Raw genomic sequence first — 115,343 nt, 5'->3', positions numbered from 1 at the left:
CATCATAGGGTTATTGTTTTTTTCAATCAACTCCTTTTGAAATGTTATCATACTGCGCTTGAACAAAATCTGAACAACGGATCAGGGTTCTAAAACATGTATTCATATCAAAAACACCCAGTCAAGGTTAAGATCCTAGACTGGGTGTTTCCTTTAGCTACATTTCTTAGATACAGATATTAATTTTTGCAGCACTTACGCCTATCGGATGGTTAATTCCACCACGTCTTCATCCTTAGTATTATGGGCAGCATCTTCTAGGTTATTAACCTTTACAGTTACTGTACCAGCCGCTGTAATATCGTCTTGTAATGTTACTGTCAACGTTCTCTTATCTTCCGACCAAACTCCCGATCCCGGATCGATCTCTTGGTCACCGATAGATAGTAGACTGAAAGTTACGGGTTCACTAAATGTCAGCTCAACAATTTCGCCCGTACTAGCTTTTCCATCAACATTATGATCTACTAATGCTGCTAAAGTAAGGGTTGGAACTTTACTTTCCTTAATAGTGACAGGGAAAACTTTCGTTTTCTTCATCCCATTGTGTGTAAATGTAGCTGTTAATGTCACCACATCATCTGCATCGTCATTGCTGCTTCTAGTAACCGTTCCATCAGCATGGACTGTTGCACCATCAACTGTATCTGCAATCCATTCGACTAGAACACCATCTACATCCGTTGGTAAATTTAAAGCCTCTGTTACACCCTGTAAGGTTGGATTACTGGCTTTAATTAAGTTTTCATCAATTTTTGCCCGTGCCTCATCAAGTACTGCCAAGTCATCAGGATTATGCTCATACGCATCTTTTGTTTTTCCAGCACCAGCAGCATCTAAATCAAATATAGCAGTTTCTGAAATATTTAAATTTGCATAGTTGACGTTATTTCCAATCCCAAATCCATTGGCGGCTGGAGCCGTGATAACAATTTCACTAGCACCACTCGTTGTTAAACTAGAGCCCTCCCCCAAGTAAATCCCATATACGGTACCAGGGAAAGTACTTGTTTTCACATTTATTGTACTATCAGCGATATTTACAGTAGCACCTTTGGAAGTTTGAATACCATTGGCACCTCCGTTTGCACCATTTGATGAGATTGTAGAATTAATAATGTCTATTGAAGCACCTTCTACATCAGCTCGTACTCCAATTGCATAATAAGAACTATTGTCAGAATTCGTAAAATGAACTGAAATAGTTGTATCTTTTATTTCTAGTTTTGCATTAGCATTTTTTAATAGAATCCCTGAAGCTCCATAACCACCACCTGCTGGAAAATCCACCGTTACATGATCAAGTATAACGTCCGCAGATCCGCTAATATAAACTGGTCCACGTTCACCATCCTGTGCTGTTCCTAAATAGCTACCTGTAACTGTTAGATTTTTCAATAAAACTTCACTTGGCGTTGCTGTGACCGCCACTCCAGCCGTAAATTCCAATTTATTCTGACCATCAATAATAACAGGGTTAGCTAAAGCTAATTTAGGAACTGAAATAGGATTTGTTACGGTATCATCCACTGTTATTGTTTTTACCAAACCATCTCTCACATAGTTATGATTAACACTATTTACGACTTCCGTACTGTCTTTTACACGTAAAACAGTCGAAGTGGTAACCTTAAGAGTTTCCCCGTCTGCAAAAGCGACTTTTTGCGAATTACCGCTTTTTGTAACAGTTACAGACTTGAGTGAAAATGAACCTGATGCGATGGTACCTTGAGCGATATCTTCATCTGTGTAAGAGATTGCTAAACCTTCAACTGATTCCCCATTCTTTGAGAAAGTAATCGAATTTTTTATTTTACCAGCAGCTTCACTTATAAATGTACCATTCTCCCAAATGAAGTCGCCGGTTAAGTTGTTTTGAACAATTTTATAAGCAAATGGAGTATGCTGTAATTTGACCGAATTGGTTATACTTTGACCACCATTTGCATCTTTTACTGAGCCTTCCACTAGGGAAATATCAGAGCCAACTTTAAAAACATTAGCGCTGGTAGTGTCTCCACCGATGGTCATGGTGAGGCTTGTCCCATCCTGAGACCAAACCGCTTTGATTGGATATTGATCAGTACCCATCCCAAAAGCGAAATCTTTCCCAAAAAGATGCTCATCAATACTATGATCCTCTGTGTTCCCGCTATATCGAACGGGTTCACTAAATTTGAATGTAATTGTATCTCCTGGTGAAGAATCTCCGTCTTTATCGATATCATTTAAAATGGCACTCACTAGGTAAGGCTTTTTCGATTCTAACACTGTCGTTTCGATGGAAGCCTCTTTGATTGCATCTCCATTCGTTGCTGTAACCTTTAACAAAAGTTTATCATTCTCATTATCCGCATCATCTTGCATTACGTTTCCTGTTGAAAGATCAATGCTTGCGTTATGGTCGCCCACTTTTGTAGCTGAATCCCATTTAAAGCTTGTACCATTTGGTCCCACTGTAACTAAATCAAGCGGAGTAGACACCTGCTCTAAGCTTGGGTTGTCTTTTTTAATAAGTGATGGAAGCAATGCGGTATCAACTACTAACTTTAATTCATTCTCTGTTAAAGGCTTCTCTTTTTCAGCAATCGCTTTTTTAACTGCGGTTGTTACATCTGTGATATTTTCCGGCGTAACACCCTTAATATCAATGCCTTCAAATAGTTTGATTAAAACATCTGCACCCGGTGCTGGTGTGGCATTGATTTTATCTTGCATTACCTCTACAGGGCGTTTAATCGTATGTGTCATTTTACCATTAGCATCCACTGTAACGATAATCCGTGCTTCCTTTAAGGAAGGTGCATCTTCTTTAATCGAAATAGTAGCTGTACCCGGACCTTTGGATGTGATGACGATTTCTCCATCCTTTAGAGCAGCGGTTGCGACCGTTCCATTACTTGATGTAACTGTTGTACCAATCATGCCTACAGCAAGTGGATCTTCGTTGTCTGTATCTTCAATATTATTGGCTTTTAAAGTTTGTGAAACAAATGGATTCGGTGTGCCCCCATTGTTTCCACCGTCTGTTGATCCGCCACCATTAGATCCGCCTCCACTCGAAGGTGCTGTCGGTGTTGTTGGAGTTATCGGGGGTTCTACCTGCGCGGTATTCGTCACATTTTTTATTGCAGAAGATATACCTCCCGGGTATTTTACAGCGTCCTCAGGCTTTATATTTACTGGCTTAATTAAAGTATCAATTGTAGTGTCTTTTGGGACAATCAGTTGACTTCCGTATTGTTTCGTTTCTACTGTTGCCAGTTGGGCTTTGTTTTCAAGCGTTACTTTTATTGGCGTGTCAATTGTTAAATGGTTTGTTTCAAGCTGTCCTTTGACGACTACGTTCTGATTCCCGTTAAAATGGATTGAATTAATTTTACCGGCAACTTCGATACCCGATACATTATTACCAACCTTGATAGATGGTGTAGCATTGTTCGTGACTATTTCAGTGTTGTCACGATTCACAACAATTTCATCTACTGTTGTGTTCGTAAGCTTAATAACTGATTTCTGCTCACGCTTTGCTTCCCCTTTAATAATCAAGTGTCCGTTTAATGCAAGCCCATTTAATTCAATTTGCTTTTGGTCACCTTTTTTAACCGTAATATCACCAGTAATATTAGCATTTGCCAGCTTAATATAATCGCCTGCAATGGTTATATTGGCTTCGACAGTACCTCCAGCCAAATCCAATGTTAGCGGGTTATTCACCGTTCCTCCATTAGTCAATTCCAGGTTGCGAATACCGATGATTTTTGTGCCAATTTTGATAAAGTCTAAATTTGCCTCATTCAACGCTGCTAAATTTTTTGAATGAAGTAATGGCTGGAGTTCTTTTTTGATGTAATATACCTGACCACCCATAGTCATTTTATTGCCGATAATTTCAGAAATAATTTTCTCATCTGGTTGGCGGTTATCACGATAATCTGTTGTTTTCTCGGATCTTATTGTAAATGCTGCCATATCTCCACGAGTTAGTGTTGAAATTCCACCGTATTTTAGGGCAGATTGTCCGGTTGTGATACCTAGATCATATAAGGTTTGAATATATGGAGCAGCCCAATTATTTTTTAATTGTGTATCCGTAAATGGTAAATTAATTTCTTTAGCGGGTTCTAGACCATAGCCATTGACAATAATTTTTGCCATTTGATTTCGTGTAATAGGTGAGTTCGGTTTAAATGTCCCATCCTGAAAGCCATCGATAACACCTGCTTCTTTTAATGCTTCTATGTACGGATATGCCCAGTCACTCGTTGAAACATCCTTAAACGTAGGATTAAAAGATTTGGTAACATTTAATCCTAGATTGAGTGCCAAAATCTTTGAAGCTTCTGCACGTGTTAACAATCCTCCTGGTTTGAATGAACCATCTTTATAACCACTAACAAAACCACGCTCAAATAATTCATTCACATATTCATAATAATTCGAAGCAGCTTTGATATCTGTAAACGTTTCCCCATTCTCACTCGCTTGTATATAATCCGGTGCCACAACGGTAAGTGCACTTGTTGCTATCGTTGTAGCAAGTGCTATTTTGAAAAATTTGTCATACAATACTGTGTTTTTATTCATCTCACTATTTCCTCCTCATGAAGTTTAATTTCAGTTTGATAAGTTATGTCCTTAATTTAACGAAGTACATCTGAACAAAATCTGAACAAAATTAAGACATGAGGGAGAGTGGAATCTGTCACTCCATCGAATTAGGTTATGTATCAGTGACGGATGAAAGCATAGGTGCAGTACAGTCTCACTTGTGAATCTTTCGGCAATCTGCCCATGAGGGTATAGGCGACCGTGGTGCTGCAAGAATGTCAGGAGTTGCAACAGAGGAGGATGAGCACATGAAGGGTAGTGAGATTTTATACGAATTCTTTATTATTGCAGTAAAAGTTCCACGTGAAACTTAGCTTTAGCGCTTGAATCTGGACAAACTTGTAAATGGGTCTTGCGGAGATCTATACTCAAATAAGTGGAAACGCGCCTGCCAGTAGACGAAAGGGCGATGATGCAAATGAAAGATTATTCTTTGTGTACGATATTTAATAAACCTTGAGAAAGAATTTCGGCAGCCCAATTTTACACTGGATCTGAGCAACACCTGTCGTAAGCAGGAACTATCGATCAGTAGAGAGGATGTATGTGACTCATGAGAGAACTTCAGGTTCAAACGAAATATGGTACAGTTCAAGGCGAACTTTTGCACGATGCAAGCGTATGGAAAGGCATTCCCTATGCGAAACCTCCGGTAGGTGAGCTGCGTTTCAAGGCTCCGGTACAACCCGAGTCATGGGATGGGATCAGACAGGCTACACAATTTGGACCTGAGAATATACAACCTCGAAATCATCAACCTGAAGGCCTGACAGAACTTCCGAACGAGTCAGAAGATAGTCTATATCTGAACATCTGGGCACCTAAGGAAAAAGGGGCAACACCACTGCCGGTCATGGTATGGATTCACGGCGGCTCCTTCGTATCAGGTTCAGGTAGCCAGCCGATGTATGATGGTACACAGTTAGCGGTTCGGGGGGACGTCATCGTTGTGACGATCAACTACCGATTAGGACCTCTGGGTTTCCTGCATATGGCTCCATTAGGTGATTCATATGTATCCAATGCAGGTCTGCTGGATCAGGTTGCGGCATTACAGTGGGTGAAGGATAATATCTCTGCTTTTGGTGGTAACCCGGATCAAGTGACGGTGTTCGGCGAATCGGCAGGCAGCATGAGTATTGCAGCACTGATGGCGATGCCAGCGGCCAAAGGACTGTTCCAACGTGCCATTATGGAGAGTGGTGCTTCCCAGTTCATGCCGGCAGAACAAGCCTCAGCGTTGCGGGAAGGGATGCTGAAGATTCTTGGGGTGGACCGGGACAACCTGCAGAAGCTAAATACAATTCCTGTAGAGCAGATTATTGCAGCCGGTGAAAAGGTCAAACAGCAGAGCGGGGCAGGTATGGCCTTATTGTTCCAACCTGTATTGGACGGGCAGACATTACCACAGGTGCCACTTCAGGCGGTGAACGAAGGCTCAGCGCAGGATATTCCGGTGCTGATTGGTACGACATTACACGAGGGTGCACTGTTCATCCAGCCGCATGTGCCTTTTTCAAAAGAAATCGATATGGTTCAGGGCGTAGACTTTATGACACCAGATCTGGAGAACCGGGTAGCCATCGCGGACAGTTATCCCAAAACAGCTGATGGACAAGCTCAGGTCATGACCGATATGTTCTTCTGGCGTTCAGCGCTGCAATATGCTGCGGCACAGCAGAAGTATGCCCCGGTGTGGATGTATCGATTTGATTGGATCATGCCGGAACATCCCTTGTTAAAAAGAGCGATTCACAGCATCGAAATGTTCTTTGTGTTTAATACACTGCATGTCCTCAAATTCATGAATGCAGAGCCGGATGAAGCTGCGGCGGCACTTGCCCTCAAGGTACAGGATGCCTGGATTTCCTTTGCCAAGAACGGCCAACCTGAAGTTGCAGGTGTGAACTGGCCTGAATACGAGCAGGATCGTGCGACACTAATCTTCAACCATGAGATTGAGGTCGTACATGATCCGGATGCAGCCAAGCGAGAGCTGTTGGGGTTATAATTCAGGCTGGTTATTGTGTAGGGAGACTCTGAATAACTGTTATGAGCCCAATCAAAAGACGACGTTCATTTTTACAATGAAACGTCGTCTTTTTTTTGATTCGGCTGAAGAAGCAGAACGTAAGCACCAATTAAGGTGACAATACTCATTGCATTGTTATTTCCAAACATTATTTACGAGAGGCCAGCGTGCGGGACACCTCATCGAAGTAGAAGGAACGTTTCCCACGGGAGAAGAGCACGATCAAGACATGAACAAAGAGCACTGCGTAGACTAACATATAGACACCGACTGTTCCCAGGGAAAGCAATATTTGATAAGGCTGAAGCATAACATCCTGATGACCTGAAAAAGCATAATCGTTGACCAAGCGAATGATCGTAACCAGCAGCCATGGAACATAGAGTGCGGCAAATCTTTTGAATAACGATTCACTGGTGGGTGTGCCGGTCTGACGATCTACATAGCGGAATCGCATTATAATTGAGCCTGGAGTTACCCCGTTTCTTACCCAAGGGATGAAGAACAGCACAATGACCATAGCAATGGATGTACTTAGCGCATCACTGATCACATCAGACGCTGTAAAGATGGAGATGAGATTCGAAAGGAAAACAACAACGACTCCATCGATAATCAACGCGAGCAATTGAGGCATAGCATATACTCGGTTTTGCTCCACGATCTGTTCGCTCTTCGCCTGAATACTTGCACGTGATGGGAATAAAGCAAGCAGGATGGGCGCTGTGAAGAATCCAATGACCGTTCCTGAAGTATTCAATAACAGATCATCTACATCGAAGAGGCGGTAAGGACAATTATAATACCCGTAGAATCCGGTGATCTGGGTGATTTCAAAAAATAAGGATAGCCCGAAGCCACCAAGCAGGGCATACGTCCAGAACGATCTCTTTTGAAAAAAGTAACGAATATATACACCTAGCGGCATGAGAAGCAGAACGTTAAATAGCACTTGCAGAAAGGCTCTGCCCTGAATCATACCAATATAACTGGATGGCTGAGACCATACAATGGGGGTTTCTTTCATGATGTCTTTGACAAAAGTGAATGGAACGAGATTGTAGTAGATCGTGCCAGCGGTTTGCTGCGCACAGGTATCTCGCGTAGTCGGAAACGGGAGAATGACGAGGCAATAGGCAGCCAGAATATAAAAGATAAAGGAAAAGCTGACGCCAAACCGCGACCAACTGAAGAAGCCGTCTTTCCGATAACCATAGATCAACCACGGCACCAGCAAGAACATGGCCGCAACAACAAAAATGAAAAAAGCCGTTTGCACAGGAAAAACATATGAGGACATGAGCAGGAACTCCTTTGGTATTAAATATAATAACAATTCATAGAGACATAAAATTCATATATGTGTTGGTATAGTGTGTATCGAATAGTTACATCATACGTAGTTACCCTTAAAGTGAGGGATGCAAGAACCTTAAATTTGGTTTAAATCCATTCATGCAGTGAGCAATCGTATGGAATATACCACCGAAATCCCGTATACTTGCGGGAAAGCCAATCGTAGAATGGAGAGTTTAATACATATGTCTAATTTGCCTAACTGTCCCAAGTGTAATTCAGAGTACACGTACGAGGATGGTAACCTGCTGGTTTGCCCGGAGTGTGCGCACGAATGGTCTTTGGAAGCAGACAGTGATAACGCAGAGGATACCAAAGTAATCCGTGATGCCAACGGAAATGTGCTAAGTGATGGCGATACCGTTACCGTCATTAAAGATCTGAAGGTTAAAGGTAGCTCGCTTGTGGTCAAACAGGGCACGAAGGTGAAGAATATCCGCCTGATTGATGGGGATCATGATATTGATTGCAAGATCGACAGCTTGGGTGCAATGAAGTTAAAATCTGAGTTTGTGAAAAAGATATAAGATCGAGAAACGTTCAGTTCCGCATTCAATGGGAATTGAACGTTTTTTTGTTTGACAGGAAATATTTAGTAGATATATACTGATTGGAATTTAATTTTGAACATGGTTAGGTGGTCTACATAGAAGAAAAGGTAGGTGCCAGAGCGATGAAGAGAGACCATATTATTGAATATTATTCCGGGTTTGATGAGTGGGGCAGACTGGAGCGGGAACCAATTGAATTCATCATTAACATGCATTACATCCGGGAACATCTCCCCGCTACGGGTTGTATTCTGGATAATGGAGCAGGTCCGGGGAAGTATGCCATGGAGCTGGCGAAGCTAGGGTACCAGGTCACTTTGTCGGATCTGACACCCTCCTCCGTGGATACTGCGAGGCAAAAGGCTCAGGAGTTTGGTTTGACACAGCAATTCGATGGGTTCCATGTTCTCGATGCCACTTCGCTCTCCGGTGTGGCTGACGAGAAGTATGATGCATCCCTTATGCTGGGGCCGTTATATCATCTGCAGACAGACGAGGAGCGGACGGCTGCTGTACAGGAGTTGTATCGTGTCACCAAGCGAGGGGGCGTGGTGTTTGTAGCCATGCAGAGCCGAATGCGCATGAGTATCAATTCGCTGCAATCCCCGCAGCATTGGAAACCGAATGATAATATGGCAACCATCCGTTCTTTTGTGGAAAAGGGTATATTCGATCATCAGGATCAAGGACGATTTACGGGCGCTTATTATTTCAATATTCAAGACGTTACACCCTTCATGGAGCAACATGGATTTGAAACCGTAGATTTGATTGGTTCATCCAGTCTTAGAGCCATGCTCGAGGATGAGCAGCAGCAATATTGGAAAGAGCGTGGCGAGTATGATGAACTCATGCAATATATGATTGAAGCTGCCAAAGACCCTTCCATATTGGGAATCTCGTCTCATCTGCTGTACATTGGGAGGAAGAAATAATGGATTTACAAGAAATGATCTAAAAAAGTATCTAATTTAGAATGTCATCCCGTGGAATGCTGTTTGCACATGATATAATATTTGTATCTAATGTTCTGGAGGTGTCACTATGCAATGGAAGGAAGTTCAGGAGCGATTCCCTAATGAATGGGTCGTTTTTGAGGCAACCAAGGCGTACTCTAGAGAAGGCCAGCGTTACATCGAAGAGATGGCAGTGATTGATTCATTTGATGATTCTACAGAGGCATTAAAACGTTATGGTGAATTACATCAGGAAGATCCCAGACGGGAATACTGCTTTTTTCACACTTCACGTCCAAAGGTTATTGCAAGAGAACGATATATTGGCATAAGAGGCCTCCGATGAAAATTTCAGAGATTTACGGTCTACCCTTTATAAGTATAGAACTTGAGTTTAGAGGAGAAGTACTTCATTTAGAAAGGGTCCTTTTGGATACCGGGTCAGCGAGTACGTTGTTAAATGCAGATACAGTTCGAGAAGTAGGGATGGTTCCTGAAGAGGATGATCTCGTTGATATTATTAGAGGCGTAGGAGGTATAGAGTATGTTTATACCAAGTCTCTGGATTCTATAACTGTGGATGGTACAACGCTCAATAACTTTCAGATTGAAATAGGAAATATGGATTATGGTTTGGAGATTGACGGAATTCTGGGATTCAATTTTATGAGACAGGCCGGTGTTATAATTAATGCCAATTTCATGGAACTTAGTATAGACAAGCCATAATTATAGAAAATAAGCATAAAAGTACCCCCTGGAAACAGGGGGTACTTGTGTTTTTCATCAAAATAGTTCAATATTAAGATACATAACAAAAGGTGATCTACTTACAATAGGTTAGATGAACAACGGATCGCTTCATACCAGGGAGGAACAGACAATGGAAATCGGAATTAGTACATTCGTAGAGACGAACCCGGATGTAAAAACAGGAGAGCTTATCAGTCATGCGCAGCGTATTCGCGATGTTGTTGAAGAGATTGTTTTGGCAGATCAGGTGGGTCTAGATGTATATGGCGTGGGAGAACATCATCGTGTTGACTATGCAGCTTCATCACCAGCTGTTATTCTGGCGGCAGCAGCTTCCCAGACCAAGAATATTCGCCTGACGAGTGCGGTAACGGTGCTGTCATCGCATGATCCGGTACGTGTATATCAGGATTTTGCGACACTGGACGGTATTTCAAATGGGCGTGCAGAGATTATGGCAGGGCGGGGATCATTTATCGAATCCTTCCCGTTGTTCGGCTACGATCTGAACGACTACGATGAGTTATTTGATGAGAAATTGGATTTGCTGCTCAAACTGCGTGATTCGGAAAAAGTAACCTGGGAAGGCAAACACCGTCCTTCCTTTAACAATCTGGGCATCTATCCGCGCCCGGTACAGGAAAAACTTCCGGTATGGATTGGCAGTGGTGGTAATCAGGAATCGGTTGTTCGTGCAGGACTGCTTGGTTTGCCGCTGGTACTTGCCATTATTGGTGGCCGTCCAGTGCAATTCGCACCACTGGTGGAGCTGTACAAAAAAGCAGCTGCACATGCGGGACATGATGCTTCCAAGCTGACCGTTGCTTCTCACTCGCACGGTTTCATTGCGGATACAACAGACGAAGCGGTGGAGAAATTCTTCCCGCCAGCTCAAGCAGTCATGAACATGTTGGGCCGTGAACGTGGCTGGGGACACTACAGCCGTGCGACATTTGATGCGGCGCGCAGCCTTGAAGGTGCATTGTATGTAGGTGATGTAGATACGGTAGCTCAGAAGATTATCTATCTACGCAAAGAAGTCGGAATTACCCGCTTCATGTTGCATACCCCTCTCGGCACCATGCCGCATAACGAGGTGATGAGAGCGATCGAATTGCTCGGTAAAGAAGTCGCTCCAATCGTGCGCAAGGAAATTGCACGTTGGGAAGCGGAGAACCAGTAAACACGTTCATCGACTGAGGTCGATACGGTTATAGACAGAGTCAACCAAATAAAGGAGCACGTCCTTGGCGGATTACGCCAATGGACCTGCTCCTTTTTCATTTGTTTGCTAAAAGTCTCTATAAAGTACAGATTACATGCTTATCCACTCGCAGATGTACTGACAAGGGAGTGTATCACCATGGACACCGTATGATCATAGAGGGTTTTGGCAGCTTCTTCGCTCTCAATATGGCCTCCCAGGTACAGATGAATAACACCATGTAAGGGAGCCCAGATCATTCGTACCGCAAGCAAGGGATCTTGCACCTGAAGTTTTCCCTGTTCAATGGCTACCTCAACCAAGGCAGACACTTGCTTCAGTGCAGTCGCTGTTCCCTGCAAAGTCTCTCCATCCGGTTTGAATTCGGAAAAAGACCCTCCAAACATCAGCTGATAGAAGCTGGATTGTGACATGCCGAAGTCCCAGTACACGTGGGCCAGATCCCGGAAATATTGTTCGAACGATTCCTGCCGGGGCATCGCTTCAAAACGCTGGGCCAGGAGGGAGCATCCCTCTAGATATAAATGCTTGGCTAGCCCTTCTTTTTTGCCAAAAAGGTTATATATGATTTTGGTGGAGCACTCCATTCGCTCAGCTACACGGCGTACCGTGACGGCTTCCGGTCCATGCTCTTGCAGTAAAGCAGCAGCAGCATGCACAATGTTCTGCCGCAAATTATCCGAGTGCTGGAGTCTGGCTTCCTGAAAGGTTGTTACCGTATGTGCAGATTCCGTGGAACCCGAATTAAGATCCTTCATTGATTTCATCCTCATAACCGTATTGTTGTTGAACAGAAACTACGTTTCTTATTCTTATGGTCATTCTACTGTTTTACGCCGGATAACGTCAATTTAATCCGGATCTAGTAAGGAAGCACACCGTTCTATATTCAAATGTAACAACTTTAATTTGACAGAACCATGGATTTAAATTACGATGATTCCATACAGAAACAATGTTTCTTAACAAAAACAAGTGTTTCGATTATACGTAAAGGGTGGATGAGAGATGATAAATGATCAACAACAATGGGCGCTTATTACAGGTGCGTCATCAGGTATTGGGGAAGTTTTTGCAATTGAAATGGCTTCCAAGGGTAAAAATATTGTGCTGGTGGCCAGAACAGAGTCCAAACTGATTCAATTGGCAGAACGAATAGAACGTACATATCAAGTAAGGGCTGAGGTGATCGTATCGGATTTGTCTCAAGTCGATGCACCTCAGAGCATATATGAGGAATGTCAGAATAGGGGAATACAGATCGATATTTTGATCAACAATGCTGGATTTGCTACCCATGGATGTTTTGAACAGGTGGATGGTTCAAGGCAACAGGACGAGATTATGTTAAACGTGTTGGCCGTGACCAATATGACACATCTTTTCTTGCCAGACATGTTGCAGAAGCAAAATGGTACTGTCATTAATGTATCTTCGACTGCTGCCTTTCAACCTGATCCGTATATGGCTGTGTATGGAGCGACAAAGGCATTTGTACTTTCTTTTACCGAGGCGTTATATGAAGAGAACAGGAAGCGTGGCGTTCAATTTTTAGCGTTATGTCCGGGTTCAACCGAGACTTTGTTCTTTGATGTAGTGGGTGCTGATGAAGCCTCTGTGGGCAAACGTGATACACCTGAGCATGTCGTGGCCGTGGCCATGAGGGCACTGGAGTCAGCCAAACCTTATGCTGTGCCGGGGGTCGGTAATTACTGGACAGCGCAGTTCACCCGCCTCGTGCCACGCAAGTTGATGTTGCGAATTGTAGGGAGTATGCTCCGTCCACGTTCCAAGGGTGGTAAAGCAGAAAAGGCGAAAGCCTGATTAGTAGTATAGGGTGAAAGCTTAGGCCAAAATGCCTTTGGCCCGAGCTTCCTTTATCCAGTCTGGAAATTCAGTAAGGAGACGATCGTACAATTCTTCATCGCTGATCTTGGAAATGTCGTCGAGAGCAAAAAAGTCGGCATTATCGATGAAACGTCCAGTCATATCATCAAGATTCTCCAGAATACCGTAATTGGCTTTTCCCAGGCCAACGAATTGCCAGAATAGATTCTTGGTTGAGCTTTCGGTAATAAGCCGCATGATCTTCCCTTTTTGACTGACTCCGCCATCGCTAAAAAAGATAATATACGTTGGCATCTTCACATCGGGTTCCTCGATCGTATATTTGCGAATGACATCCTGCATCACAGGAGGTTCGTTATTGGTACCGCCTTTGCTTCCCAGCGTATATGTGCGTTCAATATAATTCTCGAAATCCCTGGCGGTGACGCTAGGTGCACGCAAGAAGTCTTTGGCGAAGAACCAGACGTCCAACTCTCCGTTATCATCAAACGCCGATGCAATGCCTAGGATTCGTTCGAAGGCTTCTTGCACGATGCCTTTACGATACAGATGGTACATGGAGCCTGATGCATCAAATACAACAGCAACACGTGCCTGGATAGGTTCAATCTTTTTCTTTTGGAGAGACAGGGTCACTTTACGCTTGAGGAGATCGATCTTGGTCAGGTTAAGCGGCGGATGATTCGTGTTTGGTGCAGCAACAGGTACCAAGACTTCTGGAGAGGCCGCTGCAACTTCAGCACGTGCGGTGAGAAGAACCTGTTCGGCTTCCGAGGTGTCGTTACTCTCAATTTCAACACCAAACGACTCTGCGAGCGGCTGCAAACCTCCAAAGAAACCGCGTCCGATGGCGCGAACCTTGAATCCGTCACGATGCTTATAAATCTCAATAAAAATGAGTGCTGTTTCTGAAGTAGCTTGCGTAATCTCGTATGTAATTTGTTGTGAACCTGCTCTTACAATGGCTTGGCATTTCTGAACATCTGCAAAAGTACCTCCGGAGTCAATCGTAGCGGTGAAGACGCATTTTTCTACAGGAGCCTGTCGTAATTTGCTGGTATCCAGCACGAAGGATGACTTGAGGCCCTCGGCATGTTGGAGAACAACGCTGCGGTGGGGATCAACATTCTGATTATAAAATACAAAATAATCGTCCGAGGGAACTTGTCCCTTTTCGTTGACCATAAAACAGCTTGCATCCAGAGCAGAGGGTGCTGAAGTACTTTGAATCGTTACGTGAATCTGGCCCGATTCATGAATAGTGGTATTTTGGCCAGTGCTCAAATGAATGATGGGATCTGTCATATTTCGATTGCCTCTTTTCTTCAATCTCATGAATAGATACTACATAGTAACAAGTTAGATTCTGATACAAATGTTTCCATAAGTCAACGAGTAGATGACAGATCCAATCCGTGAGTCTATATTACATTTCCCCCGTTTTTCTACGCCTCATCAGACTCATACTTTTCCCGATGTTCCTTCTTCATCTTTACATAGTCCGGGTCCGTCTTTGCAATCTCCCATTGTGCTTTGAATATGGCTGCCGCTTCTGCCTTCACCTTGTCATTCTGATAGGGCAAGATCGAGCCATCCTCCTTCGAATATTTGCGTCCTCCTTTGTGATTTGTATACCGTCTGGCCCGTGTATAACCCATCTGGAGAAATTTGCGAGCCATGTCCATACCCACGAAATCCCCCTTTTTCTTATATTCCAAAAATAGCTCATAGATTTTCTCCGATGACTCTGTCGCAATCTCGGGTGTTTTGAATCGCCAGTGTGGGAGAATCTCGCCTTTGTACGGTTCTACCATCAGCACACCTTGCTCCCCCCGGCCTACGGTGTACAGCTCAGGATGTTTGCGCAGATCCAGCTCTTCATAATTGAGACTGTAATCAAATTTTTTCATGTATACGACCTCCTTGATAGAAATTACCCCGATTCTGAACCAACAAGCACGGTTAATGGGGAACATTAGAATCAATTACACAGGAGGGATAACGGTATGGGAATGTCCGGCAGATATCTTGTGGTTACGAAGGAGCTAGTTGAATCCATCAAGTCAGGGGAGATCAGTGTCCATGATTGTGCAGTTGATCTGGATATTGACAAAACGTGGCAGATGCTGCAGTTCACGCTAAACGGTAACCTGGTACAGGGGGAGCCGCCTCTCGGTTATGTGGTGCCTCTCGCAGGTGAGCAATACTTGGGAAACTATTCGGACATGGATCTGTTCTTGCTCAGTAATGAGCAGGTGCTGGAGGCATACATGGCATTGGAGCAGCTCACACCGGAAGAATTGAAGCAACGGTATAGTTTGGACCAAATGATCGCTGAAGGTGTCTATCCAGTCATGGAAGATTGGGATGCGGAAGAGACATTTCAGGAGATCGTCCAGACCGTGGATGATATCCAGGCCTTGTTTCAGGCAACGGCTGCAAGTAGAAACGGAATCGTCTTTTATGTTTTCTAAGTGATCACTGAAATGATGGAAAACGTTGGCCGACGCTGAGGCAGGTTTGAACTGTGCCTATTCGGGTTATTGATAGACACAAGGCTCATGCCTTGATGACATGACAATCCGGTAGAAGAGAGGGAATGCGATATGACACAGGATCAGAACGAAGAGAACAAAGCGATTCAAGAGGACGAGCCGGATCAATTCGAGACTCCCGCAACTGCGGAAGATGAAAAAACGGATGAGAAACTCGCAGAAGATCAGGAGCAAGAATAACTCCCAGCATTGCATAATGAAGCAGGATGTTTTATCGAAACATACGATATGTTGAAATATAGATAGACCAGAGGTCGGACATGTTCCGGCCTTTTGGTTTATTTTTTTGCGTATCCGTTTACAAGAATTACCTATACCTTCATAATGGAAATGAACCATATTTTTCTAAGGAGGGGATCTTATTACGAATCGGAAGTTAGTCCAATGGATGGCAGTGCCACTTGTATTATTAATGGTTGTTCTTACAGGATGTCAGGCTGTGGGTGGAATCGACGTTGGCAAAGCAATGGCCAATGGCGCGAGTATCAAGTCCGGTGAATCCAGACAATCCATGAATATAAACATAGAACCGGCTAAGGAATTTGCTACTGAGGAAGACCTTGAAATGATCGAACTTATTAATTCCATATCCCTGGATATTGATCAAGCCAAAATGAAAGATGCGAAGACAGCATCGATCAAAGGTACACTGAGCATGGAGGGAACGAAGTTACCTTTCCATCTGTCCATGAATGAGTCCCAATTGGTCATTGATCTGGACGGAGCCCAGAAACCGCTGTACATATCTCTGGATACGTTCCAGGAAGCACAGGCTCTTCCAATGGTGGATACGAAGGCTCTGGAGAAACAACTCGAGGAACTTTCCCCGAAACTGTTCTCTTTTGTCCTGAAGCATCTGTCCAATCCGAAGAACATCTCCGTAACACCGGTACAGGAATCTGTGAATGGCGAAGCACTTAGCCTCTCCAAGCTGCATCTGGAGATTAGTGGAGAAGAGATGCTTGCCATGGTTAAACCGTTCCTGACGAGTATTTCGAAGGATGAGCAAGGATTGAAAGACCTGATTGGAGATCTGTACGATGTGTTCTATCCTGTACTGGATGCCGTGAATGAGGTTGAAGGTGGGGGAGATGAAACGCTGAATTCGATCGTTCCTCAATCGAAAGATGAAGCCGTTGCATCACTATATGCCATGATCAAAGTAGGACTGGACAGTATGCTGGTCAATTATGATCAGGAGCTGAACAACCTGTTGAATGAGACTCCTGAATTCAAAACGGTATTTGGCACAGAAACCAAACTGAAATTGGACTTTTATCTCGACAGCAAGCTGGATATCCGCAAGCAAAACTTTGAATTGAAAGTAGCGCTTCCTGCCTCCGAAGATCTGCCAGTGAACGCTGTAACCGTAAGTGGAGACAGTGAACAGTGGAATATCGGTGGAACGGTTGCAGTGGACGAAGTGGATGTATCGGGGGGCGTTATGGATCTGATGAAGGATGATATTACGCCTGGACAGATGCTGCGCAATTTTGATTCGAATTCACTTGCATATCAATTGCTGAAAGATGAAGCTGGGATCACGAGTAAAAGTGTAGTGCTCTTCCCGGATGATGAATACGCCGGGGCGATCACCGTTAAGAATACAACATTTGTTCCGCTTCGCTACGTGTCTGAAGAATTGGATGCTGAAGTGAAATGGACCAAAGGCTCGAACCAAATCGTTGTCATTGACGACATCACTGGTGATGAGATTGTTCTGACTGTAGGTTCCAAGAAGGCAACCGTTGCTGGTAAAGAAGTAACCATGGTGGAATCCGCCTATGTGGGCAAGGACGGCAAGACATATGTGCCGCTGCGCTTTATAGCTGAATCCCTTGGAGCTACTGTAGATAAGGAACAAGAAACAGGCTGGATTTACATTGACCGTCCTTAAGTGAGACGTTGAAGTAGTCCTTAGTATGAGAGGGGATTTCAGAGTATGCCAGATTTCTCGTAATGATCGTGAAAAGAACACCGAAAAAATTCCGTTAGACCATGAACGGGATACGTGTGTCCTTTTGACCCATTACGAGGAGCTTCGGCGTTTCTGAAATGATGAAACGGATCGGGGAGTGCCTCTACTGGAGGTGCTCCTCTTTGTCGTGTCATCTTAAATAAATCCCCAGAGGTGTTATATATGCAAAGTCAAATGAAGCAGGTACAGTCTGAAATTCGCTTACGACGAGCGCAGCAAGAAGATGCTGTTGTACTTGCAGAGATATGCAGTCGTGCTTTTGATCATGCCATAAAAGTCTGGTCGGATGGTGAGAAGGATATCGATAGCAATCTATGTCCGCCTGATTATTCGTTAGCCCGAATGCATCGTTACGTAATCCGTGAATGGGATTATTATGTTGTAGAATCAGATGGATGTGCTATTGGTGGAGTGAGTGTGAACGTGCTCGGACGAAAATATGCCAGAATCGACAAGATCTATATTGATCCCGTATGCCAGGGACGTGGAGTGGGAACTGAAGTCATGAGGCTTATTGAGGGTGAATTTCCGCAGATTGAAACCTGGAAGCTGGAGACCTCAGGTCGGCAGCTAGATAATCATCATTTTTACGAAAAAATGGGATATGTTCGTATCTATGCATCTGAGGATGAGTTTGGATATGAGAAGAACGTATCAGCGGCTTCTTATGATCCGAACTGTAATGAGACATTATCCACGGATTCGGGTGAATCAGTGATTGAATTTGTTCAAACTAATCTGGATTCAGTTCGTTACAGTACCAGTAATCTGACCAATAGTCGGATCACTGACTGCAACCTGAGCGGAAGCAAACTCACCAATCTAAATATGACCAATATATTGCTAGCTGATTTACGCCTAACCGATAGCAAGATTGAATTCTGTGCTCTGGATGGCGTTCAATTGCAGGACACACATCTTGGATCTGACCGGGTGCCCATGCAGTGGGCGCATTGTGATCTTGGGGGAAGTCGTTTTATCGATTGTGATCTATCTGGCGTGCAGTTGGAACAGTGTCAAGTGACCGGGATGAAGATCAACGGAGTAGAAGTAGAGGAACTACTTGCAGCCTATGAGGCTATGAAGTCCTGAAAAGCACCTCGTTGCCTTCCTGCTGTCGTGGTCAACGTGTGCAGTCAGCAAAAACTGATGCCATAATCAAACCGCGTATCCATGTGACATAGATATACGAAAGAACGCCCTTAACTGGCCAATGTGCTGAGTGGGGCGTTCTTTTTCATGTCATCCAGATAGCGTATTATCCGCAGGTTAAGTGTGCTGTAAGGTCTGCGGCTTTTTGCTAAACCCGGTACTTCCGGCTGTGAAGCCCATCTGGCGATAAAATTCATGTGCATCTTCCCGCTCCGGACGATTGCCACTGTTCAGAGACAGGGAGTCCACGTTATGCGTGGCTGCCCATTGCTCAGCTTCAAGAATGAGCTGACGGCCGATGCCTGAGCCCCTGAACTGATCGTGTACAACCAATGCCATGATGCGGCAGTGTCTTCCGTTCTTTTCATATAGATAAGATGTCTGTAATCCGATCAGTCCAACTACACGTCCGCGTGCTTCAGCAACCAGTGTAGTAAAGTTTGCGTCCGCAGAGATGTGGGTATAACGCTCTTCCATCTCGGCGTAAGTGGTGGGATAACCGAGTTGGTCCATCAGAATGACCATATCTTGCAGATCAGTAGGGGAGCTGTGTCTAATGGTTAAATCCAGGCTCATCGTGGCGTCGCCTCCTTGGGTCTCTCTTTCAGTGAAAGTTCAATAATGGTATCCAGTAACTCTGCAAAAGAAATGCCTGCAGCAGCTGCACTTTTGGGCAGCAGACTGTTACGGGTAAGCCCCGGCAGCGTGTTCACTTCAAGCACATAAGGCATGCCTTCCCGAATCATCATATCCACTCGAGCGTAGACGCTGCATTTCAGCACCTGATAACAGGCCAACGCCGCGGCTTCAACGCGATGGTGAAGGTCCAAAGGCAATTGCACAACCTGCTCATCGGCCCCGTGGTCATCGTATTTGGAAGCATAGTCGAAAAACTCAGCGTTCGAACGAATGGAGATCACCGGCAGCATCTTACCATCCAGAATGGCACAGGTAATCTCCTCACCTTCGATATACTGTTCAATCATGACCGTATCATCCCAGGCGAGGGCAGCCTCTACAGCAGCGGGCAGGGCGGAAGCTTCCTTCACCACTTGGGTACCGATACTGGAACCGCCTGAATTCGGTTTGACCACCACGGGGTACGTTAATTGTTGAACAGCAATAGAGGACAGTTCCTCCATATGGCTCACCCGTAGCCATTCTCCGGTAAGCACACCTGCATGCTGCATGAGTTGTTTGGACATGTCTTTATCCATGCATACACTGCTTGCAAGCACACCACAGCCTGTGTAGGGAATACCCAGAGATTCTAATGTACCCTGGACCGTACCGTCTTCGCCGTATTTGCCATGCAGGGCAAGCAGTGCCACATCGATCCCCGCTGACTTGTCGATTAGATCGCGCTTGGTGTTCAGCTCAATGGGCACAACCTCGTATTTGTCTCTATTGAGATTCGCAATCATCTCCTGTCCGGTGAGCAGTGAAATATCCCGCTCTGAAGATGTACCGCCCATAATCACGCCAACTTTCATGTGAAATCCTCCTTATCTCATTTGAGCTGCTGTCTCGCCAATGATGCGAATGCCCTTGCGTATATTCTCATCGCTGACTCTGGAGAAACCCAGACGCATCGTGTTTACGCCCTGACCATGTTCCAGATAAAAGGTATCCCCTGGTGTGAACGTTACACCTTTCACTTTACAGGCCGCCAGCAGTTCACGGGTTTTGTATTCGGACGGGAACTGCACGAACAGATGCAGACCACCCGCACCGGAAATCCGGCACATTGGCAGATGCTGCTTCAGGCAACGCACAACCAATTCATATTTTCGCTTATACTCTGTACGAGCTCGCTTCAGATATTTCTCGAAATTACCGTTGCTCAGATATTGATACAATAACGATTGGTCCAGCGTGGAGGTATGGATGCTGCGTGCCCGTTTCATACTCTCCAGATAATCAATGAGCGCCGCATCTGCAATAACCCAACCAACGCGTAGTCCCGGAAACAGCACTTTGGAGAAGCTGCCCAGATACACCAGCCCATTGCCCGCACCCATGCTGGCAATCAGGGGCGAGATGTGGGAACCGGAATAGCGTAATTCTTCGTTGAATCCGTCCTCAATGATGGGTACCTGATACTTGTTCATCAACCGGATGATCTCTGCGCGTTTGGCGGGTGAAGTCACAATCCCGGTTGGATTGTGGTAGGAGGGCACGAGATACGCCAGATCATATGGACTTTCCTCAAGTTCATGTTCCAGCTGCTTCAAGTCCAGGCCATCCGGCTCCATATTCACACCGGTTAGGTGGAACTGGTACAGCTTCAGGTTTTTGATGGCCGTGTGGTGCGTTGGATTCTCGCAGAGCGCTTTTCCGCTTTTTTTGCGCAACGCTCCAAGCACCAGATCGAAACCTTCCGTGAATCCGTTGGTGATCAGAATGTCCTTCCCACGAAGGTCGACACCTTTGTTCTCCATATAGCGTAATAAATAGTTCATCAGCGGTCTGTATCCTTGCGCATATCCGTAATTCAGCAGTACTTCGCCTTCCAGTGACATGCGATCCAGAAAAGCCCGTTTCACATTGTGCAGATCGAACAGCTTCTCATCGGGTGCTATGCTGGTAAAGGAGATCTCACCGCGCTCTACTCCGGAGCCATGCTTCATCAGATCGTACTGTTCTGCCTGAATGGCATACTCACTTACCTCCGTCTTCCAGTCCAGATGCCAGCTCGCTGTGGTCTCAGGTGTTTCGATGGAAGCACTAACGTAATTGCCTTTGCCTTTGACGGCGTAGATCAGACCTTCATCTTCAAGCTCGGCATAAGCGAGCAGAATCGTGCTGCGACTAACCTTCATAAGTGTACTAAGTTCACGGGTTGAGGGCAGTTTTTGTTTGGCTTGCAGGCCACCTTTGAGCATCAATCGCTTCATATAATCTTTGACTTGTATATATACAGGGCGGTCCTCCGTCAGTTGCAGATCGGAATACATCCCATCACTCCCTCTACTGGTATCTTGCCATATTATAAACCCGACAGTAAGAACCACGATACCTCTGTTTCCCTGCGGAGGTGGTCGGTTATTCGCGTAAACGCAAAAAAGCCCAAGCAATATGCCGGGCCTGTGGTGAAACTTGATCCATTTTCTATAGTACTGCTGCTATAATTCTACAGTTGCATTGCATGACTAGTCTCTCTAGGATCGATAGCTATCTGACCTTCTACGTGTGTCTATTAACTTCAGTACGACTATAATTGCAGGCTTTCTAGGTGATACTTACAATCTACAGTGAATCATGAGTCTAGGTCTTTCTACGTTTGCTTGCTGCAAGGGTCGATTAGATGATGAATCTACAATCTATAAGCTAAGGTTCTTGCTAACTGTACTCTTGTCGTGATCACGTAACAGAATTCAGCATGAAAAAGAGTTTCAATCATAGGGTACAATAGACGGAGGTAGATATAAAGACATATGTCTCAGTGCCCAATTTCTTCCTCATACCCCTATAGTACCACTTTGAATCAGGGAAGTTAACCTTTTTTTTGAAATATTTGTCGTAATAGCGAAAATTGCGTGAATTGTACTTCTTATAGATTGAAATGGTGTCCCTTTATAATATGTGATAGGATGTAAACCTATAGATAATGAGGAAGTGAGCCCATTGATTAATATTACCGTGCCAACACCAGATGTAACCATCACAAAGCAGGTTGATCCACAGCTTAGCCACATTTATGGATTTACCGATTTTCACCTGATAACCCGGGAACTAGGCGGGATTTTCATGTTCTACAATGCCGCTGGAGAGCTGTTATTTGTCGGGAAAGCACGAAAATTAAGACCCCGTATCAAAAAGCATTTTGAAGATACCGTATCACCAATGAAGAACCACCGCGAGGAAGTAACAAAGATTGAAGTGTGCGTGATTGAAGATCCGGTAGATCGTGAAATTTACGAGACGTATATCATCAACACGATGCGTGCGAAATACAATGTAGATAAAGTCTTGTACAAGTAAGACGCATAAAAACATAATTAACATGCAATGTCTGGGACATATGTCCTAAGTGTTGCGCCAGTGGGTAAGGATGTAATCTAAGGGTTGCATCCGATCCTATCTGGTGCCATCCTGATTTTTCAAAGGAATAGCTTGTAGAATTGGAAACGTAGCATGCCCAAACAAACTTAGTATCACAGATATACCAAATACATATGAAGAGGTGATTGTGTTGATCGGTCGTAGCGGTAACCCTACACTTAAAGACAGCACGTTTGAAAACAGAGGATATGGAGAAGATCGGTATCAGAATTACATGACGATTAACGGCACGGTGAACAAAGCGTTTATTACGCTGGTGATCCTGCTGGCTAGTGCGTTTGCAACCTGGATGATGTTCTTTAACGGACAAGAAGTGATGCCGCTCGCTTATGGCGGATTGATCGTTGGTTTCATTCTGGCCCTTGTGATTTCGTTCAAACCCGTAGCGGCACCTTATCTGGTACCCGTCTATGCCGTGGCAGAAGGTTTATTTCTGGGAGCACTCTCAGCAACCTATGAGTCACTGTATAACGGAATTACTTTGCAGGCCGCCCTGTTGACCATGGCTGTATTCATCGCTCTGCTGATGGCATACAAAACCCGTTTGATCAAAGCTACGGAGAACTTCAAGCTGGGTGTTGTAGCGGCAACCGGCGGTATCATGATCATGTATCTGCTGAGTTTTGTACTTGGTTTCTTCGGCATTTCGATTCCTTATCTGCATGATAACAGCTTGATCGGCATCGGTATTTCGGTCGTTATTGTTATTGTGGCTGCTCTCAATTTGGTCCTTGATTTTGACTTCATCGAGGGTGGTGCTGAACGTGGTGCGCCCAAGTACATGGAGTGGTACGGTGCATTTGGATTGATGGTGACGCTGGTATGGCTGTACATCGAGATCATCCGTCTGCTTGGCAAATTGCGGAGCCGGGATTAGTCCTACTGTAAAAATTATCATCATAGTTTGGCCTTCATGGAAGCTAACGCGTGTTACTCACGTCGTTGGCTTTTTTGATAGTTGAGGATGAGACTGTTGGGCGGTCCGTAGGACGGGCGGCTGTCAGTGACCATGATTGCTATTGACATCTCCGTACTGCAGATCTTCCTGCCACTGGCTACCGGGGCCAGATTGTATACCGCGCAAAAGACCAAAAGACAAAGAAATCGCCATCATTGGTGCAGGAATCATCTGTTCAATGGAAAGAATAGGTATTGTTATCTGAATAAACACCAAAAAATCCCTGACGGGTTCGCCAGGGATTTTTTGGTGTTTATCTCAACATGATTGCTGGTTGGTATATCTACAATAAAAGAATCTAAAAGCTTATAATTGCTATGATCATGCGTGTATTGCTTTGGTTTTAAGCTGCTCGAGCAATAATCTGATTATTTTCCAGAACCGCTTGAGCTTCAGCATTGGAAGGACGGTAGCCTTTTTCGAGCAACTCTTTAATGTAGATTTTGTTGTAAACGAAAGAGAAGACGATCCCACTAATCCAAGCTCCAATTCCTGCAGTGAAAATACCAAGGGCTACGGAGATCAAGAACATGATGGCAGCCCATTTCAAATCACCACGGAACAACGCAGGGAAAAATCCGAAAAATAATGTTGTCCAGCTGAAACCTACTTTCACGTTCTTGGTTACACCTGCACTGTTTTGCAAAAAGATATGCATTTGTCCACTTCCTTCTAAAATAATGAATCGGAGAGAGAATCGAGTACTAACAAGTATGTAGCGTGAACCTAGTCGTAAATACCTGATTATTATTACCTATTCTTCTTCCTTTTGGTCCTATAGTACCATTAACTGGACAGGATGTTAATCTTTTTTTTGAAAATTATGGTTTCCTATGAGATATATGCTCTTTTTGATAAAAAGTAAAAATGAAGGAGAGTCAATGACCGCTCCTTCATCATATTTGCAAAAAATTCTAACGAATCTCACACCTCTTAATAGAGGATTTTTAGTGTATAGGTAAACCTAACGCACCTCAGACACCTTATTGGTGCAGAGTTCGGCAATATCAACGTGAAAAAGGACATATTAGAGCATATAGGGTTCGTAGGATTCCTTAGAATGCCAGACCTGTGTAATTGAAGCCCATAAGGCGTGTCAGATTCGTTAGAGCTTGAACCCAAACACAAACTATACTTCACGATCCCCTAATAAGCCGCAACTAGTCGCTCATTAAACCAACTCTGTATATAGCTCCTCCAATGTTATGATCTCGGGCTGGCTTGGCAGCTCTCCCCCAGCCGAACATGCCGCAAGCATATGTCCTTCATCCAGTCGGTGACTGTGAAAGCGATATTCAGCGGCCTGCTCGCAATGCCAAACTCCGCCCTCATCCGGTAGGATGGCGAAGGAGTCCAGTGGTATGGATAAGCCCATACCGACTGCCTTGATATAACTTTCCTTCAGCGTCCATAGACGGTAGAAGGTCTCCAGCCGACGATCGACAGGCACTGCGGCCAAGAACTGGCTCTCCGTTGGAGAGAAGAAACGCTCTGCAATCTGCATGTCAATTGGAGCTATTTTTTCCACATCCACGCCCAGTTCATCTGCACCGCCAGAGATCAGAGCAATCCAATCACCAGAGTGGGAGACGTTGAATGGTACATCCGAATGGTGGCTGAGTGAAGGTTTGCCGTAGGAGTTACGGGTAAAAGAAAGCTCATGAGATCTCAGTCCAGTCAATTTGCTCAAAGTCACACGAGTCAATATTTCTCCCAACACGGAGCGATACGCATCAGCCTGACGAACAAAACGCGAAGCCTGGGCACGACGCTCAGCCGAGACTTGCGACAGAAAATGGTCCCAGTATGCCTTGGGCAATACTTCTGGAACTTGGAGCATACGAATCGTTATCATTATTTATCACCTGAGGAAATATTCGGCGCGAACCAATAACTTTCCTTTATATGGAATGGGCCCTCAATGGATCTCTATACGGATGTCTGATCAAGGAGGTTAATTCCGGTGTTCCTTTCAAGTTAAGGTTTCAGGTTAGGCATCTTTATCTTTATTTTTTCTTTACGTTTCTTGCGCTTGTTTCCATTCCGTATGCGCAGCCTGCACTCGTTCCCACATGTTGTGGCATTCCAGTTCGCTGTAATTCACCAAGGGCTCATGGAATATTTCAGTTAATACGTTACGCCACTCGGTATAATTCTGGATCTCCGTTTTCCGAATTCCTTCGATATCATGTGTTCGCAACATACATCCACGTAGTTCATGACTGCTGATCTCATCCCGCTGACGAAGCAAAAATACGTTATGCCAAGGTGATTCGGCCGCCCGACTGTAGAATTCATGTTTGGGAACGAACTCCCCCAAATCGTGGACTACCTCGGGAGCATAGTCGACGCCTTCACTTGGCCCATTCGGCTCGTACTCAAGCCGCCATCCCCCAGCAGCAACAGATGATGGCATCAATTGGTATGTGAACGGAGCTGAACCATAGTTTCCATAACGAAGTGGCAGAGGTTCAAAGGGCATTCCGCCCAGACCTACATCCACAATCCACCGTTCAACTGTTGGGTCGGCATCCGGCAGATGGACAGACAGACCGAGATGGAATGAATTCACACGGGGTTGTTCCCCATGAGGCTGTACTCCACCGCGATGCCAATCAACCGTATAACCCAGCGAGCGGAGAAGAACACTAAATGCACCATTTAGATGAAAGCAGTAGCCGCTGCGTCCCAGTAATATGAGCTGAATTGACTCTTGAAGGCTGATTCCCACAGGACGACCTGCAAAAATATCGACCGTTTGCCAGGAAAGATATTGCACATGTGCGCGCTGGATTTCAATTAAGTATTCCAGCGTAGGTTTCTTTATATCATCTATGCCGATCCGTTTTAGATAGGCCTGTATTTCAGATGGATTTAGTGTAACGTTCATTCAGATCACCTCACGATATATATTGGGCTGCAAGCACTGGTTATAAACTTCTGCTGCCCTGAGTTCATTGTAAAAGTCGACGGGTGAAAACAACATCATCAATTGAGCTAATTGTAACGGTACAATTAGTAGAGATAGCCCTGAAAATCATCTCATGAGATAATCATGGTTTTGATGGTAGTGAAATACAATATATGGATGAGCTATTTCTTTTTCTCGGGTATGCTAACCCTTTGGAGTGGATATAGGTTAGAATATAGATAGATAGCAGGATTAGGAGATGGAAAAATGGCTAATGAAGAAGTGATTTTGACACAGGAAGGCTTGGAAAAGCTGGAGGACGAACTGAGGGAATTGAAGACAGTGAAGCGTAAGGAACTGGCTGAGCGTCTGAAACTCGCAATCAGTTACGGTGACCTGAAGGAAAATAGTGAGTATCATTCAGCCAAAGATGATCAGGCCTTTATGGAGACCCGGATTCTGATCGTGGAAAAGATGCTGAAAAACGCCAAAGTTATCACGTCCGAGAACATGGATGCTACCAAAGTGGGTGTAGGTTCCACTGTATTGCTCAATGATATCGAATTCGCTGAGAAGATTGAATATAAATTGGTTGGTCCTGCTGAGGCCGATGTAGCAGATAATAAAATTTCCTATGAGAGTCCACTGGGCAAAGAACTGATGGGCAAAGAAGTGGGCAGCGTCATTCATGTCAATGCTCCGATGGGTGTTATCAAGTACGAGTTACTTCAAATTAAAGTTTAATTTTAAAAAAGAGGTGTTCCGCAGTCATCAAAGTGGCTGAGGGGACACCTCTTTTTGGTTCTATTGTGCTTTGATAGGTTGGAGATATGGCTGTTGTTGAAACTCCATACGGTTGGTCTAACGGAATTTATCACATACTGTGTTTAGGGAACTTAGGAGATGAAGATTTCCGAGTGTTTTTATATGTAAAAAAATAACATTTCGACAAATTTCGAATTTCGAATGACCTGACAAGGCGAGTAGTATATAATTACGGGAAAACTTTAAAGTGATGGAGTAGATACGATGAATTTTAGTAAGCCTAATCTAAATCAAGACAACGCTGGCAAAGGAGAACGCTTCTCCCAAGCTGGATTTATCCTTGCAGCCATTGGTAGTTCGGTTGGTCTGGGCAACATGTGGAAATTCCCGTACATTACGGGTGAGAACGGAGGAGCAGCGTTTTTCCTGCTCTTCATCGTCTGTTTGTTACTCATCGGTCTTCCAGTGCTCCTGGCTGAACTTGCGATTGGTCGCAGCGGCAGAGGTAGTGCAGCTACTGCTTTTATCAAAGCAGGTGGGCATAAGGGTTGGCTCGCAGCCGGATTGCTGCAAGTATTAACGCCATTTATCATCCTGTCTTTTTATGTCATTATCGCGGGCTGGACATTGCAATATGCAATTACGTCTTTCAGCGGTACGTTGTTTGACAATCCGGATTATGCTGGACAATTCGGCTCCTTTGTAGGCGGGTATTTGCCAATCGTGTGGCAACTGGTTTCGGTGCTGATTACAGGCTGGATTGTTGCCAAAGGGGTATCGAACGGAATCGAGAAGTTCAACAAGGTACTGATTCCGGCAATGTTGGTTTTGCTTATTATCCTGATGATTCGTGCTGTTACGTTGCCGGGTGCAGGAGCTGGGGTTTCCTTCTTCCTGAATCCGGATTTCTCGCAACTGACAACTGAATCTGCACTGGTGGCGCTTGGACATGCCTTCTTCTCCCTGTCACTCGGGATGGGTATACTGGTGACTTACGGTTCGTATGTGGATAAAAATCAATCTCTCGGTGCGGCGACCGTCGCTGTTGGCGCGGGTGACCTGATCTATGCATTCATTGCTGGTCTGATCATCTTCCCGACGACATTCTCATTCGGTATTGCACCGGACCAAGGCCCGTCACTGATCTTTGTGGCTCTTCCGGCAGCCTTCTCAGCTATGCCGCTTGGATTCCTGTTTGGCGGATTGTTCTTCATCCTGCTCGCTATTGCGGCTTTGACGTCAGCCGTGTCCTTGCTGGAAGTCCCGGTGAAATACTTCATGGAACGTCTGTCATGGAGCCGGAGTCGTGCGGTATGGGTTATCTCGCTAGCGGTCTTTATCGTGGGGCTTCCTTCGGTATTATCGCTCGGCTTGCTGCCTGAATGGACGATTGGATCGAAGAGTGTGTTCGACTGGATGGACTTTGTAGCATCCAACATCCTGCTGCCTGTAGGTGGACTGCTTGTGACGATTTTTGCGGGATACTTCTGGAAAACGGCTGCTGAAGCTTCCGGTCTGCGTTCCGGATGGTTCCGTGTGTGGCTGTTCATGCTGCGTTACGTGGCTCCGATCCTGGTTCTGCTGGTTCTACTGCACACATCTGGTATCATTCACTTCTAAATGTGAAGGCCCGATAGGGTTAAAGTTGGTCTGTTGTGCAGATTTACCATGGATAAAACCTCTTGGAAGAAATGCAAAAGCCCTTGTTTTCCCTCGTCAATTTTGGGACAATACGGAGTAGAGGTTTTTTGGGTAGGACCGATAAGCCATATGCTTTTTTGCGAAAAGAGGATTATACAATGAACAAATCATCCATATATGGATTAACATTAGAGCAATTACGTTCCTGGCTGCCGGAGCATGGGCAGAAAAAATCCCGTGCATCCCGGATCTGGGAATGGTTATATCAGGAGCGTGTACACGATTTTCCGGCAATGACCGATGTCCGTCAAGAATGTCTGGATGTACTTTCCGAGCATTTCACCATGAACTCGCTGAGCGAACATGTGAAGCAGGAATCGGCAGATGGTACCGTGAAATTTCTGCTTCGGATGCAGGACGGCAACCTGATTGAGACGGTATTGATGCGGCAAAAATACGGACTGACTGTCTGTGTGACCACACAAGTCGGCTGTAATATTGGCTGTAGCTTCTGTGCGAGCGGTCTGATCAAGAAGAGCCGTGACTTGACGGCTGGAGAGATTGTGGAACAGATTATGCATGTGCAGCGACATCTGGATGCAGCGGGACAAGACGAGCGGGTAACCAACGTGGTGGTAATGGGCATTGGCGAGCCATTCGACAACTTCCAGCACATGAGTAATTTCATCGAAGTCATCAAGGATCGCAAGGGACTGGCACTTGCCGCCAAACGGATAACGGTGTCCACGAGTGGTCTTCCGGACAAAATTAAGGAATTTGCAGACAGCAGTCTCCAGGTCAATCTGGCGATCTCACTGCATGCGCCTAATAATGAACTGCGTACACACATCATGAAGATCAACCGGGCCTTCCCGATTGAGCAATTGATGGATGCAGTCGATTATTATCTGGCTACGACGAACAAACGTATCATGTTCGAGTATATCCTCCTGCGTGATGTTAACGATCAACGTGAGCATGCCGCGGAGCTTGCTGAACTGTTGTCCAGTCGCAGAAGTATGGTCAGTGTGAATCTGATTCCATACAACCCGGTGGATGAGCACAGTCAGTATCAGCGGAGTACAGAAGAATCGATTCTGGGCTTCTATGATACACTCAAAAAGAACAACATCAACTCTACTGTACGTATGGAACATGGTACCGATATCGATGCTGCTTGCGGACAGTTGCGCAGTAAACAAATGAAGAACAACACTGCCGAATCCCAACCAGATCGTCTGGCACTGGGATAACAAACCATGCGGAGTTGGCAATTAAGTTAGGATACCTGGTTGTTATAATCAGAGTCTGCACTTACCATATATCGTTGTCGGGTCACGAATGAATGTGTCGCCTGAATACAAAACGCCTCTGTACATCACTGAGAAGTGATAACGGAGGCGTTTTTGGGATGTTATTATTTCAGTTTTTTGGTCATCAGCAGATGGGGAATGCCGTCTTCCATAAATACGTCCGACGCGGGTGCATATCCGAGACGTTCGTAGAACCCGGAAGCTTGTACCTGCGCGTGCAGTTTGGCTTTCTCCAGTCCTTCGGCAATAGCCATCTGCTCCAGCTTGTCGATCAGCACACGGCCCAGACCGTGTTTACGGTAATCGAGCATGACACAGATCCGTTCCAATTTGGCGACCTGTTCCACAATGCGCAGTCTGGAAGAAGCGGCAGGAACACCGTCTACGTAGAGCAGAATGTGGCGCGCCTCCGCGTCTAATGTATCATAAGCGTCGAATTCATCCGTTGCGGGTACGCCTTGTTCTTCGACGAAAATAGCGGTGCGGATGGCGAAGCAGGCATCAAGCAATTCCTGATTATTAACTTCAACAATCGTTGTATTCATGAATGTTTCTCCTTTGGGTGATCGTAATGTAATCCTGACGTGATAAACTGGTACATAACAGGAAGTTGGAACGATTTTCGTTCCATGTATACCGTTTGAGCTATATGTTTAAAATTGAAACCAATTCAACTGTAGTTATACCATCAATTATGTTGCGAATGCAACAATTTTATAGGGGCGTGAATGTGTTGACCGAAAAAAAAGAAGTGCTGCGCGAAATTGGCATGATTGCTCGTTGTCTGGATTCCATCAGTAATGTCGAGTTTCAGCATCTGAACCTGTCCCGTGGACAATATCTCTATCTGTATCGAATCTGTGAGAATCCAGGTATTATTCCGAATCAGCTTGCTGAACTAATCAAAGTGGATCGCACGACGGCGGCCAGAGCCATTAGCAAACTTGAATCGGATGGATTCATTATTAAACAGCCAGCATTGGGTAATAAGAAGAATAAGGTATTATATCCCACCGAAGCTGGGCTTGAAGCATGGGAATTCATTCGTAAAGAGGGCGTGCATTCGGATCAGGTGACTCTGGATGGTCTGACCGAGGAAGAGATCGAGACAGCCATTCATCTTCTCAGACGGATGCGTCATAACATTGAAGTGGACTGGAAATTTGTCAAAAAGGGTGGACGACGGCCTTATATGGATAACCTTGAATAATGCGAACTCTCGATGTGCCTCAGTCACTGACCAGGAAATTTAGGAGTTCACAGTCTTATATATTCGGGAGGAATGGCGTGAAGATCATATTTCGAAAAAAACGAACGTGGCTGATTCTACTGCTGATCAGTATTACAGCGGCCAGCGTGTTGTTGATAAAGGAGCGGTTCCTGATGGACGAAGAATCTCCAACAGTATCTTTTATCGAGATTAATATGACCAACCCGAACGGAACGCTGGCCACCTATTTACAGGATTCAGCTTCGGAGGAAGCAGATATTGTTGCGGGTAGAGAGGCGCTGTCGGAGTCGCTCGGTCTGTGGATGCAGTATGCCATAGCGAGTGATAATCAGGCTTTGTTTGAGCAGAGCTACGAGCAATTGACGACCTATTTTCTAACGCCGCCAGACCCTTATATAGCCTGGAAGCTGGATGCCAAGGGTGAATCCCATGTAACGACCAATGCACTTGGCGACGATCTTCGTATCATAGGTGCCTTATTGCAGGCAGCAGATCAGTGGGAGCAAGGGAGAGAGGCGAAGCTTACGACCGCAGCAGCTATTTCCCGTGCCTTAACACAGTCAACTCGGCAGAAAGGATATCTGGTAGATTTTCACGATTTTGCGGGTGGACATTCAACGAATACATTAAGTCTGGTCTATGTAGATCTTCCGTCTCTTCAAGCGATGGAAAAACATCAAATGGTGGAACCCGGAACCTACGCGAAATACGAAGCTTTGCTGAAGAAGATGCCTGACGATGGAGTATTTTACCCAAAGACCTTCGATGCGGTTCGTAAAGAATATACGTATGATGATACGGTAAATCTGATCGACCAGTTGATCGTAGCGAATCATCTAACGGTGACCGACCGCAAACCGGACAAGCTCATTTCTTTTTTGAAAAAGGAGTTCAACACCCGGCATCAGCTGCCCGGACAGTATAAGCGTAAATCACGCACACCTGCCGTCTCTTATGAATCTTCATCGGTGTATGGCCTCGCCATTTTATTAGCTGTACGTTCAGGTGATCCAAAATGGGCCAAACAGCTGTATAACCATATGATTACGTTGCGTGGTCAGGACTCTCGTTATCCAGGTGGATATGTATTTGACGGTAACACACATCTGTTTGATAATCTTTTTCCTTTGTTGGGAGAAATTAATTTACAGAAAAATATTAAAAAGTAATGATTTTGTCATTTAATGAATTCTTCAATGTGTTAGCATAGCTTTGTCTAATGATGTCATAAATTGTTGCAATATAAAAGAAGTGAGGTTGTACAAGAGTCCTAAAAATTCAACGGAAAGAAGGAACTATGAAGAATAAAGCACCTACCCGCCGTATTGCATGGGGATATGCCCTTTTAATTGGACTCGCTCTCATGCAGCAACTGTTTATTTATCTTAAAGTGTACATGGATCAGAGTTACACTACAGGGGATATGATTTTTAGTATCGTGTCACTGGGTGCATTGGTTTTTGGTCTTTTGCTGCCTGTTGGCGTATCCGTCGTAACGGGATTTGTATATCTAGTCTCTTATTTTGTGTGGCTTGTTACTTACGCTGATGCGAATGTGCTTGTATTCTCCTGGTGGTTGCTCATCCCGGCCAACGTTGCTGTGGCTGCGTTCATCAAGGCAAGCCTGCTACGTAGTGCACGTGTAGTGGAACGCCTTCAGGATATGCAGGATCGTAACCCGGAAATCGATCTGGATACCTCGCTTGGGAATAAAGGAGCTCTGGCAGATACGTTAATCAAACATAGTAACCTTGCGCGTCGGTACTCCGAAAAATATGGATTCAGTATAGCCATGTTCAAGATTGAATTCTTGCCACTCGTGATGGAATCTCTTGGTTCTACCCGGTATGCACAGTTCCTGCTTGAAATCTCAGGTACGATCCAGAAGCAGATTCGGTATGAGGATTATAAATTCTTCGTGGATCGTGGGCGATTTGTCATCTTATGTCCTCTGGTGAATGTGGAATACCTTCCACTTCTGACACAGCGGATCAAAAAAGCCATCACGGATCTTCACGTGATCGATAAAAAGGGAAATGAGTTACAGACGGTGATACGCTCCGGTGCTCTGGTATTTCAGAAGGAGCAATTCAGCAAGTACGAGGACATAGACGCAGTTATTGCAGCCCTTGAACGAAACACAGAGACGGATCTCATCGGAGAATATATATAACGGGAAGGAGAGATGCACAGTGGACTATATGTCCTGGTTCATCCCGATCTGTATCGCCGTCAGTTGTATATTTGCGGTATTTACGATTTGGTTAACGATTGCGACCCTTCGCTTTCGATCGAGAGTTATTCGTAAGTATGATCGGAGGAAAGTAAGTGGCTGATTTTATTTTAATATTATCAATATTTAGTATCTGGATTGCGGTATTCGAGTCGATTGTTATTATGGCAGGTGCGATTCGTTTTATTAATAAACAGGACAAAAAAGGGATTCAGATCCCTGAAGATATGGACCATTATCCAACAGTTACTGTCATGGTACCTGCGCACAACGAGGGTAAGGTCATTGTCGCGACGGTAGAGCACATCCTGCGCTTGAATTATCCGGAGGATAAAGTTCAGGTCATCGTGATTGCCGATAACTGTACAGATGATACCGCAGAGAAGCTAAGATCATTCCTCAGTCAGACCAGTTATTTGCATCGCAATGTGACGGTAATGGAGCGAAAAGGAACAGGTGGCAAGTCCGGGGCTTTAAATGACGGATTGGAAATAGCCACGGGCGATTGGATCTGTATCTTCGATGCAGATGCCGCACCTGAACGGAATTCATTAATGTTTTTGGCGCAAAAATCGCTTGAGAACCCTGAACAATATGGCGTGGTTTTTGGCAGAAACAAAGCACGCAATAGAGGACAGAATTTCCTCTCCAAATGCATCAATCTGGAGATTATTACTTCGCAACGTGTGTATCACACGGGTCTGTGGGAACTGTTCCAGCTGGGTTCCATTCCGGGAACGAATTACATTATCAAAACCAAGTTGATCCGGGAAATTGGTGGCTGGGATGTGACAGCCATTACAGAAGATACCGCGTTGTCATTCGAGATTTTGAATCGCGGACAGTTTGTGGCACTGGCGCCGCAAGCGGAAGCCTATCAGCAGGAGCCGGAGCAGCTTAGTGTTTACATGAAGCAGCGCGAGCGCTGGGCCAAGGGGAACTACCAGGTGGTACTGGATAATATCCATAACCTGTTTAACCGCTCCAGTTGGCGTAATAAGTTGCTGGTCATCTATTATGCCGTTAGTTATTTCTGGTTTATGCTTGCGATCATTGTATCGGATATTATATTTCTCGTGAATCTGGTTTATCGGATCATTGCCATATTTAAACCAGAGGTAATGTCACCGTTCCAGTTTGCCGGCGATGCGTATGTCTTCCTTGTCATTGGTTGGGCACTCATGTACTTTATTTACGTGTTACAGATCAATCTGGCACTTGCCGCAGATATTGGACAGAGCAATACTCGTAATTTCATCTATGCCTGCGTGTCCTACTTCACGTATGCACAGCTTTTCATCCTGATCTCGATCAAGGCATTCTACTCCTTGATTATGGACAAGATTCGGAAACGCGAGAGCAAATGGTACAAAACAGAACGTTTTGGCTAAGCGGCGAAAATGGTAGAAGTGTATGGCAGCAAGGCTGTTTGCTGGATAACTCCAGACAACAGCTTTTTTTGTTATAGCCACGCACATCCATATTCTGTATACTCATACAGGCTGTAAAGAGGATCATGCTTATCCGAAATGGAGGGTCACCGAATGAAGGACAGAGGATCAGACTTTTACGATGATGAGGCGAATTTCGAGAAGTATATGGAACGTCGCAAGTGGCAGGAGAACGCCAATGATACACTGGAAAAGCCGGTGATGCTGGAGTTGATCGGAGATGTAACCGGCAAGAATATACTGGACCTCGGTTGCGGGGATGCGAGGTTCGCCGCAGAATTGCTGGGCAGGGGGCGCGAAGGTGCGACGTATACGGGAATTGAGGGTTCGGTGAATATGATTCAGGCAGCCAACAAATCCGTAAAAGGATTGAATGCACAGATTGAACAGGCATTCATGGAAGACTGGGACTACCCGGCCAAAGTATACGATCTGGTGATATCGAGACTGGCTGTCCACTATATTGAGGATGTGGAGAGCCTGTTCCGCAACATATACAATACGTTGAAAGAGAATGGGACATTTGTATTCTCGGTAGAACACCCTGTGATCACGTCCACACTGCAACCCTCCGGGACTCGAACGGATTGGGTGGTTGATCAGTATTTTGTGGAAGGATTCCGTGAGCAGCAGTGGTTGGGTGGTTCTGTGAAAAAGATGCATCGGTCCATTGAATCATACTTTATGGCATTGCAGCGGGCAGGATTCCGTGTAGAACATTTGCGCGAGTCAGCACCACAACGTGCTTATTTTGTAAACGAGGAAACCTATCTGCGCAGGCAGCGTATTCCATTGTTTCTGTTCCTGGCAGCCCGGAAATAGATCGCGGAGAAGAATATAGATAAATAGAAGGACATAACTAAGTTATACTCATAAATTAGAAAGTTCTACACAGAAAACGGTGGATAACACTAGATATAGCATTGAAAAGCCCAAAATCTATCCACATGTGGATAAGATATTGGGCTTTTACTGTTAAGTTTCTGCACCTATGCTGCGTGTGCTGTGTATAACCACGTAATTATGAATCCGCCGCAGCTCTGACATAGACACGTTCCCCGTGCCGATCAACTTCCACAGGTGCCTCGAAGAAGTTGCTCAGCACTTCGGTGTTCATCAGCTCGCTCGTTAGTCCGCTATTCACGATTTCACCCCTACGAAGCAAGAGACTGTGACTAAACACGGGCAATATTTCTTCGGTATGATGGGTGACATAGATGAGTGAAGGGGTATCTGGTCGCTGTGATAATTCACGAATGCTGTCCAGCAATCGCTCTCTTGAGAACAGATCCAGTCCATTGCAAGGCTCGTCCAGAATGAGTACGCGCGGATTGGCCATGAGTGCTCGGGCAATAAGAAGTTTCTGTTTCTCGCCTTGAGAACAGGTACGATATTCGCGATCCCACAGGTGCTGACAGCCCAGTGTTCGCATCAATTCCTGTGCCTGATCCAGATCATCATCCGATAGCTTGTCGTACAAGCCAATGGTGGCATGTTTGCCGCTGATCACGACATACTGTGTGCGATCCGTGCCGTACAATTTCTCTTGCAGAGACGAACTGACCCAGCCGATGGATTTGCGGAGCTGCCTCAGATCCACATCGCCATATTCATGGCCCAGCACGGATATCTTGCCTTCAGTTGGCCAGAGATACCCGGTGATCATGTTCAGGAGTGTTGTTTTGCCGGAGCCATTCAGGCCAAGCAACGCCCAGTGTTCACCGTCATTAACCTGCCAGCTTACATCGTTCAGCAGGGTAAGAGGTCCCCTTTTCCAAGTGACATGCTGTACATCAATAATCATGCGTTATTCCCTCCTTCTGTTATCCTCGATTGTCCTAGGTGTATTGTAGTCACAACATCAGTGAGGTTTCAACGGTTATCCTGTTGTTCTTGGTTGGTCCTTGCGCAGAAATACGGCACACACACCAAGCAGTGGCAAAAACGAACATAACTTGATAACAAATGCAACGCTGGTCACATCAATTAAGGAACCCAGCACAACCGAGCCAAGTCCAGCCATGCCGAACGACAGGCCGAAAAATAACCCGGATACCGTTCCAATATGCCGAGGAAGCAATTCCTGTGCATAGACAATGATGACGCTGAAGCCGGACATCAGGATGAGTCCAATCATTCCGCACAATACCATGGACAAGACGGGGCCTGCATAAGGCAACAACAACGAAAATGGTGCAGTACCTGCAATGGAGAACCAGATCATTGGTTTACGCCCATAGCGATCAGCGAGCGGGCCGCCGAGCAAGGTTCCGACCATGCCTGCAAATTGCAAAATAAACAGACAGATCTGTGCCTGGGAGAGAGGCAAGTCATATGCATCCGCGTAATAGAAGGCGTAATATCCGGTCATGCCAGCAATATATACGAATTTGGAAAACAGCAGCAGGATAAGAATGCCCATTGTAAAAGCGATGAATCCCCTGCTCATAGGTCGAGCTACTGGCTCTGCGCCGCTTGATTTTAGAGGCTGTTGCTGACGAATGCGAGTCTCGGCAAGCTTGTCTCTGTACCAGCGACTGACATAAGACTGAATAAAGATACCGATCAGGGCAAAGCCCATTAGCCACAGAAAACTACGCTGCCCATGTGGCAGCAGGATGAAAGCGACCAGTAATGGAGCAATCGCCTGTCCCGTGTTGCCTCCCACCTGGAAGATCGATTGCGCCATTCCACGTCCACGGCCGGCTGCCATATGAGCCACGCGTGAGGACTCGGGGTGGAGGATGGATGAGCCTATGCCAATCAATGCGGCCGATACAAGCAACATCCATAACTCGGAAGACAAGGCTAAGCCGAGCACACCGATCAGGGAGACTAACATGCCTCCGGGAAGCAGGATCGGCATGGGCTTGCGGTCTGACATATAACCGACCAGTGGCTGAAGGACGGATGCGGTAATATTCAGGGTGAAGGCAATCCAGCCCATCTGAGCGAAACTGAGCTGCATGGTCTGCTGAAACAGCGGAAAAGCAGATGGAACCACGGTCTGCATCGCATCATTCAGCAAATGGGCGAAGCTGACTCCGGCGAGTGCCCAATTGGCGGAAGAGTTGATTTGCATTTTGCTTAAAGTGGCCTGAGCCATGGGAGATCACCTCGAATTATTTTTTTCTATGATAAAAGACACGGTCAGGCATTGTCTTTGTGAAAAGTGCTTGGAAAGTGAGCACGATTTGCTATAATGTCAGCAGGTGAGGAAACGATGGAATTAAACATGACGTTAAATGGGTTGGAATTATGGAAAGCTACCGGAGGGTTCGCGAATGAACCTCATGTGCATGATGACTGGTATCAGCTAACGCTGCCGGTCAGAGGGCAATGTCATCTGGTACAGGAACGGCACGCATACCCTCTGAACGCAGGCAAGGGGATTATTGCTCATCCCCAGACTGAGCATTATTTTGAAATAGGTTCGGATTCGGCAGTCATTGTGATCAAGTTCCGTAAACCGCCATTAGGTAGTTTAGAAGGTGCGGAGTTAAGTGGGGGGCGAGCTGAGTTTCGACCTACCCAGACGTTTGATCCCGCTGAGATCAGCAGTCTGTTCCGAGGCTGGAATTCCATTTTGTTAGATGACATGCCGGATTCGCTCCAAGTACAGGAAACAGAACTGGCGGTCGAGATGTATCTAAGACGCATGTTGATGGGGCAGGAAAATGGAAAAACGATTGTAGATAATCGTACATGTATGGACCCTCATCTTCGCCGGGTGCTGGAGTACATTCACAGTGCCTATACGGATCCAATGGATATTGATTCGATGGCGATGGTCGCGCATCAGAGCCGGTATCATTTCATGCGCTCTTTCAAGACTCTTACGGGAAAGACACCGTATCAATATTTGTTAAATTTGCGTGTAGAAGAAGCGTCCAGAAGGCTTCGCCTTACGACGGATTCGGTAACCACCATCAGTTATGAGCTGGGATTTTCCAGCGTCAGTCAGTTTTACAGAGCGTTTCAGCGAGTATATGTTATGACACCGATGGAGTATCGGAATCAAGTGTAGATTATAAATACAGTCTCGCGTATGCGAGACTGTATTTAGTGCGTTAGACATGCCACTGATTTTTGTTGTTGCCAAACGAAGGAGACTTTGCTAAGATGAGAAAAAGTTTATGTAAGCGTATACATTTAGTTTAAAATTACAACGTTGTAATTACGTTTTTGAAAATTATTGAAAAGACAGAACTACGGTGTAAGGAGGACTTTTCCAAGAAAATATCTCGTTTTACGCAGAATATTATAGGTTGTTACAAAATGTGGATGGAATGAATAACAAATACGTCAGTGAAATGACAGTTCATTTTTATTCAAAAATTCAAACGTTGTAATTATGTGGCGAAGGGGAGTGCTTCACGTTGAAAAAACGCATGTCTACACTGTTCAGCCTGATCAGACGGGATAAGTATTTGCTGTTGATGTTTTCACCTATCTTCCTGTATTACCTCATCTTCATGTACCTTCCGATGCCTGGCGTGCTGTTGGCATTTCGCAATTTCCTGCCGGGTCAGGGCATGCTCAGCGGGGAATGGGTGGGACTGCGCTGGTTCGAACAGTTCGTGAACTCCATTTATTTCTGGCGACTGCTACGTAACACATTTCTGCTCGCTTTCCTGCCACTCCTGTTCGGCTTCTCCATTCCGATTTTGTTCGCTGTCTGCATCGTGGAGATCAAGAACCGAACATTCAAGCGATTCGCCCAGACGGTGACCTACCTTCCTCACTTCATCTCCACTGTCGTTGTAGCCGGCATGATCATTAACTTCCTGTCACCAACAGACGGTATTGTGAATACCCTCATCGCGAGTCTGGGCATGGAAAAAGTGAATTTCATGATGGATGCCAGCTGGTTCCGTACCATCTTCACAAGCTCCGATATCTGGCAGAGCTTTGGCTTCAGCTCCATCATCTACATTGCAGCCATTATGGGGATCGACCCCGAGATGTATGATTCCGGCAAAATTGACGGCGTCAACAAATTTCAGGAGCTATGGCACCTGACCCTTCCCAGTATCAAACCAACCATTGTCATTCTTCTGCTTCTGTCGCTTGGCGGCATTATGAGCGTAGGTTTCGAGAAGGTATATCTGCTCTACAACGGAGCCACCTACGAAACGGCGGATGTCCTGTCCACCTATGTATATCGGATGGGGATTGAAGGCCAGAATTACGGCTTCGCCACAGCGGTCGGCCTGTTTAACTCCATAATCACTTTTGTGCTTGTGTTTGCTGCCAATTCCATGACCCGCCGCCTGACCAAGATGTCACTCTGGTAAGACTATAACCCGGACCAAAGGAGACCTGTATGCAAAAATCGAGAAGTGACCGTTTGTTCTACGGAAGTGTCTACCTGCTGACCATACTGGCGGTTGTTGTCACGTTGTATCCCTTTCTGTACGTCATTAGCATTTCATTCAGCTCGGTGGATGCCATCGACAAACAAAAAGTCGTATTGTGGCCCGTTGGCTTTACCCTGTCAGGTTACCAAATGGTACTGCAATACAAGGAGTTATGGGTATCGTTCTACAACACCCTTTGGTACACCGTGGTAGGTACACTGTTGAATATTGTGGCAACATGTCTTGCCGCGTTTCCATTATCCAGACAGCAATTTTTCTTGCGTCGCAAGCTGAATTTTTTCATCGCTTTTACCATGTATTTCTCGGGTGGGCTTATTCCGGTTTACATGCTGATTACCTCGCTTGGGCTGTACAATACCCGCTGGGTCATGGTGCTGCCTGTGCTGGTGATTACGTTTAACGTCATGATCTGCCGCTCGGCCTTTGAAGGCATTCCGAATGAGATTTTCGAAAGTGCCAGTATAGACGGGGCCAACGAGATGACAATGCTGTACCGTCTGGCGGTTCCCATCATCAAGCCGACACTGGCTGTGCTCACGCTGTACTATGCGGTATTCCACTGGAACAACTTTTTCTCGGCCCTATTATATCTGGGCAAACAGGATATGCAGCCCTTACAGATGTTCCTGCGAAGGGTGCTGATCATGGCATCTCCGGAAGTGATGCAGAAGATGGGCGGCACGATGACATCCGGGGCGCTGGCGGTATCGACCCTGCAAGTACGTTATGTATCCATTGTGGTCAGCATTCTGCCTATTGTTACGATCTACCCGTTTATCCAACGGTACTTCGTTAAGGGGATTACCCTCGGAGCCGTGAAAGGATAGCTTTAATTACTTAAGTGTCATGTCATTCAAGGGAGTTCAAAATGGTTCATACCTAAGGAGGAATGATGGATGAGATTTAAAGGGGCAGGAAGAAAAAGTGTAATGGCAGCGATACTGGCAATCAGCCTGGCGGGATGTAGTGGTGGAACAGGGGCAGGAACCGATGAGGGGAGCACTCCGTCCAGTTCGGAGCCGGCCTTCAATTATACCGGGGCAGGGCCAGTGACGGATCAGCCGGATGCCAAGCTGTCTATTCTCGGTACTAACGCCTGGACGACCAACGTGGATCTCTCCACCGCAGCTATCGTTAAGAAAATTGAGAGCAACGCCGGTGTTACGGTGGATTGGGATCTCATTCCTCCACAGAACTATGCGGATGCCGTCAATCCGAGGCTGGCTGCCGGTACCGGCTTGCCCGATATCGTGTACCTGCCAGATCAGGATCAACTGATGAAGTACATCAATAGTGGCCTGTTTATCCCGATCAACGAGCTTGTAGAGAAGTACGGCGTGAATCTCAAAAAAATATATGAAAAGTCCCCTTCGGTTAAAGCCAGTTTAACGACGCCAGATGGTAAAATGTATTATGTCCCGCAGCAGACGCTAACCCGCAACTACATGCCGGTATTTATGGTTAATGTGCGCTGGCTTGATAAGCTTGGATTAAGCGAGCCGACCACGTTGGATGAGTTTACGGCGATGCTGCGCAAGTTTAAGACAGACGACCCGAACGGTAACGGAAAAGCCGATGAGATTCCGCTGTCCATGGAAGCGAAATTTGTGTCCATGGCCTTTGGCCCGGCATTTGGACTTGATCTGTCCAATCAGTTCTATGCAGACGATCAGGGCAAGGTGCATTTCAGCTATTATGAGCCAGCGTACAAGGAGTACCTGACCTATCTGAATGGACTGTACAAAGAAGGTCTGCTTGGGGTGGATTATGCGAGTACCACGAGTGATCAGGTCACATCACGCATCTCTCAGGATGTGACAGGAGCCACATTTAATTTTAGCTGGTACATGTCGATGGTCTACAGCCCGCTGTTCAAGGATTACAATCCGGAAGAGCCGATTATCAAAGGCATATTACCACTGAAAGGACCGCATGGGGATCAGTTCTATATCGGTCGTACCCCGGTTAGCGGCATCTTCGGCATCACGCGGGACAGCAAAAATCCGGAGCTGGCTTTCCGCTTCCTGGATTATGCGGTAAGTGAAGAGGCACAGACGTATTATACGTGGGGCATCAAGGATGACACGTATACGGAAGAGAATGGCGTGAAGACATTTACGGACAAAGGCAAGGACAATGAATACATTCAGAAGCTCGGCATCGGTCCGGTGAATCTACCGAACATCCAATCCACCGATTCTGCCGATTCCGTCGTGGCCCCTTGGCATGCGAAGATGGATAAGGAACTGGAGCCGTATGTCCGCGAACCGTTCCCGTTCGTCTATGCCCTGCCGGATGAAGCGAGCGTGGAGAGCATGGCAATGCCTGACATCACCACATATGTGGAAGAGATGAATTTCAAGTTTATTAGCGGTGATGCCAGTCTGGACCAGTTTGACAGTTATATTGAGACGTTGAAGAAGATGAATATAGAGCAGGTTATTGCGGGCAGACAGGCACAATATGATCGTTATAAGGCTGCACAGAAATAGGAAATAGGTTTCAGGCGTATGAGAGGTGTTGATTGATTTTGATAACCATTAAAGACATTGCCAAACTGGCGGGGGTGAGCTATAGCACGGTATCGAAGGCGCTGAATGATGATCCCCGAATCAAACCGGCAACAAAGCAGAAGGTGCTTGCGGTCGCGGAGAAACACCAGTATCGGAAAAACATGCTGGCTCGGCAGCTCTCCACCGGGAGGAGCAACATCATCGGTTTTGTGCTGGATGAACTGAGCAATCCGTTATTCTCGAACATCTCCGGCCGTCTGCACACCGAGCTGAAGAAGCGGGGATATCAGATGATCCTGGTTGTGGCGGATGATGGTGTGGATGTCTTCAGCCAGCTGCGCGTGGACGGATGTATTCTGTGGGACTATGCACTGGACAATCGGGAGATGTTCTGGAAAAAGTTCTCGACACTCAACATGCCATGTTTTGTGCTGGGTACAGATGAAGCGCCGAACTCTCCTTACATCAAGATTGATCGCAAAGAAGGGCTGTTCAAAGCGGTGGAGCATCTGAAATCGCTGGGGCACAGCCGAATCGGTTTTATCGGCAACTCGCAGAATATTAAACTGGAGGGATACCGGGAAGCGTTGCAGCGTACGGGTCTGGCTTTTAATGAAGACCATGTGCTGCCAGCGTATTCCTCCTGGGAAGACGGGTATTTTGCCATACGTAATCATGCGTTTGGGCCGGAGTCGCCAACAGCTTTTATTGGACTGAACAACCTGGTCACCCGAGGTGCGCTCCGGGCTTTGCTTGAGGCTGGGTACAGCGTTCCACGCGATATCTCGTTAATCGGGTATGATGATCTGCCGGATATGCAGTATGCCGAAGTGGCCTTGACGACGATTGGCCCGTCTCTGGATGAACTGGCCGTGCAGGCAGCAGAGCTCATTGTATCGTTGATTCGTGATGAACAGGTCGACGTTCCTGTAGTCATCCAGCCCAAATTGAACCTTCGCAATTCAACGGCAATGTGCCGGTCATGATTGAAGAGTGAAGCGGTTATCCGTTAGTCATACATGTATTAGGTGGATACAACATTCAAGGAGGAATTGCTTATGCAGGTACAGACGCAGTTATCCTGGTCTGAGCGAATTGCAGCAACGATCATCCAGCAATGTGACGGGGACGGTTATCATGCGTTCCCTTCGGGACGATGGGCATACGTGGAAGGCATGACCTTGATGGCGATGGCACGAACCGGGCAGTATTATGGCAGGCAAGAGTATGTTGATTTTATGAAAAAACATATGGACCTGTATATCCAGCCGGACGGCTCTATTGGCACCTATACTTTGGAAGAATATAATCTGGATCAGATTAATCAGGGGAAAAACCTGTTTACATTACTGGATGGTGCTGAAGATCAGCGTTTCGCAGAAGCGGCGCATCTCTTGGCCGCACAGCTTGCAGGGCAACCTCGAACGTCGGAGGGTGGCTTCTGGCACAAAAAAATCTATCCTTTCCAGATGTGGCTGGACGGCCTGTATATGTCATCTCCCTTTCTATCCGAATATGCGAAGACATTTCATCACCCCGAGTTATGGGATGAAGTGGCACACCAGATTCTGCTGATCGAACGCCAGACCCGTGATCCCCGGACCGGACTGCTCTATCATGGTTGGGATGAATCGAAGGAGCAGGTCTGGGCCGATTCATCGACAGGGTGCTCGCCACACTTCTGGAGCCGGGCGATGGGCTGGTATGCCATGGCGATTGTGGACAGCGTGGAACATTTTCCCGTAAATCATGCAAAGCGCGGAACCATCATTGGTATCTTTGAACGGATGTGCCACGCTTTGGTACGCGTGCAGGAGCAGGAGAGCGGGTTATGGTTCCAGGTGCTGGATCAGGGGTTCCGCAAAGGCAACTATCTAGAAGCATCCGGGTCAAGCATGTTTGTATATGCACTTGCGAAGGGGGTACGGCTAAAGTATCTGGAGCCGCATTTCAGAGCAGCGGCGGAGAAAGGATGGCAGGGGCTTTCCTCCAGATTGGTGGAGGAAACGGCTGACGGCGTTCGGTTAAACGGGATCTGTCATGGCGCAGGACTAAGTCTGGACCGGGATGGCTCGTACAGCTACTATGTAAGCGAAGCAGTTGTAAGCGATTCCTTTATGGGGGTGGCTCCGCTCCTGCTGGCAGCGCTGGAAATGGAGCGATTGCCATGACACAGCAGAGGTTGCCGAATACAGCATTGGAATCATCGACTCCCTGTCTGACGGTTGCTTCAGACGGGACGGGGGATTATGTGACGATTCAGGCTGCAGTCGATGCGCTGCCGGAGAATGGCATCGGAAACGTCCCGATTCGAGTGAAAGCTGGTGTTTATTATGAGAAGCTGCATATGGAGAAGCCGGGCATCCATCTGATTGGTGACGGGGCGGAGCAGACAATCATTACGTATGATGATTATGCACTCAAGAAGTTCCCGGACGGGTCGCCATATCATACGTTTCATTCCTATACCGCTTTCATCGGTGCCGATGATTTCACGGCAGAGGGGATTTCCTTCGTAAATGCTGCCGGACCGGGCAAGGAGGTTGGTCAGGCGCTAGCCGTTTATGTGGATGGAGACCGGGCGGCCTTTCGCCACTGTCGTTTGATCGGTCACCAGGACACAATCTTCACCGGCCCGTTGCCGGAGCAGCCCATGGACCGCAGTTACTTTGGCGGGCCACGCGATGGTGCCGAGCGGCGCAAACTGCGGCAGTATTTCGAAGACTGTTACATCGAAGGCGATATCGATTTTATTTTTGGCTCGGCTACGGTGGTATTTAAGGGGTGCGAGATTTTTACGAAGAATCGCCTGACTGAAGCGGAGGCTGCGGATGGGCAAGTGAACGGCTGGATTACCGCAGCATCTACGCCGGAGGATGTACGATACGGCTATGTGTTTCTGGACTGTGATCTGACGAGCAATGCTCCGCCGCAGTCGGTGTATCTGGGCAGACCGTGGCGTCATCATGCCAAAGTCTGTTTTCTGAACTGCTGGATCGGCGCTCATGTGAAGCGAGAGGGATGGCATAACTGGAACAAGACAGATGCAGAGCAAACCGTTCAGTATGCGGAATATAACAGTGCCGGTCCTGGTGCCGGATGTGCTGCTGATCGTGTTCCTTGGGCCAAAATGCTGACCGAACAGGAAGCGGCGGAGTACGCTGTACCTCTGATTCTATCCGGCATGGATGGTTGGCAGCCTTTTGAAGGGAGAGGGGAGCAGCGTTAAGATTCGCCCTATTCTCTACACAATATATAACACAGGCTTTCTTTCAAGTCTCCTGAGGACTTGGCGGAAAGCCTTTTCTGTGCGCTATATTACATTTTTCGCCCCCAATAGAACTATTTTATCCCTTATCTCCTAGGCATTTTACTGATTAAATACAGGGTGAGGATCTGTAAATTCCCTGTAAAATTTGGTGATGTCTGCTGAAAGAGAAAACGAGAGGGAAGGTCCATTTTGGTAAGGGAAGGGAGTGAAGCGACACGCAACATCAGATGGCTGAATGAGGCTGGCTCTAATCGATCACAGATCAGATGCAGGTGGACGATGGATATCTTTGTTTGCAAGGTGAACGTATCCTTAGTACAGGAGGGATTTTGCTTGAATCAAGCTATTCGATTCCGCCCGGTTATTACATTTGCTTTGGCATTTCTTCTACTTCTTTTGTGGTTTGCACCGAGAGCCGATGCCGCCGCCCAGTGGCAGGCAGGCACCGCATACAAGAAAGGCGACCTCGTCACTTATCAAAATAAAGATTATGAGTGTATTCAGGCCCATACGGCGTTGACCGGATGGGAGCCCTCTGTTGTACCCGCGTTGTGGAAATACGTCGGGGAAGGTTCGGGAGGCGAAACACCAATGCCAGATACGTCACCCCCTTCTGTTCCTGCGGGTCTGACTTCAAACGCCATAACGAACACCTCCGTTAGTCTATCCTGGAATGCATCCACGGATAATGTGGGCGTAGCGGGATATGAGGTGTACCGGAACGGCGTTCTTGTGACAAGTACCTCAACTACAACAGCTGTAGTCACGGGACTGACAGCGAGCACAACCTATGCTTTTACGGTAAAAGCCAAAGATGCCGCAGGCAATATATCCGCTGCGAGCACCTCCCTCAGTGTAACAACTTCCAACGGTTCTTCTAATCCTGGGCCAACCGGCAGCAAATGGCTGATCGGCTACTGGCACAACTTCGATAATGGTTCAACGAATATCAGACTTCGTAACGTATCAACAGCCTATGACGTCATTAATGTCTCCTTTGCCGAACCCATTTCACATGGCAGCGGAACGCTTGCTTTTACTCCATACAATGCGACGGTAACCGAATTCAAATCCGATATTGCCTATCTGCAAAGCCAAGGGAAAAAAGTACTGCTTTCCATGGGGGGAGCCAACGGTACCATTGAGCTCACCGACGCGACCAAGAGACAGCAATTCGAAGATTCGTTAAAATCAATCATTTCCACCTATGGTTTCAATGGTCTCGATATCGATCTGGAAGGAAGCTCCCTGTCTCTAAATGCAGGGGACACCGATTTCCGTAGTCCAACTACACCGAAAATTGTTAATCTCATCCAAGGTGTGAAAGCGGTTAAGTCACACTTCGGAGCCAATTTCATCCTGACGGCTGCCCCGGAGACGGCCTATGTACAGGGGGGATATCTGAGCTACGGCGGCCCTTGGGGAGCATACTTGCCAGTCATCCATGCGTTGCGTAATGACCTGACCCTGCTTCATGTGCAGCACTATAATACGGGCTCCATGGTGGGTCTGGATGGACGTTCTTATGCCCAAGGAACAGCTGATTTCCATGTGGCCATGGCAGAGATGCTGCTTCAAGGCTTTCATGTAGGCGGCAGCACAGGCCCTTTCTTTAGTGCCTTGCGACCGGACCAGATTGCGATCGGCGTACCGGCCTCCCAACAGGCTGCCGGGGGTGGGTATACAACGCCGGCCGATCTGCAGAAGGCGCTTAATTACCTAATCAAAGGTGTGTCATACGGCGGTTCCTATACTTTGCGCCAGCCTGCGGGCTATGCGGGGATAAAAGGGATTATGACCTGGTCAATCAACTGGGACGCATATACGAATAACCAGTTTTCGAGCGCACATCGTCCGTTCCTGAACGGGCTGAGTACGCAAACGACAAAGGAGGTTGTGTATTAGATGATACATTTAAATAAACACACTGCTTTCAAGAAAACCGCAAAGTTTCTCCTGGGTCTATCCCTGCTCTTATCCGTCATTATTCCTTCTTTTGTGCTCCAACCCGCTACGGCGGCAGCAGCGGATTCTTATAAAATTGTTGGTTATTACCCGTCCTGGGCTGCGTACGGGAGAAACTATAATGTAACGGATATCGACCCAACCAAGGTCACACATATCAACTATGCTTTTGCCGATATTTGCTGGAACGGTATTCATGGAAATCCGGACCCTTCGGGGCCAAATCCTGTAACTTGGACTTGTCAGAATGAAAAAAGCCAGACAATTAATGTGCCCAACGGAACAATCGTGCTTGGCGATCCTTGGATCGATACGGGGAAGACATTTGCAGGGGATACGTGGGATCAACCCATTGCAGGCAATATCAATCAGCTGAACAAGCTGAAACAAATCAATCCTAATCTGAAGACGATCATCTCCGTCGGAGGATGGACATGGTCCAACCGCTTCTCTGATGTGGCTGCGACTGCTGCAACGCGGGAGGTTTTTGCAAACTCTGCCGTCGACTTCCTGCGCAAATACAATTTTGACGGGGTAGATCTGGACTGGGAGTATCCGGTATCAGGCGGACTTGATGGTAACAGCAAACGTCCGGAGGATAAGCAAAATTACACGCTGCTTCTGAGCAAAATCCGTGAGAAGCTGGATGCTGCCGGAGCTGCGGACGGTAAGAAGTACCTGCTTACGATTGCAAGCGGTGCATCGACGACCTATGCTGCTAATACAGAGCTTGCCAACATAGCTTCCATCGTCGATTGGATTAACATTATGACATACGATTTTAACGGGGCTTGGCAAAAAGTCAGCGCGCATAACGCGCCGTTGAACTATGACCCTGCGGCTTCGGCTGCCGGGGTGCCGGATGCCAATACATTTAATGTGGCTGCCGGAGCACAAGGGCATCTGAATGCCGGGGTACCAGCCGCCAAACTTGTGCTTGGTGTTCCATTTTATGGCCGCGGCTGGGATGGATGCGCACAGGCGAGCAATGGCCAGTATCAGACCTGCACGGGAGGTTCCTCCGTTGGAACATGGGAAGCAGGCTCCTTTGATTTCTATGATCTGGAGACCAATTACATTAACAAAAACGGGTACACACGTTACTGGAATGATACGGCCAAGGTGCCATATCTCTATAATGCGACCAACAAGCGTTTTATTAGCTATGATGATGCGGAGTCGATTGGATATAAAACCGCTTATATCAAGAGTAAGGGACTCGGCGGTGCGATGTTCTGGGAGCTTAGCGGTGACCGGAACAAAACACTCCAAAATAAACTGAAAGCCGACCTGCCTACCGGAGGTACGGTGCCTCCAGCAGATACGACGGCACCAAGCGTACCGGGAAATGCCCGCTCGACAGGTGTGACGGCTACCTCGGTGACGCTGGCTTGGAATGCTTCAACAGATAATGTGGGTGTTACTGGGTATAACGTCTACAATGGTGCCAATCTTGCTGCCTCCGTCAACGGAACGTCCGCAACAATCAGCGGTCTGTCCGTGGGTACTTCCTATACCTTTACGATCAAAGCAAAAGATGCGGCAGGCAATCTGTCTGCAGCCAGTAATGCTGTAACCGTAAGCACTACGACTCAGCCGGGAGGTGATACGCAAGCGCCAACTGCACCGACGAACCTGGCATCGACAGCGCAAACGGCATCCAGCATAACGCTGAGCTGGGCGGCATCCACGGATAACGTGGGTGTAACGGGTTATGATGTGTACAATGGAACGGCTCTGGCAACATCTGTGACCGGAACGACAGCAACGATCAGTGGGCTCGCTGCGGACACCTCGTATACATTTACGGTGAAAGCAAAGGATGCGGCGGGGAATGGTTCTGCTGCGAGCAATGCGGTGACTGTGAAAACGGCAGCAGGAACGACGAACCCGGGCGTTTCCGCCTGGCAGGCGAATACAGCCTATACTGTAGGACAGTTGGTCACGTATAGTGGCAAGACGTATAAATGTTTGCAGGCCCACACCTCCTTGCCTGGATGGGAACCATCCAATGTCCCTGCATTGTGGCAGGTTCAATAGTTAAAATATGCAATACCTCATTTTGAATTGAAGTGTGCAGTGTTAGCGGGTCTTGGCTACAGGGAAGAGAATATAACGAAAAACCACCGGCTCCTGGTCCGGTGGTTTTTCGTTATGCTATATCAAACAACGCAGGCTCGTAAAAGGTTATTCATTAGAAATCAAAGTTGTCCGGGTCAGGTCCAACACGTACATCTTCGTTCAGAGCACTGATCTGATCCATCTCTTCATTGGAAAGTTCAAAGTCGAAGATGGAGGAATTCTCAATAATCCGGTGTTCCTTGGTGGACTTCGGAATGGTAATGACCCCATTTTGCAGATCCCAACGCAGGATGACTTGTGCAACGGATTTGCCTTTGGCTGAGGCAATCGCCGTGAGTACTGGATTGTCCAACAGCTGACCTTGCATCAGAGGGGACCATGCTTCGAGCTGGATACCATGCTTTTCGCAGAAAGCCTTGAGTTCAACCTGAGTCAGGCGAGGGTGATATTCCACCTGATTAATCATCGGTTTCACTTTGGCATCCTGCATCAGGTCTTCGAGATGATGAATCTGGAAGTTGCTTACCCCAATAGCCTTAATGCGACCTGCTGCGTACAGCTCCTCGATTGCTTTCCAGGCTGCTTTGTATTTGCCTGCCTTAGGCCAGTGAATCAGATACAGGTCCAGGTATTCCAGTCCCAATTTGTTCAATGTGGTATCAAAAGCCGCAAGTGTCTCTTCATATCCGAGGTCTGCATTCCATACTTTAGATGTAACGAACAGTTCTTCGCGTTTCAGGTTGTTTTCTTGCAAAGCTTCTGCAATCGCTTGTCCAACACCGGCTTCATTACCGTATATGGCAGCAGTATCGATACTGCGGTAGCCATGTTTAATCGCATTTTTCACAGCTTCGATCAGTTCAGATCCTTCTTCTACCTTAAATACACCAAGTCCGAACCAAGGCATAGGAACACCGTTATGCAGAGTTACTGTGGATTGTAAATGTTGTGCGGTTTGAGCTGTTGTCATGAGATTTCCTCCTTAAAGTGTGTAAAAATCAGTGATTTCAAGCTGAATTATCGTTTTTTATCATACAAAATTAAATCATAGTAGATCAAATTGGGTTCAACGTATATAGTATAGTAAAATACGATATGAAACCGGTTCCCCTTGAAGGCTGGAATTGATATTTATATAAGAGTGCGACCCAAGGTCGGAATGGAGATTAGAACGAAGCTTTTTCCATTTAGACGGATGCATGTTGATCTTTGCTTTCCAGCATTTTAGCCCATGCGGTCAGGATTACAGCTACGAGAACCATCAAGGCTCCGACCCATGTCGTGTGAATCAAACCAATGGAGTCATTGATCACGCCACCCAAATAGGCACCTATAGCAATCCCTGCATTAAATGCGGCGATGTTAAAGGCTGAGGCTACATCTTTGGCCTGTGGTGCATATCGTTCAGCCAGAGTTACTACATACATCTGAAGACCAGGCACATTCATGAAAGCAAGTAGTCCCATACCCATGATGGTTAGGAGTGCTGCCAACTTAAACGGAACGGTGAAGTACATCACGCCGAGAATGATGGTCTGAATGATGAACATGTAGAAGAGGGCCTTGAGCGGGTTACGATTGGCTGCTCTGCCGCCGATGATATTGCCGACAGCAATGGCGATTCCGTACAACAACAGAATGAACGCAACTGTTTTCTCGGAGTATCCGCTGATATCATGCAATAACGGGGACAGGTACGTAAAAACAACAAATGTTCCTCCGTACCCAACGGCAGTGATGACAAAAGCAAGCAGCAAGCGTCCACCTGTAACCAGCTTCAGCTGATCCCGAAATGCTGTTCGTGTTCCTCGCTTCAGCGTGGATGGCACGAGTATCATGTTCCCAATCATGGCAACGATACCAATCACAACAATCAGGATAAAAGCAGCGCGCCAGCCCCAATGTTGACCGATAAGTGTACCGAGAGGTACGCCAGTTACAGTAGCTATCGTTAAACCAGAGAACATGATGGCAATGGCACTCGCCCTGCGGTTGGCAGGCACCAGATCGGCTGCAATCGTGGAGCCTATGGACATGAACACTCCGTGTGCCAGAGCGGACACCACTCTTGCAATGAGTAACATGGTGATGCCCGTCGACAGTGCAGCCATCGTGTTACCCGCAATGAAGACAATCATGATGGCAAGCAATAGCGTTTTGCGTGATATGGTAGACGTCAGTGAGGTCAGAACAGGAGCCCCAAAGGTAACGCCTAATGCATATAAAGTAACGGTCAGTCCCGCTGTAGTTACGGAAATGCCCAGGTCATCGGCAATGAGGGGCAGGAGCCCAACGCTGATAAATTCTGTGGTACCGATCGCGAATGCACTAATGGCCAGTGCTAGCAGTGCCCACGTGCTGCGTTTTGAATCTTGTAACATTTCTTGCTCAACTCCCCCGAATGTAGATTTACGTACCGGCAAATGCTATTATGAGTTATTCAGTATAGATTGAATAGTACGTACTTTTTAGTACCCTACGTACTTTTTGGTGCCTGTACAGCATGCGACGGATGTAATTCAATTCATCAGGGAGGTAACAAGTTATGGTTAGAAAAAAATATAACATCTCGGTTGAAGCTACCTTAGAGGTGATCGGTGGCAAGTGGAAATGCGTCATTCTCTGTCATCTGACACATGGAAAAAGACGAACCAGTGATCTCAAGCGTATTATGCCCGCAATTACACAGAAAATGTTAACACAGCAGCTGAGAGAGCTTGAAAACGACGGGATCGTAAACCGAATTGTATATAATCAGGTCCCTCCCAAAGTAGAATACGAATTGAGTGATTACGGGCGGAGTCTTGAACCGATTCTCAATGCGCTCTGTAATTGGGGAGATCAACATATCGTGAAGGAATACGGAGACAAATCAGCAGTTCTGGAAGACAATGGGCTCAATGATTTTAACTCTGACAATAGGGAGTTGGTGCAACCGTGAACTATGAGATTCTATATGATGGGGCTTTTGCAATGCTCAAGGTACATTTGCAGCGGGGAGAGCGGTTCAAGGCCGAAAGTGGTGCGATGGTATCCATGACGCCTACGGTTGAACTGAAGGGTTCAGCAGAAGGTGGAATGTTTGCCGGGTTCGGTCGGATGCTGAGCGGAGAGAAGTTTTTCTTTCAGGAATTGACGGCTGCGGGCGGGTCGGCAGAGATTCTACTCTCACCTTCAAGCATGGGCGATGTAGAGGCTGTTGAATTAGACGGTTCCTATTCACTCTATGTGCAGAAAGACGGATTTCTGGCGGGGACCGAGGGCATTCAGGTGAATACCAAAATGCAAAACCTGAAGAAAGGCCTCTTTTCGGGAGAAGGTTTCTTCATTATTGAGATCAGCGGACGTGGAACCGTATTTCTGTCTTCCTATGGTGCAATTCATGCGATTAATCTGGCAGCAGGTGAAGAAATGATCGTGGATAACGCTCATCTGGTGGCATGGCCTCATTATGTAGATTACCGGATAGAGAAAGCTTCACAGGGCTGGTTATCCAGTGTTACAAGTGGAGAAGGGTTGGTATGCCGGTTCCGTGGAGAAGGAACCATTCTTATACAGAGCCGCAATCCGCAAGGATTCGGACAATGGGTGAAGCAATTTATCCCTGCACGATAATTCATTTTTGGAGAAAGAACACACAGAGTTGCAACGGATGTGTTTCCATCATCGTTTATGAAGAATAATGGATTTACTTCATTGACTGGTAGGTACATAATCTGTTGCATAAGGTCGCACATCATGGAGGTATGAGATGAACAGCTCACGGTATAAAAACGCACAAGAAAGCCCGGGATATCTGTTATGGCAGGTTACAGCGATGTGGCAAAGGGAAGTACGCAGGGTGCTGGAGCCACTCGAATTGACACAGCCCCAATTTGTATTGTTGCACGCCTGTTTGTGGCTCAATGAACGTGATGAGGAAGGCAAGGGAGTCACTCAGGTTCAAATTGCACAATTTGCCAAAGTAGATGTTAATGTGACTTCTCAGGTTTTGCGTGCTCTTGAAAAGAGAGGGTTGATTACGCGTGCTCGTCATCAGACGGATACGCGTGCCAATATTATTACAACAACGGAAGAAGGAACCCGATTGGCCATTGAAGGAATTCACTTGGTTGAGGAGTCGGACAAGGCTTTTTTTGAAACTTTGGATGATCGCAAGGAAGAGTATATGGAGATCATGCAGGAGTTTCTTCGCCAAAAAACAGAGGGCTAATCCATAATAAGATTTTTTTTATTTTATTAAACTACAGATTGTAGTGGAATTGGAAATTTTCTGAATACTAATGATTATAGTGTTATGCAAAATCAAAAATAAACCTCCTGACTTTATCCGTCGGGAGGTTTATTTCAGTTGCTTCAATCGATTCGGTAGGACGCAAATGGCTCGCGGCGACGGAAAGAGTCACTGATCTGATCCAGATCGGTCAACATCTCATCGGGCAGTGACATATCCAGACTAGCCAGATTATGCTCCAGCTGTTCGGTGCCTGTAGCGCCAACAATGACTGTGGATACAGCCGGACGTGTCAGTAGCCATGCGAGAGACAGCACACTTGGGGAACACCCGTATGAAGCAGCTTTGGCACTCACTTGTTCACTCAGTTGGAGATTATGCTCCAGCAGAAAACGATTGAAGGACGGGTCGGTGTCGGCTCTGGAGCCGGAAGGTACGCTGGCCTGTCCGTTATATTTACCCGTCAGAATACCGCCTGCGAGCGGGAAATACGGGATAATGCCTACACCCTGATCCAGGCACATCGGTACCAATTCCAGTTCAGGCGTACGGTCAGCCAGGGAATAGCTGGTTTGGGTGGAGATGTAGCGCACATAACCTTTCTGTTCACTGATCCCGAGAGCTTTCATCAGCTCCCAGGCTGCGTAGTTGGAAGCTCCGATGTACCGAACTTTGCCGGAAGTGACCATATCGTCCAGCGTACGGAGTGTCTCATCCAGCGGTGTATGCGGATCAAAGGTATGGATCTGATACAGATCCACATAATCCGTTTGCAGACGCCGCAGGCTATGTTCCAGCTCTTGTTGCAGATGGTAGCGGGACGAACCGCGACCATGGGGACCGTCATGCCGGGGAAGTCCGGCTTTGGTCGCAAGCACCGCGTTTTCCCGACGACCTGTGAGAGCCTGTCCAATGATGCGTTCTGATTCGGTACCTGCGTAGATATTGGCGGTATCGATAAAGTTGATGCCCTGATCCATCGCTGCATGAATAATGCGGGTAGAAGCTGCTTCATCCGCGCGTTTGCCAAACGCATTGGTGCCAAGCCCCAGTGCTGACACACGCAAACCACTATTGCCCAAACGTCGATACTCCATCCTTTATCGCTCCCTTTATGTTCATTTATGTAGAGGTAGTTCAAAAAGTCCACTTTTGATTACGAATGATGCCTGGCGGCATCATCAGCATCGAATATGAAATTCAGCCGAAATAAGTAGGGGCTTACGAAGTATGTTTCCTTCGGAAACATTTTAGTTGCTCACGTAGTTTTCCCTACGCTCCGCTACTCCATTTCTAGCTTCATTCCATCTTCTTGGTACTGAAAACCAAACTTTTTGAACACGTATTTGTATAGCAGATTATAACGTAATCTATTGTCAACGTGTTATTAATATAGTTAAATGATTCTAAGAACCCGTTATTAAAGGAGATATGATGGAAAACAGTGCCGCACATTTAACAAGACGGAAACCGAAGAAACCGAAGAAGAAATGGAAGAAGCCATTAATCATCACCCTAAGTGTGCTGCTTGTGCTCGGAGGACTCGGATTTATTTATCAAAAGCAACTTGTCGTGTTTGCCTTTAACATGTTCGCCTCCGGTACGGTGAAGGAAGCCTTGGATGACTCCTTCAAACCAGCTGGTGATAAGGATGCCCCGGTCGTGGAACATACGGACCCATTCTCACTGTTGCTGCTTGGTATTGACCAACGCGATAATGAACCAAGCCGTTCGGATACCATCATCTACTCCGTCGTGCGTCCAGAGGACAATAAAGTGCTGCTGCTGTCCATTCCACGTGATTCCTATACCGAGATTGTCGGCCGGGATGTGAAGTCAAAGATCAATTCAGCGTATGCCCATGGTGAAGCCAAGATGGCGATGGATACGGTGGAAAATTTGCTGGGGAACAAAGTAGATTTCTATGCCGCGATTAATTTTAACGGTCTCAAGGATATTGTTGATGCGGTGGGCGGTGTTGAACTGCCGATCAAGAAAAACATTGAGAACAAACTCAAGAGCCATGAGAAACTGTTCGTTGAAGCCAACAAACCGATCTATAGCGGCGAAGAAGCGCTTGGTTATGTGCGTTACCGGGAAGATTCCGATTTCAATCGGACGATGCGTCACCGGATTTTCCTAAGTGCCTTCATGAATCGTGCGCTGGAGGTCAAAAATCTGACCAAGATCCCGGACGTCATCCAGATAGCCGGATCGAATTTTACAACCAACATGACTTCGGACTTCATCGTGAAGTTTGCCGAGTCCTTATATATGAAAGACAGTGCACCCACGATCAGCAACTATATGCTGAAGGGAGAAGGTGCAACGCGCAGTGGCACATGGTACTACGATCTGTCAGAGGACGATCTGCAATATGTGCGTGGCATGATCGCCAGTTGGCTGGACCCGGATGCGACCGAGATAATCGAACCGGAGTCAGCGGATCAGACAGATACACAAGATGCAGCATAAGCTTGCGTACATCGCCAACAGTGAAAATGGATCAGAGATTGCGCAATTGTATCTGTAGTGCTCAGATGTGTGCAAAATGCTCATATGAATAAAAGTCCGGCGAAGCAGTTGCTTCCCGGCTTTTTTGCGTTCGCGATCCTTCGGATGAAATATTGCACAGATATATATAATGTTGAAACCTCTTTTTATGGCATACATATAGTAAAATATAGGGAAAAGATTAAACATCAACCAATGGAGGAAGTACATGAAGGAGTTTAAGGATCGGCTTGAACAGGTTCAGGAGCAGCAGAAACAGCTGGCGAAGGAGTATCAAGTCTTGCTCCAGGAATACCAGTCCGATGACCTGATCGTTCAGAATGAACAGTTACAGGAACAGTATGAAGCCCAGAAGCTCAAGCTGGGCCAGCTTGAACTTCGCTCGCGCAAGATGGAAGAAGAGAATGCACGTCTTCGCATGGCGTTATCTGAGCAAATGCTGGATGAGAAGCTCAATCTGATCCGGGTATCGCGGGAGAAGATGGAGACGTATTTTCAAGGAAAAACGGCGGTACATAATGATCGGGTTGCCTTCCATGAACATCGAACTAAATCCAACCTGAACGCGCTGTACAACCAGGCAGCACAGGAGTTACAAGAGGATTCCCACGAAATGAAGGAGAGGATTGCTTACCTTGCGGCAGAGGTGAAGGAGCGCATTGAATCGCACAAGCGAGCCGTATGGGAACGAGAAGAGGCTCTACGTGGGCACATGGAACGTGGGTATGAGCAGATGGCGGAGGAGGGATTGAGCGAAGAGACCATTCAGCGCCGAATCAAGCAGAATCGCATGGAGATGAAGATTGGGCTTAGCTGGATCAACAAAGTAGCCATCCTGCTCCTCATTCTGGGGGTTGGAGCAGCGTTCCAATACTCGTACTCGACCTGGTTTAATGACGAGATGAAGAGCGGAGCTTTTTTCCTGCTGGGTGCTCTAATGCTCGCTGGAGGAGAGTGGCTGTTCCGCCGCAAAAAGCAGACGTTTGCCATGGGGCTGCTTGGTGGCGGGATCTCCGTGTTATTCGGGTCCATCTTCTATAGTTACTTTTTACTGCATATTATCGGGTTATATACGGGACTTGGCTTGTCTGTATTGGTATCGGCAATCTCTGTATTGTTGTCCCTAAGGTATCAGTCGAAGACCATCTGTTCATTGGGTCTGGTAGGCGGGTATCTTCCGCTATTCTCCTATATGTTCTCGTTCGGGCTTGAGGGTACTGCTGTCTATGTAGCCATGATCTATCTGCTGCTCTTAAACGGCATTATTGTGTTCATATCATTCGGCAAACGATGGCCGGTAGTGCACTATATCAGTTTCCTGTTCAACACACCATCCATGCTTATCCTCTTGTGGCTGTCGCCAAGTGAGAAGATTGGCATGTTGTATTCCATTGTGACATTTGCTTTATACCTGGGCATTACACTGGCATATCCGTTCAAACATCGGATGAAGTTAACCTGGTGGGATTTCGCTCTGCTCGCTATGAATACGACCATCAGTTGCCTGATGTTATACGTGTTATTTGATGTGGCGGATTGGAATGATGCTCAGGGCTTGTTGGCATTAATCTTCTGCCTGGTATATCTGGGTCTCGCACGATTCGTTCAGCGCAATATGGCTCAGGAGAAACAGACGATTCTGCTCTTCTATATCACTTCCCTGACCTTTGCCATTCTGATTATTCCATTCCAGTTCGGGGCCAAGTGGTTATCGATGGGCTGGTTAATTGAAGGGGTTCTGCTGGTTACGCTTGGACATCTGAAACGGTTCAAGTCGGTGGAGCGGGCCGGATGGGGTATTGTGCTGCTATGTCTGATCACTTTCGTGTACTATGACCTGCTCACGCTGTTATTCATCGGGGAACGTTCTTACTTCATGTTAAAATACTCCAGCATCACGCTGGGGACCCTGCTGATTACACTGTATTATGCCTGGGCAGTTCACAGCAGCTCATCTGCCAGGGAGAGATTCAACTACAGCCCGCTTGAGCTGGGATTCCTGAACGGATTCAAGTATGTGACACTCGCCAATCTGTGGTTATACGTGTTGTATGAATCGAATGAATTGTATACCAGAGCTGTCGATGGGACGTTCCTGTTATACATGTTCTACAAGTTACTTATGTTCGCAGCACTCACCATTGCATTGGCCTATGGACTGAGCAAAGTGAAGTTGTTGCGTGATCAATACGTACAGATGTATACCACTTTCCTGCATGCCATTGGTTGCTGTATTGCACTGGCTGTCACCTTAACCATGCCAGCACTTCAGCCGGATGTTCAGCAGCATACAGCGGCAGAGATTGTGGGTTTGCTGGTGCTAATCATCTTTAACGTAGGGGTATTCTTTGCAGGAAGGGATCTGCTGATTGCAGGTATCCGCGGGCAGTTTAAGAGCATTGAATGGTACCCGGTTATCGCAGGGGTATATCTGCTAGGGGTCATCACCGTATTCCTGACGATCCAGTTTCAGTGGGGTGATGTGGGGCTGATGTTCAGCCTGATCTATCTGCTGCTCGCGATTCTCTATATTGCCTATGGATTCCGTAGAAAATATGTGATGATTCGGCGTCTGGGTCTTGGGTTGACGTTGTTTGCTACCGGTAAAATGGTGTTCTACGATGTGGGTATGCTTACCTCGGGCAGCAAAATCTTTGCCTATTTCAGCTTCGGTGTATTACTGCTCGGCATCTCTTACCTGTATCAGAAGGTGTCGAGTCGGATGGAGGAAATACAGTCCAGAGAGACAGCGAAGCCTGAAGACGAACCGACTGTTCCTGAGGAGGAACAAGACTGATGTAATGATTCTACTTCCAGCTCATGATGTGTTGGGGGGACTGCGTTATTACTGGTGTATGTTTTCATTTGAACTAAATGGAAGGCCTCTGGAAGTGTTTCAAATCCAGAGGCCTTCCGCAATTCTTTACTTCGTGTTCTTAATCTCCTCGACGACTTGAAAGCCGTTTGCTTTTCCATTAAGATATCCTTGCTCATAGTAGTCTATCCCGTCAGGGGTTATAGTCACTGCAACTGTCTCCGGGTCTTTTCTTTTTATTCTTCAAAACTACGTTCTGTCTTCCAGTACCAGAATTTCTCGCCCTGAGAGATTATAAAACGTTCTAACCATGTTTCAAAGTTACTGTAAAAAGAACCTGTATGCTCAACAGAATATAAACTCTCACAAAGCAACAGATATTGTTCATCACCTGAACTCCAACGCTCTAAATCAATTAGGATTCGATCATCAAGAATATGGGCGACTACAATCTTATTATCTGATGCTTCATTGTAATGTATAACATCTTGGGCTGAGTATAAGAAGCACTCCCCACCATATTTGGGGTCTTCGAACAAGGAGGCTCCGTTACATACTCGTAAAAAGCTTATGTAATCTGGAGGTAATGGAGTAGAAAAATACTCCGAAAGCTCTTTAATTTTATCTTCGGAGGCACCTGGTTTGAATTTATTCATAGCAGTCGTTTTCCCAGTAGAAGCAAGGATTTCAATGAAACCTTCATTTTGGTCCGACCATTCCTTAAATGCTTTAATTAACATCTATATAGCTCCTCCTCATAAAGACTGACTTTACAGATTTTCTTTAAAGTCAGTCTATCCTATTACCCGTCTGCTGCTGTAAATCAGCAAGCGTGAGCTTTTTGATTTTATGCTGATGAAGTCGGGCACAACGATCGTCTGTGCCATAGCCTAATATGACATTCGTGAAACGTTTTGCGCAGAGATCACGTTATAATAGAGTAGACTCAGGGCTGGAACTTCATCTGTAACCATGAGGTTTCGGCAGCCGAGGTGCCTTTCAGTGATTCTCCGCCATCATCGTTCATACGGGAGAGCACGGTTAATGTCATGGACAGGGCAAAGGCGAGCAATACGTATATGAAAATGTTTTTTTTGTTCATCAGAAGGTACCTCTCTTGTTGAATGAGCTAAAGTAGCATCCGGCCGTCATGAGAAAAAAAGCACAACGTCTGGTATAGTAGAGTGAGTAGAACCGAACATAAATCGTTCCTGAATATCACTATATTGAACTATAGCAGTGCAAACAATGGAACAAATCTGATGAATTTATCATTATTGTTAACGAGACGTATATAGAGATCGAGTTTGAAGGTGGGAGAATAACATGCGGGAGACGGCAAAAATCGTCATTCGTACGCCAGGACAGGAAAGTGACGGCTCATTCGCTTATGTAAGCCAGGGTCGCTCCATTACGGTGGGACGTTACACAGGCGGTAGTGAATTGGACTTGTCTGTCTATAATCAGATGATATCGAAGCGGCATTGCCGCATTCATTATGATGTACAGCAGCAGCTATGGATCGAGGATCTCGATAGCAAAAATGGAACTGAACTGAACGGGCAGCGCCTCGTTCCCTATGAGAAATATCCGTTTGGCGAAGGTGACAGCTTGACGCTCGTCAACGGCTTGATCCAGCTTCGCGCTGAAGGGGATCTTGGAGAGACAAGGGAATATCGGGTGTCGGATCTGCTGGGTGAGGGTGTACGCTTGCAGGATCACTTGCAGACCGTGCAGATCGGTGAAGTGGAGATTCCACTGTCCAAGAAGGAATATCAGCTGTTCAAGCTGCTGTATAGTCAACTGGACCATTTTGTGACCCGAGAGCAGATTGTGACTCAGGTGTGGCCGGAGCGGAGCATGCTGGAGAGTGAAGCGGTAGGGATCGACGAGATTAACTCGCTGATCTATCGGACGAATCGCAAGCTGGGTGTACACTTTACCATCAAGTCCGTTTATAAAAAGGGTGTATATATGAAGTCTCATGTGCCGGAATGAATGAGTGATAACAAAGGGATGAGTTCATGATCATCATTTACCTGATTCCATGGCTGATTGCCGTGGTGACATTGATAGGTGTCATATCCATCGTACTCGTCAGTTGGAAAAACGGGATTTCCCCGATGCCCACATCCGGCCGCGTCAGGCAGGTGGTCATTCAAGAGGTGAACCGTATTCCGGGATACGGCGATGTGCTTGAAGCGGGCTCCGGATGGGGCACACTGGGACTGGATGTTGTAAGACATTGTCCTGGTAAAAGGCTGACCGGGATTGAGAATTCAGTCATTCCCTTATGGTCTTCCCAACTGATTGCCTATCTTAGTGTTCGCTTACGTCGAGCCAAGGGAAACAAACACTCTCTCAAGGGCAGGCTGCGCTTCATGCGTGGGGATATCTACACCAGTTCCTATGAACATGCGGATTGTGTGATCTGTTATCTGTTTCCGGGAGCAATGACCCGACTGCTGGACAAGTTCAGTCGAGAGCTTCCGCCGGGGGCCAAGGTGATTAGCGTCTGTTTTGCGCTCCCGGGCAAGGAACCACTACGCACAATAACATGTCGAGATGCCCTGCGTACCAAGGTGTATGTATACTCGTTCTGAGAAAAGGAGTACCTTCGCTGCACCTTGAGCGGAGGGCTGTAATTCCCTGTAATTCTGGTTCTAGAAGAATAACGAAAGAAAGCTCCGAACTCACATAACGTGAATTCGGAGCCTTTTTTTGTTTCGCCTGCGCTTGAGAAGCGAGTTATGCGCTATGGCTCAGGATATCATGATTATTTTGCAGAATCGGTAGAGCTTGTGTTGTCGGATGTTGTACCGGATTGGGATCTGTTTCTGCCGCCTCCGAAGCCGCCTTGTCGACCGCCGCCACCAGGACCGCCCATACCTGTATTGGCTGTCGTTACACCAGATTCATTCACCCAAGTTACATTGCTTGTAGATTGGAATGCAACCACTTTGGTTCCGCCACTGTAAGTAACGTCTGTGTAGAGTCCATCCACCGATTTACCTGTAGACGTACCACCGGAGTAGATCACATAGGAGCCATCTTTTTTCAGATCCGGGGAGCTGACAACTACAGTCTGATAATCTTTTGCCGGAGCAAAGGTCAGGATGTTATTGCCTTCGCTGTCTTGTACATGTACAAGTGTTCCAGCTTTTTGCGTTTCAGGGAACGGCATTACAATGGTATTTTGCGTAGACGCATCGGATGTTCCTTGTGCCATACCAGAGCTTCCGGCAGCCACGAGGTATCCACCGCTGATTACAAATGTACCGTCATAATCCAATGCTCCGTTACCGTTATCCGTTGGTCCATTCACAATAACCGTACCACCAGTCATATTAATGGAACCATTGGAATCCAGTCCGTCACCACCTGCGTTCACGGTAAGTGTACCGCCGTTAATGTGGAACTCGTTATTACTCGCTGCTCCCATTCCGCCCGGTCCACGTCCTTGCTGATTAGCAGCTGTACCTTGGGATGCCTGATCGGTAGTCGATGTTGTACCTGTCGTTTCAGTTACAGAGATGTTCGATGTGGTTGTTGCATCGGTTGCTGTAGTAGCGCTATCTGTACTAGCCGCTGTGTTCGCAGCTGTTTCCGTCTCGCCACCTGCAGCATTTACGCCATCATCGGATGCCGTTACATCCACATCCCCATCGTTCAGGGTGATGATTGCTCCTTCAAGTCCTTCATAGCTCTTCGCGATTGTGATGGCTCCACCGTTAATCGTCAGTTCCTGATCGGCATGAATGCCGTCATCACCGGATTCAATGTTGAATGTTCCGTCGTTGACTGTCACGTTATTGTTGCTGTGCAGGGAATCATCCATGGAATCAATGGTATACGTACCACCATTCACCGTAAGGTCTGTACCTGCTTTGAGCGCTTTGGCACTTGTGGACTCGGTTGCTGTTGCAGCAGTGTCTGCATCGGCATTGGTATCGGTATCCGTTGTTGCTGTTGTGTTGGCAGAGTTGGATGCCGCTGCGCCGTTCGTATTAGCACCTGCATTCGTACCGCTGTTATTAGGCATTTCCGGCATATCTGCAGGAGGTTCGCCATCTGGTGGTGTGCCCATATCGGTTGGAGGTGTTCCGCCACCCCATCCACCGCCACCGCCGCCAAATGGACCTTCTTCGACTTTGGCTGGTGCATTGGCGCTACCGCCAGCAGTCACAATGTTGTATGTGCCGCCATCCGTAACAAGTGCGGTTTCGGCTTGAATACCGTCGTTACCACTTTGAATATCGAAGGTACCTCCTGCGATGGCAACGAAACCTTTGGTGGTATCCGTGTCATTGGTTGATTTAATACCGTCGCCTTCGGCCTGAATCGTAATGGTACCCGCTTGAATTGCGACCATATCCTTACCTTTAATACCGTCATCGGCCGCTTTGACACTGATGTTACCGCTAATGATCTTCAGATCATCCTTGCTCGTAATCCCTTCATTATAGTTACCTGTGACGGTCAATTGACCTGCACCGTTGAACGTAAGATCCGCTTTGCTGAAGATTGCAGCATCCGGCTCGTCTGTTGTAGCGTCAGCGTACACATACGTTTTACCATCGGAAACGGTATTCTTGGTTCCTTTTTCGAGTGTAATCACCGCTTTACCGGCCTTTTGAATATAGATCGCTGCACTGTCATTATCATGGATCGTAGCTCCGTTTAATACGAGATGTACGGTGCCCTTATCGGCAACATTGACCACGATCTGTCCGTCAGTTAGCTCACCGCTAAATACATAAGTGCCCGCTTCAGTGATGGTTACCGAACCATTCGCTGCTTTGGCTCCCGAACCGGTCACCGTTGCAGTTGTGCCGTTCAGCTTAATCGCTGTGGAATCTGCCTCGCTCCAGCTAATGTTGGTATCGTCAGCATCCAGAGAGACCAGATCTGCGTACTTCACAGAAGTTTGCTCACTGACCGATACCGTTTTGGTTGTTCCTGTCGTTGACGTTGCGGCATTGGCGGTTGTGCTTGTGGTTGCTGGTGAACTGCATGCGGCAAGTAGGCTGGTAATCATGGCGATAGACCAAAGTTTGCTGCCTGTTATCATGTTTTTCTTCATATAGATCGTTCCCTTCGAATTAAGAATTAATATTCCGTTGTTGGACTCATGGTTAACGAGATATCCAGGTTGCCGTTCCGTGTGCGGATGGCGTCGAGGAATTCCTTTTGGCTAACACTTTCGTGAATGGTTACACTGTAGACCAGCTCATACAGACTGCCGAGTTCGGTGGTTCTGATTTTTTTCAGATCAAAAGGTACGTTGAAAGTATGGAACACTTCATTAAGTGCTTCTTCATAGCTCAAGTTCTCAGGGATGGTGACTTTCAGCGTTTTCAGCTGACTTTTCTTGCCGCCGAAGTTGAAGCGACTCAGAACAAACATCAGTACACACAGGATAATGGTGAACAGCACCGCGTATCCAAAAGCGCCTACACCGCAGGCAAGACCGGAAGCCATCGTGAACAATACATAAGCAATATCCTTTGGATCACCAGGTGCACTACGGAAACGAATGATCGAGAAGGCACCTGCCAAGCTGAATGCTCGAGCAATGTTGCTGCCGATGAGCAGGATGATGATGGCGACAATGACGGGCAGGACGACCATCGTTAAGGTGAAGCTCTGGGAGTATGTGCTTTGGTTAGTCTTCATGTAGGTAAGGCTGATGATTAATCCCAGAATGATGGCAAGACCAATGGTAATGACTGCATTACTGAATGTTAAATCGGTATCGGTTAGGGCTGAACTGAACAGGGAATCAAGCATATAGGACACGCTCTCTTTCTATAATCGGTTTATCTTGTTCTTGTTCTATGGATGGGTTGAAATCGGTGCCTGGTACAAGAATGCGCTCCGACTGGTAATTCAGGTTGGTTGTTCTTACCAGATGTCTGAACTCGTTGCCGTATTTGGAGAAGCCGGTGCGGTAGAGACCATGCTCACAGAGCAGCTGCGACAGCCACAGCGGAACGGTTTTCTCGGCTTTTACTTCCATCAGCCACCTTCCGTCCTTCACCAGCGGCTCACCGTAATCTCCCTGTTCCAGCTTCAGATCATATCTGCGGCTGCGAATGTTGGTGTCAAAGGTAATGCGGAGATCCCGGCTTTTCTTGTCGAAGAGTGCTTTGCGTTCATACGCCAGATACACTTTCGGTTCAAGATCGTAGAGGCGAAGGAAGTATTTGATCTCTTCCACAACCTGTTTGTTCATGTAATCCGCCAGCTCCGGTGCCTGTCCTGAACGAACGAATTCGTACGCTTCATCCAGCTTCAAGGCGGTTCTGCGCTTGTTCACCAGGCCAAAGACTTTCTTTTTGATCTCCAGATACACTTTGGCATTCTCTTCAGGTACTCCATACGCCCGCAGTCTCAGCTTCTCCTTATATTTTGGTTTGGAGAGACTGGCGCGGATCAGGGAATCCTGTGGAGTGTCGAAGTACAGGTTACTGATGGAATAGTACTCATGTTTCTTGTTGTAGGCATCCAGTTCCATGTATTTCAGCAGGTCGTTGTAGAAATGGGCGTACTGTTCATCCGTCAGGAGGTATTTGCTCTCGTATCGGTTGAATACTTCAATTGCCATGTGGGATTCAGTCCTTTCGTTGGTGGGTTGTATGTTTTGTTGCATCGTGTATTGCTTCCATGTCTGTATCTTAGAGGGCCAACCTTGAATGAATCTTAAATGGTTTTACATTGCGTTAACATTTTTTTACCTTCCTATAATAGTTCGCATCCGCAAAATGAATTAAGATTGATTCAAGGTTTAATTGATAGAATGGGTGATACCATACAGCGTTCATGAAGACGAATAATTCAAGCAGAGGAATGAATAGATGATGAGAATATTAATTGCGGAAGATGAGGTTCATTTGGCAGAGGCAGTATCGCAGATTTTGAAAAAAAACAACTACTCCGTGGACATGGTCCACGACGGCAGATCAGGCCTCGATTATGCGCAGAGCGGCATCTACGACCTGTTACTGCTCGACATCATGATGCCGGAGATGGACGGGATCACCGTCCTGAAGAAACTTCGCAGTGAAGGCAATCATACGCCAGTCATTCTGCTTACTGCGAAAGGTGAACTATCGGACAAAGTCACAGGCCTCGATTATGGTGCCGATGATTATATCGCCAAGCCCTTCGCCACAGAGGAATTGCTGGCCCGGATTCGAGCAGCCTTAAGGCGGAAGGGCGAAGTTGTTCCGGAGGACGGACTGAAATTCGGTGACATGGAGCTGAACACAACTCAGTTGAAGCTGAGCGTACAGGGGAAGGAAATCAAGTTGAATCTGAAGGAGAATGAACTACTGGAGCTCTTGATTACGCGCAAACAGGCGATTACCTCCAAAGAGCAGATTATTGAGAAGTTATGGGGATTCGATTCGGAAGTGGAGTATAACAATGTGGAGGTGTACATCTCGTTTTTGCGCAAAAAATTAACGTTCCTGAACTCGGCTGTCCGCATTAACACGATTCGAGGTGTGGGCTATGTACTTGAGGTGACATCCTGATGTTCAAGAAACTCCGGAATCGATTCCTGATCGTGAATCTGGTGTCCATCTCCGTTATGATGCTGGTGGCATTTGCGACGATCTATACAATTACGTATCAGAATGTGCAACGTGAGACAAATATGGAGCTGTACAAGGTGTCTGATTTCTATCATAGTCCTTATAATTCATCCAAGATGCCGCGCGTGGAAGGTGGGGGGATGGGGACGGGCTCTGGATCAGGTTCTAGTACAGGTGTTTCAGGTTCCGGTTCAGATTCGTTTCCCTCCGATGCCATGGGTGGTGATAATGGAGGCCCGGGAGGTGATCCCAACTCCCCACCGGCACGTTCCATTTCGTTCATGATCAAGACGGATAGCCAGTGGAAAATCACGGATACCCATTCCCGTTTTGATATGGACGAAACCTTCTACACCGAGGCGTTGCAAAAGGTTGACCAGAATAAAGTTGGTGATTCGGAACGGCAGACTGGACAATTTGCGCTGGATGGAACGGACTGGGCCTATGTGGTCGATCCGAGCGGTGATGGGCATATGATCGTATTTATTGATGTGACCGCACAACAGGGCATTCTAACGAATCTGATCTATACCTTTGCTGTTGTCGGACTGGTTATGTTGATTGTGATCTACTTCCTGAGCCGTTATTTTGCGAATCGCTCTATTGCACCTGTTAGAGAAGCGTTTGAGAAGCAAAAACAATTCATTGGAGATGCTTCACATGAGTTGAAGACACCGCTGGCGATCATTAATACCAATGCGGACGTGCTGCTGGCGAATCAGGAGGATACCATAGCGAACCAGGCGAAGTGGCTTCACTATATCAAGTCGGAAACCGAGCGCATGACCGGACTTACGAATGATCTGCTCTATCTGACACAGATGGACGACTCACGCTCAACGATGATTCATGCGAAGTTTAATATGAGCGATGCGGTAGAAAGTATTATTTTGCCAATGGAAGCCGTTATTTTTGAGAAAAACATCTCCCTTGATTACAACATTGAGCCGAATCTTACGGTTCATGGAAACAGTGAACAGATCAAACAGGTCATTCTGATCCTGCTCGATAATGCGGTGAAGTATTCCGGTCCCAAAGGGTCGGTGAACGTTACGCTCCAGAAACAGAATAATGATGTCATGCTGGCCGTATCCAACACAGGTGAAGGCATTGCACCGGAACATCTGGATCGGATCTTCGATCGATTCTATCGTACGGATTCGTCCAGAGCCCGCACACATGGCGGGCACGGTCTGGGGCTGGCGATTGCTCGGTCCATTGTGGATCAGCACAAAGGAGAGATTTACGCCCGAAGTGTGGTCGGAGAGGGCGCAACATTTTACGTACGGTTGTCGTAGGGGCGTGTGATGCGCTGGCGTAGAGTCGGATGGAGGTTTAGAGCATAGAGCGTGAGTGGGGGCCTTCGCCTTCCACCTATAATCGTTTATCAGGCATAAGATCTGCCTTTAATGGGTTAACCTATGCTACAATGGCAACAGTATGTATGAATCAAGGAGATGAATGGAACGTGGCAGAAGCAAACAAAATTAATGAACAAGAAATGATGCAGTATATTGCAGATAAAACGAAGGCAAGCCAGGCGAATATCGCCCTTGTGCTGAAGCATGAGCAAGCGTACATCAATAAGGCACACGAAAATGCCAAAGGCAACGATGTGGATATTGACGGCGATGATCTGGCTGACTACATCCTTAGTCGTAAAGATGTGAAGCTGGATGAGTTGACTGTGGAAAGCATCCTGGATGCTGAAATGGACTACTTAATGGACAAGGGTCACGCGGGATACATCGATTAAGTTCAGCGTAGATCTGGAGCTTAGACTGTTGCGTGAGTTTTAATGAGATTTGTATCGATAATCGGCGCATGAGGGGCTAGATTATTGGTGTGCAAAGGTGTTCAGTCCAGCGATTAAGCCTTTCTGCGATCCGGGCAAAATCTAACGAATCTCACACGCGCTATTTGGGTATTTCTCGCTCGGTCGAGAATTTAACGAATCTGAGACACGTTATTCTCTGGATTTCAGGGCTTTTCGGTGCAATTTCAGCATTTGTGCGGAATTAGCGTGTCTGAGATTCGTTAGTTCGGGAAATAAGCACTTTTAGCCGAAATAAGGTGTTCTGGGTTCGTTAGCGTGAGTGATCACAAGAGCAACGGCGAGGCGTTAAATGGCGTTTCAAAAGTGAAATCTCACAGATGCAGCCTAATGCATGGCAAGTGTTGTACTATAAAAAAGACCTCAACTCCACAATACTGTGGTGTTGAGGCCTTTTTTAGATTGTAGTGACCAGGCATTCCTTCGGGAACACCTGTCGGTATAACTTTTCTAAGGATGGAATTGAAACTCTATCGGACCGGATCCCACAGTTTACAGTTTCTTATTGACCCATCATGCCGCCATCTACGGTGTAGAGGGAAGCTGTTACATAGGATGCTTCTTCGGACAACAGGAAGTTCATCACCGCAGCAACTTCTTCCGGTTCACCGTAACGGCCCATTGGAATGGCAGATACCGTTGCAGATTGATAATCTTCCACGTTACCGGAATTAGCTTCGATCTGGCGCATCATACGTGTGTTGATTGTGCCTGGTAATACAGCGTTAACGCGGATATTGTAAGGTGCCAGTTCATTGGCAGCGGTACGTGTGAGGCCAACTACGGCATGTTTGGACATAATATATGGAGATACGGCAGGTGCGCCCATCAGACCCGCAAGGGAAGAGGTATTTAGAATCGCACCGGATTTTTGTTTTTTCATAACGGGAATGACGTTTTGCAGACCCAGGAATACGCCACGAATGTTGACGTTATACACGGTGTCGAGTGCTTCAACACTCAGGTCTTCGATCAGTCCTGTTGGGCCTTCAATGCCGGCATTATTGGCAAAATAATCGATTCGTCCAAACGCATCCAGTGCTTTTTGCACATAGTTTTTCACGTCTGCTTCCTGGGATACGTTCGCTTTTACGGCGATGACATGCTCTTTGTCGAGGTTCAAATCGGTAATCGTCTGTTGAATGGCTTCTTCATTCAGGTCGACCAGAACCAAGTTGATTTTGCGCTCTGCAAGGCGGCGTGCCAATTCTTTACCAATGCCTCCGGCTGCTCCTGTAATAACGGCTGTATGTGTATACGATGTACTCATGAATGATTCGCTCCTTATTCATTATTGGCAGGTATTTCTCAAAAAAAGTTTCAACCTGTCGTCTATCTTTCCTGTCTCAATGTTAAGATATACATAGCCATGTGACAATAATCATTGACAGCGCATATGTCAGCTATTGGACAGTGATGTAAGCGGTGTTCATTTATACTACAATAATGAACAAAGGAGGCGAAAATGTTGATTATTGAACATCCTCAGGACCGGAGAGCACGAAGAACGCAGGATGCCATCATCGCTGCGGCGGTTTCTTTGATATTGGAGAAGGGAGCGGATGCCCTCACAATCCGGGATATTACGGAGCGGGCGGATTATAACCGCGGAACCTTCTATTTACATTTTCCCGGCAAACCGGAGTTGCTGCAGTTCATTCTGGATGATTTCATGCAGGGGATAGGACAGGCTTATGCAGCACCATACGCACAGCTCAAAGAAGTGGACATGACTGCATTGCTGCCATCCACGATGCCAGTATTTGAATATATAGAAGCCCATCAGGATATTTTCCGTGCATTAATGACAATGCATTCAGATATGAATTCCCGGCTGTGCAATATGTTTAGAACGTATTTAACCGAGGATTTTGTGCTGGTGACCGAAGATAGCGAGCAGACGATTAATTACGACATCATGTTAAGTTATCTGGTATCCGCTACGGTGGGCGTGATTATGCACTGGGCGGAGATTGGGTTCAAATATTCTGCGCATTATATGGGAGAGCAGCTTACGGCACTGATCAACATCAAACCGACCCGTCTGCTGATTGAACCAGGGCAGAAGGGTCGGACGATTCACGAACGTATGCTGTTGGACTAAATTCCATATTAACCCGTCATAGATGCGTTCGCGGCCTGTTGCATCTGAAGCAGCTGTTCGCGGATCAGGACCGACTCTCCGATCATGATTAATGCGGGATTATTCACTTGATGTGACAAGGCGAGGGAATGGAGTTCGGCAAGTGTGCCGGTAATAATTCGTTCCTCCGAAGTGGTTCCCCTTTCGATTAAAGCCGCAGGGGTGTGTCCACTTTTCCCATGGTGAAGCAATTCATGTTGAATCTGGGGGAGTTGGCTAATGCCCATATAGATGACCAGTGTATCCACGCTATGGGCAAGCAGGTCCCAGCGAACGTATGAAACATTTCCGTCGCTACCGGTTCCAGTGACACATGCGAAGGATGAAGCAATCCCGCGATGAGTTAACGGAATAAGGGAGGAAGCGGATGTGCCTACAGCCGAAGTGATACCAGGAATGATTTCATATGGAATGCCTGCTTCCGCCAGCACAAGCGCTTCTTCACCACCACGGCCAAAGATAAACGGATCGCCACCCTTGAGTCGTACGACTTGTTTGCCTTCCGCTGCATGTGCAGCCAGCATCCGTCCGATCATCTCCTGACTCATGGAGTGAAGGCCTGGAGCCTTGCCGCAATAGATGCGGAGTGCTCCGACGCGAGCCTCAGCGAGCAATTGATCATTCACAAGCCGATCATACATAATGACATCTGCGGACTGAATACGTTTCAGGGCTTTTACCGTAATCAGATCCGGATCTCCAGGACCAGCACCAACGATACTAACCAAGCCCCGACTCATGATCGTGTCCCCAATTTCGATGCCACATCGGAACTTGCCAATCCTGAACGACCACCCTGAATGGTTGCCAGTTTGGATGAGCGTTGGACAGGATTTCCCCAGTGATGGGCAGCATATAGACCAAGGCCTGTAAATACAGCTCCGCCAATGAGGTTACCCACCAACACAGGGATCTGATTCCACAGCCACCAATCAGCGACACTGACCTGTGCACCGAGCATCATGCCTGCCGGAATGACAAACATGTTCACCACAGCGTGTTCAAAACCTTGGGCGAAAAATATCATAATAGGCAGCCACATCGCTACGATTTTACCCAGGGTTGATGTGGATGTCATCGCCAACACTGCCCCGAGTGTGACCATCCAGTTACATAGAATGGCCTTGATGATCACCAGAACCATGCCTGCTCCGCCCAAATGCTGATATCCTAATGTTTTAGCTTCACTGGTCTGAATCAGCGTTTGAATGAGTGGGTTGCTCATATCCGTACCCATCTTCGTAAGGGTCAGGCCGTATAACAGAGCATAGAATGCACATCCAAGCAGATGACCTGTGATCACCCAAAAATAATTTCGGAGCATATCCATCAGTGTGATTCTGCGTTTCATCATTGCGAGTGGAAGCATCGCAAAGTTTCCTGTCACCAATTCAAGGCCCAACAGAATAATAATGACGAATCCCGCCGGGAATATCAGTGCACCTGCCAAACCAACGGAAGTTTGAGTTACAGCGGTATATGCCATTGTGGTTGCAAAAGCAAGGATAGCCCCTGCCAGAAAACCGCGAATTAGCATCTGTACCCGATTCATTCTGGCTTTGCTCTCACCAGCTTCGACCATCGATTGCAGCACTTCTGCAGGTTTAACAAAATCCATAGCGCACGCCTCCTTGATGTCAGGGTATCTCTAGCCTTTAACCCGCAATTGTGATATAGATTTCTCCACTTTTGCCGTCTACTTCTGTTTTGTAGGTGTTCAGGCAGCCCTTATCCGGCTCATGTACCTTACCGTTGCGCAGATCGATCTTCCAATCATGCAAAGGACAATGAACGGCTGTCCCGCATACCATGCCTTCCGACAGCTTGCCGCCCTTGTGAGGGCAGCGATTCTCGACGGCGTGCAGACTCCCGTCGCTCAGTTTGAAGACTGCAATTTCGGTATCCTGTATCAGGAAGGTCCGTGCACCCTTTTCATCAATATCTGCCAGGTGTCCAATCCGGAATTTGTTCATCGCTGTTCCTCCGCTTCTAGTGAGTTACCGGCTCGGCACCGGACAGTGGGGTGAAGTTTTTACGCAATTTCTCGTCTTCAATGATTTCTTTCCAAGGATCAACCGTGTGACCCAGCGTAACTTCCAGGCGTTCAATTAGAGCGAGACGTACATCCCGATCCGCCAATGCTTCCTTCACATGATCCAGACCTACCCGTTCAATCCATGCCGCTGTTCTCTCATTCCATTTTGCGTTCTCTCTATAATATTGCAGGTAAGCGTAGGTCCACTCTTCCACTTCCGCATCGGTTTTCACCGTACAGAGCAACTCGGCTGTGCGAACTTTAACTCCGGCATTACCACCAACATGAATCTCCCATGCACCATCGATGGCGACAACACCCAGATCCTTGATGGTTGCTTCAGCACAGTTCCGCGGACATCCAGATACAGCAAGTTTCACTTTTGCCGGAGCAACCATTTTGTCGAGTTTTTTCTCCAGTCGAATCCCCATCTCGATGGAGTCCTGTGTTCCGAATCGGCAGAATGTGTTACCTACACAAGTCTTCACCGTACGCAGCGCCTTGCCATAACCGAAACCGGAAGGCATATCGAGCTCTTCCCAGATCTTCGGAAGGTTCTCTTTCTGTACTCCGAGCAGATCGAGCCGTTGTCCGCCTGTAAACTTCACCATCGGTACATCATATTTCTCCGCGACTGTTGCAATCTTGATCAATTCCGCCGGGGAAGTGACACCACCATAGATCCGTGGAATAACGGAATAGGTACCGTCCTTCTGGATGTTGGCGTGATAACGTTCATTGGTGAATTTGGATACACGCTCATCTCTGTATTCAGCCGGCCAGATCATACCGAGATAATAATTCAGGGACGGACGACACTTGGAGCAACCTTCCGACTCATTCCAACCGAGAACGTTCATCACTTCCTTCACGCTTTTGAGTCCCATTTCCTTGATTTGTGCAACAATCTCATCCCGATCATAGGATGTGCAGCCACAGATGCCTTCTTTGGTCTGTTCACCTACATTATCACCGGCATAATACGTGAGCAGGTTTTCGATAATCGGTTTGCATCCACCACAAGAAGCGGAAGCTTTGGTGCAGGACTTGATTGCACCGAGAGTGTTACAGCCTTTATTCAGAACGGCATCTCCGATGGAGGCTTTGGTAACACCGTTACAACCACAGACGATCTCGTCATCCGTCATACTCGCCATACGTTCTGCGACAGATGGACCAGAGCCTGAACTACCGGAAGGTACGCCGAGCAAAATTTCTTTCTCCCGACCGCGGATGTTCTCGCCACTCTTAATGAGAGAAAACAGCGATGCGCCATCTGTGGTATCCCCGAACAATACAGCGCCAATGAGCTGCCCATCCTTAATCACCATCTTTTTGTACACACCATCGACATCATCCTGAATGCGAATGCTGCGCGTATCTGCAGCGTCTTTGAATTGTCCGGCAGAGAATACGTCAACACTGGATACCTTCAGTTTGGTGGAAGTTACCGATCCTGCATATCCTTCGGTGGCTGCACCAGCCAGGCGTTTCGCGAGCACCATACCTTGTTCATATAATGGAGCAACCAGTCCGTAGGCAATACCGCGGTGTTCAGCACATTCGCCGACGGCAGAGATGCCAGGAATGCTGGTATGCATATAATCATCTATGATGACACCACGATTCACATCGAGGCCGGTATTGCGAGCAAGTTCAACCTGAGGACGAATTCCGACAGCCATGACAACCAGATCGGCTTCAAGTACCGTTTGATCGGTGAAACGAATGGCTTTCACTCGATGCTTACCTGTGATTTCTTCGGTATGTTTATTCAAAAGGAACTTCATGCCTTGCTCTTCAAGCTCCCGCTGAAGCATCAGGCCTGCCGGGAGATCCAGATTCCGGTCCATCAGATGGCCATTAATATGGATGACTGTGACGTCCATGCCCAGATTGAGCAGCCCACGTGCTGCTTCAAGTCCTAGCAATCCACCTCCAATGACGGCGGCTTTGCGATACTTTTGTGATGCTTCCATCATGGTCTCACAATCTTTGATATCACGGAAACCGATAACACCTTTCTTGTTTGCGCCGGGAAGTGGCAGGATGAACGCTTGTGATCCGGTTGCCATAATCAGCTCATCATAACTTGCGCGTACGCCATTTTGAGATACAACTTCCTTGCGCTCGGTATTGATCTGAACGACCGGGTCACCCGGGTATACCTGAATGCCGTTTTCTTCGTACCAGCTCCACTCGTTGATGACGATATCTTCGATGGATGTTCCGCCAGCCAATACAGAGGAGAGCATGATCCGGTTGTAGTTGGGATGCGGCTCTGCACCGAAAACTGTAATTTCATAAGCGTGCGGAGCAAGCTTGAGGATATGTTCGATTGTGCGAATTCCCGCCATGCCATTACCGACCAATACCAGCTTTTTCGTTGTACTCATTATGATTAGCCCCCTTAGGTCCATTTTGCAAACTGCCTCGAAATCTTGTCTCTAAAATCGAAAAAGCCTGTTATGCCTCGGAGGACTGCGCAAATACATACGCATCCCTTGCTCCGAGATTGCAAAACAGGCTTCATTGCCGTTTCAACCAGCTACGCCGTTGTAACTGTGAGCGATTCAAATATGGAGTTGTTATGGCTTAACTATAAAATATCGATCTAACCATGTCAATATAGTTAACATAAAAAAGTATTTGAAATTTAAAGTTAATTATGTTTACATGAGTTTATTGGAACACGAATGATCGAAGAGGTTTTAAGGGTATATATTCATGAAAATGAATGTTTTAGTGGGAAATAGTGTGCCGGGAACTACAAAAAGCATAGAAAATGTGTCATGATTAGTGTTTCACTCTTTTTGGCTACTAGGACACTCCGTCATGATTTTTGTATTTATTATCTCGAAATCAGTTATAAAATCAGATTGATCTGTTTTTTTGTCAGGTAATATAACATATGTAGCGCTTTCATGTATTGATGTATTAAATAATGCGATTCTAATTATACGTAATTAGGGAGGGATTGCTCCATCATGCGATCTTTATTGGTCATCCGTATACAATCAACGATAGCTGATTCGTTCGATGCAATCCCTCTGACACCGGAGAGGCTGCTGGGAGCGAACGGGTACCATGTACAGGTGGCAGGCAGTGAAATGGAAGCGGTGAAGCTGGCTCGTGCTGCGGAAGCGTCCATCTTGCATCTGTCGCTGGCTGATGTGGAGTACTGGGTGAACTGCCTGGGAAAGGGGAAGTCGGATTCCCCGCTGCTCTGGTGGTGCGCGCCAGATACGGCCTCTTCCTCTGCAGAATCCTGCGAGGTCGAAACTTCATTTGATGGCATACTTACACCTTCCATGACCGGGCCCGAGATCCACTGGACGCTTCACTTTGCAGCACGGCGCTACATGGAACGCAAACAGTGGGAGCAGGAACGGAAGCAGTTGCAATCCAGGCTTGAGGATCGGAAGTGGATTGATATGGCGAAGGCCATCCTTAGTGATCTGAAGCAGATCTCCGAGGCTGAAGCCTATGACCTGTTACGCAAGAGAGCGATGGATGAACGCAAACGGATGGTCGATGTAGCCACAGCGATTGTGAAGGCGCATCAACTGCTCCAGTCTTAATTGGAAGGAGGATTCTCCATGGATATGTCTCAGATACTCCGAGAGGTCGGACGTGGGAAACGAGGCTCGCGTGATCTGAATTATACAGAGGCACTGACCGTTGCAGAGAAAATCCTGAAACAGGAGGTTTCCCCTGCCCAGACGGCTGCCTTTCTCATGGCTGAACGAATGAAAATGGAAAACGTCGAGGAACTGGAAGCCTTTGTTCATGCATGCCGTAACAGTGCGGAACGTTTCTCCGTATTTCAGGACGGATTGGACTGTGCTGGTCCTTATGACGGGCGGACGAAGTCGTTCATGGCCACGTTTCCGGTTGCGTTTCTACTCGCGGCAGCCGGGTTGCCGGTGACGTTGCACGGGAGTGATCCTTTACCGCCCAAGTGGGGCGTTACGCTGTCGGTACTGTTGAAGGAAGCAGGAATAGATACCGGTAAGATGGATCGAGAAGATGCCCGAGGCGCTGCGCTCCGTTCAGGTGTCATGTACGTATCCTCCGAGGAGTGGTGTGAGCCTCTTCGCAAGCTTCGTCCTTTACGGGAAGAGCTAGGATTCCGCACGGTGTTTAACACAGCAGAGAAACTCATTGATTATAACCATTCACCGTATCTGGTGTTCGGTGTGTTTCATAATACCTTTTTGGATCGGATTGCGAAGCTGCTCACCCGGTTTAACTATCGCCGTGCTTATGTGGTACAGGGGATGGAAGGTTCTGAGGATCTGTATATTGATCGGCCAACCCGCGTATACACCGTGGAAGACGGTGATATGAAGCTGGAACTGGTTGATCCTGCAGCCTATGAACTGGATATGCCTGTGCCGGAACTGGTCTGGACGGCTGCGAAGCAGCTTGAAGTGGCGGAAAGTGTTCTAAGTGGTGATGGTCATATCGCTTTTGTGAATCAGGTTTTGTTAAATGGGGGATTCCGCTTGTACGCAGCGGGGCGTGTCAATTCCATCGAAGAGGGCATATACACTTGTCAGGGGTTGCTGGAGAGTGGTGCAGCGTATCGCATCTATCAACAGTGGTGTGTCTCCATGGGTGGCGAACTGCCGGATAACAGAGCGGTGTCCATCTATCCGGCATCGTCCAGGTAGCCCTTGGTTCAAGCTTGTGCTTGTTTAGCGACTTCTTATTCCCAAGGATAAGTAACGGTCAGGAAGTCAGCGAATTTCTTGCTCTCTTCCCGCCGCCTTTTCCGCATGGCCGCCCGATCCGGAGCGGTCTCGTATAGTTTCTTCTCTTCTTCCGTCTCCGGGATAATGCGGGGTACGATCAGTTTGCGATTATTTTCGTCCAAGGCCACAAAGGTCAGAAATGCCGTCGCTGCAATTTTTTTCTCTCCGGTCTTCAGATCCTCACGAATCACCTTCACAAAAATCTCCATGGAACTGCGTCCGGTCCAGGAAGCGAACGATTCCAGCGTAACCGAATCCGTTGGGTTAATCGGGTACAGGAAATCGACCGAGTCGGTTGAGGCTGTTACGGTATTGACCCGACATAACTTGGATGCGGCAATGGATGCAATATCATCGATGTAGGACATCAGTTTCCCGCCAAACAGTGTATTATGATTGTTGACATCGGTTGGGAACACCCGTGCCGTCTTGAAACAACGCGTTTCGCGTACATACTTTTTCTCCACCTGATCCATCTCCGTAGGTTTCGGTATCTCTCTCATGTTTTTTTCCTCCTTACAGTATGGCTGCTGTGACATTTCATTTCAGGTGTTTCAGGGGTCTATTTATGATCAATTATCCCTAGGTTACTCCTCTAACGGTAAAGAGGGAAATAATTAAAGCCTGATTTTGAGAGGGTGGTTTACTGTTAGATAATCATATACTGTCTCGGGTAAAGTGGCTATCCTTGAAGAAATTGAGCGAGGTGACATCAAATATAATTCTGTATGCAGAAAGCACAGAGTGGTACAGTGACTTATGGAAATAGAAGCATGTAATAAAGTGTTTGTAGAGGGTTTGGAAACCCGTAAGCCTAATAAAAGTTAGAGTGCTCGAACTAAAGCTCAAAATGTTCAGATTTTCTTAAACGGTATAATCATCCGAATAGCTTGAAAGCTTATGTGGGAGGAGTAAAGGTTGTGATGAAGTAGTATTTTTAATATAATTCATACATTTAAACTACACTTCATTTCAACTAAAAGACCGTTTCCCATTAGAGTGTCGGGAAACGGTCGGAATTATTTGAGAGTTTTTAAACTAATTATAACCAAGATGGTGAAAAAAATCAGGAATGGATTAGTGATGAAAACTATTTGATTAATTACAGGCAAGTTTCACGATTTTTATTTCTAGTATTTGAATGCTCCGGAGTAAATATCATATGCTCTACTTGATAATTTACTAGACGTCCACTGGCTTGGACTAGTAGTTACATGTCCATTTGATTTTGCTGCTGCAAACGCTTCGTAATTGTCTTTATATCCCTTGCTTTCATAAGCCCGGCCAGCTTCATTGTTATTGAAATCCATAAAATTTGAGTTAACAAATAAAGATTTGAATTTACTTGCTGTATTGGTTTCGCCTTTTACTTTATTTGTATAGTAGATCCCCTGTGCGAGTTTTGTAGCTGCAGTAGCAGTGGGAAAATTGTTTTCTGCATATCTAACACCAAAAGCAGAGAATTCATGATTATCAGCTATAAAGGTAGCAGCACCTCTAGTAATCGTAATTGTATCCGTTAAATGATAGTTCCATGAGAAGTGTCTAAAGGCGTCAACTTCATTTTCCTGTGTGGTTGTAAAGCCATATCTGTTTTTGTATACTTGTTGTTCCTCGTTAGCTCGGTCAGTTGCAACATATACTCCTGCAAGGACTACTGCACCATACTTGCTAGTCACAATTGCTCCCTCAATATCTCTCTGTAAATTTGGATATGTATTATTTACTGCTGCATTAAGAGATGCAGTCGAAGCAGTTTGAGCAGGCGCAATTGAAGATTGAATGGCTTGAAAGTTGGAAGATAGAATTTCCCATTTCTCTACTTCTTCAGGAGTAAAGTACTGGTACTCTTTCACCAGGACAACATTGTTTAGAAATGAAGACAATTCGCTTTCAAATTCATTAATAGAAACATAGTTATTAAAATCTGTTTGAGCTAATTGCTCCACTCTAGTTTCTAACATTTCGGCACTGATATTAGCATCGGAAATTGATGATGCTCCAACAGCAGAAGCAAAAATTGAATAAGCTGTAAAACTAGAAAGAAGGGCTAGTGAAACTTTTTTCATAATAGATAATCCTCCAGATATTGTAATAGAAACAAGATTATAATATCATTACTATACAGTTTAAACAATGAATTTTTGTAAAAAGGAGGGATATTATGAATAAGCATACTCTTTTCGCTATAATAACCGTTTTATTTTTGTTAGTTGGGTTTCAGATTGGTAGTTTTGCACTCATTTTAATTTCGGGAAATTTGTTTGGACCTTCAATAATTACCCAAACATTTGGCGTGTTGCTTGTTTGGGCAATTATACTTCTATATTTTTATTTAATACCATATCGTATTAATAGATTAAGCTGGAGACTTATTTTACTTTGCCTAATAATCTTTACAATCTTCTCCTATGTATATGACTTTCCTGTGATTGTTCTGGAAGACTAGTGAGACAACAACGTGGTGTTATCCTCTCAAGGTAGATAGTGAAAAAAGAGTTCATGTTACTATGAACTTAACACTGGAAATCGGAGAGGATTTTTTTATGCAATCAAATAAACGTAGTAAAAGGAATCGTCTGTGGGTGGAAGATGGTTTGGCATTTCATCAGTTTGTCAATAGTTTTGGGATCAATAAAGGTGGCCAGATTATAAAATTTGTACATTAAAGCCGAAATGTGGGGAATTGAGGATCGTTGGGGACGCTGGATATAGGAGCATTATATGAGTTCCAAAGAAGAAAAAGGAGCCAATCCTGCTGGTGGAACTGCAATGATAACGCCTATGCCGAGTAGTTCTTCACTTATGTGAGGCTGGAAAAGTTGTATATTAAAAAATGTAGGATATGTATCAAATTTAAAATCATATTATGGATTTTTGTACAACGAGAAACTTTTAATAAAACAACCCAGGCGATGTTTAATCTATGTTGAGTTTCGAGAAAAAGTCACTGCTTAATAAAAATATATGAAATTGTTTAGGCTAAGATTCGATTAAAGCCAAACACAAACCCAAATATCGTGATTGTTCAATGAGTTGTTAAAGAAAAACGCAAGTAGAGCTATATTAAATCACACATTTGACTAGTAGTGAGTTTGTCGAGGGAACGGGGTTAATAGAGGATTTCTAAAAAAATACAAGTGGTAATGTATATAAAGATAAAAATAATTTTTTCTATGCAAAATGCATAAGTAGCTATTTATAGTTAAGAAGTTGTATGACTTTTTGAATATTGTTATCTTTATGAACATTAAGGTGCTTTGAACTATTTTAAATGGCTTTTTTTGATCTATTATCCCTAGTATAGGTGTCGGTCAGATACATATTCAAATGAAGTTGTACTGCAAAAAAACCGCCAGGCGCGGACCGGCGCGCTGGCGGTTTACTGCTGTATATTAAGCCTTGGGCTTGAAAATGCCGGACGGTTTGCCGATCGGCAAGAACGCATACCCGAAGTGAGCGTTCAGTACTGAAGCACCTGTACCATACAGGGACACAATTCCGATCGCCATTTCAGCGTATGCTGCAATGGTGTGGAAGATGTGAGGTGCTACGCCGAAGGCGTCAAACGTCAAGCCAAGGAACAGAAAGTCGATCAGAATGAAGATGATCAGCAATACTTTATTGGCTTCAATCGCACCAATTGTCATGAACAGGGTAAATACAAGGTATCCGGCAAAAGCAAATCCGAGCTGCTTGCCATCGGTCTGTTCCGCAAGCGTGGAGCCAAATACGCCCATTTTGATCATCCAGTTGGCCGCCATGGCGAACCAGAAGAATGCGTACGCACCAAAAGCTGTTGTGCCGAAGGTATTGTTACGTTTGGAATCTTGGATGCATGCAAATAACTGGGCAAAGGCGCCCAGGAAGATCGCCCACGGAATAGCGTAGCTAAGTCCATCCGTAATGCCAAGCTTTTGGGAAGAAGCGACCAGGGTTACGATAGCCAACCCAAATAATCCCATTGCGCTGGGATCGGCGTTAACAATTTTGACTTTAGTCTGTGAATCGGTCTGCATGTTGATGATAAGCCTCCAATAATATCAAATCAGGATCAATGGCCGTCGTTAGCCGTCCTCTAAATTACATCATTTGTATCCGCCGGGTCCGGACACACACATCGCCCTATTGTACCTGAATGACCCCATTATGGAAAGGGATTTTATTACCTTTTGAACCAATAGACTTTTTGTTTTTTCAATATACACATTTACGACACAATCCATTCTGGGCGTGAATGATGAGGTCAGACGTTAAAATCCAGCCCTCGTTATTACCTCTAAAATTGCGTCATATCAGCCATTTTCGGATAAGCTCTTGTATGATAAAATAATCTTTATCAAAAAATGGAGAAGAATACAAAACATCCTTGTCTCCTATGCCATATGTTAATCCACCTATAGATTGACAGGAAAAACTAAAATGGTTCACAGAATAAGGAGGTATCAGGGGTTATGGTTATGAGTTTGGATTTGAAAAATAAAATAGAGAAGGCTAGACGTAACCTTTATGTGCTGGTAGAGCATAACAAGGGTGGGCTCGGGCATCCTGATGTGATTCGGCAGTCTATGGCATTGGACGAATTGATTAATGAGTATAACCGAATTAGCCGAAACCATTCACGGGCTTGAACCCGAAGGGATTTTAAATTTATATACAGTACGAATCACATAGATAAGTAACACTTGAACGTACAGATGGGCATGAATAATGCCGGAATGGACTGCCTCAGTTGAATAGGCGGTACCCTACCGGCATCGAATTCATGCCCGTTTGTTTTTGCCAAATATCAATCAGCTATCTGTCTAATGCAGCAACCGTTTGGCTTCCAGATATAGGACCTGTACGAACTTTTTCGTATTAATGCGTGTCTGGGACAAGGAAGGCTCCACATTGTTTTGCAGTTCCAGCATTTTTTTGCGGATTTCGGTGAAATCAAAAAATTTGGATGCATAGTTCTCGAACTTGGGATGTGTATAATCCGTTAATCCCAGAGACACCACATGGCTCAGTGTCTGGAAGATGGCTCTGCGAACACGTTGTTCCGATGCCTTGATCTCCTTGTTAATCTCTGCGAGTGAGGCGTTCTCTCCCAGCTTGCGTATCGCTACGTTCTGAAAGATGTCTTTGAGGGACGGGAACGTATAGGGAGACAACTTATGCTCATCGGTCTCTACCTGCTCCAGATATTCCAGCATGTCCAGCAGATCCCTGCTGCCCGCTTCGCCGATCATGCCCATCTCGGACAGCAGGAAATGTCCTGCTGTCGTAATTGTTTTGTCGGGAACCGGAGCCGCAGTTCGCTCGTTAGGGTGCAAACCGGACAGTCCCTGCAATGTCCGCTGAATATCTGCGATGGATTGCTGCATCCGAAGCCTTTCGCTGACCAGACGCAGAACAGATAGAATCTCCAATCGGTTAATGGGCTTCGTAATATAATATTCAACGCCTAGCGAATAGGCTTCTCCGATCATATTTTTCGACTCGATCTGGGAGATCATGACGATCTTACCCTCGAACCTTCCTTCAAGCGCCCGTACGGTCTGAATCCCGTCTCGTTGTGGCATCAACAGATCAATCAGAAGAACATCCACCTTATGCAGTTCCAACAGTTCCGCGTGAATATGTGCTCCGTCCTCAGCTTCCCCGGCAATATCGCCAAGCCCTTCATCTTCAATAATATCCATCAACATGGAACGAACGCCAGGATCATCATCCACGATAAAATAACGCATGTCAGTCATTCCCTTTCTCTGTGAATGGTGTGATTGATAAATCTATGGTAAAGGCGGTTAACTCCGCCATGAACTCTCGTTCCAGTGTAATCGTTCTTTTCCTTCTTGCATAGAACCTGACATGTCAGGTTAAATGACAATGATTGGGCGATCAAAGCCCATTTTTAAAATAAATCTAGAAATTGCATGTAGGTATTTGTCGATTTTCGTAGATGCCCTTGTAGTATAAGTAACATCCCGAAGTCTGGGCAAGTGTTGTGCAGAATGGTACAAACTTTTCACGTGACCCATCTCTGTACTTGAAATACACCATAAAAAGGGGCATACCAATGGAGCAAACAATACAAGATATTGTCGTCATTTTCAATGATTTTCTATGGTCCAAAGTGTTAATTATACTATTGGTAGTATGTGGGATATACTTCACCACCAAGACCCGATTCATGCAATTCCGCATGATTGGAGATATGGTGAAGGTGCTTCTAGAGCCGAAAAGCAAGGAACCAGGCAAAATTTCACCTTTTCAGGCGTTCTGTATCAGTATGGCGGCCCGTGTAGGTACAGGGAATATTACGGGTATTGCACTGGCCATCGCACTGGGAGGACCAGGAGCTGTATTCTGGATGTGGGTTATTGCGATTATTGGTTCTGCCTCCAGTTTTGTGGAGAGCACGCTGGCTCAGATCTATAAAGTGAAGGATAAGGGCGGATTCCGCGGGGGTCCGGCGTATTATATGGAGCGTGGGCTAGGCAAGCGCTGGATGGGAATTTTATTCGCCATTCTCATTACGCTTTCATTCGGTTTGGTCTTTAATGCGGTGCAATCGAACACGATTACCGTTGCATTCCAAAACTCATTTGGTACGGATCGGTTAACGGTAGGGATCATTATGGCCGTGGTATTTGCAGGAATTATTATGGGCGGTGTCAAACGTATCGCAAAAGCATCGGAATACATCGTGGTTGTACTGGCCGTATTGTACATTGGGGTGGCGGCTTTTGTGGTGCTGGCGAACATTACCCAGCTTCCGGCCATGATTGCGTTGATCGTCAAAAATGCCTTCGGCATTGAACAGGTAGCTGGTGGAACGTTGGGCGCTGCACTGATGAACGGTGTAAAACGCGGATTGTTCTCCAATGAGGCGGGCATGGGTAGTGCCCCGAATGCTGCTGCAACGGCGGATACAACACATCCGGTGAAACAGGGACTTATTCAGGCGTTTGGCGTGCTGACAGATACGTTGGTGATATGTACAAGCACAGCCATGATTATTTTGCTATCAGGAGTGTACAAAGGCTCCAGTCTGGGTGGCATTGAGTTAACTCAGGCTGCATTAAGTGTCCATATTGGTTCATGGGCATCGGGATTCCTGGCGGTTATGGTGTTCCTGTTTGCCTTCAGTACACTAATCGGAAATTATTACTACGGGGAAACCAACATTGAGTTTATCAAATCCAACAAAGTTTGGCTGTGGGTATACCGCATTTGCGTCATCGCGATGGTGGTGTTTGGTGCAGTTGCCAAAGTTCAGCTAGTGTGGGATTTGGCTGACCTGTTCATGGGGCTGATGGTGGTGGTTAACCTGATTGCCATCTTGCTGCTGTCCAAGGTCACCTTTGAAGCATTGAAGGACTACAAGAAACAGAAGGCTGAAGGACGTGATCCCGTCTTTACGCGTGACCGGATTCATATTCCGGGTGAAGTGGAGTGCTGGCAGTCGGAAGAAGAAGTTATTGGAGATAAATCAATACATGTAGCCAATTAAGATTTCATCTGAATATCGTTGGTTATATACAAATGGACATAACAAAAAAACAGGACTTGGATTATCCATCATGGGCAACCCGAGTCCTGTTTGTTGCATATAAGATGTATCTTCACACGAGTTGAAGTCCATCTGGATATACATATAATTTATTTATTAACCGAATAGCTGATCAGTTGCTCTGACAGAACTTTCATTCGCTCGCCTGTTTCATTAAGCTGCTCAATCACATCCGTAAAGGATGCGACAAGCGTTGCTTGTTCCTGTGAAGAGGCAGCAATCTGGGAGACTTCAACTTCCATCTGTTTGATAACCTGTTGTACATCTCTCAGGCTGGTATCGATATCACTTGTAGCCTGTTTGGCATCCACAGAGAGTTTGCGTACTTCCGAAGCCACCACGCCGAAGCCGGCACCAGCTTCACCAACACGAGCAGCTTCAATAGCGGCATTCAGGCCAAGCAAATTGGTTTGTTCGGAGATTTCACGAATGAATCCGGCTACCTTGTTGATTTGGGAAGAGTTCTGAACAGCAAGTCTTGTGTTCTGCAAGATCTGTTCACTGGTTGCTTGCAATTCTTCGGCATGAGCGGCGACATGCTGCACCATATCAACGAGGTTTCCATTGATGGTTTGATTTTCTTGTATAATGTCTTCAAGCTGGTTCTGATTGGATTGGTCGTAAGATACACAGAAAACAGCAACAACATTTTGCTTATCATCAAAGATCGGAATGTTCAGGGTATCGAGTTCAATACCGTAAACCTCCTTGGGAATCGTGGAAAGACTGGCTTCTCTTCCGTTTTTCAAGACGGAAAAGTTCTGGAATGAGTCCAAGAGCGCCATTCCTTTTTCAAAACCAAGGTCAAACTTGTCGGTAGTAATAACCTCCAACACCTTTTCGTGATCATATACAGTTAAACTGGCTGGTTCTCTAAGGATCTTGCTGATATAAGGCATTACTTTAAGCAGGGCATCTACAACGTTCATGGAAGAGGACCATCCTTTCAATATTTGAATGTAATATATTTAACGATCTATGGAATGCTCTATCTTTCATCGGTCGGAAATGGCTTTTCGTGAACGGCATTTTGCATGAAAGAATGAACATTTTATGATTAAATTTTAAAATATTTCCCAGTTGAACTGTTTTACTGGATATAAGTGTTAGTTGTAACTATTTTTATATCAAGATATTTGTACGAATGTATATCAATTATGGGACATATGTCCTTTTACATACGGTATATACGACAACGGAGGGGAAGTCGGAATGAAAGAAATCATGGACTTTGGACTTGTACGGCAACTCGCCCGTGAGAATGGGTTGGATCAGGTGCTGGATGAGTCTGCACTCGCTGAGTTGCGACTACTTGAGGCTACGAAGGGCGAGATGATCTGTGCCAAAGGTGAGCGACCTGAGCGATTGTATTTTCTCGTGCAGGGCAAGCTCAAGATCTATACCACTCTGCCTAACGGAAAGTCTCTGTTGCTTCGTTTCAGTACACCACTTTCGCTCGTGGGAGATTTGGAACTGGTGAATGGCAAGGAGGCTATGAATACGGTTGAGTCTGTGAGCAAAAGCCTGCTGCTGGGTATCAGTTATCGCGCTCTCCAGAATACGTATGCAGAGAACCCTAAGTTTCTTCACTTTATGCTGAGTCAAGTTACGCACAAATTGTATACCTTTTCCAACTTGTCGAGTCTGAATATGTTATATCCAGTCGAGAGCAGATTTGCCAGCTATCTGTTGTCCACAATGGGCCAGGGCGAGTCCTCTTCGGAAGAGATCCAGACCTCCAAGCTCACCGAACTGGCCGATATGCTGGGTACCAGCTATAGACATCTTAATAGAGTCGTTCAAGATCTGTGTAATCGAAACATTATTTGCAAAGTGCAGCGAAAGCTCGTGATCTGTGATCTGGAACAGTTGCGTGTCATCGCAGGAGGCAATATATATGAGTGATGGCATTTTAAAATAAAGACTAAGCCTGCATATCTATGCGACATGACGTGACGCAATAAAATACAATACGGCACAACAAAGAGGCACCCTCCCGAAATATACCAAGGGGCGCTCTTTTTGCGCTGCAATTCAAGTGAATTAGATATCTCCGCGTTGCTCGAACAATTGAGCGATCTCTACAATGACATGAGTTGCCTTCACCATATTGTCTACCGATACATATTCGAATTTGCCATGGTAGTTCTCACCGCCAGTAAAGATATTTGGTGTTGGCATGCCCATATAGGATAGCTGGGAACCATCTGTCCCTCCCCGGATGGGACGAATAACAGGTTCGATATCCAGTCGGGTCATGGCTTCATGAGCAATGTCGACGATCTGGCGTACAGGTTCAATTTTCTCGCGCATGTTATAGTACTGGTCATTCAATTCAACCGTAATGCTTCTCTCTCCATACTTGGTCTTCAGTTCGTTCGCGATATGGACCAGATTTGTTTTGCGCTCTTCAAACTTCTCCCGGTTGAAATCACGGATGATGTAACTCATCTTAGTCAGTTCAACGTCACCCTCCAGAGACAACAGATGGTAGAAACCATCATAACCGTCCGTGAATTCAGGAGCTTCCTCCACAGGCAGGCGTCGATTCAATTCCATCGCAATTTTCAGAGAGTTCACCATCTTATCCTTCGCTGTTCCGGGATGTACATTGGTGCCTCGTACGGTAATTTTGGCTGCTGCTGCATTAAAGCTCTCGTATTCCAGCTCGCCAAGCGGTCCACCATCAACCGTGTACGCATATTTGGCTCCAAAAGTAGCTACGTCGAATTTGTGCGGTCCACGGCCAATCTCTTCATCCGGGGTAAAAGCAACCCGAATCTTACCGTGTTTCACTTCCGGGTGCTCAATCAGATAGGCCATCGCGGTCATAATCTCGGCAATGCCTGCCTTATTATCTGCACCAAGCAACGTTGTCCCGTCGGTTGTGATCAAGGTGTGGCCTTTATACTCGTGCAGTTCCGGGAAATCCTTGTTGGACAGCACTACATCCAGTTCCGAGTTCAGCACAATGTCAGCACCGTCGTAGTTATCGATAACCTGTGGTTTAACATTTTTGCCAGTAAAGTCGGTCGCTGTATCGAGGTGAGCCAGGAAACCAATGACGGGAACATCCTTGTCGGTATTGGATGGCAGGGTAGCCATGACATAACCATTCTCATCCATCGTCACATCTTGTAGACCAATGAAGGTGCATTCTTCAACGAGCAGTTTGCCCAAGGCCAGTTGGCCGGGTGTGGAGGGGCAGGTCTCACTATTCTCATCGGATTGGGTATCCATCTGAACATAAGTACTTAGTCTTTGAATTAATATATCTTTCATCTATTTTCTCTCCCTAGCTTGAGTAGTATATAAGTTGAGCTACTTGTTTTACACTGATCCACTACGAGTCCAGAACAACCTTTTGGGCGAAGTGTATGCTTTCGAAGTAGCTTTCTTGCAGAAAGCTATTAGCTCTGCTTCTACAGATTATTTCTGTCCTCTCCGTTATCGTGTATCCGTTCGTCACAACTTATGTAAATTGGGTATATTAATTATTGTGGCTCTCTATAGTTATCATATCATGTTTTGCAGTCATTTCCAGAATGGGGCAGAGCCGAAATATGAGCATGACTAGGTATCAAAAAGGGTACTAGGTCACAAAAATGTACGTACTTGTATTTCTATAACTAAGGTTCATAATAAATTGTGAAGAAAGGATGGGTTCTAGACATGCCATTTATCACGGTTAAGGTACTGGAAGGCAAGTCGGTTGAGCAGAAACGTCAGTTGATTGAACGTATGACTCAGGTGGCTTGTGAGACACTGGATGTTGATCCGAGCAAAGTCTTTATCTTCATTGAGGATTTGGAGAAAGACAATTACGGCAAGAATGGAAAACTGTTTTCGGATTTGGACAATAAGTAAGGCTTCATATATATCATGATCAAGGAACAGGAGATGCAGCAACGATGACTGAGCAATTATTTTCGCCTTATCAATTCAAGAGCCTGCAATTAAATAACCGTGTCGTTATGGCACCGATGTGCCAATATTCTGTCACTGCGAAGGATGGTATTCCAAACGATTGGCATCAGGTTCACTATGTAAGCCGTGCGGTTGGAGGTACAGGACTCATCGTGATCGAGATGACCGATGTCGACCCGGATGGACGTATTACCGATAATGACTTGGGGATATGGTCAGATGAGCATGTACCTGCCTTCACCAAACTTGTAGACGGAATCCATGCCTACGGCTCCAAAGTAGCCATTCAGATCGCACATGCGGGACGAAAAGCAGAGGATGCAGCGCAGCCGGTTGCTCCTTCGGTAGTCACATTCCCGGGAGAAAAGTACAAGGAGCCGCGTGCGTTAAGTACGGAAGAGGTAGAAGCTATGGTGCAGAAGTTCGCAGACGGTGTTCGCCGCGCAGTACAGGCTGGAGTGGATACCATTGAGCTGCATGGCGCACACGGATACCTGATCCACCAGTTCCATTCCCCGCTGATGAATCATCGTGAGGATGTATATGGGCAGGATCTGTCCCGTTTCGGCGTTGAAGTCATTCGGGCAGTGAAAAAAGAAATGCCAGCAGACATGCCGCTGATTATGCGGGTTTCAGCTGTCGAATACGCGGATGGCGGGTATGACATCGACCATACGATCAGTATTGCTCGTGCCTACCAAGATGCAGGCGTGGACATGTTCCATATCAGTTCAGGTGGCGAAGGACCTTCCGGACAGCGGAAACCGGGGAACTATCCGGGGTATCAGGTACCATTTGCCCGTCGCTTCCGTGAAGAACTTAACGTTCCTGTCATCGCAGTGGGTATGCTGGAGGATGCAGCATTGGCTCAGGCGGTGATTGGAAACGGCGACGCGGATCTGGTTGCCGTGGGCAGAGGCATGCTGCGTGATCCGTACTGGGCGAACCATGCCGCTCTAGAACTGGGTGTCAGCAAGGATCAAGCTGCCATTGCAGAGCAATATTCTCGTGGATACTAATTTGCTATGAATCCTATTTAAACTTGCCACTCCGATGACAGAACAGCCTTCCGATCGCTGTTATCCTCAGATTTTTTGATTCACTTTTCCAAAGGTGGAAATCTGAGGATAAAGGCGAACGCGTTGCTTCTTCAGGCTATTTCTGCCCTCTGCGTTCTCGTGTAAATGTTATTGCAAATCTTATATAGTAAAAAAGGCCACAGCATGGGTTAAACCTTATGCTGTGGCCTTATCTGTATGATGAGAAGCAAGTACACTCAATTACGGATGATTATGCTCTTCGAGTTGCTTCATAGACGAATTTTTGATTCGACTGTGTAGGTGGCTGATCCGGGTTAAAGTCGGCGTACACTTTAATATCAGAGAAACCAATGTGTTCGAGAATCAGGCGTAACTCTTCTATGCCGTACCAACGCAGCGTGAGTTGTTGCATCTCTGTAGCGACAAGTTGACCCTGATGCCATTGTTCGTAGCGAATCAGATTTGTTTTATATTGGTTTAGAAGGTTCACTTCAATGGTTCTGACTTCTACTGTGATCGTATCACCATCGGGTAATGGAACGGTTGATGTTTCTATCGAAGAGGGCTGTGTCACATCGGGTAGAAACAGATCAAACACGAGCCTGCCGCCAGGTACCAAATGTTGAAATAGATTACGCAATGCGTTAATCGAAGCCTCTCTGTCTTGAATGAGGAGCAAGGAACCTCCAGGAATAATAATGGTTTCGTATCGGTGCGGAAGGTCGAGCTTCTCCAGATTGGCAACAAACAGCTCAGGCATAGGTAATGCCCGCTCGGTGCAACGAGAACGGCAAGATTCAATCATATCGGTTGAATAATCAATTCCATCCACCTTCAAGCCTGCTTCAAGCAAAGGAATGAGCACTCGGCCTGATCCCGACATGGCTTCAAGGATCCGTCCTTTGCAGCCTTGAAGATAATGGCGATAGAATTCAATGTCTCCTCCCAAGGAGTGTCCCACGGGTTTGGTTAGATCATAAACGGCGGTGCATAATGGACCGTAATAACTGAATGACATAGTATAGGTGTCCCCCACATTTTGATATAATGAATTGCAAACGTGGAAGGAACTTGTTAAGATTATCCCTTCCGGCAACGGTTGGAATTGGATTTTTCAGAGCAGACTATCATAGGAAATCACGCACCTTATATGTAGTATATTCCAATTATGGGGTGAGATCACAATAGAGGTCAACACCTTTTTTGTCCGTTATATGAACCCATTTGACATGAATCTTAAAATCCCAAACAATGAATAAATATATCCAAGGAGGCGATACGAGTGGAATCATCATCAAGCGCATTACCGGATATCCGGGAGGAACTTGTGCTCCATGCACCTGTAGAGAAGGTGTGGGAGATGGTCTCGACCGCGCAAGGACTGGAGGCTTGGTTCATGCCAGGCAATTTGGAACCCGTGGAAGGGCACGAGTTTATATTGGAAGCAGGCCCCTTCGGTCAATCACCATGTCAGGTGACGGAAGTTCTACCGTTGCACAAGCTGTCATTCCGCTGGGGTAAGGACTGGACGTTGACGTTCCAACTGAATGAACAGCCGGAAGGTACGGATTTCACACTGATTCACAGCGGCTGGGATGCGGATAAACTAACCGAGTTTGGACAAGCACATGCCATGGTGCGGGAACGTATGGAACAAGGATGGGCCGGAATTGTTCAGAAGCTTGCCCAAGTTGTTAAATAATCAGTGAGATTCAGATTCCAGAATCAGATTCAAAAAAAGATCATCATCTAAGCTTATTCATTCAATCAACCTCAGGACATCTCGCCCGTTTATTCGGGTGAACATCGGCCTGGGGTTCTTTGATGTACTAAGATTCAACGGAAAGAGACAGAAAACCTTCAAATTATAAGGAAGTTAACCGATTATGATACGGAAACTATTTCAGTGAGCACTGGAAACGTTTAAAATGATTTATAGGAATAAAACGACAAAATTAGACGTCTCTCGCCCTTGTGGATGGAAGGAATACATAGATGAGAAAACACTGGATTATGCTGACCATAAGTTTCATATGCATTGTCATTTTTCCGCTGGGCTGGATTGCCCAGACGTTAATTAGCGAGCGGGGTAACCCCCAGGCTACGGATGGAAAAATTGACCTGACCCAATGGGACTTTGATCGCAAGGGTGCAGCGTCTTTAAAGGGAGTCTGGGATTTCTACCCTGGGCAGTTACTGAGCCCGGCAGATATTGAAGCGAGTGTATCTGGTCGCAAGCCATTGCCGGCTTCGTCTGGCACTCAGGTCCCGGCCCGATGGAACAAATCTCTCGGGCAAGCACATGGTTATGGAACCTATCATATGCAAGTCCAGCTTCCCCCCCGAACGACGAAAAATGATTATGGCATACGCACGAAGAATATACGCATGGCTCACCGGGTATTTATCGATGGTAAAGAGATTGGCGGCAAAGGCCTGCCAGGAAAGACCCCGGACATAGATGTACAATTAAACCTGCCCTTTACAGGGTTCACGTCCATTGAAGGCAACACGGCTGACATTATCATTCAGGTATCGAACTATAGTTATTCCTCTGGGGGCATTGTAGCGCCGATTTTGTTTGGAGACGAGCATAGTATTCTGAAAAGCCAGCAACAAGATTGGCTCAAGGATCTGATGACCTTATTCGGCTTTATCTTGCCTGCCGCCTTTTTTCTACTTCTGTTCAGATTACGGCGTACGGAGAAGGAGCTACGTTTCCTCGGATTATTCAGCCTTTCCGGTGCGTTATACGCTCTGACACATGGGGAGAAGTTACTTGGAACGTTTGTACCGTTTCTGACCAATAATGAGATGCTTCGAATTCAGCTCCTTAGCTCAGCCTTTGCCTATTACTTTTTGCTTCGGTATATGGATGCCCGTGTGCCAGGAGCAGTTCATCAGTGGTTTGTACGTCTGGCTGTCGTGCTAATCGTTACCCAGACCATTGTGGGTCTTACGCTCCCTCCGGCTATATTCTCGATGCTCGAGCTCCCTATGTTGCTGATCTCGCTTGTTGTCATGTTCTATGCGCTGCGAGCCATGTTCTATTGGTTAAAAGGGCAGCTGAATGATAGCCACGTTGCATTGGTGAGCATGATGAGCATACTCATGGTTGTTGTGTTGCATACGCTTGGTGCGTTCACTACCCTAGACACAGCGTTCTTTGCGCTGATTGAACTTTTATTATTTGTATTTGCCCAGATGATTGTGACCGCAATCCGCTTCGCACAATCATTCCGCGACGTGGAAGCCCTGTCGGAGCGTTTGCTTGCCATTGACAGCCTCAAGGACGAGTTCATGGCGAATACGTCTCATGAGCTGCGAACTCCCCTGCATGGCATCATTAATATTGCGCAATCGATGCTGGAAGGGGCGGCCGGAGCAGTCACACCCAAGCAAGCCAAAAATCTGTCCATGATTACTTCAACCGGCAAGCGCCTTTCACTGCTGGTTAACGACATTTTAGATTTTTCCAAATTAAAAAATAGTGAGATTGAGTTGAAACGGGTAGCTGTTGATCTGGAATCCGTTGCTCGTACTGTAGTTGAAGTCTCGGGTTTCACGTTTGAGGACAAGCCAGTTATATTGATTCAGCAATGGCCCCAGTCGTTGCCGCTTGTTGAGGCAGATGAAGACCGTCTCCGACAGGTTTTGTATAACCTGCTGGGTAACGCCTATAAGTATACTGAGCAGGGTGAGATTCGATTGTACGCCAGTGTCGAAGGGGACTGGGTGAAGGTATCGGTTGCTGATACGGGGGTGGGCATCGCCCTGGACAAACAAGAAGATATTTTCCAGGCGTATGAGCAGAGTAACGGTACAGTGGAGCGGGTGAATGATGGAACTGGACTCGGTCTGAGTATTACACGAAAACTTGTCGAGCTTGGCGGAGGTGAGATCTGGGTTGAATCGGAGCCGGGGCAAGGTTCGACCTTTCATTTCACCCTGCCTGTTATGAAGTTGCCGCTGCTGCAATCTCAGTCGAAACCAACTGAGGCACGATATGTTGCTGCACAAGGGGCGGAGGCAAAGGAGCTTGTGATAAGAGAGTCAGATGAGCAGGAAGATCTTGCAGAAGCGGAGCACACGATTCTGATTGTAGACGATGATCCCGTCAATCGACAGGTCTTGCTTAACCTGTTATCGACGGAACGGTATCGTGTGATTGCAGCGGACAGCGGGTCCACTGCATTGAAACTCCGAGAAGAATTCCCGTCCATTGATCTTGTTATTACGGACTGGATGATGCCCAAAATGTCCGGGCTTGAGTTATGTCGCAAGCTGCGCGAGCACAGTTCTTTGTCTGAGTTGCCGATTCTGATGCTGACCGCCCGAGGATTGCCTGAGGATATCAAACATGGATTTCAGGCGGGGGCCAATGACTTCCTGAGCAAACCGGTGGATGCTGGTGAATTGCGAGCTAGAGTTCGGACGTTAATTGAAATGCGGAGTTCGGTACAGGAAGCTATTCGCACTGAAATGGCCTTTTTGCAGGCCCAGATCAAGCCGCACTTTCTATATAATGCACTCAATGTCATTATCGCGACCTGTGCAGTGAATCCGGACAAAGCAACCGATCTGCTGATTGAATTGAGTCATTACCTGCGTGGAAGCTTTGACTTCCAGAACAGGGAGCAGCTTGTTCCTTTGACCAAAGAGTTGGAATTGGTAGAGTCTTACGTGCATCTGGAACAGGCCAGATTTGAGGAAAGACTGGTGGTTGAATATGAGGTGGAACCGGACGTGCAGCTCTATCTGCCACCTCTCAGCATCCAGCCGCTTGTGGAGAATGCCATTCGACACGGCGTGATGGAGCGGGCAGCCGGCGGGACAGTTCATCTTAGGATTTTCAAAGAAAGTGAGCATGTGGTCGTACAGGTTCAGGATGATGGTGTGGGTATCCCTCCTGAGCGTATGGCTCAGGTCAAGTCTGGGAACACCGAAGGTCCTGGAGGTGTCGGGCTGCAAAATATAAACCGTCGCCTGACGTCTCTCTATGGTCAGGGACTGGAGATTCATAGCCATGTGGGTAAAGGCACGCAGATCCGATTCCGCATCCCTGTGCAAAAGGTGGATTATGCCAAATAATGTGCCGAGTTAAGCAATTATGGTTAACAGACTAATAAAGCGGATGCCGATAAAATCGGTATTCCTATTGAATCTTTCATGGCAGGAGGCTGAAAGAACGGTGAGAGCCATTGTGATCGATGATGAGAAGCCAGCGCAGCTTCATCTGGAGCGCCTACTACGAACGGACGGACGAATTACACCCGTGCAATGTTTTTCAACGGCTCGTGATGGTCTGCATTTTCTGGCAAAGGAACGTGTAGATGTTGTATTTTTGGACATTGGAATGCCGGAAATGAATGGCCTGGAAGCGGCTGAATATATACAGCAATTGGATCAGAGTATTCGCATCATCTTTGTGACGGCTTATGCGGACCATGCAGTGGAAGCATTCGAACTGCATGCACTGGATTATGTGCTTAAACCGGTAAGCTCCGCACGATTGGCCAAAACCATTGATCGGATCGCGGGTATAATGTCGTATAATTCCCAGGTTGCAGCCACCGCCGAGCTACAGGCATCGGAACCTGCCTCTGTGGAACTGGATACGGAAGTTCCAGGGCTGCTGACGTTCAAACATCTGGATATCTATAGAAGTCTTGATCAGGGTGCCGAGAAACATAAGTGGCGCACAACCAAAGCGCAGGAACTATTTGCTTTTTTGTTTCATCACAGGGAAGAGTGGGTAAGCAAGGAGATTCTGCTTGATCAGCTATGGGGTGATGTTTCCCAGGAAAAAGGTCTAACCCATCTACATACCTCCGTGTACCAGATTCGAAAGCTTTTTAAGGAATGGAACATGACAGGCAAGCTGGAGTACAATATGAACCGCTATCGTCTGTTATCAGGCAATCTGGTAAGTGATGTGGATCAATTTGAAAAAGCCATGGTCTACAACGCCATCACATCAGACAATGTCGATGATTTGAGGCATATGATTCCACTCTATCGTGCCGATTATCTGGAAGAGCATGATTATCGTTGGGCACAGGCCAAAGCAAGAGAACTCAGACGCAAGTATACAGGGCTGGTTATGGATATCGCGAGATGGGATATGGAGCATGGTCGTGGCAAGGAAGCGATTGAGCAATTAACGTTATTGCAGGAACGGGAGCCTTATTCGGAAGAAATTTGCCGACTCATGATGGAAGTGTATGCATCCATGGATGATCAGCAAGGCATACTTCGTTTATATCATTCATTTACATTGACCCTGAATGAGGATCTGGGACATCAGCCAGAGCCGGAGACAAGCAGGTTATATCAGAATTTAACGGATAAATAAACATGAATTCAGACAGGAGGGTGAGGCATGAAGCTATTCATACACCGTAAAGATTTGCGTACGGATGATCTGGCGGCATTCGATTATTTGCGGGAACACGAAGAAGAGAGTGTGCATGTTCTCATCTATGATTCATTTCTCCTGCGGCAAGGTCGAGAGAAGGAACACAGCGGTGTGAATTTTAGACAGCATGCAGCGGCATTAGGCAGGCAGTATCTTGAAGCCAAACGAAAACTGCATGTTGTTTATGGCAAACCGGCTGAAGTGGTTGATTTTATCCTGAACGAATTCAAAGGCGAGATCGATGAGATTGTCGTCCATCGGGACATGACGCCATATGCAATTGAGCGGGATAGGGCCATACGCAAAGTCAGCGAGGCACACGAGGTTTCCTTCACGCAACTGACGGATCATCTGCTGATGGATCTGAATGGATTCGCGAATTTCACGGGCAAGTCGGAGCCTTATAAGGTATTTGCGGCTTTTCATCGGCGGTGGGTGGAATTCATGAATGAACATCCCAATCCTCCTTCGGCAACAACGGTTGCCGAGTTGAGGGTGAGCGATCGTCCGATTGAATGGCCGGATGTGATGAGGGTACCTTCAGAGTTGCTGGAGGACAGTGGTTCGAATGACGAGGACCCGCATCTGCTACTGGATCAATTCTTATCGGATCGAATTGCTGAATATGGGGATCATCGAGATGAGTATGAGGCTTACGAGCCGAGTCATCTCAGCTCGTATGTAGCGGTTGGAGCCGTGTCTATCCGCAAAATGTACGATGCCGCGAATCGCACGGCGGAAGCTGGAGAGTGGATCAGGCAGCTGTGTTTCCGCGACTTCTATCTGTATCGGGCGGTCTATGAGAGTCACTATTTTACATATGAAAAGGTGTACGATCTCTCGTCTCTCCATGACGATCATTTTGAACGGTGGTGCAGGGCGGAGACGGGCATTCCGATTATTGATGCAGCCATGACGGAACTGAATGAAACCGGACATATGCCGAACCGGTTGCGGATTCTCACGGCGATGTTTCTCACCAAAAACCTGCAATGCCCGTTTACATTGGGTGAAGCCTATTTCAGGCGCAAGCTGAGTGACTATGATAACATTCAGAACCGTGGTAACTGGCTATGGTGTGCCTCGCTTGGGGAGAATGCGGCTCCGTATTTTCGGGTGAACAACCCGGTAACGCAATCCGAGAAATATGATCCGCAAGGCGATTATATTCGCAAGTGGTTGCCTGAATTGAAAGACTTGCACTGCAAAGACATCCATCAGCCGCGCAAAGATGCCATTGTGGATCTGAAGGCATCGAGACAGGCAGCAATTGAGGTGTACAAACAGATTCTGGCGAGTCGTGGGAAGTAGACTCAGGCAGGGCAGGTTTATGCCTCTAACCCAAATTTACCATTCTCATCCGGTTGAACCAACAATTATTTGGTTGTAAGCAGGATGTTGGAAAGACCGCGTACTCGCGGTCTTTTTTACATATATAGACATGAAAATAGTGTGAAATGTGTTGAAAATTTAGGAATTATTAAGAAATTGGACTACCCTTCTTAAGCAATATGGCTTTTAATAGATAGAGAGCTTTAATGTATTAAGTCATATCTGACATATTGACGAACACATGAAGGAGAAACCTGAACATGAGTGAAACACTGAAAAGAGAGCGAATTCCAGAGCTGAATCTGGTACGTGCCATGGCAATTATCGGCGTACTGTGCGTGCATTCCACGTCTTATGCGACGGTGGACATGACGGGCTCAGGCTACTACTGGCTGTACAACTTTATCAATATATTTATGAAATATGGTACGCCAACCTTTATTTTTATGAGTAGTTTCGTGCTGTTCTATAACTATTATTCCCGTCCGCTGGACAAGAAACTCGTGAGTAACTTTTACAAGAAAAGATTCGTGTATATTTTGCTTCCATATTTCCTGTTCTCATTGATGTATTTTGTTATCCTGCACTTTACGCACTATCAGGGTCGACCGTTCGGCGAATCGACTGTAAGCTTCATAACGAAGTTGTTTACGGGGAAAGCATATACTCATCTGTACTTTGTATTCATTAATATGCAATTCTATCTGTTATTCCCATTGGTATTATGGCTGCTTAAGAAATATCCTTCTGTGGTGAAATGGTCTGTACCGATTGGATTATTGATTCAATGGGCATTCATCGTAAGTAATAAATATGGATTCCAGGTACCCAACAAGGGAAGCTGGGCGTTCTCGTATTTTTCCTATTTTATGCTGGGTGCTTTTATTGGGGTGTATTTCCCTAAAATCAAGCAATGGTTCGTCATCAGCCGGGCCAATGCAACCAAAGGGCGCGTAGCTTCATGGATTCTGCTCTGGGCGGTGTGGATCATTGCCGGACTTGGACATGTGTATATCTATTATCTGCTGCGTCTGAAGATCGCAACGTATAACACACTGTGGTATGAATTCTTCTGGAATGTTCATACTTTCGCCTGTGCGCTTGTACTGATCCAGGTCGCTTATCTGCTCTATCGCAAAGGGCCATCACTGATCGTGAAGCCGTTAAACCGGCTTGGGGCTCTGTCGTTTGGGATCTATCTGATCCATCCCTTCTTCCTGCTGGTGTATCGTGAATTTCCACCGCAAACAGGAGTCTCCTGGTTAGTGCATCTTTGGTATGCCGGAGGATTCGGTGTAGCTCTGATCGCTTCGTGGATTGTCGTTGGATTGACGGCAAGGTTCGTTCCATATGCATGGGTCATCTTTGGCAATCTGCCGAAACCGAAACCGCGACTGGTACCTCAACAGAAATCGGGACAACTGGACGTTCGATAAGATCTTTTCCAATACAGGAATAATAAACCGTTTCTTGGTCGACCTTAGGGGAGAACAAGAAGCGTTTTTTTTATCTATACGGATATGCTAGATATGGGGAACGAGTGTTTCTTTTTCCTGGTTGAAGGGTAATCATAAGGCGGAACGATAATACATTATAGATAACAGGGTTAAGGTGAATAACATGACAACATGCGAAAAATGCGGGAGACCGATGCAGGATATATTGGAATATGTGGAACACATTCTTCACGAATGTAATGAACAGACACAGGAGTACAACTCGAAAGATTATCAGGCCTATGGCCATGAGGGTGTTCACGAGCAGATGTGATACAATAGAAAGAAACCGGATTCATACGGAACCGAGGTGACAACATGGAGACGGGTCCAGCCCCTTTCCGGCAAGGAAAGACGGAACAAGAAGCGCGACTGAGCAAAACATGTATGTATTGCGGACAACAGCGGCCGATGTCCGAATTCCGGCGCAGAACCGGAAAGCGGGCAGGTCCCGGAGCCAGGCGGGGAGCCTGCCGCAGCTGTCGTCAGCATGGTGGACAGGCTGATCACGGTACTCGTTCAATCGAGGACACAGGTGAACAGATAGAGCGTCAACGGGATGGCATGGTGACCCGTGCGGTTACTGCCAGACCGTCTGTCTCTGCGAAAAATGAAGCAGGTCAGATCGCTCATGGTATGGAGCAGGGATCTGCTATGGCAGCTGCGCCAGATCGAAGTCGGGTGCTTCAACCTACATTGGATTCGACATCTTCGGATGGCGATGAACATGCTGACTTGGTGATTTCTTCTCCCTATTCTTCGGGAATTCGGAAGAAGCGGAGAAGACGGAGGAAGAGCAAGCGTATAGAGGGAATGAAAGGTAATGAGCAGAAAGAGGCTAGTCTGGAGCAGGATGGTTTGGCGGGTGAGGTAGGAGATAAGCCACAGCCAGGTGAGCGCTGGCATGGGGAAGAAGGGCATTCGCAGGAGGGTCATGCTGCTGCGAATGATAAGGGCACTGCACAGCGGGCTGGCGCGCGAGCTGCCGCTGCAGGGCAGGCCGCCGAACAAGCTGCGGCGGCCCACCAAGCTCTGCTGCCTGCTGAGCCGCAAGGCCCGGCAGCAGAGCCCATGGCTGCGGATCAACCGACCGCAGCCAAAAGCAAGCGTAAGCGGCGCCGCAAGCGTGTTGGCGCGCTCGCGCCCGGCGCAGGGCAGACCCGCAGCGTAGCTGCTGAGGCCCATGCGCCGGCACTGAGCGACCGTGGCGATGCCACCACGGTCGTTGCACCTACGGCGGCGGAGGCACAGCCTGCCGCCACCAGGCGCGAGCCGGGGCAAGCGCTGGGGGCTGCTGCGGAGGCAGGGCCTCCTGCGCCCGTGCGCCAGCCTGGCTCGCCAGGGGCCAAGCCGCGCCAGGCGCGCAAGGAGCGTGCGCCCAAGGCGAACGGCGAAGACGCTGCCCGCGGTGCATCCGGGCAGCGACCCGCGCATGCCAGCCGTAGTCACGGGGCTGGCATGGACGGCCGTCCCCGCCGCCAGACGCCGGCGGCCCCGGTCGCTATCGACCCGGAAGATCCGGCTTCGCTCCGGACCAACCGGCAAGGCATGGTACGGATGCGAGGCAAGACCGACAAGGGCAGACGCTGGCATCAGGAAGTGGACATGGAGCTTGCGGTCACGCTGGTGAAGGAAAAAGCTGCTGTGGTGGTCAATCGATACACGATTCGCCGATTGTTCAGCAACAAGGATTTTAAGCGATATATTCTGACGCGGGATCACTACACCTGTTACTTCTGTGGATCGTATGGGGATACAATCGACCATCTGCTGCCGCGTGCCAAAGGTGGACATACCACCCCACTTAACTGTGTCTGCGCCTGCAATCTCTGCAACCAGTCCAAAGCGGCAATGGATGCCGAAGAGTTCATGCGTTCCGGGATTCCCGAATGGAATGCTGCCCATCAGGCAGAATTGATTGAACTGGCCATGCAGGAAGCGCAGCTGGAAGAAGGATAAATGCCCCCGAACATGGAATCGGGGTTTTGATATGAAGAGCACTCCAAGACCACAAGAGGGTCGAGGTGTGCTTTTTGGATTTCATTTAGATTTTGATGGGAATTCAGTTCACTGTGCAATAATTTCTTCAAATTGACAACGGTGTTCATCGAAGATGTACGTTATACTGGGAGGGAGTTGCGAAAGAAGCTTCATCATTCAGTTGAATGATGAAATGTATTGTATAGTGAACATCAAACCTAAGAATTTAGATTGTATAGATTGGATGGATGCAAATGACCCCAGCAGCATTGGATATTATGTCATATATTACGGAAGAAAATATTCGTTTCTGGCTGGAGAAGTTTCGTTCTTTCGGCCCGTTACCGGGAATTTTGCTTACGTTTATGAAATCATTTGTACCACCGCTTCCAACGCTGTTGATTGTGGGCGTGAACGGTGCGGTATATGGTCTGTGGGCAGGGTTTTTATATTCATGGATCGGCATGGTGCTCGGTTGTACCGTTACGTTCCTGATTGTGCGGGAGATTGGGAAATCCGCCTTTGTAGAGCGATGGGCACGCAAACCTCGTGTGCAACGCAGCATGGTATGGATTCGAAGGAATGCATTCAGTTATGTTTTTCTGCTGAGTATCTTCCCGGTAGGTCCGTTTGTCATTATTAATGTGGCGGCAGGTATCGCGCGAATGCGATTGTTATCCTTCCTGCTTGCGGTGGGCTGTGGTAAAGCGATCATGATCTTCTCTGTTACGTATATCGGTTCCAATGTGGAACAATTTTTGGAGCACCCTGTACGATGGGTGGGCGTATTGCTCTTCATCGCGGTATCCCTGTGGGCAAGCCGCAAACTGGAGCGACACTTTACCCGGTCATCTTCAGAACGCGAGAATCTACAAGATCTGAATCAACCAGATGGAAAATCAATCTCCTCATAAACAAAGGAATATCAGTGTTCAGATATATTTTCTGTCAATATTGACGATAGCTTGAAGGAGGAGGATCAGCATGATTGATGATATCTTTGCTTTCAGTCGATTGTTGAATCGCATGAATGAGAATGAACTTCGTTCAGCCCTGCGTGTACTTTATATGAAATCAGCACACGTGGTCAAGCGGCAGGAAGAGCAGGGCGAAAAGGTGGATTTTGCGGATGCGGTACAGTCTCTGTTTCGGAATATGGATACCTCTTTTGATCTGGAATTGCTGGAACAACAAGCTCTGGCTGAGACCGACAAACCAAATGAAATTCATATTACGTTTGGAGAATCACCTCTGAGTAGTCTGAAAATGGGAATGAGCACATTACCTAATCAGGAAAAGCGGAGCTTTTTCTCTATGGATGATGATTATGCTGTGGGTCCTTTAGGTGATCTGACCCATCGTGCAGATTTGCAGCGCAGGTATCTTTGGCTGACCGAACGAATGTGTCTCAGTGACCGCGAGGCTTATGCCATGCATGAACTTGAATCAATATTTGAGCTTAGCTCCACAATGCATTCTATTGATTCCAAGACGTCAATCATCATCTGGTATTCGAATAATGCACGTGAGAAGACGGGACTGCTCTATGCGATGCATCTATTGCGCAGCAGTAAGAGTCGTATATATCTGATCGAAACGAGCGGCTTATATCAGCAATTATTCAATAGACCTGATGTTCAATATGATGTGTTCCACACAGGCGAGATTCTTCCGGAAAAGCTTCTGGCGATGTGGCAAGTCTGCTCTGAGCAAAAGCCGCTGTCCAAGCAAGAACGCCTCCAACTGGAACAGGATTGGCTGGAACTTTCGGTACAGCCCGGACTATTGCGTATGATGGAGAATGGTGAGATTCGAAGTCTACCTGAAGATGCGTTGGACGAGTACATTATGCAGAAGGTAAGGGAACTGACACCGAACTGGGAGCCAGGCAAGTATATCCGAGCAGCTCGTATTGTGGGCGAAGTGATTGGGACGAGCAGCCAGCATATAGGTGATGCGTTCGTGGAGTACCGTCTAAGACAACTGGTGCTGCAAGGCCAACTTGAGATGGATGGAAAGCCACTTGCAATGAGGTATTACAGTGTTCGGCTTGCCGAACGCTGAAAGGGACTAAGGCTGAAACGTACAGATAGAAAACAAGATACGTGATCGAAAAGTTTGAAATAAAACGGAAGATCTGAGCATTTACTTCACTTCCACAATCAGGAAGATTATCACGAAGTGTCTCCGATACCAGATGTTCATAATTTCCACTTAAATAGACTGTTCCACCGGTGGATAACTCCTACATGTCCGGGGAACAGTCTATTTGTTTCTCGTTAAAAACTGAACCAACTTCAACTGTGCATGGTCCAATAGTATTCTTTTCTTCATATCGGTTATGACTTCTTCCCGCTCCAAATTTCCATTAGAGGACCATCCTGCCCGTAGACCGGATCGGTATCCGGAATCGGAACCTCTCGGATTTCCTGAAGAGCCTTGGCACGTTCGGCGTCCTCGCCTGTACGTGTGTTGTAACTCATACCGCCCGGGTAGGCACCGGCAATACGAAAGTCAGTGCTGGCCTCCAGACGTTTATGCCCTGTCCCGGCAGGAAGAACGACAACATCGCCTGTTTGAAGATAAACTTTCTGGCCATTTTCTCCGCCTAGAATCAGTTCCACGAATCCACTCACCACCGCAAGAGCCTCATGTGCGTTACTATGATAATGATGATAATTGAACACACCATTCAACCAGCTATTTCCCCATCCATGACGGTTCAGCAACGATTCTGCTTGAAGGGCCTCTTCAGCCCATACGTTCTTATACAAAAGCACAGGCAGGGTCGGATGATTGGGAATCACACCGTTATCCTGAAGAAATAACGTCTCTATATTCTTTTTCCATTCATTCATCTCATATCACCTCATGATAAATTACCCGAAATCCTCGAGGACGAACAAAAAACAATTGTAAAATGATACAAAATGTATCATTTTAAGGTTATACTCAGTACATAAACTCTCTTCAATGCACTCGTTGTATAAATCGCAAGGGGGAATCGTGTGTGAACATTGTGATTACAGGGGCTTCTGGATTTGTGGGATTTAATCTGTCACAGTATTTGGCGCAAAAGGGGCATCGAATTACCCTTCTGGATCGGGATGATTATTGTCAGAGGCTTGTTCATTTCTCTCCTCTGCACGAGATGCCATTCATCTGTTGTGACCTTGCATCAAACCGGATTCATCTGCCTTCTGGAACAGATTACATCATTCATCTGGCAGCCATGCCTCACGTGGATTATTCGTATCATCAACCAGGGGAAGTCTTCCGCAATAATACGCTCAGCACCCAGGCTATTCTACAATATGCTACCGAACATCACATCCCTGTCTTGCTTGCATCATCTGTTGAAGTGTATGGCGGCGATTGGGGCAGGGTCTATCATGAATCAGATCCGTATGCGCCGGTCTCTCCTTATTCTGCATCAAAAGTCGCTTGTGAAATGCTTGCTCATTCCTACGCTCAATGTTACCAGCTTCCAGTCAAACTCTTTCGTTTGACCAACCTCTATGGTCCGTGGCAATTGCCAGACCGTATTATTCCACGAAATTTTGGTCGGATGTTGGACGGACTTCCTCTGGATATTCAGGGATCGGCAGTGCGTGATTTCTTGTATGTGGATGATGCCCTCCGGGCCATTGAACAGATCATGCTGAAAGGCAAAGACGGACAGGTTTACAATATTTCGACAGGGCTTGGGACAACCATGCAGGAGATCGGAGAGATATTGAAACCGATGGATCGATCTGTAGCTGCTGTAGAGATTCGGGAGCAAGAGCCAACCCAGTCCAGAGGGTCCAGTCTGGTCGTACATTCAGGAAGATTACGGGCGGAATTGGGGTGGTTACCTCAAACCACATTGGAAAAGGGATTGGAAAGAACCTTCCGCTGGTACCAGGAACATCCCGAATGGGTAAGGCAATTCAGCCGTGAATATCATACAACAAGGGAAACGCGCAGTTTCATTATCGATATGGCAAGATACGCAGTTCCAGCCGTATAAAATGCACAAAAAAAGCCAGGGAAGGGTGTATTGAGTAACACCTTCCTTGGCTTTTTTGCGCCTCCGTCTCATTTTCGGATTTCATCCGAACACGGACAGTTAGGCTAGTTCATAACGATCTATTGCACGAAATGATCGTGCTGCTGGACCTCACATTAAAAGGATCTAGTGATGATCTTTTTTAATGTCGGCAATTTTATCCTGTACAGCACCTTTGGCTTTGTCTTTTTTACCCTCAGCCTGAAGGGATCTGTTGTTGGTTGCATTACCGATCTGATCCTTCACTTCGCCTTTGGCTTTATTTACGCCTGCTTTGATTTTATCGCCAGTTGAATTACTCATATCGAACATCTCCTTCGTTTCTGGTGTAGTCCTTATTAACCGGGATGCCGGCATTCTAAACGTTCACTATTTCATGGCGGTCAAAAATTTGTTCTGGATATTCTGTCAGAAATGATCTGTACGAAGAGTCAGTATAAGTATAGGCATTGCTTAATCGCGTGCTTCATTAAAGGAATGAGAGGATGTTATGATATGAGCAATTATATTGGAAATGGTGCGTATTGTTACGCCAATTCAGCTTCAATGCTGCTGTCGTCTATCGGAGAAAAGGTTGACCCGAGTGTCCTTGAAGCTATAGGTGGCTTTTCCCTGGGAGCTTTCCGCACGCAGGAAGACCTTCTGTTTTTTGATAACTGTACCTCCAGTCCTGATCTGGCCATCAGCAAGGCGATGAGCATTCTGGGATTTAGTGTGCGCGAAAGTGTGCAAACACGGGGTACAGAGATGCCTGTAGACGAGCTAAGAGAGGCTTTGAAGCAGGGCCCTGTGATGATGGGGCCGCTGGATATGGGCAAACTCGTCTACAATCCCAACTCTCCCAACCTGGGTGGTAGCGATCATTATGTAGTTGCGCTCAATATGAGGGGCGATGAAATATGCCTGCATGACCCGGCAGGATTTCCGAATGTCTTCCTGACACTGGATAAACTTGAGGAAGCATGGAAGTCTGAATTCCCATGGAGTAGCGGTGTGTATCGACGATGGTGGAGTCCTGAACGTATTGAACATCCTGATCTGGAGGAGATTAACCGCCGGGCTTTTACTTGGTTCAAATCAACCCTTACAGAACAGACCCATGATATCGCTGCACAGGAAGGACGAACCGGAGCTTCAGCTATTCTGCATAAGGCGGAACAGGTTCGTACTGGAGCAATCGATGATAATGAGTGGGCTCATTATGTGTTTTTTGCTCTGCCAGTAGGTGCACGTCGTGCCCATGATTATGGTTTGTTTTTTAACACAATCCATCCTGACCTTTCTGCTTTGAAATACGCACAATCCCGCCAATTCGGGGAATGCCAATCCCGTCTTGTCTCTCGGAACTGGGAGGCTGCTGCGACAATCATGGTGGCACTCGCGGAGACGGAAGCCATGATCGAAGCTTCTATTTTGAAGATGGAGTAATGAAATTGAAGCGGTGCTATAAGAAAGGGAGATATAAATGGATGGATTAACTAACAATCGCCATATTAGACCAGGGGAAGATGAGATATTAGAGGATCGGCAAAAGGAGCAGGATATCACGCTTATCCAACGAGCCCAAACGGGGGACACAGAGGCCTTTGGAGAGTTGATTCACCGTTACCGTGGGCAATTGTTTCGATATGTACGATCACTTACGTATGATTCTTATCTCGCAGAAGACATTTTACAGGATGGGCTTATTCGTGCGTTCATTCATATGGGACAGCTTCAGAATGCTGAGCGTTTTATGGCCTGGATGCAGCGCATTGTGCGTAATCAGGCATACTCACATATGCAGCGCCAAAAGCAGCTGCGGGAAGAACATTTTTCTTCGTTCTTTGCATTTGGATTTGGAGCCGATGATGCCTCATGGAGCGATCAAGACTCGCTCGACATAACGCTGAATCATCTTTTGAATGACTCAAATCGGAGATCGCAGGAGACAGGCTATGATCCGTATCAAGCTGTTGCTCAGCAGGAAATGAGAAACAATCTCCACAGGCTGTTGGGTTGTCTGAATGAAAGAGAACAACAGGTCTTCACATCATATTGGATGGAGCAGCTATCACCGCAAGAAATGGCCTGCAAATTCAATCTGACAAGTGCCAATGTGTATCAAATTCTATCTCGTTCACGTAAAAAAGTGGCTCAGCTTCATATTCATTTATCTGTAGAAGAAATGCTGGCAGAGTGGAATTCACTCGGGCAAAATCGATTGACTCTGGAGGAACCCCTTTCGTTTCGGGCTCCCCAAACTTGGAACTCGGCAGCAGCATCCATTCACGAGATGTTAGGTTATACCGGTCCATCTCCGTCTCTCCCCATGGTTATGGGGATGAGTGGACTTTCTTTTCGGCTAACCATCCTGCCTCAGGACATACATATCGCTGGACCTACCGCCTATAACTTCAAAGAGGTGCTTACAAGAGGATTGCAACATATGGGTTATCGTTCCCATGCGGTTGAGGCTTTGGCGAGCGATGCGGGACTCAATGCCAATCTGGTCGATCCTTCGATGCTAGAGGAGAAAGCGAAAGGGAAAAGGTTGCTTAATCCAAGACTTGTCCAGGCCCTCTCCCTGATACGTTACGCCATTCATCGGGGAATTCCGGCCGTCGTGTGGGATCTGAATATTCCCGAATTCGGGTTGATCTATGGCTATGATGATGCAGCCCGGACCCTATACGGTACCGATTTCATTAAATCAGGAACAATTCCCTATGATCATGTAGGCCGGGGTGTGAATCAGGAGGTATTTGTATTGGCAGCGGAATCGGATGGCATAATACGAGAAATGAACTTGCACGGGGCACTGACAGCTGTGTTGGCTCATTATCGTGGAGAGGACGCGTATACCTTGCCGAACACAGTCAGTGGTGTGACTGCCTATGCAGTCTGGAGAGAAGCCCTAGAATACAGACGGGTAGAACCAAACGGTCACGCCTATAACATTGCGGTTTTGTGGGATGCAAGACGTTATGCAAGTGAGTTTTTCAAGGAAGTTTCTCTAAAGTGGGCTTCGAATGCCTGCTATTCCAGTTTAATTCCATTCTGTCTTCAGGCAGAAGAGTTATATCGAAACATGTCCCAAAAATTAAATACACTCGTGGAATTATTTCCTTTTCCAGATGGAGGACTGCCTAATGAGAAGCTTCATGCTGATCAGGCTATCTCGATACTTCTGGAAGTGGAGGAATTGGAGCGAGCCGCTGTCGTTGTAATAAAAGCGTTGCTTGAAGGAATGGATCAGCATTCCCCAGAAATAGTTATGGTGTGACCTAATTGTAACGATCAGATTGGGCAAACAGCGGAAACAAATATCAGGAGGCAGGGCGATACGTCAGGCCTTCTTTCTGTCTTTTTTGCATTCGTGACGCAAGAGGTTCATACTTGAAATAGAAAAGATGTCTCCATGATGGAATAAGGCTGCGCTCATCGCTGCATAATAACGACAGTGACCAATTTCGTTGCGCGAAATGATTGGATTTGGAAAACAATTCCTGTAAATATCAGCAAACCAATCCTTCCTTGTGTACATATCGCACATCTGGTCATATGTGATCTTGTCTTAATACCACATGTGGTAGGATAGCGGATCTTGGACAGGAGGATTGGCCGCCTTGGCTTGCCTGAACGGGTTGACAAAAAAATCGATTTTGTTACAATGTTCACAATATCTTCACAAGTGTAAAAAATTTCTTTTTCATGTTCATGTGTAAGAGGTGTAATATAAGGGTATAGAGTTCGGTTTCGGCCTGCTTGTCGTTTTGTGCGTCAACACATGTTGTCCGCAATAGATCCAAGATACAATGCATGATGTGGAAGTAGCCATGAGCTACGCTCATCCTATTGTGTGAAATTTGGTACATTTAAATGTATTCGATGTATTTTGTGGTTCGGCTCTGCTTGACAGGCATCATGAAAGTCGCGGACTTCTATCCCAAAGTAAAGGAGGACTTTCTCTTATGTCACAATCGCCTACTCAACAAGAGGTGCCAGTTACAGAAGGTGCCAACGTTTCCGAGCGCCAGTCCTTGGACGTTCTGGATCAACTGATGAAGCCTGAGGTACAGGAGTCTTTAACCGTTCTGGTGGAGAACCTGCCTAAATTGGCTGAAATGGTTACTGCTATGACAAAAGCTTATGACTTTGCACAAAGTGTAGCAACAGACAAAGTTCTGATCAGCGACACAATGAGCGCAATGGGCGAGTTCGCTAAGCCTGTTGTAGACAAAGCTAAAGGTGTAGCTTCTGCTGCCATCGAAGCCAATGACCGTGCGCAAACAGAGCAAACTTCAGTTGGCTTGTTCGCTATGCTGAAAATGCTTAAAGATCCAAACGTACAACAATCGCTTCGTTTTGCTCAATCTTTCCTGAGCATCCTGAACGAGCGTCAACAACCGAAACGTTAAGACTTAGAAGAACGGAGGATGGATATGTCGAAGCAAATTTTGATCTTGGGTGGAGGATACGGCGGTCTGTTGACTGCATTGACTGCACGTCAATACTTGTCTCCGGAAGAAGCGACAATTACTGTCGTTAACCGTTACCCTACACACCAAATTATCACGGAACTGCACCGTCTTGCAGCAGGAAGCATTGCTGAACAAGCTGTTGCTCTTCCACTTGAAAAATTGCTGCGTGGCAAAAACGTGAACTTGAAAATCGATACGGTGGATACAATCAAGCCGGACGAGAAAAAAGTTCTGATGACCAGCGGCTCCACATACTCTTACGATGCACTTGTCGTTGCTCTGGGCAGCGAAACGGCATTCTTCGGAATTCCGGGATTGCAAGAGTACAGCTTCACGCTCAAATCGGTTAGCGATGCAAACCGTATTCGTGCACACGTTGAAGCTCGTCTTGATGCTTACAAACAGTCCGGCAACAAAGCAGACGCTACGTTTGTTATTGGTGGCGGCGGCTTGACAGGTATTGAGCTTGTTGGCGAATTCGCTGACCTGCTTCCTGCAGTATGTCAAGAAAAAGGGATCGATTTCAAAGAAGTATCCCTGTACACAGTTGAAGCAGGCCCTTCCATCCTGGCAGGTTTCCCGCCAGAGCTGGTTGATCGTGCTAAATCGAGTCTTGAGAAACGTGGCGTTAACTTCATCGTTGGCGTAGCGATTACTGAGATGAAAGAAAATGAAGTTCTGCTGAAAGACGGCAGCTCGATTCCTACGAATACACTCGTATGGACAGGTGGCGTACAAGGCAACGCTGTTGTTGCTAACAGCGGAATTGAAGTGGATCGTGGCCGTGCGAAAGTTACGGAAGTTCTGCAATCTACTTCTCACAAAGACGTGTTTGTTGCTGGTGACAGCGCAGTGGTCTTCCCTAGCGAAGGTGCTCGCCCTTACCCTCCAACAGCACAATTGGCTTGGCAAATGGGTGAAACCATCGGTCACAACCTGGGCGTAATGTTCAAAGGTGGCGCAATGGAATCCTTCACACCAGTATTCTCCGGTACGCTGGGAAGTCTGGGTCGTAAAGATGCTGTCGGCATGATCGGTGGCAACCAGACTCGTCTGAAAGGTCTGCCTGCAACCATGATGAAAGAAGCAAGTAACATCCGTTACCTGGCTCATATTCACGGTTTGTTCGCACTGGCTTACTAATCTTAAATGCTATTCAAGGGCGCCCTTTTGGGCGTCTTTTTTAGTTGTCACGATTGCAAAGAATCATAGATATTCAGATGTGAAAAAGCTATGGCAGAAGCGGTCGATGTGAGATTGCGTATAAACCACATATGGGGTATGGCATATTAATGGGACAACGGAAAAATTCACATTTCAGAGATGTACTTAACGAATATGAACCTGGAAGCCGGCGCTTAGAAGCGCCGGCTTTCGTTTAAATTATAGATGAGTATCTATATATATAATGAACGGATAGCTGCAACAAGTGGTCCGTTCAACCGAGAGGAGAAATGACGTATGAACGTTTTAGTTATAGGAGCAAATGGGCAAATCGGCAAGTTTGTGGTGGAGCAGCTGGCACAGGAAGGCAAACATAAAGTAACGGCCATGATCCGCAAACCGGAGCAGGCGGATGCATTAAAGGAACTCGGTGCCGATGTGGTGATCGGGGATCTGGAGGGCAGTGTGGAGGACTTGGCTGAAGCCATGAAGGATCATAATGCGATTGTGTTTACAGCGGGTTCTGGCGGATCTACTGGTCAGGACAAAACCCTGTTGATTGATCTCGATGGAGCAGTTAAAACGATGGAAGCCGCTGAGCAGCAAGGCATCTCCAGATATATTCTGGTCAGTGCGTATGGTGCAGATCAACGGGAGAAATGGTCAGAGTCCATTAAGCCTTATTACGTGGCGAAACATTATGCGGATCGTGCCTTGTTTGCAAGTGATCTGAATTACACCATTATCCGCCCGGGTGGTCTGAAGAATGAACCAGGCACAGGCAAGATTGCGGTAGGAACTGATCTGGAACCGGGGAGTATTCCGCGAGAAGATGTGGCCCGCGTAATTGCGGCTTCTTTGCAGGAAGAGAAGACATACCGGATGGCCTTTGATCTGATTGCTGGGGAGCATCAGATTGATGATGCCTTGGGCAAACTGTAAAAGGTATTGTAAGATAACGGGAGAATGAAATGATGGGGATGAGGGGGAGCGCTGCATGAACGAAGCCGTGCTGGTCATAGAGGATGAGCCCAAAATAGCACGTCTGCTTGAACTGGAATTACAATATGAGGGATATCAGGTGGGCAAGGCAGGTAGTGGAACAGAAGGATTGGAGAAGTATGCAGACGGGCAATGGGATCTGATTTTGCTTGATGTGATGCTGCCTGGTCTGAGTGGAATTGAGGTGTTGCGCCGAGTTCGGGCCAAAGATGCTACAGTTCCGATCATTATGCTCACCGCCAAAGATTCTGTGGAAGACAAAGTATCCGGCCTGGATCTCGGAGCCAATGACTATATCACCAAGCCGTTCCAGATTGAAGAACTGCTTGCCCGAGTTCGGGCCGCATTGCGGCTTAGTGCAGTGGCGTCTGTTGTTTCTTCCGCGTCTACGTCTACACCTGCTGATACAGGCAATGACTCGTCTGGGCATAAGCATGAAGCTGAGGCAGGCTGGTTGACGGCTGCCGGGTTGAAACTGAATGAAGGAACGCGAGAAGTATCGCGAGATGGCGTAGCCATTGAACTTACGCCACGTGAGTTCGACCTGCTGGTGTATCTGCTGCAGAATCAACGTCAGGTGCTCAGTCGTGATCAGATTGTGCAGGCTGTGTGGGGATACGATTATTATGGAGACACCAATGTGGTGGATGTGTACATCCGTTATGTGCGCAAAAAGGTGGATAACGGATTCACACCGCCCTTAATACATACCGTACGGGGCGTAGGATACGTCCTGAAGGAACAGTCATGAGCCTGCGCAGTAAAATCTACGGATATTCGTCTGTATTATTTGCTGTGCTGTTAATCGCGGTGAACCTGTCCGTCTATATCGTGTTTGAACGAATGTCGATAGATAACGAGGTTAATCGGGTGGAAGCGGAAGCGGAGTCTATTGTCAAAGGAGTGCGTCAGTCTGCCGGCTCCATTCCGCCGGACGACTTGCTGCGGGCCTACGCGCCTGTGAACGGCATGCTTCGGATCGTTAATGAAGACGGCACCAGTTCTCCGGTGACGACAACATCAGCTTCCGAGCAGCTGAGCAAGCTGCCCTATAAGTATGAAAGTGAGAAGAAATCGGAGTATACCCAAGTGGAACAGATTGGCTATGTGTGGGTTTCCGTCCCGGTCATCTGGCCTGATGGTGAGGTAGTGAATGTACAGGTCACCGAGAGCATTGCAGAGACGGAGAATCGTCTGTCTGTACTGCGTACTGTGCTAGTGGCAGTCACGATTATTGCCCTGATTCCGGCCATTATCTCCAGCCGAATTCTCGCGAACCGGATGACCAGACCGATTCAGCAGATGACACGTACGATGAGTGACATTCAGTCCAGCGGACAATTCAAGCGTCTTCCTCTGGAGGAAGGATCGAAGGATGAATTGAAAACGATGGGACAGACGTTTAACCGGATGATGGACCTGCTCGAATCCAACTTTGAGCGGCAGGAGCGATTCGTATCGGATGCATCTCATGAACTCAAAACGCCGCTGACCATTATTGAGAGCTATGCCAGTCTGCTTCAGCGGCGAGGAAAAGAGCGACCTGAAGTATTCGATGAAGCTGTAGAAGCGATCCTGTCCGAATCGGTTCGCATGCGGGAGATGACCGAGCAATTGTTACTGCTTGCGAAGCAGCCGGAGCAGTGGAATGTGCAGTTGGAGCCAGTGGATATCACGAGACTTGCAATGGATTCCACACGTGCGTTTCGCGAAGCTTACCACCGGGAAGTCCGGTTTGTCGATCCAGGTCCAATCTGGGCAATCAGCGATGAGAGCAAGCTGAAGCAACTGTTGTTTATTTTGCTGGATAATGCCCGGAAGTATAGTGAAGATGCAATTGAAGTCAGGCTTGAAGCCAAGGGGCAGGAGTGCCGAATTCGGATCGTGGATACCGGGATTGGTATGCGGGAGGACGAGCTGGAGAAGGTATTTGACCGATTCTACCGGGTTGATCCGGCCAGAACACGCAGCTTGGGCGCAAGCGGTTCGGGACTGGGATTGTCGCTTGCGAAAGAACTTGCAGGAGCAGTGGGAGCCCGGATTGAATTGACCAGCACCGAGGGTGAAGGCACCGAGGCTTCAATTATTTTGCCAATATCCGTTCAGAACGGGCCGCTCTCATGAAATTCTCATTCTTCTCTTATATACTGATAAGCATCAGATCAACTGGGGAAGATAGGAG

General features: G+C 46.7%; 100 protein-coding genes and 1 pseudogene. 65 read left to right on the top strand and 36 right to left on the bottom strand.

The window, feature by feature from the left end; genetic code table 11:
• Positions 1-201 precede the first annotated feature (201 nt).
• The gene (locus NKT06_RS30665) at positions 202-4,587 is read right to left on the bottom strand and encodes an S-layer homology domain-containing protein (protein ID WP_253441991.1); all 4,386 of its coding nucleotides are present in this window, start codon (positions 4,585-4,587) and stop codon (positions 202-204) included.
• 577 nt (positions 4,588-5,164) lie between these two features.
• On the opposite strand from NKT06_RS30665, the gene NKT06_RS30660 reads away from it, so the two are divergent.
• A complete protein-coding gene (locus tag NKT06_RS30660; RefSeq protein ID WP_253441989.1) occupies positions 5,165-6,622 on the top strand; it encodes a carboxylesterase/lipase family protein in 1,458 nt (485 codons plus the stop codon).
• Positions 6,623-6,791: 169 nt separating this feature from the next.
• Here the strand turns inward: NKT06_RS30660 and NKT06_RS30655 are convergent, their stop codons facing one another.
• Positions 6,792-7,943: a VanZ family protein gene (locus NKT06_RS30655; RefSeq protein WP_253441987.1), complete on the bottom strand. Its 1,152-nt coding sequence runs from the start codon at positions 7,941-7,943 to the stop codon at positions 6,792-6,794.
• A 241-nt stretch (positions 7,944-8,184) separates the two neighbouring features.
• Here NKT06_RS30655 and NKT06_RS30650 point away from each other — a divergent pair, with 241 nt between their 5' ends.
• From NKT06_RS30650 to NKT06_RS30630, 5 genes are all read left to right on the top strand, one after another.
• Positions 8,185-8,526 carry a zinc ribbon domain-containing protein YjdM gene (locus NKT06_RS30650; protein WP_253441985.1) on the top strand — a complete coding sequence of 114 codons (342 nt, stop codon included), beginning with the start codon at positions 8,185-8,187 and terminating at the stop codon, positions 8,524-8,526.
• Positions 8,527-8,672: 146 nt separating this feature from the next.
• Positions 8,673-9,485, top strand: coding sequence for a class I SAM-dependent methyltransferase (locus NKT06_RS30645; RefSeq protein WP_253441983.1), 813 nt, complete (start codon positions 8,673-8,675; stop codon positions 9,483-9,485).
• A gap of 109 nt (positions 9,486-9,594) precedes the next feature.
• Positions 9,595-9,852 carry a hypothetical protein gene (locus tag NKT06_RS30640; protein WP_253441981.1) on the top strand — a complete coding sequence of 86 codons (258 nt, stop codon included), beginning with the start codon at positions 9,595-9,597 and terminating at the stop codon, positions 9,850-9,852.
• Positions 9,849-10,235, top strand: a complete 387-nt coding sequence (locus NKT06_RS30635) for a retropepsin-like aspartic protease (RefSeq protein ID WP_253441979.1) — start codon at positions 9,849-9,851, stop codon at positions 10,233-10,235. The genes NKT06_RS30640 and NKT06_RS30635 overlap by 4 nt, the downstream gene beginning before the upstream one ends.
• Positions 10,236-10,389: 154 nt before the next feature.
• Complete coding sequence (locus NKT06_RS30630; protein ID WP_253441977.1) at positions 10,390-11,442, top strand: LLM class flavin-dependent oxidoreductase; 1,053 nt, start codon at positions 10,390-10,392, stop codon at positions 11,440-11,442.
• A gap of 140 nt (positions 11,443-11,582) precedes the next feature.
• Here NKT06_RS30630 and NKT06_RS30625 read toward each other — a convergent pair whose 3' ends face one another.
• Positions 11,583-12,242 carry a TetR/AcrR family transcriptional regulator gene (locus NKT06_RS30625; RefSeq protein WP_253441976.1) on the bottom strand — a complete coding sequence of 220 codons (660 nt, stop codon included), beginning with the start codon at positions 12,240-12,242 and terminating at the stop codon, positions 11,583-11,585.
• Between the two features lie 250 nt (positions 12,243-12,492).
• Between NKT06_RS30625 and NKT06_RS30620 the strand changes: the two genes are divergently transcribed.
• Complete coding sequence (locus NKT06_RS30620; protein ID WP_253441974.1) at positions 12,493-13,308, top strand: SDR family NAD(P)-dependent oxidoreductase; 816 nt, start codon at positions 12,493-12,495, stop codon at positions 13,306-13,308.
• 21 nt (positions 13,309-13,329) lie between these two features.
• Here NKT06_RS30620 and NKT06_RS30615 read toward each other — a convergent pair whose 3' ends face one another.
• Together NKT06_RS30615 and NKT06_RS30610 are read right to left on the bottom strand one after the other, a co-directional pair.
• A complete protein-coding gene (locus NKT06_RS30615) occupies positions 13,330-14,637 on the bottom strand; it encodes a VWA domain-containing protein (protein WP_253441972.1) in 1,308 nt (435 codons plus the stop codon).
• A gap of 140 nt (positions 14,638-14,777) precedes the next feature.
• Positions 14,778-15,242, bottom strand: a complete 465-nt coding sequence (locus NKT06_RS30610; RefSeq protein ID WP_253441970.1) for a DUF4385 domain-containing protein — start codon at positions 15,240-15,242, stop codon at positions 14,778-14,780.
• Positions 15,243-15,338: 96 nt separating this feature from the next.
• Between NKT06_RS30610 and NKT06_RS30605 the strand changes: the two genes are divergently transcribed.
• From NKT06_RS30605 to NKT06_RS30595, 4 genes are all read left to right on the top strand, one after another.
• Positions 15,339-15,806: a YfbM family protein gene (locus tag NKT06_RS30605; protein ID WP_253441969.1), complete on the top strand. Its 468-nt coding sequence runs from the start codon at positions 15,339-15,341 to the stop codon at positions 15,804-15,806.
• Between the two features lie 132 nt (positions 15,807-15,938).
• Complete coding sequence (locus NKT06_RS31815; RefSeq protein WP_301290229.1) at positions 15,939-16,067, top strand: hypothetical protein; 129 nt, start codon at positions 15,939-15,941, stop codon at positions 16,065-16,067.
• Positions 16,068-16,275: 208 nt separating this feature from the next.
• Positions 16,276-17,784, top strand: a complete 1,509-nt coding sequence (locus NKT06_RS30600; RefSeq protein ID WP_253441961.1) for a copper amine oxidase N-terminal domain-containing protein — start codon at positions 16,276-16,278, stop codon at positions 17,782-17,784.
• A gap of 243 nt (positions 17,785-18,027) precedes the next feature.
• Positions 18,028-18,957: a GNAT family N-acetyltransferase gene (locus NKT06_RS30595; protein WP_253441959.1), complete on the top strand. Its 930-nt coding sequence runs from the start codon at positions 18,028-18,030 to the stop codon at positions 18,955-18,957.
• Between the two features lie 177 nt (positions 18,958-19,134).
• Here NKT06_RS30595 and NKT06_RS30590 read toward each other — a convergent pair whose 3' ends face one another.
• From NKT06_RS30590 to pdxR, 3 genes are read right to left on the bottom strand one after another with little or no spacing between them, the layout of a single operon-like run.
• Positions 19,135-19,593 (bottom strand): GNAT family N-acetyltransferase, encoded by a 459-nt coding sequence (locus NKT06_RS30590; RefSeq protein WP_253441957.1) that lies wholly within the window; start codon positions 19,591-19,593, stop codon positions 19,135-19,137.
• Entirely contained in the window at positions 19,590-20,510 is a 921-nt protein-coding gene (locus tag NKT06_RS30585) for a D-alanine--D-alanine ligase (protein ID WP_253441955.1), read from the bottom strand. Before NKT06_RS30585 ends, NKT06_RS30590 begins: the two co-directional genes overlap by 4 nt.
• Positions 20,511-20,522: 12 nt before the next feature.
• Complete coding sequence (gene pdxR / locus NKT06_RS30580) at positions 20,523-21,974, bottom strand: MocR-like pyridoxine biosynthesis transcription factor PdxR (RefSeq protein WP_253441953.1); 1,452 nt, start codon at positions 21,972-21,974, stop codon at positions 20,523-20,525.
• A gap of 670 nt (positions 21,975-22,644) precedes the next feature.
• Here pdxR and NKT06_RS30575 point away from each other — a divergent pair.
• Together NKT06_RS30575 and NKT06_RS30570 are read left to right on the top strand one after the other, a co-directional pair.
• Complete coding sequence (locus NKT06_RS30575) at positions 22,645-23,001, top strand: nucleotide excision repair endonuclease (RefSeq protein WP_253441952.1); 357 nt, start codon at positions 22,645-22,647, stop codon at positions 22,999-23,001.
• Between the two features lie 211 nt (positions 23,002-23,212).
• Entirely contained in the window at positions 23,213-23,959 is a 747-nt protein-coding gene (locus NKT06_RS30570; protein ID WP_074096651.1) for a Bax inhibitor-1/YccA family protein, read from the top strand.
• 424 nt (positions 23,960-24,383) lie between these two features.
• Here the strand turns inward: NKT06_RS30570 and NKT06_RS30565 are convergent, their stop codons facing one another.
• The 3 genes from NKT06_RS30565 to NKT06_RS30555 form a co-directional block, all read right to left on the bottom strand.
• Positions 24,384-24,698, bottom strand: coding sequence for a DUF2628 domain-containing protein (locus NKT06_RS30565; RefSeq protein WP_253441950.1), 315 nt, complete (start codon positions 24,696-24,698; stop codon positions 24,384-24,386).
• Between the two features lie 513 nt (positions 24,699-25,211).
• Complete coding sequence (locus tag NKT06_RS30560; protein WP_253441948.1) at positions 25,212-25,895, bottom strand: 4'-phosphopantetheinyl transferase family protein; 684 nt, start codon at positions 25,893-25,895, stop codon at positions 25,212-25,214.
• 162 nt (positions 25,896-26,057) lie between these two features.
• Positions 26,058-26,930 carry an arylamine N-acetyltransferase family protein gene (locus tag NKT06_RS30555; protein WP_253441946.1) on the bottom strand — a complete coding sequence of 291 codons (873 nt, stop codon included), beginning with the start codon at positions 26,928-26,930 and terminating at the stop codon, positions 26,058-26,060.
• A gap of 288 nt (positions 26,931-27,218) precedes the next feature.
• Here NKT06_RS30555 and greA point away from each other — a divergent pair, with 288 nt between their 5' ends.
• The 3 genes from greA (at position 27,219) to rlmN (ending at position 30,610) form a co-directional block, all read left to right on the top strand.
• Positions 27,219-27,695 carry a transcription elongation factor GreA gene (greA, locus tag NKT06_RS30550; RefSeq protein WP_076332078.1) on the top strand — a complete coding sequence of 159 codons (477 nt, stop codon included), beginning with the start codon at positions 27,219-27,221 and terminating at the stop codon, positions 27,693-27,695.
• 285 nt (positions 27,696-27,980) lie between these two features.
• Positions 27,981-29,336 (top strand): sodium-dependent transporter, encoded by a 1,356-nt coding sequence (locus NKT06_RS30545; RefSeq protein ID WP_253441944.1) that lies wholly within the window; start codon positions 27,981-27,983, stop codon positions 29,334-29,336.
• A gap of 179 nt (positions 29,337-29,515) precedes the next feature.
• On the top strand, positions 29,516-30,610 hold the full coding sequence (gene rlmN, locus NKT06_RS30540; protein ID WP_253441943.1) for a dual-specificity RNA methyltransferase RlmN: 1,095 nt from the start codon (positions 29,516-29,518) through the stop codon (positions 30,608-30,610).
• Positions 30,611-30,774: 164 nt separating this feature from the next.
• On the opposite strand, the gene NKT06_RS30535 is transcribed toward rlmN, so the two are convergent.
• Positions 30,775-31,215, bottom strand: coding sequence for a GNAT family N-acetyltransferase (locus NKT06_RS30535; RefSeq protein ID WP_253441941.1), 441 nt, complete (start codon positions 31,213-31,215; stop codon positions 30,775-30,777).
• Positions 31,216-31,439: 224 nt separating this feature from the next.
• Here NKT06_RS30535 and NKT06_RS30530 point away from each other — a divergent pair, with 224 nt between their 5' ends.
• The 5 genes from NKT06_RS30530 (at position 31,440) to NKT06_RS30510 (ending at position 36,407) form a co-directional block, all read left to right on the top strand.
• A complete protein-coding gene (locus NKT06_RS30530; protein ID WP_253442931.1) occupies positions 31,440-31,880 on the top strand; it encodes a MarR family winged helix-turn-helix transcriptional regulator in 441 nt (146 codons plus the stop codon).
• Positions 31,881-31,957: 77 nt separating this feature from the next.
• Positions 31,958-33,070 carry a glycosyl hydrolase family 8 gene (locus tag NKT06_RS30525; RefSeq protein ID WP_253441939.1) on the top strand — a complete coding sequence of 371 codons (1,113 nt, stop codon included), beginning with the start codon at positions 31,958-31,960 and terminating at the stop codon, positions 33,068-33,070.
• Positions 33,071-33,198: 128 nt separating this feature from the next.
• Complete coding sequence (locus NKT06_RS30520; RefSeq protein ID WP_253441937.1) at positions 33,199-34,074, top strand: diguanylate cyclase domain-containing protein; 876 nt, start codon at positions 33,199-33,201, stop codon at positions 34,072-34,074.
• Positions 34,075-34,229: 155 nt separating this feature from the next.
• Positions 34,230-35,525 (top strand): glycosyltransferase family 2 protein, encoded by a 1,296-nt coding sequence (locus tag NKT06_RS30515; protein ID WP_253441930.1) that lies wholly within the window; start codon positions 34,230-34,232, stop codon positions 35,523-35,525.
• A 153-nt stretch (positions 35,526-35,678) separates the two neighbouring features.
• Positions 35,679-36,407 (top strand): class I SAM-dependent DNA methyltransferase, encoded by a 729-nt coding sequence (locus NKT06_RS30510; protein ID WP_253441928.1) that lies wholly within the window; start codon positions 35,679-35,681, stop codon positions 36,405-36,407.
• Positions 36,408-36,606: 199 nt separating this feature from the next.
• Here the strand turns inward: NKT06_RS30510 and NKT06_RS30505 are convergent, their stop codons facing one another.
• A complete protein-coding gene (locus NKT06_RS30505; RefSeq protein WP_253441926.1) occupies positions 36,607-37,389 on the bottom strand; it encodes an ABC transporter ATP-binding protein in 783 nt (260 codons plus the stop codon).
• Between the two features lie 75 nt (positions 37,390-37,464).
• Positions 37,465-38,691, bottom strand: coding sequence for an MFS transporter (locus tag NKT06_RS30500; protein ID WP_253441925.1), 1,227 nt, complete (start codon positions 38,689-38,691; stop codon positions 37,465-37,467).
• A gap of 117 nt (positions 38,692-38,808) precedes the next feature.
• On the opposite strand from NKT06_RS30500, the gene NKT06_RS30495 reads away from it, so the two are divergent.
• From NKT06_RS30495 to NKT06_RS30455, 9 genes are all read left to right on the top strand, one after another.
• Positions 38,809-39,612 (top strand): helix-turn-helix domain-containing protein, encoded by an 804-nt coding sequence (locus NKT06_RS30495; protein WP_253441923.1) that lies wholly within the window; start codon positions 38,809-38,811, stop codon positions 39,610-39,612.
• 352 nt (positions 39,613-39,964) lie between these two features.
• A complete protein-coding gene (locus tag NKT06_RS30490; protein ID WP_036612224.1) occupies positions 39,965-40,882 on the top strand; it encodes an ABC transporter permease in 918 nt (305 codons plus the stop codon).
• Positions 40,883-40,911: 29 nt separating this feature from the next.
• Positions 40,912-41,793: a carbohydrate ABC transporter permease gene (locus tag NKT06_RS30485; RefSeq protein ID WP_253441921.1), complete on the top strand. Its 882-nt coding sequence runs from the start codon at positions 40,912-40,914 to the stop codon at positions 41,791-41,793.
• 69 nt (positions 41,794-41,862) lie between these two features.
• Positions 41,863-43,458 carry an extracellular solute-binding protein gene (locus NKT06_RS30480; protein ID WP_253441919.1) on the top strand — a complete coding sequence of 532 codons (1,596 nt, stop codon included), beginning with the start codon at positions 41,863-41,865 and terminating at the stop codon, positions 43,456-43,458.
• A gap of 38 nt (positions 43,459-43,496) precedes the next feature.
• Complete coding sequence (locus NKT06_RS30475; RefSeq protein WP_253441917.1) at positions 43,497-44,465, top strand: LacI family DNA-binding transcriptional regulator; 969 nt, start codon at positions 43,497-43,499, stop codon at positions 44,463-44,465.
• Between the two features lie 72 nt (positions 44,466-44,537).
• The gene (locus tag NKT06_RS30470) at positions 44,538-45,650 is read left to right on the top strand and encodes a glycoside hydrolase family 88/105 protein (RefSeq protein ID WP_253441915.1); all 1,113 of its coding nucleotides are present in this window, start codon (positions 44,538-44,540) and stop codon (positions 45,648-45,650) included.
• The gene (locus tag NKT06_RS30465) at positions 45,647-46,708 is read left to right on the top strand and encodes a pectinesterase family protein (protein ID WP_253441913.1); all 1,062 of its coding nucleotides are present in this window, start codon (positions 45,647-45,649) and stop codon (positions 46,706-46,708) included. Before NKT06_RS30470 ends, NKT06_RS30465 begins: the two co-directional genes overlap by 4 nt.
• Positions 46,709-47,083: 375 nt before the next feature.
• Complete coding sequence (locus NKT06_RS30460; RefSeq protein ID WP_253441911.1) at positions 47,084-48,655, top strand: chitinase; 1,572 nt, start codon at positions 47,084-47,086, stop codon at positions 48,653-48,655.
• The gene (locus NKT06_RS30455; RefSeq protein WP_253441909.1) at positions 48,656-50,755 is read left to right on the top strand and encodes a glycosyl hydrolase family 18 protein; all 2,100 of its coding nucleotides are present in this window, start codon (positions 48,656-48,658) and stop codon (positions 50,753-50,755) included.
• A 154-nt stretch (positions 50,756-50,909) separates the two neighbouring features.
• Here the strand turns inward: NKT06_RS30455 and NKT06_RS30450 are convergent, their stop codons facing one another.
• Both NKT06_RS30450 and NKT06_RS30445 read right to left on the bottom strand, forming a co-directional pair.
• Complete coding sequence (locus tag NKT06_RS30450; RefSeq protein WP_253441907.1) at positions 50,910-51,767, bottom strand: aldo/keto reductase; 858 nt, start codon at positions 51,765-51,767, stop codon at positions 50,910-50,912.
• Positions 51,768-51,984: 217 nt separating this feature from the next.
• On the bottom strand, positions 51,985-53,178 hold the full coding sequence (locus tag NKT06_RS30445; protein WP_253441905.1) for an MFS transporter: 1,194 nt from the start codon (positions 53,176-53,178) through the stop codon (positions 51,985-51,987).
• A gap of 164 nt (positions 53,179-53,342) precedes the next feature.
• On the opposite strand from NKT06_RS30445, the gene NKT06_RS30440 reads away from it, so the two are divergent.
• From NKT06_RS30440 to NKT06_RS30430, 3 genes are all read left to right on the top strand, one after another.
• Positions 53,343-53,738: a winged helix-turn-helix transcriptional regulator gene (locus NKT06_RS30440; protein WP_017691613.1), complete on the top strand. Its 396-nt coding sequence runs from the start codon at positions 53,343-53,345 to the stop codon at positions 53,736-53,738.
• On the top strand, positions 53,735-54,412 hold the full coding sequence (locus NKT06_RS30435; protein WP_017691614.1) for a TIGR00266 family protein: 678 nt from the start codon (positions 53,735-53,737) through the stop codon (positions 54,410-54,412). Before NKT06_RS30440 ends, NKT06_RS30435 begins: the two co-directional genes overlap by 4 nt.
• 136 nt (positions 54,413-54,548) lie before the next feature.
• Positions 54,549-55,010, top strand: coding sequence for a MarR family winged helix-turn-helix transcriptional regulator (locus tag NKT06_RS30430; RefSeq protein ID WP_253441903.1), 462 nt, complete (start codon positions 54,549-54,551; stop codon positions 55,008-55,010).
• A gap of 143 nt (positions 55,011-55,153) precedes the next feature.
• Here the strand turns inward: NKT06_RS30430 and NKT06_RS30425 are convergent, their stop codons facing one another.
• Positions 55,154-56,128 (bottom strand): aldo/keto reductase, encoded by a 975-nt coding sequence (locus NKT06_RS30425; protein WP_253441901.1) that lies wholly within the window; start codon positions 56,126-56,128, stop codon positions 55,154-55,156.
• 337 nt (positions 56,129-56,465) lie between these two features.
• On the opposite strand from NKT06_RS30425, the gene NKT06_RS30420 reads away from it, so the two are divergent.
• Together NKT06_RS30420 and NKT06_RS30415 are read left to right on the top strand one after the other, a co-directional pair.
• Complete coding sequence (locus tag NKT06_RS30420; RefSeq protein WP_253442927.1) at positions 56,466-57,506, top strand: LCP family protein; 1,041 nt, start codon at positions 56,466-56,468, stop codon at positions 57,504-57,506.
• A gap of 247 nt (positions 57,507-57,753) precedes the next feature.
• Positions 57,754-60,342, top strand: coding sequence for a DUF2339 domain-containing protein (locus NKT06_RS30415; protein WP_253441899.1), 2,589 nt, complete (start codon positions 57,754-57,756; stop codon positions 60,340-60,342).
• A 254-nt stretch (positions 60,343-60,596) separates the two neighbouring features.
• Here the strand turns inward: NKT06_RS30415 and NKT06_RS30410 are convergent, their stop codons facing one another.
• Both NKT06_RS30410 and NKT06_RS30405 read right to left on the bottom strand, forming a co-directional pair.
• The gene (locus tag NKT06_RS30410) at positions 60,597-61,100 is read right to left on the bottom strand and encodes an SMI1/KNR4 family protein (RefSeq protein ID WP_124116769.1); all 504 of its coding nucleotides are present in this window, start codon (positions 61,098-61,100) and stop codon (positions 60,597-60,599) included.
• Between the two features lie 206 nt (positions 61,101-61,306).
• Positions 61,307-61,462, bottom strand: a complete 156-nt coding sequence (locus NKT06_RS30405; RefSeq protein WP_253441897.1) for a hypothetical protein — start codon at positions 61,460-61,462, stop codon at positions 61,307-61,309.
• A 224-nt stretch (positions 61,463-61,686) separates the two neighbouring features.
• Between NKT06_RS30405 and NKT06_RS30400 the strand changes: the two genes are divergently transcribed.
• Together NKT06_RS30400 and NKT06_RS30395 are read left to right on the top strand one after the other, a co-directional pair.
• A complete protein-coding gene (locus tag NKT06_RS30400) occupies positions 61,687-62,358 on the top strand; it encodes an FHA domain-containing protein (RefSeq protein ID WP_253441895.1) in 672 nt (223 codons plus the stop codon).
• 26 nt (positions 62,359-62,384) lie between these two features.
• Positions 62,385-62,963, top strand: coding sequence for a class I SAM-dependent methyltransferase (locus tag NKT06_RS30395; protein ID WP_253441893.1), 579 nt, complete (start codon positions 62,385-62,387; stop codon positions 62,961-62,963).
• Between the two features lie 173 nt (positions 62,964-63,136).
• On the opposite strand, the gene NKT06_RS30390 is transcribed toward NKT06_RS30395, so the two are convergent.
• The 3 genes from NKT06_RS30390 to NKT06_RS30380 are packed head-to-tail and all read right to left on the bottom strand — an operon-like array spanning position 63,137 to position 66,967.
• On the bottom strand, positions 63,137-65,443 hold the full coding sequence (locus NKT06_RS30390) for a carbohydrate-binding domain-containing protein (protein ID WP_253441891.1): 2,307 nt from the start codon (positions 65,441-65,443) through the stop codon (positions 63,137-63,139).
• Between the two features lie 26 nt (positions 65,444-65,469).
• Entirely contained in the window at positions 65,470-66,150 is a 681-nt protein-coding gene (locus tag NKT06_RS30385; protein ID WP_253441889.1) for a DUF4956 domain-containing protein, read from the bottom strand.
• Positions 66,143-66,967 carry a polyphosphate polymerase domain-containing protein gene (locus NKT06_RS30380; RefSeq protein ID WP_253441887.1) on the bottom strand — a complete coding sequence of 275 codons (825 nt, stop codon included), beginning with the start codon at positions 66,965-66,967 and terminating at the stop codon, positions 66,143-66,145. The genes NKT06_RS30385 and NKT06_RS30380 overlap by 8 nt, the downstream gene beginning before the upstream one ends.
• A gap of 253 nt (positions 66,968-67,220) precedes the next feature.
• Here NKT06_RS30380 and NKT06_RS30375 point away from each other — a divergent pair, with 253 nt between their 5' ends.
• From NKT06_RS30375 to NKT06_RS30365, 3 genes are all read left to right on the top strand, one after another.
• Positions 67,221-67,898 carry a response regulator transcription factor gene (locus NKT06_RS30375; RefSeq protein ID WP_253442924.1) on the top strand — a complete coding sequence of 226 codons (678 nt, stop codon included), beginning with the start codon at positions 67,221-67,223 and terminating at the stop codon, positions 67,896-67,898.
• A complete protein-coding gene (locus tag NKT06_RS30370) occupies positions 67,898-69,256 on the top strand; it encodes a sensor histidine kinase (protein ID WP_253441885.1) in 1,359 nt (452 codons plus the stop codon). The genes NKT06_RS30375 and NKT06_RS30370 overlap by 1 nt, the downstream gene beginning before the upstream one ends.
• A 203-nt stretch (positions 69,257-69,459) precedes the next feature.
• Positions 69,460-69,714, top strand: a complete 255-nt coding sequence (locus NKT06_RS30365; RefSeq protein WP_253442921.1) for a hypothetical protein — start codon at positions 69,460-69,462, stop codon at positions 69,712-69,714.
• 580 nt (positions 69,715-70,294) lie between these two features.
• Here the strand turns inward: NKT06_RS30365 and NKT06_RS30360 are convergent.
• Positions 70,295-71,062, bottom strand: a complete 768-nt coding sequence (locus NKT06_RS30360) for an SDR family NAD(P)-dependent oxidoreductase (RefSeq protein WP_076332059.1) — start codon at positions 71,060-71,062, stop codon at positions 70,295-70,297.
• 195 nt (positions 71,063-71,257) lie between these two features.
• Between NKT06_RS30360 and NKT06_RS30355 the strand changes: the two genes are divergently transcribed.
• A complete protein-coding gene (locus tag NKT06_RS30355) occupies positions 71,258-71,896 on the top strand; it encodes a TetR/AcrR family transcriptional regulator (RefSeq protein WP_253441883.1) in 639 nt (212 codons plus the stop codon).
• A gap of 8 nt (positions 71,897-71,904) precedes the next feature.
• Here NKT06_RS30355 and cobA read toward each other — a convergent pair whose 3' ends face one another.
• Genes cobA through nirB form a run of 4 tightly spaced genes read right to left on the bottom strand, consistent with a single transcriptional unit; the run spans position 71,905 to position 76,366 of the window.
• Positions 71,905-72,675, bottom strand: a complete 771-nt coding sequence (gene cobA, locus NKT06_RS30350; protein ID WP_253441881.1) for a uroporphyrinogen-III C-methyltransferase — start codon at positions 72,673-72,675, stop codon at positions 71,905-71,907.
• Entirely contained in the window at positions 72,672-73,553 is an 882-nt protein-coding gene (locus NKT06_RS30345; RefSeq protein WP_253441879.1) for a formate/nitrite transporter family protein, read from the bottom strand. The genes cobA and NKT06_RS30345 overlap by 4 nt, the downstream gene beginning before the upstream one ends.
• 37 nt (positions 73,554-73,590) lie before the next feature.
• The gene (gene nirD / locus NKT06_RS30340) at positions 73,591-73,908 is read right to left on the bottom strand and encodes a nitrite reductase small subunit NirD (protein ID WP_253441877.1); all 318 of its coding nucleotides are present in this window, start codon (positions 73,906-73,908) and stop codon (positions 73,591-73,593) included.
• Positions 73,909-73,924: 16 nt separating this feature from the next.
• Positions 73,925-76,366 carry a nitrite reductase large subunit NirB gene (nirB, locus tag NKT06_RS30335; RefSeq protein WP_253441875.1) on the bottom strand — a complete coding sequence of 814 codons (2,442 nt, stop codon included), beginning with the start codon at positions 76,364-76,366 and terminating at the stop codon, positions 73,925-73,927.
• 591 nt (positions 76,367-76,957) lie between these two features.
• On the opposite strand from nirB, the gene NKT06_RS30330 reads away from it, so the two are divergent.
• Positions 76,958-77,551 (top strand): ANTAR domain-containing response regulator, encoded by a 594-nt coding sequence (locus tag NKT06_RS30330; RefSeq protein ID WP_253441873.1) that lies wholly within the window; start codon positions 76,958-76,960, stop codon positions 77,549-77,551.
• Positions 77,552-77,569: 18 nt separating this feature from the next.
• Positions 77,570-78,646: an anthranilate phosphoribosyltransferase gene (locus tag NKT06_RS30325; protein WP_253441871.1), complete on the top strand. Its 1,077-nt coding sequence runs from the start codon at positions 77,570-77,572 to the stop codon at positions 78,644-78,646.
• Positions 78,647-78,681: 35 nt separating this feature from the next.
• Here the strand turns inward: NKT06_RS30325 and NKT06_RS30320 are convergent, their stop codons facing one another.
• From NKT06_RS30320 to NKT06_RS30310, 3 genes are all read right to left on the bottom strand, one after another.
• Complete coding sequence (locus tag NKT06_RS30320; protein WP_124116913.1) at positions 78,682-79,194, bottom strand: acyl-CoA thioesterase; 513 nt, start codon at positions 79,192-79,194, stop codon at positions 78,682-78,684.
• Between the two features lie 663 nt (positions 79,195-79,857).
• On the bottom strand, positions 79,858-80,796 hold the full coding sequence (locus tag NKT06_RS30315) for a DUF6973 domain-containing protein (protein WP_253441869.1): 939 nt from the start codon (positions 80,794-80,796) through the stop codon (positions 79,858-79,860).
• Between the two features lie 1,326 nt (positions 80,797-82,122).
• Positions 82,123-82,746, bottom strand: a complete 624-nt coding sequence (locus NKT06_RS30310) for an acetate uptake transporter (RefSeq protein ID WP_253441867.1) — start codon at positions 82,744-82,746, stop codon at positions 82,123-82,125.
• A 435-nt stretch (positions 82,747-83,181) separates the two neighbouring features.
• Between NKT06_RS30310 and NKT06_RS30305 the strand changes: the two genes are divergently transcribed.
• Positions 83,182-83,358, top strand: coding sequence for an aspartyl-phosphate phosphatase Spo0E family protein (locus tag NKT06_RS30305; RefSeq protein ID WP_253441866.1), 177 nt, complete (start codon positions 83,182-83,184; stop codon positions 83,356-83,358).
• Positions 83,359-83,532: 174 nt separating this feature from the next.
• On the opposite strand, the gene NKT06_RS30300 is transcribed toward NKT06_RS30305, so the two are convergent.
• Positions 83,533-84,462: a response regulator gene (locus NKT06_RS30300; RefSeq protein WP_253441864.1), complete on the bottom strand. Its 930-nt coding sequence runs from the start codon at positions 84,460-84,462 to the stop codon at positions 83,533-83,535.
• A gap of 329 nt (positions 84,463-84,791) precedes the next feature.
• Here NKT06_RS30300 and NKT06_RS30295 point away from each other — a divergent pair, with 329 nt between their 5' ends.
• The gene (locus NKT06_RS30295) at positions 84,792-86,228 is read left to right on the top strand and encodes an alanine/glycine:cation symporter family protein (RefSeq protein WP_253441862.1); all 1,437 of its coding nucleotides are present in this window, start codon (positions 84,792-84,794) and stop codon (positions 86,226-86,228) included.
• A gap of 149 nt (positions 86,229-86,377) precedes the next feature.
• Here the strand turns inward: NKT06_RS30295 and NKT06_RS32050 are convergent, their stop codons facing one another.
• Complete coding sequence (locus NKT06_RS32050) at positions 86,378-86,836, bottom strand: methyl-accepting chemotaxis protein (RefSeq protein WP_483311642.1); 459 nt, start codon at positions 86,834-86,836, stop codon at positions 86,378-86,380.
• 664 nt (positions 86,837-87,500) lie between these two features.
• Here NKT06_RS32050 and NKT06_RS30285 point away from each other — a divergent pair.
• The gene (locus tag NKT06_RS30285) at positions 87,501-88,193 is read left to right on the top strand and encodes a Crp/Fnr family transcriptional regulator (RefSeq protein ID WP_253441858.1); all 693 of its coding nucleotides are present in this window, start codon (positions 87,501-87,503) and stop codon (positions 88,191-88,193) included.
• A 138-nt stretch (positions 88,194-88,331) separates the two neighbouring features.
• Here the strand turns inward: NKT06_RS30285 and pepT are convergent, their stop codons facing one another.
• Complete coding sequence (gene pepT / locus NKT06_RS30280; RefSeq protein WP_253441856.1) at positions 88,332-89,570, bottom strand: peptidase T; 1,239 nt, start codon at positions 89,568-89,570, stop codon at positions 88,332-88,334.
• Positions 89,571-89,960: 390 nt separating this feature from the next.
• Between pepT and NKT06_RS30275 the strand changes: the two genes are divergently transcribed.
• Together NKT06_RS30275 and NKT06_RS30270 are read left to right on the top strand one after the other, a co-directional pair.
• Positions 89,961-90,155 carry a tautomerase family protein gene (locus NKT06_RS30275; RefSeq protein WP_253441854.1) on the top strand — a complete coding sequence of 65 codons (195 nt, stop codon included), beginning with the start codon at positions 89,961-89,963 and terminating at the stop codon, positions 90,153-90,155.
• A 44-nt stretch (positions 90,156-90,199) separates the two neighbouring features.
• Positions 90,200-91,234: an NADH:flavin oxidoreductase/NADH oxidase gene (locus tag NKT06_RS30270; RefSeq protein ID WP_253441844.1), complete on the top strand. Its 1,035-nt coding sequence runs from the start codon at positions 90,200-90,202 to the stop codon at positions 91,232-91,234.
• Positions 91,235-91,505: 271 nt separating this feature from the next.
• Here the strand turns inward: NKT06_RS30270 and NKT06_RS30265 are convergent, their stop codons facing one another.
• Positions 91,506-92,273, bottom strand: a complete 768-nt coding sequence (locus tag NKT06_RS30265) for a class I SAM-dependent methyltransferase (RefSeq protein WP_253441842.1) — start codon at positions 92,271-92,273, stop codon at positions 91,506-91,508.
• Between the two features lie 264 nt (positions 92,274-92,537).
• On the opposite strand from NKT06_RS30265, the gene NKT06_RS30260 reads away from it, so the two are divergent.
• From NKT06_RS30260 to NKT06_RS30220, 9 genes and pseudogenes are all read left to right on the top strand, one after another.
• A complete protein-coding gene (locus tag NKT06_RS30260; RefSeq protein WP_483311603.1) occupies positions 92,538-92,957 on the top strand; it encodes an SRPBCC family protein in 420 nt (139 codons plus the stop codon).
• 293 nt (positions 92,958-93,250) lie between these two features.
• The gene (locus tag NKT06_RS30255; protein WP_253441840.1) at positions 93,251-96,346 is read left to right on the top strand and encodes an ATP-binding protein; all 3,096 of its coding nucleotides are present in this window, start codon (positions 93,251-93,253) and stop codon (positions 96,344-96,346) included.
• 100 nt (positions 96,347-96,446) lie between these two features.
• Positions 96,447-97,610: a response regulator gene (locus NKT06_RS30250; protein ID WP_253441824.1), complete on the top strand. Its 1,164-nt coding sequence runs from the start codon at positions 96,447-96,449 to the stop codon at positions 97,608-97,610.
• A 27-nt stretch (positions 97,611-97,637) separates the two neighbouring features.
• A complete protein-coding gene (locus NKT06_RS30245; RefSeq protein ID WP_253441821.1) occupies positions 97,638-98,984 on the top strand; it encodes a cryptochrome/photolyase family protein in 1,347 nt (448 codons plus the stop codon).
• Between the two features lie 281 nt (positions 98,985-99,265).
• On the top strand, positions 99,266-100,441 hold the full coding sequence (locus tag NKT06_RS30240) for an acyltransferase (RefSeq protein ID WP_253441819.1): 1,176 nt from the start codon (positions 99,266-99,268) through the stop codon (positions 100,439-100,441).
• Positions 100,442-100,625: 184 nt separating this feature from the next.
• Positions 100,626-100,775, top strand: a complete 150-nt coding sequence (locus NKT06_RS30235; protein ID WP_253441817.1) for a hypothetical protein — start codon at positions 100,626-100,628, stop codon at positions 100,773-100,775.
• Positions 100,776-102,016: 1,241 nt separating this feature from the next.
• Positions 102,017-102,460 (top strand): annotated as a pseudogene (locus NKT06_RS30230) (HNH endonuclease); the annotation flags it as partial.
• Between the two features lie 275 nt (positions 102,461-102,735).
• The gene (locus NKT06_RS30225; RefSeq protein ID WP_253441815.1) at positions 102,736-103,395 is read left to right on the top strand and encodes a TVP38/TMEM64 family protein; all 660 of its coding nucleotides are present in this window, start codon (positions 102,736-102,738) and stop codon (positions 103,393-103,395) included.
• Between the two features lie 70 nt (positions 103,396-103,465).
• Complete coding sequence (locus NKT06_RS30220; protein ID WP_253441813.1) at positions 103,466-104,545, top strand: DUF1835 domain-containing protein; 1,080 nt, start codon at positions 103,466-103,468, stop codon at positions 104,543-104,545.
• Positions 104,546-104,820: 275 nt separating this feature from the next.
• On the opposite strand, the gene NKT06_RS30215 is transcribed toward NKT06_RS30220, so the two are convergent.
• A complete protein-coding gene (locus NKT06_RS30215) occupies positions 104,821-105,339 on the bottom strand; it encodes a cupin domain-containing protein (protein WP_253441811.1) in 519 nt (172 codons plus the stop codon).
• Positions 105,340-105,491: 152 nt separating this feature from the next.
• On the opposite strand from NKT06_RS30215, the gene NKT06_RS30210 reads away from it, so the two are divergent.
• The gene (locus tag NKT06_RS30210; protein ID WP_253441808.1) at positions 105,492-106,493 is read left to right on the top strand and encodes an NAD-dependent epimerase/dehydratase family protein; all 1,002 of its coding nucleotides are present in this window, start codon (positions 105,492-105,494) and stop codon (positions 106,491-106,493) included.
• A 165-nt stretch (positions 106,494-106,658) separates the two neighbouring features.
• On the opposite strand, the gene NKT06_RS30205 is transcribed toward NKT06_RS30210, so the two are convergent.
• Positions 106,659-106,835 (bottom strand): CsbD family protein, encoded by a 177-nt coding sequence (locus tag NKT06_RS30205; protein ID WP_074092719.1) that lies wholly within the window; start codon positions 106,833-106,835, stop codon positions 106,659-106,661.
• Between the two features lie 192 nt (positions 106,836-107,027).
• On the opposite strand from NKT06_RS30205, the gene NKT06_RS30200 reads away from it, so the two are divergent.
• The 7 genes from NKT06_RS30200 (at position 107,028) to NKT06_RS30170 (ending at position 115,285) form a co-directional block, all read left to right on the top strand.
• Positions 107,028-107,960, top strand: a complete 933-nt coding sequence (locus tag NKT06_RS30200) for a cysteine peptidase family C39 domain-containing protein (RefSeq protein ID WP_253441806.1) — start codon at positions 107,028-107,030, stop codon at positions 107,958-107,960.
• A gap of 37 nt (positions 107,961-107,997) precedes the next feature.
• Positions 107,998-109,797, top strand: a complete 1,800-nt coding sequence (locus tag NKT06_RS30195; RefSeq protein WP_253441804.1) for an RNA polymerase sigma factor — start codon at positions 107,998-108,000, stop codon at positions 109,795-109,797.
• Positions 109,798-110,485: 688 nt separating this feature from the next.
• Positions 110,486-110,932, top strand: a complete 447-nt coding sequence (locus NKT06_RS30190; RefSeq protein ID WP_017691658.1) for a DUF1641 domain-containing protein — start codon at positions 110,486-110,488, stop codon at positions 110,930-110,932.
• Positions 110,933-110,956: 24 nt separating this feature from the next.
• Positions 110,957-112,138, top strand: a complete 1,182-nt coding sequence (locus tag NKT06_RS30185) for an NAD(P)/FAD-dependent oxidoreductase (protein WP_253441802.1) — start codon at positions 110,957-110,959, stop codon at positions 112,136-112,138.
• A gap of 318 nt (positions 112,139-112,456) precedes the next feature.
• Complete coding sequence (locus tag NKT06_RS30180) at positions 112,457-113,101, top strand: SDR family oxidoreductase (protein ID WP_253441800.1); 645 nt, start codon at positions 112,457-112,459, stop codon at positions 113,099-113,101.
• 55 nt (positions 113,102-113,156) lie between these two features.
• The gene (locus tag NKT06_RS30175; protein WP_253441798.1) at positions 113,157-113,912 is read left to right on the top strand and encodes a response regulator transcription factor; all 756 of its coding nucleotides are present in this window, start codon (positions 113,157-113,159) and stop codon (positions 113,910-113,912) included.
• Positions 113,909-115,285, top strand: coding sequence for a sensor histidine kinase (locus NKT06_RS30170; protein WP_253441796.1), 1,377 nt, complete (start codon positions 113,909-113,911; stop codon positions 115,283-115,285). The genes NKT06_RS30175 and NKT06_RS30170 overlap by 4 nt, the downstream gene beginning before the upstream one ends.
• The last annotated feature ends 58 nt before the right edge of the window (positions 115,286-115,343 follow it).

The sequence above is a fragment of the Paenibacillus sp. 1781tsa1 genome, assembly GCF_024159265.1.
Classification (GTDB): domain Bacteria; phylum Bacillota; class Bacilli; order Paenibacillales; family Paenibacillaceae; genus Paenibacillus.
The sequence above is the reverse complement of the archived record's forward strand: the minus strand, read 5'-3'. Positions and strand labels throughout refer to the sequence as shown.

What these genes read in the sequence shown, in the direction of transcription:
- NKT06_RS30665 (WP_253441991.1), bottom strand. Translation starts at nt 4,587, where the DNA reads ATGAATAAAAACACAGTATTGTATGACAAATTTTTCAAAATAGCACTT.
- NKT06_RS30660 (WP_253441989.1), top strand. Translation starts at nt 5,165, where the DNA reads ATGAGAGAACTTCAGGTTCAAACGAAATATGGTACAGTTCAAGGCGAA.
- NKT06_RS30655 (WP_253441987.1), bottom strand. Translation starts at nt 7,943, where the DNA reads ATGTCCTCATATGTTTTTCCTGTGCAAACGGCTTTTTTCATTTTTGTT.
- NKT06_RS30650 (WP_253441985.1), top strand. Translation starts at nt 8,185, where the DNA reads ATGTCTAATTTGCCTAACTGTCCCAAGTGTAATTCAGAGTACACGTAC.
- NKT06_RS30645 (WP_253441983.1), top strand. Translation starts at nt 8,673, where the DNA reads ATGAAGAGAGACCATATTATTGAATATTATTCCGGGTTTGATGAGTGG.
- NKT06_RS30640 (WP_253441981.1), top strand. Translation starts at nt 9,595, where the DNA reads ATGCAATGGAAGGAAGTTCAGGAGCGATTCCCTAATGAATGGGTCGTT.
- NKT06_RS30635 (WP_253441979.1), top strand. Translation starts at nt 9,849, where the DNA reads ATGAAAATTTCAGAGATTTACGGTCTACCCTTTATAAGTATAGAACTT.
- NKT06_RS30630 (WP_253441977.1), top strand. Translation starts at nt 10,390, where the DNA reads ATGGAAATCGGAATTAGTACATTCGTAGAGACGAACCCGGATGTAAAA.
- NKT06_RS30625 (WP_253441976.1), bottom strand. Translation starts at nt 12,242, where the DNA reads ATGAAGGATCTTAATTCGGGTTCCACGGAATCTGCACATACGGTAACA.
- NKT06_RS30620 (WP_253441974.1), top strand. Translation starts at nt 12,493, where the DNA reads ATGATAAATGATCAACAACAATGGGCGCTTATTACAGGTGCGTCATCA.
- NKT06_RS30615 (WP_253441972.1), bottom strand. Translation starts at nt 14,637, where the DNA reads ATGACAGATCCCATCATTCATTTGAGCACTGGCCAAAATACCACTATT.
- NKT06_RS30610 (WP_253441970.1), bottom strand. Translation starts at nt 15,242, where the DNA reads ATGAAAAAATTTGATTACAGTCTCAATTATGAAGAGCTGGATCTGCGC.
- NKT06_RS30605 (WP_253441969.1), top strand. Translation starts at nt 15,339, where the DNA reads ATGGGAATGTCCGGCAGATATCTTGTGGTTACGAAGGAGCTAGTTGAA.
- NKT06_RS31815 (WP_301290229.1), top strand. Translation starts at nt 15,939, where the DNA reads ATGACACAGGATCAGAACGAAGAGAACAAAGCGATTCAAGAGGACGAG.
- NKT06_RS30600 (WP_253441961.1), top strand. Translation starts at nt 16,276, where the DNA reads ATGGCAGTGCCACTTGTATTATTAATGGTTGTTCTTACAGGATGTCAG.
- NKT06_RS30595 (WP_253441959.1), top strand. Translation starts at nt 18,028, where the DNA reads ATGCAAAGTCAAATGAAGCAGGTACAGTCTGAAATTCGCTTACGACGA.
- NKT06_RS30590 (WP_253441957.1), bottom strand. Translation starts at nt 19,593, where the DNA reads ATGAGCCTGGATTTAACCATTAGACACAGCTCCCCTACTGATCTGCAA.
- NKT06_RS30585 (WP_253441955.1), bottom strand. Translation starts at nt 20,510, where the DNA reads ATGAAAGTTGGCGTGATTATGGGCGGTACATCTTCAGAGCGGGATATT.
- pdxR (WP_253441953.1), bottom strand. Translation starts at nt 21,974, where the DNA reads ATGTATTCCGATCTGCAACTGACGGAGGACCGCCCTGTATATATACAA.
- NKT06_RS30565 (WP_253441950.1), bottom strand. Translation starts at nt 24,698, where the DNA reads ATGCATATCTTTTTGCAAAACAGTGCAGGTGTAACCAAGAACGTGAAA.
- NKT06_RS30560 (WP_253441948.1), bottom strand. Translation starts at nt 25,895, where the DNA reads ATGATAACGATTCGTATGCTCCAAGTTCCAGAAGTATTGCCCAAGGCA.
- NKT06_RS30555 (WP_253441946.1), bottom strand. Translation starts at nt 26,930, where the DNA reads ATGAACGTTACACTAAATCCATCTGAAATACAGGCCTATCTAAAACGG.
- greA (WP_076332078.1), top strand. Translation starts at nt 27,219, where the DNA reads ATGGCTAATGAAGAAGTGATTTTGACACAGGAAGGCTTGGAAAAGCTG.
- NKT06_RS30545 (WP_253441944.1), top strand. Translation starts at nt 27,981, where the DNA reads ATGAATTTTAGTAAGCCTAATCTAAATCAAGACAACGCTGGCAAAGGA.
- rlmN (WP_253441943.1), top strand. Translation starts at nt 29,516, where the DNA reads ATGAACAAATCATCCATATATGGATTAACATTAGAGCAATTACGTTCC.
- NKT06_RS30535 (WP_253441941.1), bottom strand. Translation starts at nt 31,215, where the DNA reads ATGAATACAACGATTGTTGAAGTTAATAATCAGGAATTGCTTGATGCC.
- NKT06_RS30530 (WP_253442931.1), top strand. Translation starts at nt 31,440, where the DNA reads ATGATTGCTCGTTGTCTGGATTCCATCAGTAATGTCGAGTTTCAGCAT.
- NKT06_RS30520 (WP_253441937.1), top strand. Translation starts at nt 33,199, where the DNA reads ATGAAGAATAAAGCACCTACCCGCCGTATTGCATGGGGATATGCCCTT.
- NKT06_RS30510 (WP_253441928.1), top strand. Translation starts at nt 35,679, where the DNA reads ATGAAGGACAGAGGATCAGACTTTTACGATGATGAGGCGAATTTCGAG.
- NKT06_RS30505 (WP_253441926.1), bottom strand. Translation starts at nt 37,389, where the DNA reads ATGATTATTGATGTACAGCATGTCACTTGGAAAAGGGGACCTCTTACC.
- NKT06_RS30500 (WP_253441925.1), bottom strand. Translation starts at nt 38,691, where the DNA reads ATGGCTCAGGCCACTTTAAGCAAAATGCAAATCAACTCTTCCGCCAAT.
- NKT06_RS30495 (WP_253441923.1), top strand. Translation starts at nt 38,809, where the DNA reads ATGGAATTAAACATGACGTTAAATGGGTTGGAATTATGGAAAGCTACC.
- NKT06_RS30485 (WP_253441921.1), top strand. Translation starts at nt 40,912, where the DNA reads ATGCAAAAATCGAGAAGTGACCGTTTGTTCTACGGAAGTGTCTACCTG.
- NKT06_RS30480 (WP_253441919.1), top strand. Translation starts at nt 41,863, where the DNA reads ATGAGATTTAAAGGGGCAGGAAGAAAAAGTGTAATGGCAGCGATACTG.
- NKT06_RS30470 (WP_253441915.1), top strand. Translation starts at nt 44,538, where the DNA reads ATGCAGGTACAGACGCAGTTATCCTGGTCTGAGCGAATTGCAGCAACG.
- NKT06_RS30465 (WP_253441913.1), top strand. Translation starts at nt 45,647, where the DNA reads ATGACACAGCAGAGGTTGCCGAATACAGCATTGGAATCATCGACTCCC.
- NKT06_RS30455 (WP_253441909.1), top strand. Translation starts at nt 48,656, where the DNA reads ATGATACATTTAAATAAACACACTGCTTTCAAGAAAACCGCAAAGTTT.
- NKT06_RS30450 (WP_253441907.1), bottom strand. Translation starts at nt 51,767, where the DNA reads ATGACAACAGCTCAAACCGCACAACATTTACAATCCACAGTAACTCTG.
- NKT06_RS30445 (WP_253441905.1), bottom strand. Translation starts at nt 53,178, where the DNA reads ATGTTACAAGATTCAAAACGCAGCACGTGGGCACTGCTAGCACTGGCC.
- NKT06_RS30440 (WP_017691613.1), top strand. Translation starts at nt 53,343, where the DNA reads ATGGTTAGAAAAAAATATAACATCTCGGTTGAAGCTACCTTAGAGGTG.
- NKT06_RS30430 (WP_253441903.1), top strand. Translation starts at nt 54,549, where the DNA reads ATGAACAGCTCACGGTATAAAAACGCACAAGAAAGCCCGGGATATCTG.
- NKT06_RS30425 (WP_253441901.1), bottom strand. Translation starts at nt 56,128, where the DNA reads ATGGAGTATCGACGTTTGGGCAATAGTGGTTTGCGTGTGTCAGCACTG.
- NKT06_RS30420 (WP_253442927.1), top strand. Translation starts at nt 56,466, where the DNA reads ATGGAAAACAGTGCCGCACATTTAACAAGACGGAAACCGAAGAAACCG.
- NKT06_RS30415 (WP_253441899.1), top strand. Translation starts at nt 57,754, where the DNA reads ATGAAGGAGTTTAAGGATCGGCTTGAACAGGTTCAGGAGCAGCAGAAA.
- NKT06_RS30410 (WP_124116769.1), bottom strand. Translation starts at nt 61,100, where the DNA reads ATGTTAATTAAAGCATTTAAGGAATGGTCGGACCAAAATGAAGGTTTC.
- NKT06_RS30405 (WP_253441897.1), bottom strand. Translation starts at nt 61,462, where the DNA reads ATGAACAAAAAAAACATTTTCATATACGTATTGCTCGCCTTTGCCCTG.
- NKT06_RS30400 (WP_253441895.1), top strand. Translation starts at nt 61,687, where the DNA reads ATGCGGGAGACGGCAAAAATCGTCATTCGTACGCCAGGACAGGAAAGT.
- NKT06_RS30395 (WP_253441893.1), top strand. Translation starts at nt 62,385, where the DNA reads ATGATCATCATTTACCTGATTCCATGGCTGATTGCCGTGGTGACATTG.
- NKT06_RS30390 (WP_253441891.1), bottom strand. Translation starts at nt 65,443, where the DNA reads ATGAAGAAAAACATGATAACAGGCAGCAAACTTTGGTCTATCGCCATG.
- NKT06_RS30385 (WP_253441889.1), bottom strand. Translation starts at nt 66,150, where the DNA reads ATGCTTGATTCCCTGTTCAGTTCAGCCCTAACCGATACCGATTTAACA.
- NKT06_RS30380 (WP_253441887.1), bottom strand. Translation starts at nt 66,967, where the DNA reads ATGGCAATTGAAGTATTCAACCGATACGAGAGCAAATACCTCCTGACG.
- NKT06_RS30375 (WP_253442924.1), top strand. Translation starts at nt 67,221, where the DNA reads ATGAGAATATTAATTGCGGAAGATGAGGTTCATTTGGCAGAGGCAGTA.
- NKT06_RS30370 (WP_253441885.1), top strand. Translation starts at nt 67,898, where the DNA reads ATGTTCAAGAAACTCCGGAATCGATTCCTGATCGTGAATCTGGTGTCC.
- NKT06_RS30365 (WP_253442921.1), top strand. Translation starts at nt 69,460, where the DNA reads ATGATGCAGTATATTGCAGATAAAACGAAGGCAAGCCAGGCGAATATC.
- NKT06_RS30360 (WP_076332059.1), bottom strand. Translation starts at nt 71,062, where the DNA reads ATGAGTACATCGTATACACATACAGCCGTTATTACAGGAGCAGCCGGA.
- NKT06_RS30355 (WP_253441883.1), top strand. Translation starts at nt 71,258, where the DNA reads ATGTTGATTATTGAACATCCTCAGGACCGGAGAGCACGAAGAACGCAG.
- cobA (WP_253441881.1), bottom strand. Translation starts at nt 72,675, where the DNA reads ATGAGTCGGGGCTTGGTTAGTATCGTTGGTGCTGGTCCTGGAGATCCG.
- NKT06_RS30345 (WP_253441879.1), bottom strand. Translation starts at nt 73,553, where the DNA reads ATGGATTTTGTTAAACCTGCAGAAGTGCTGCAATCGATGGTCGAAGCT.
- nirD (WP_253441877.1), bottom strand. Translation starts at nt 73,908, where the DNA reads ATGAACAAATTCCGGATTGGACACCTGGCAGATATTGATGAAAAGGGT.
- nirB (WP_253441875.1), bottom strand. Translation starts at nt 76,366, where the DNA reads ATGAGTACAACGAAAAAGCTGGTATTGGTCGGTAATGGCATGGCGGGA.
- NKT06_RS30330 (WP_253441873.1), top strand. Translation starts at nt 76,958, where the DNA reads ATGCGATCTTTATTGGTCATCCGTATACAATCAACGATAGCTGATTCG.
- NKT06_RS30325 (WP_253441871.1), top strand. Translation starts at nt 77,570, where the DNA reads ATGGATATGTCTCAGATACTCCGAGAGGTCGGACGTGGGAAACGAGGC.
- NKT06_RS30315 (WP_253441869.1), bottom strand. Translation starts at nt 80,796, where the DNA reads ATGAAAAAAGTTTCACTAGCCCTTCTTTCTAGTTTTACAGCTTATTCA.
- NKT06_RS30310 (WP_253441867.1), bottom strand. Translation starts at nt 82,746, where the DNA reads ATGCAGACCGATTCACAGACTAAAGTCAAAATTGTTAACGCCGATCCC.
- NKT06_RS30305 (WP_253441866.1), top strand. Translation starts at nt 83,182, where the DNA reads ATGGTTATGAGTTTGGATTTGAAAAATAAAATAGAGAAGGCTAGACGT.
- NKT06_RS30300 (WP_253441864.1), bottom strand. Translation starts at nt 84,462, where the DNA reads ATGCGTTATTTTATCGTGGATGATGATCCTGGCGTTCGTTCCATGTTG.
- NKT06_RS30295 (WP_253441862.1), top strand. Translation starts at nt 84,792, where the DNA reads ATGGAGCAAACAATACAAGATATTGTCGTCATTTTCAATGATTTTCTA.
- NKT06_RS32050 (WP_483311642.1), bottom strand. Translation starts at nt 86,836, where the DNA reads ATGGTGCAGCATGTCGCCGCTCATGCCGAAGAATTGCAAGCAACCAGT.
- NKT06_RS30285 (WP_253441858.1), top strand. Translation starts at nt 87,501, where the DNA reads ATGAAAGAAATCATGGACTTTGGACTTGTACGGCAACTCGCCCGTGAG.
- pepT (WP_253441856.1), bottom strand. Translation starts at nt 89,570, where the DNA reads ATGAAAGATATATTAATTCAAAGACTAAGTACTTATGTTCAGATGGAT.
- NKT06_RS30275 (WP_253441854.1), top strand. Translation starts at nt 89,961, where the DNA reads ATGCCATTTATCACGGTTAAGGTACTGGAAGGCAAGTCGGTTGAGCAG.
- NKT06_RS30270 (WP_253441844.1), top strand. Translation starts at nt 90,200, where the DNA reads ATGACTGAGCAATTATTTTCGCCTTATCAATTCAAGAGCCTGCAATTA.
- NKT06_RS30265 (WP_253441842.1), bottom strand. Translation starts at nt 92,273, where the DNA reads ATGTCATTCAGTTATTACGGTCCATTATGCACCGCCGTTTATGATCTA.
- NKT06_RS30255 (WP_253441840.1), top strand. Translation starts at nt 93,251, where the DNA reads ATGAGAAAACACTGGATTATGCTGACCATAAGTTTCATATGCATTGTC.
- NKT06_RS30245 (WP_253441821.1), top strand. Translation starts at nt 97,638, where the DNA reads ATGAAGCTATTCATACACCGTAAAGATTTGCGTACGGATGATCTGGCG.
- NKT06_RS30240 (WP_253441819.1), top strand. Translation starts at nt 99,266, where the DNA reads ATGAGTGAAACACTGAAAAGAGAGCGAATTCCAGAGCTGAATCTGGTA.
- NKT06_RS30235 (WP_253441817.1), top strand. Translation starts at nt 100,626, where the DNA reads ATGACAACATGCGAAAAATGCGGGAGACCGATGCAGGATATATTGGAA.
- NKT06_RS30225 (WP_253441815.1), top strand. Translation starts at nt 102,736, where the DNA reads ATGACCCCAGCAGCATTGGATATTATGTCATATATTACGGAAGAAAAT.
- NKT06_RS30220 (WP_253441813.1), top strand. Translation starts at nt 103,466, where the DNA reads ATGATTGATGATATCTTTGCTTTCAGTCGATTGTTGAATCGCATGAAT.
- NKT06_RS30215 (WP_253441811.1), bottom strand. Translation starts at nt 105,339, where the DNA reads ATGAATGAATGGAAAAAGAATATAGAGACGTTATTTCTTCAGGATAAC.
- NKT06_RS30205 (WP_074092719.1), bottom strand. Translation starts at nt 106,835, where the DNA reads ATGAGTAATTCAACTGGCGATAAAATCAAAGCAGGCGTAAATAAAGCC.
- NKT06_RS30200 (WP_253441806.1), top strand. Translation starts at nt 107,028, where the DNA reads ATGAGCAATTATATTGGAAATGGTGCGTATTGTTACGCCAATTCAGCT.
- NKT06_RS30195 (WP_253441804.1), top strand. Translation starts at nt 107,998, where the DNA reads ATGGATGGATTAACTAACAATCGCCATATTAGACCAGGGGAAGATGAG.
- NKT06_RS30190 (WP_017691658.1), top strand. Translation starts at nt 110,486, where the DNA reads ATGTCACAATCGCCTACTCAACAAGAGGTGCCAGTTACAGAAGGTGCC.
- NKT06_RS30185 (WP_253441802.1), top strand. Translation starts at nt 110,957, where the DNA reads ATGTCGAAGCAAATTTTGATCTTGGGTGGAGGATACGGCGGTCTGTTG.
- NKT06_RS30180 (WP_253441800.1), top strand. Translation starts at nt 112,457, where the DNA reads ATGAACGTTTTAGTTATAGGAGCAAATGGGCAAATCGGCAAGTTTGTG.
- NKT06_RS30175 (WP_253441798.1), top strand. Translation starts at nt 113,157, where the DNA reads ATGAACGAAGCCGTGCTGGTCATAGAGGATGAGCCCAAAATAGCACGT.
- NKT06_RS30170 (WP_253441796.1), top strand. Translation starts at nt 113,909, where the DNA reads ATGAGCCTGCGCAGTAAAATCTACGGATATTCGTCTGTATTATTTGCT.